At 64.4% G+C, this 115,343-nt stretch carries 96 protein-coding genes, 1 tRNA gene and 4 pseudogenes (1 of these 101 running past the window's edge); 69 read left to right on the top strand and 32 right to left on the bottom strand.

Going from position 1 to position 115,343, the window contains the following annotated elements; all coding sequences use genetic code 11:
• The 3 genes in view from AC630_RS29400 to AC630_RS29390 are tightly spaced (each overlapping or abutting the next) and all read left to right on the top strand, a layout consistent with a single transcriptional unit that may run on beyond the window.
• On the top strand, positions 1-1,378 hold the 3' portion of the coding sequence (locus tag AC630_RS29400) for an MATE family efflux transporter (RefSeq protein WP_074121937.1). The gene continues 17 nt to the left of window position 1, outside the view; only the last 1,378 of its 1,395 coding nucleotides appear in the window; the start codon falls outside the window, past its left edge; the stop codon is at positions 1,376-1,378.
• Positions 1,375-1,863, top strand: coding sequence for a DUF2867 domain-containing protein (locus tag AC630_RS29395; RefSeq protein WP_074121936.1), 489 nt, complete (start codon positions 1,375-1,377; stop codon positions 1,861-1,863). The genes AC630_RS29400 and AC630_RS29395 overlap by 4 nt, the downstream gene beginning before the upstream one ends.
• Complete coding sequence (locus AC630_RS29390; RefSeq protein WP_074121935.1) at positions 1,860-2,513, top strand: 2-hydroxychromene-2-carboxylate isomerase; 654 nt, start codon at positions 1,860-1,862, stop codon at positions 2,511-2,513. The genes AC630_RS29395 and AC630_RS29390 overlap by 4 nt, the downstream gene beginning before the upstream one ends.
• 78 nt (positions 2,514-2,591) lie before the next feature.
• Here the strand turns inward: AC630_RS29390 and AC630_RS48455 are convergent.
• Positions 2,592-3,041 (bottom strand): annotated as a pseudogene (locus AC630_RS48455) (Lcl C-terminal domain-containing protein); the annotation flags it as partial.
• Complete coding sequence (locus AC630_RS29380) at positions 3,038-4,153, bottom strand: FUSC family protein (protein WP_074121934.1); 1,116 nt, start codon at positions 4,151-4,153, stop codon at positions 3,038-3,040. The pseudogene AC630_RS48455 and the gene AC630_RS29380, both read right to left, overlap by 4 nt.
• Positions 4,154-4,277: 124 nt before the next feature.
• Between AC630_RS29380 and AC630_RS29375 the strand changes: the two genes are divergently transcribed.
• Together AC630_RS29375 and AC630_RS47290 are read left to right on the top strand one after the other, a co-directional pair.
• On the top strand, positions 4,278-5,645 hold the full coding sequence (locus AC630_RS29375) for an MmgE/PrpD family protein (protein WP_074121933.1): 1,368 nt from the start codon (positions 4,278-4,280) through the stop codon (positions 5,643-5,645).
• A gap of 746 nt (positions 5,646-6,391) precedes the next feature.
• Positions 6,392-9,802 (top strand): autotransporter family protein, encoded by a 3,411-nt coding sequence (locus tag AC630_RS47290; protein ID WP_245330552.1) that lies wholly within the window; start codon positions 6,392-6,394, stop codon positions 9,800-9,802.
• Here the strand turns inward: AC630_RS47290 and AC630_RS29365 are convergent.
• The 3 genes from AC630_RS29365 to AC630_RS29355 form a co-directional block, all read right to left on the bottom strand.
• Positions 9,721-10,116 carry a hypothetical protein gene (locus AC630_RS29365; protein WP_074121932.1) on the bottom strand — a complete coding sequence of 132 codons (396 nt, stop codon included), beginning with the start codon at positions 10,114-10,116 and terminating at the stop codon, positions 9,721-9,723. The two genes, AC630_RS47290 and AC630_RS29365, sit on opposite strands and share 82 nt — an antisense overlap.
• A gap of 116 nt (positions 10,117-10,232) precedes the next feature.
• Positions 10,233-11,654, bottom strand: coding sequence for a serine hydrolase domain-containing protein (locus AC630_RS29360; protein WP_074121931.1), 1,422 nt, complete (start codon positions 11,652-11,654; stop codon positions 10,233-10,235).
• Between the two features lie 311 nt (positions 11,655-11,965).
• Positions 11,966-13,030 (bottom strand): helix-turn-helix domain-containing protein, encoded by a 1,065-nt coding sequence (locus AC630_RS29355; protein ID WP_074121930.1) that lies wholly within the window; start codon positions 13,028-13,030, stop codon positions 11,966-11,968.
• Positions 13,031-13,289: 259 nt separating this feature from the next.
• On the opposite strand from AC630_RS29355, the gene AC630_RS29350 reads away from it, so the two are divergent.
• The 3 genes from AC630_RS29350 (at position 13,290) to AC630_RS29340 (ending at position 17,687) form a co-directional block, all read left to right on the top strand.
• Positions 13,290-14,207 carry a pirin family protein gene (locus AC630_RS29350; RefSeq protein WP_074121929.1) on the top strand — a complete coding sequence of 306 codons (918 nt, stop codon included), beginning with the start codon at positions 13,290-13,292 and terminating at the stop codon, positions 14,205-14,207.
• A gap of 78 nt (positions 14,208-14,285) precedes the next feature.
• Positions 14,286-15,200 (top strand): phosphoribosylaminoimidazolesuccinocarboxamide synthase, encoded by a 915-nt coding sequence (locus tag AC630_RS29345; protein ID WP_074121928.1) that lies wholly within the window; start codon positions 14,286-14,288, stop codon positions 15,198-15,200.
• A 270-nt stretch (positions 15,201-15,470) separates the two neighbouring features.
• On the top strand, positions 15,471-17,687 hold the full coding sequence (locus AC630_RS29340) for an SLC26A/SulP transporter family protein (RefSeq protein WP_074121927.1): 2,217 nt from the start codon (positions 15,471-15,473) through the stop codon (positions 17,685-17,687).
• 102 nt (positions 17,688-17,789) lie between these two features.
• Here the strand turns inward: AC630_RS29340 and AC630_RS29335 are convergent, their stop codons facing one another.
• A complete protein-coding gene (locus AC630_RS29335; protein ID WP_074121926.1) occupies positions 17,790-19,280 on the bottom strand; it encodes an NAD-dependent succinate-semialdehyde dehydrogenase in 1,491 nt (496 codons plus the stop codon).
• 183 nt (positions 19,281-19,463) lie between these two features.
• A complete protein-coding gene (locus AC630_RS29330) occupies positions 19,464-19,784 on the bottom strand; it encodes a hypothetical protein (protein ID WP_074121925.1) in 321 nt (106 codons plus the stop codon).
• Between the two features lie 336 nt (positions 19,785-20,120).
• On the opposite strand from AC630_RS29330, the gene AC630_RS29325 reads away from it, so the two are divergent.
• A complete protein-coding gene (locus AC630_RS29325; protein ID WP_074121924.1) occupies positions 20,121-21,317 on the top strand; it encodes a serine hydrolase domain-containing protein in 1,197 nt (398 codons plus the stop codon).
• A 135-nt stretch (positions 21,318-21,452) separates the two neighbouring features.
• A complete protein-coding gene (locus tag AC630_RS29320) occupies positions 21,453-23,147 on the top strand; it encodes an AMP-binding protein (RefSeq protein ID WP_074121950.1) in 1,695 nt (564 codons plus the stop codon).
• A 155-nt stretch (positions 23,148-23,302) separates the two neighbouring features.
• On the opposite strand, the gene AC630_RS29315 is transcribed toward AC630_RS29320, so the two are convergent.
• A complete protein-coding gene (locus AC630_RS29315) occupies positions 23,303-24,304 on the bottom strand; it encodes an adenosine kinase (RefSeq protein ID WP_074121923.1) in 1,002 nt (333 codons plus the stop codon).
• Positions 24,305-24,488: 184 nt separating this feature from the next.
• Here AC630_RS29315 and murJ point away from each other — a divergent pair.
• The 4 genes and pseudogenes from murJ (at position 24,489) to AC630_RS29295 (ending at position 28,576) form a co-directional block, all read left to right on the top strand.
• Positions 24,489-26,040, top strand: a pseudogene (gene murJ / locus AC630_RS29310) (murein biosynthesis integral membrane protein MurJ).
• A gap of 87 nt (positions 26,041-26,127) precedes the next feature.
• Positions 26,128-27,180, top strand: coding sequence for a tryptophan--tRNA ligase (gene trpS, locus AC630_RS29305; protein ID WP_074121922.1), 1,053 nt, complete (start codon positions 26,128-26,130; stop codon positions 27,178-27,180).
• Between the two features lie 118 nt (positions 27,181-27,298).
• On the top strand, positions 27,299-27,793 hold the full coding sequence (locus AC630_RS29300; RefSeq protein WP_074121921.1) for a universal stress protein UspA: 495 nt from the start codon (positions 27,299-27,301) through the stop codon (positions 27,791-27,793).
• A 213-nt stretch (positions 27,794-28,006) separates the two neighbouring features.
• The gene (locus AC630_RS29295) at positions 28,007-28,576 is read left to right on the top strand and encodes a NifU family protein (protein ID WP_074121920.1); all 570 of its coding nucleotides are present in this window, start codon (positions 28,007-28,009) and stop codon (positions 28,574-28,576) included.
• Positions 28,577-28,695: 119 nt separating this feature from the next.
• Here the strand turns inward: AC630_RS29295 and AC630_RS47885 are convergent, their stop codons facing one another.
• Positions 28,696-28,818: a hypothetical protein gene (locus tag AC630_RS47885; RefSeq protein WP_283808460.1), complete on the bottom strand. Its 123-nt coding sequence runs from the start codon at positions 28,816-28,818 to the stop codon at positions 28,696-28,698.
• Between the two features lie 366 nt (positions 28,819-29,184).
• On the opposite strand from AC630_RS47885, the gene tsaB reads away from it, so the two are divergent.
• The 12 genes from tsaB to trmB all read left to right on the top strand — a co-directional run bounded on the left by tsaB (position 29,185) and on the right by trmB (position 40,160).
• On the top strand, positions 29,185-29,880 hold the full coding sequence (gene tsaB, locus AC630_RS29290) for a tRNA (adenosine(37)-N6)-threonylcarbamoyltransferase complex dimerization subunit type 1 TsaB (RefSeq protein ID WP_074121919.1): 696 nt from the start codon (positions 29,185-29,187) through the stop codon (positions 29,878-29,880).
• Complete coding sequence (rimI, locus tag AC630_RS29285) at positions 29,877-30,362, top strand: ribosomal protein S18-alanine N-acetyltransferase (RefSeq protein WP_074121918.1); 486 nt, start codon at positions 29,877-29,879, stop codon at positions 30,360-30,362. The genes tsaB and rimI overlap by 4 nt, the downstream gene beginning before the upstream one ends.
• Before the next feature lie 37 nt (positions 30,363-30,399).
• Positions 30,400-30,855, top strand: coding sequence for a Fur family transcriptional regulator (locus tag AC630_RS29280; RefSeq protein ID WP_074121917.1), 456 nt, complete (start codon positions 30,400-30,402; stop codon positions 30,853-30,855).
• 80 nt (positions 30,856-30,935) lie between these two features.
• Complete coding sequence (locus tag AC630_RS29275; RefSeq protein WP_074121916.1) at positions 30,936-31,616, top strand: HAD family hydrolase; 681 nt, start codon at positions 30,936-30,938, stop codon at positions 31,614-31,616.
• Positions 31,617-31,818: 202 nt separating this feature from the next.
• Entirely contained in the window at positions 31,819-33,216 is a 1,398-nt protein-coding gene (miaB, locus tag AC630_RS29270; RefSeq protein ID WP_074121915.1) for a tRNA (N6-isopentenyl adenosine(37)-C2)-methylthiotransferase MiaB, read from the top strand.
• A 64-nt stretch (positions 33,217-33,280) separates the two neighbouring features.
• Entirely contained in the window at positions 33,281-34,276 is a 996-nt protein-coding gene (locus AC630_RS29265) for a PhoH family protein (protein WP_074121914.1), read from the top strand.
• An 80-nt stretch (positions 34,277-34,356) separates the two neighbouring features.
• Positions 34,357-34,845 carry an rRNA maturation RNase YbeY gene (gene ybeY / locus AC630_RS29260; protein ID WP_245330551.1) on the top strand — a complete coding sequence of 163 codons (489 nt, stop codon included), beginning with the start codon at positions 34,357-34,359 and terminating at the stop codon, positions 34,843-34,845.
• Between the two features lies 1 nt (position 34,846).
• On the top strand, positions 34,847-35,965 hold the full coding sequence (locus AC630_RS29255; RefSeq protein WP_074121949.1) for a hemolysin family protein: 1,119 nt from the start codon (positions 34,847-34,849) through the stop codon (positions 35,963-35,965).
• Positions 35,962-37,575, top strand: coding sequence for an apolipoprotein N-acyltransferase (gene lnt / locus AC630_RS29250; RefSeq protein ID WP_074121912.1), 1,614 nt, complete (start codon positions 35,962-35,964; stop codon positions 37,573-37,575). The genes AC630_RS29255 and lnt overlap by 4 nt, the downstream gene beginning before the upstream one ends.
• A 221-nt stretch (positions 37,576-37,796) precedes the next feature.
• The gene (locus AC630_RS29245; protein WP_074121911.1) at positions 37,797-38,210 is read left to right on the top strand and encodes a helix-turn-helix domain-containing protein; all 414 of its coding nucleotides are present in this window, start codon (positions 37,797-37,799) and stop codon (positions 38,208-38,210) included.
• Positions 38,211-38,295: 85 nt separating this feature from the next.
• The gene (locus AC630_RS29240) at positions 38,296-39,453 is read left to right on the top strand and encodes a M20 family metallopeptidase (protein ID WP_074121910.1); all 1,158 of its coding nucleotides are present in this window, start codon (positions 38,296-38,298) and stop codon (positions 39,451-39,453) included.
• Positions 39,450-40,160, top strand: coding sequence for a tRNA (guanosine(46)-N7)-methyltransferase TrmB (gene trmB / locus AC630_RS29235; protein ID WP_074121909.1), 711 nt, complete (start codon positions 39,450-39,452; stop codon positions 40,158-40,160). The genes AC630_RS29240 and trmB overlap by 4 nt, the downstream gene beginning before the upstream one ends.
• Before the next feature lie 106 nt (positions 40,161-40,266).
• On the opposite strand, the gene AC630_RS29230 is transcribed toward trmB, so the two are convergent.
• Positions 40,267-41,349, bottom strand: a complete 1,083-nt coding sequence (locus AC630_RS29230; protein WP_074121908.1) for a DUF2336 domain-containing protein — start codon at positions 41,347-41,349, stop codon at positions 40,267-40,269.
• Positions 41,350-41,710: 361 nt separating this feature from the next.
• On the opposite strand from AC630_RS29230, the gene rimP reads away from it, so the two are divergent.
• The 8 genes from rimP (at position 41,711) to pnp (ending at position 52,073) form a co-directional block, all read left to right on the top strand.
• The gene (gene rimP / locus AC630_RS29225) at positions 41,711-42,466 is read left to right on the top strand and encodes a ribosome maturation factor RimP (protein WP_074121907.1); all 756 of its coding nucleotides are present in this window, start codon (positions 41,711-41,713) and stop codon (positions 42,464-42,466) included.
• Positions 42,467-42,468: 2 nt separating this feature from the next.
• Positions 42,469-44,079, top strand: coding sequence for a transcription termination factor NusA (gene nusA / locus AC630_RS29220; RefSeq protein ID WP_074121906.1), 1,611 nt, complete (start codon positions 42,469-42,471; stop codon positions 44,077-44,079).
• Between the two features lie 23 nt (positions 44,080-44,102).
• Complete coding sequence (locus tag AC630_RS29215) at positions 44,103-44,786, top strand: RNA-binding protein (RefSeq protein ID WP_074121905.1); 684 nt, start codon at positions 44,103-44,105, stop codon at positions 44,784-44,786.
• A gap of 70 nt (positions 44,787-44,856) precedes the next feature.
• Positions 44,857-47,559: a translation initiation factor IF-2 gene (infB, locus tag AC630_RS29210; RefSeq protein WP_074121904.1), complete on the top strand. Its 2,703-nt coding sequence runs from the start codon at positions 44,857-44,859 to the stop codon at positions 47,557-47,559.
• 156 nt (positions 47,560-47,715) lie between these two features.
• Positions 47,716-48,147 (top strand): 30S ribosome-binding factor RbfA, encoded by a 432-nt coding sequence (gene rbfA / locus AC630_RS29205; RefSeq protein WP_074121903.1) that lies wholly within the window; start codon positions 47,716-47,718, stop codon positions 48,145-48,147.
• On the top strand, positions 48,144-49,262 hold the full coding sequence (truB, locus tag AC630_RS29200) for a tRNA pseudouridine(55) synthase TruB (protein WP_074121902.1): 1,119 nt from the start codon (positions 48,144-48,146) through the stop codon (positions 49,260-49,262). Before rbfA ends, truB begins: the two co-directional genes overlap by 4 nt.
• A gap of 2 nt (positions 49,263-49,264) precedes the next feature.
• Positions 49,265-49,534, top strand: coding sequence for a 30S ribosomal protein S15 (rpsO, locus tag AC630_RS29195; protein WP_008540131.1), 270 nt, complete (start codon positions 49,265-49,267; stop codon positions 49,532-49,534).
• 376 nt (positions 49,535-49,910) lie between these two features.
• Positions 49,911-52,073: a polyribonucleotide nucleotidyltransferase gene (pnp, locus tag AC630_RS29190; protein ID WP_074121901.1), complete on the top strand. Its 2,163-nt coding sequence runs from the start codon at positions 49,911-49,913 to the stop codon at positions 52,071-52,073.
• 78 nt (positions 52,074-52,151) lie between these two features.
• Here pnp and katG read toward each other — a convergent pair whose 3' ends face one another.
• Positions 52,152-54,317 carry a catalase/peroxidase HPI gene (katG, locus tag AC630_RS29185; protein ID WP_074121900.1) on the bottom strand — a complete coding sequence of 722 codons (2,166 nt, stop codon included), beginning with the start codon at positions 54,315-54,317 and terminating at the stop codon, positions 52,152-52,154.
• A gap of 114 nt (positions 54,318-54,431) precedes the next feature.
• Between katG and AC630_RS29180 the strand changes: the two genes are divergently transcribed.
• The 5 genes from AC630_RS29180 to AC630_RS29160 all read left to right on the top strand — a co-directional run bounded on the left by AC630_RS29180 (position 54,432) and on the right by AC630_RS29160 (position 58,289).
• On the top strand, positions 54,432-55,358 hold the full coding sequence (locus tag AC630_RS29180) for a hydrogen peroxide-inducible genes activator (protein WP_074121899.1): 927 nt from the start codon (positions 54,432-54,434) through the stop codon (positions 55,356-55,358).
• Between the two features lie 7 nt (positions 55,359-55,365).
• Positions 55,366-55,830, top strand: a complete 465-nt coding sequence (locus AC630_RS29175; protein WP_074121898.1) for a GNAT family N-acetyltransferase — start codon at positions 55,366-55,368, stop codon at positions 55,828-55,830.
• A 91-nt stretch (positions 55,831-55,921) separates the two neighbouring features.
• Positions 55,922-56,758 (top strand): hypothetical protein, encoded by an 837-nt coding sequence (locus tag AC630_RS29170; RefSeq protein ID WP_074121897.1) that lies wholly within the window; start codon positions 55,922-55,924, stop codon positions 56,756-56,758.
• A gap of 12 nt (positions 56,759-56,770) precedes the next feature.
• Positions 56,771-57,583 carry a hypothetical protein gene (locus AC630_RS29165; protein WP_074121896.1) on the top strand — a complete coding sequence of 271 codons (813 nt, stop codon included), beginning with the start codon at positions 56,771-56,773 and terminating at the stop codon, positions 57,581-57,583.
• A gap of 109 nt (positions 57,584-57,692) precedes the next feature.
• Positions 57,693-58,289, top strand: coding sequence for a glutathione S-transferase family protein (locus AC630_RS29160; RefSeq protein ID WP_074121895.1), 597 nt, complete (start codon positions 57,693-57,695; stop codon positions 58,287-58,289).
• Positions 58,290-58,387: 98 nt separating this feature from the next.
• Here the strand turns inward: AC630_RS29160 and fabI are convergent, their stop codons facing one another.
• The 3 genes from fabI to fabA all read right to left on the bottom strand — a co-directional run bounded on the left by fabI (position 58,388) and on the right by fabA (position 61,142).
• Complete coding sequence (gene fabI, locus AC630_RS29155; RefSeq protein WP_074121894.1) at positions 58,388-59,188, bottom strand: enoyl-ACP reductase FabI; 801 nt, start codon at positions 59,186-59,188, stop codon at positions 58,388-58,390.
• A gap of 153 nt (positions 59,189-59,341) precedes the next feature.
• Positions 59,342-60,565, bottom strand: a complete 1,224-nt coding sequence (gene fabB / locus AC630_RS29150) for a beta-ketoacyl-ACP synthase I (RefSeq protein WP_074121893.1) — start codon at positions 60,563-60,565, stop codon at positions 59,342-59,344.
• Between the two features lie 55 nt (positions 60,566-60,620).
• Positions 60,621-61,142: a bifunctional 3-hydroxydecanoyl-ACP dehydratase/trans-2-decenoyl-ACP isomerase gene (fabA, locus tag AC630_RS29145; protein ID WP_074121892.1), complete on the bottom strand. Its 522-nt coding sequence runs from the start codon at positions 61,140-61,142 to the stop codon at positions 60,621-60,623.
• A 350-nt stretch (positions 61,143-61,492) separates the two neighbouring features.
• Here fabA and irrA point away from each other — a divergent pair, with 350 nt between their 5' ends.
• Positions 61,493-61,984: an iron response transcriptional regulator IrrA gene (irrA, locus tag AC630_RS29140; RefSeq protein WP_074121891.1), complete on the top strand. Its 492-nt coding sequence runs from the start codon at positions 61,493-61,495 to the stop codon at positions 61,982-61,984.
• Between the two features lie 206 nt (positions 61,985-62,190).
• Here irrA and AC630_RS29135 read toward each other — a convergent pair.
• Positions 62,191-62,722, bottom strand: a pseudogene (locus AC630_RS29135) (SH3 domain-containing protein).
• Positions 62,723-63,058: 336 nt separating this feature from the next.
• Here AC630_RS29135 and AC630_RS29130 point away from each other — a divergent pair.
• The gene (locus tag AC630_RS29130; protein ID WP_074121890.1) at positions 63,059-64,060 is read left to right on the top strand and encodes a 2-hydroxyacid dehydrogenase; all 1,002 of its coding nucleotides are present in this window, start codon (positions 63,059-63,061) and stop codon (positions 64,058-64,060) included.
• A gap of 299 nt (positions 64,061-64,359) precedes the next feature.
• On the opposite strand, the gene AC630_RS29125 is transcribed toward AC630_RS29130, so the two are convergent.
• Entirely contained in the window at positions 64,360-65,163 is an 804-nt protein-coding gene (locus AC630_RS29125) for a HesA/MoeB/ThiF family protein (protein ID WP_074121889.1), read from the bottom strand.
• A gap of 252 nt (positions 65,164-65,415) precedes the next feature.
• Here AC630_RS29125 and AC630_RS29120 point away from each other — a divergent pair, with 252 nt between their 5' ends.
• Positions 65,416-66,777, top strand: a complete 1,362-nt coding sequence (locus AC630_RS29120; RefSeq protein WP_074121948.1) for a serine protease — start codon at positions 65,416-65,418, stop codon at positions 66,775-66,777.
• 197 nt (positions 66,778-66,974) lie between these two features.
• Here the strand turns inward: AC630_RS29120 and ggt are convergent, their stop codons facing one another.
• The 3 genes from ggt to mutM all read right to left on the bottom strand — a co-directional run bounded on the left by ggt (position 66,975) and on the right by mutM (position 70,249).
• Positions 66,975-68,654 carry a gamma-glutamyltransferase gene (ggt, locus tag AC630_RS29115; protein WP_074121888.1) on the bottom strand — a complete coding sequence of 560 codons (1,680 nt, stop codon included), beginning with the start codon at positions 68,652-68,654 and terminating at the stop codon, positions 66,975-66,977.
• A 134-nt stretch (positions 68,655-68,788) separates the two neighbouring features.
• Entirely contained in the window at positions 68,789-69,343 is a 555-nt protein-coding gene (locus AC630_RS29110; RefSeq protein WP_074121887.1) for a GNAT family N-acetyltransferase, read from the bottom strand.
• A 6-nt stretch (positions 69,344-69,349) separates the two neighbouring features.
• Entirely contained in the window at positions 69,350-70,249 is a 900-nt protein-coding gene (mutM, locus tag AC630_RS29105; protein WP_074121886.1) for a bifunctional DNA-formamidopyrimidine glycosylase/DNA-(apurinic or apyrimidinic site) lyase, read from the bottom strand.
• Between the two features lie 81 nt (positions 70,250-70,330).
• On the opposite strand from mutM, the gene ubiE reads away from it, so the two are divergent.
• The 11 genes from ubiE (at position 70,331) to trxA (ending at position 87,443) form a co-directional block, all read left to right on the top strand.
• Positions 70,331-71,092 carry a bifunctional demethylmenaquinone methyltransferase/2-methoxy-6-polyprenyl-1,4-benzoquinol methylase UbiE gene (gene ubiE / locus AC630_RS29100; protein ID WP_074121885.1) on the top strand — a complete coding sequence of 254 codons (762 nt, stop codon included), beginning with the start codon at positions 70,331-70,333 and terminating at the stop codon, positions 71,090-71,092.
• Complete coding sequence (ubiB, locus tag AC630_RS29095) at positions 71,089-72,663, top strand: 2-polyprenylphenol 6-hydroxylase (RefSeq protein WP_074121884.1); 1,575 nt, start codon at positions 71,089-71,091, stop codon at positions 72,661-72,663. The genes ubiE and ubiB overlap by 4 nt, the downstream gene beginning before the upstream one ends.
• A gap of 56 nt (positions 72,664-72,719) precedes the next feature.
• Entirely contained in the window at positions 72,720-74,174 is a 1,455-nt protein-coding gene (gene coaBC, locus AC630_RS29090) for a bifunctional phosphopantothenoylcysteine decarboxylase/phosphopantothenate--cysteine ligase CoaBC (protein WP_074121947.1), read from the top strand.
• The gene (gene dut / locus AC630_RS29085) at positions 74,171-74,629 is read left to right on the top strand and encodes a dUTP diphosphatase (protein ID WP_074121883.1); all 459 of its coding nucleotides are present in this window, start codon (positions 74,171-74,173) and stop codon (positions 74,627-74,629) included. The genes coaBC and dut overlap by 4 nt, the downstream gene beginning before the upstream one ends.
• A gap of 190 nt (positions 74,630-74,819) precedes the next feature.
• Positions 74,820-77,324: a sensor histidine kinase gene (locus tag AC630_RS29080; RefSeq protein WP_074121882.1), complete on the top strand. Its 2,505-nt coding sequence runs from the start codon at positions 74,820-74,822 to the stop codon at positions 77,322-77,324.
• Positions 77,321-78,865 (top strand): tRNA (adenosine(37)-N6)-threonylcarbamoyltransferase complex ATPase subunit type 1 TsaE, encoded by a 1,545-nt coding sequence (tsaE, locus tag AC630_RS29075; RefSeq protein ID WP_074121881.1) that lies wholly within the window; start codon positions 77,321-77,323, stop codon positions 78,863-78,865. Before AC630_RS29080 ends, tsaE begins: the two co-directional genes overlap by 4 nt.
• Positions 78,866-78,954: 89 nt before the next feature.
• A complete protein-coding gene (locus AC630_RS29070; protein ID WP_074121880.1) occupies positions 78,955-79,272 on the top strand; it encodes a PilZ domain-containing protein in 318 nt (105 codons plus the stop codon).
• 137 nt (positions 79,273-79,409) lie between these two features.
• Complete coding sequence (locus AC630_RS29065) at positions 79,410-80,132, top strand: nucleotidyltransferase family protein (protein WP_074121879.1); 723 nt, start codon at positions 79,410-79,412, stop codon at positions 80,130-80,132.
• 273 nt (positions 80,133-80,405) lie between these two features.
• Positions 80,406-83,552: a double-strand break repair protein AddB gene (addB, locus tag AC630_RS29060; RefSeq protein ID WP_074121878.1), complete on the top strand. Its 3,147-nt coding sequence runs from the start codon at positions 80,406-80,408 to the stop codon at positions 83,550-83,552.
• A complete protein-coding gene (addA, locus tag AC630_RS29055; protein ID WP_074121877.1) occupies positions 83,546-87,055 on the top strand; it encodes a double-strand break repair helicase AddA in 3,510 nt (1,169 codons plus the stop codon). Before addB ends, addA begins: the two co-directional genes overlap by 7 nt.
• Before the next feature lie 67 nt (positions 87,056-87,122).
• A complete protein-coding gene (gene trxA / locus AC630_RS29050) occupies positions 87,123-87,443 on the top strand; it encodes a thioredoxin (protein ID WP_074121876.1) in 321 nt (106 codons plus the stop codon).
• Positions 87,444-87,548: 105 nt separating this feature from the next.
• Here the strand turns inward: trxA and AC630_RS29045 are convergent, their stop codons facing one another.
• From AC630_RS29045 to aroA, 12 genes and pseudogenes are all read right to left on the bottom strand, one after another.
• Positions 87,549-88,289 carry a metallophosphoesterase family protein gene (locus AC630_RS29045; protein WP_074121875.1) on the bottom strand — a complete coding sequence of 247 codons (741 nt, stop codon included), beginning with the start codon at positions 88,287-88,289 and terminating at the stop codon, positions 87,549-87,551.
• A 130-nt stretch (positions 88,290-88,419) separates the two neighbouring features.
• Positions 88,420-89,763, bottom strand: a complete 1,344-nt coding sequence (locus AC630_RS29040) for a bifunctional folylpolyglutamate synthase/dihydrofolate synthase (RefSeq protein ID WP_074121874.1) — start codon at positions 89,761-89,763, stop codon at positions 88,420-88,422.
• The gene (gene accD, locus AC630_RS29035) at positions 89,760-90,701 is read right to left on the bottom strand and encodes an acetyl-CoA carboxylase, carboxyltransferase subunit beta (protein ID WP_074121873.1); all 942 of its coding nucleotides are present in this window, start codon (positions 90,699-90,701) and stop codon (positions 89,760-89,762) included. The genes AC630_RS29040 and accD overlap by 4 nt, the downstream gene beginning before the upstream one ends.
• 110 nt (positions 90,702-90,811) lie before the next feature.
• Positions 90,812-91,648 (bottom strand): tryptophan synthase subunit alpha, encoded by an 837-nt coding sequence (gene trpA / locus AC630_RS29030; RefSeq protein WP_074121872.1) that lies wholly within the window; start codon positions 91,646-91,648, stop codon positions 90,812-90,814.
• Positions 91,645-92,862: a tryptophan synthase subunit beta gene (gene trpB, locus AC630_RS29025; protein WP_074121871.1), complete on the bottom strand. Its 1,218-nt coding sequence runs from the start codon at positions 92,860-92,862 to the stop codon at positions 91,645-91,647. Before trpB ends, trpA begins: the two co-directional genes overlap by 4 nt.
• Positions 92,859-93,519: pseudogene (locus tag AC630_RS29020) on the bottom strand (phosphoribosylanthranilate isomerase). Before AC630_RS29020 ends, trpB begins: the two are co-directional and overlap by 4 nt.
• Positions 93,520-93,584: 65 nt before the next feature.
• Positions 93,585-93,977 carry a LapA family protein gene (locus AC630_RS29015; protein WP_074121870.1) on the bottom strand — a complete coding sequence of 131 codons (393 nt, stop codon included), beginning with the start codon at positions 93,975-93,977 and terminating at the stop codon, positions 93,585-93,587.
• A gap of 71 nt (positions 93,978-94,048) precedes the next feature.
• Positions 94,049-94,354 (bottom strand): integration host factor subunit beta, encoded by a 306-nt coding sequence (locus AC630_RS29010; protein WP_008539997.1) that lies wholly within the window; start codon positions 94,352-94,354, stop codon positions 94,049-94,051.
• Between the two features lie 173 nt (positions 94,355-94,527).
• A complete protein-coding gene (gene sppA, locus AC630_RS29005; RefSeq protein ID WP_074121869.1) occupies positions 94,528-95,508 on the bottom strand; it encodes a signal peptide peptidase SppA in 981 nt (326 codons plus the stop codon).
• Between the two features lie 287 nt (positions 95,509-95,795).
• On the bottom strand, positions 95,796-97,505 hold the full coding sequence (gene rpsA, locus AC630_RS29000; protein ID WP_074121868.1) for a 30S ribosomal protein S1: 1,710 nt from the start codon (positions 97,503-97,505) through the stop codon (positions 95,796-95,798).
• A gap of 266 nt (positions 97,506-97,771) precedes the next feature.
• Entirely contained in the window at positions 97,772-98,410 is a 639-nt protein-coding gene (cmk, locus tag AC630_RS28995) for a (d)CMP kinase (protein WP_074121867.1), read from the bottom strand.
• The gene (gene aroA / locus AC630_RS28990; protein ID WP_074121866.1) at positions 98,407-99,744 is read right to left on the bottom strand and encodes a 3-phosphoshikimate 1-carboxyvinyltransferase; all 1,338 of its coding nucleotides are present in this window, start codon (positions 99,742-99,744) and stop codon (positions 98,407-98,409) included. The genes cmk and aroA overlap by 4 nt, the downstream gene beginning before the upstream one ends.
• Positions 99,745-99,914: 170 nt before the next feature.
• Here aroA and AC630_RS28985 point away from each other — a divergent pair, with 170 nt between their 5' ends.
• The 3 genes from AC630_RS28985 (at position 99,915) to AC630_RS28975 (ending at position 101,006) form a co-directional block, all read left to right on the top strand.
• Positions 99,915-100,325: a TIGR02300 family protein gene (locus AC630_RS28985; protein WP_074121865.1), complete on the top strand. Its 411-nt coding sequence runs from the start codon at positions 99,915-99,917 to the stop codon at positions 100,323-100,325.
• Between the two features lie 98 nt (positions 100,326-100,423).
• Positions 100,424-100,499 (top strand) — tRNA-Ala (locus AC630_RS28980).
• Between the two features lie 252 nt (positions 100,500-100,751).
• Positions 100,752-101,006 carry a GIY-YIG nuclease family protein gene (locus tag AC630_RS28975; protein WP_074121946.1) on the top strand — a complete coding sequence of 85 codons (255 nt, stop codon included), beginning with the start codon at positions 100,752-100,754 and terminating at the stop codon, positions 101,004-101,006.
• Between the two features lie 21 nt (positions 101,007-101,027).
• On the opposite strand, the gene AC630_RS28970 is transcribed toward AC630_RS28975, so the two are convergent.
• Complete coding sequence (locus AC630_RS28970) at positions 101,028-101,486, bottom strand: MarR family winged helix-turn-helix transcriptional regulator (RefSeq protein WP_074121864.1); 459 nt, start codon at positions 101,484-101,486, stop codon at positions 101,028-101,030.
• 155 nt (positions 101,487-101,641) lie between these two features.
• Between AC630_RS28970 and AC630_RS28965 the strand changes: the two genes are divergently transcribed.
• The 13 genes from AC630_RS28965 (at position 101,642) to AC630_RS28905 (ending at position 114,770) form a co-directional block, all read left to right on the top strand.
• On the top strand, positions 101,642-102,067 hold the full coding sequence (locus AC630_RS28965) for an organic hydroperoxide resistance protein (protein ID WP_074121863.1): 426 nt from the start codon (positions 101,642-101,644) through the stop codon (positions 102,065-102,067).
• A gap of 215 nt (positions 102,068-102,282) precedes the next feature.
• On the top strand, positions 102,283-103,488 hold the full coding sequence (locus AC630_RS28960) for a CaiB/BaiF CoA transferase family protein (RefSeq protein WP_074121862.1): 1,206 nt from the start codon (positions 102,283-102,285) through the stop codon (positions 103,486-103,488).
• A gap of 223 nt (positions 103,489-103,711) precedes the next feature.
• The gene (ugpB, locus tag AC630_RS28955; protein WP_074121861.1) at positions 103,712-105,028 is read left to right on the top strand and encodes a sn-glycerol-3-phosphate ABC transporter substrate-binding protein UgpB; all 1,317 of its coding nucleotides are present in this window, start codon (positions 103,712-103,714) and stop codon (positions 105,026-105,028) included.
• A gap of 47 nt (positions 105,029-105,075) precedes the next feature.
• Positions 105,076-105,957, top strand: a complete 882-nt coding sequence (ugpA, locus tag AC630_RS28950; RefSeq protein ID WP_074121860.1) for a sn-glycerol-3-phosphate ABC transporter permease UgpA — start codon at positions 105,076-105,078, stop codon at positions 105,955-105,957.
• Positions 105,957-106,805: a sn-glycerol-3-phosphate ABC transporter permease UgpE gene (gene ugpE / locus AC630_RS28945; RefSeq protein ID WP_074121859.1), complete on the top strand. Its 849-nt coding sequence runs from the start codon at positions 105,957-105,959 to the stop codon at positions 106,803-106,805. Before ugpA ends, ugpE begins: the two co-directional genes overlap by 1 nt.
• 20 nt (positions 106,806-106,825) lie before the next feature.
• On the top strand, positions 106,826-107,914 hold the full coding sequence (locus tag AC630_RS28940; protein ID WP_074121858.1) for a sn-glycerol-3-phosphate import ATP-binding protein UgpC: 1,089 nt from the start codon (positions 106,826-106,828) through the stop codon (positions 107,912-107,914).
• 264 nt (positions 107,915-108,178) lie between these two features.
• Complete coding sequence (locus AC630_RS28935) at positions 108,179-109,516, top strand: DUF4365 domain-containing protein (protein WP_245330550.1); 1,338 nt, start codon at positions 108,179-108,181, stop codon at positions 109,514-109,516.
• Positions 109,513-110,967: an argonaute/piwi family protein gene (locus tag AC630_RS28930; protein WP_074121856.1), complete on the top strand. Its 1,455-nt coding sequence runs from the start codon at positions 109,513-109,515 to the stop codon at positions 110,965-110,967. The genes AC630_RS28935 and AC630_RS28930 overlap by 4 nt, the downstream gene beginning before the upstream one ends.
• Before the next feature lie 52 nt (positions 110,968-111,019).
• Positions 111,020-112,195, top strand: coding sequence for a hypothetical protein (locus tag AC630_RS28925; RefSeq protein ID WP_074121855.1), 1,176 nt, complete (start codon positions 111,020-111,022; stop codon positions 112,193-112,195).
• A 163-nt stretch (positions 112,196-112,358) separates the two neighbouring features.
• Complete coding sequence (locus AC630_RS28920) at positions 112,359-112,784, top strand: Hsp20 family protein (protein ID WP_074121854.1); 426 nt, start codon at positions 112,359-112,361, stop codon at positions 112,782-112,784.
• 51 nt (positions 112,785-112,835) lie between these two features.
• Positions 112,836-113,108 (top strand): BQ00720 family protein, encoded by a 273-nt coding sequence (locus AC630_RS28915; RefSeq protein WP_074121853.1) that lies wholly within the window; start codon positions 112,836-112,838, stop codon positions 113,106-113,108.
• 525 nt (positions 113,109-113,633) lie between these two features.
• On the top strand, positions 113,634-113,816 hold the full coding sequence (locus tag AC630_RS28910) for a hypothetical protein (protein ID WP_074121852.1): 183 nt from the start codon (positions 113,634-113,636) through the stop codon (positions 113,814-113,816).
• Positions 113,817-114,572: 756 nt separating this feature from the next.
• Entirely contained in the window at positions 114,573-114,770 is a 198-nt protein-coding gene (locus AC630_RS28905) for a hypothetical protein (protein WP_074121851.1), read from the top strand.
• Positions 114,771-115,343 lie beyond the last annotated feature (573 nt).

Below are 115,343 nucleotides of genomic sequence, written 5' to 3'. Positions count from 1 at the left end.
ACCTCGTCCGCAGCCGCAAGCCGGCGTGCCACCTAATCATCTCGCCGAAGAGTTCGTCGAGACACTGCGGCTGGCCGTGCCGATGATGCTGACGCAGCTCGGGCAGATCGCGATGATCACGAGTGATCTCGTGCTGATCGGGCGGCTCGGCGAGGATGCGGTCGCCGCGGCCGCGCTGGCGCATACGGTCTATTTCGTCAGCTTCACCTTCGGGCTCGGATTGATGGCTGCGGTCTCGCCGCTGGCCGCGCAGGCGTTTGGCGCCGGTGATTTCAGGCGCATCCGCCGCTCCTTACGCGTCGGCCTGTGGGTCGCGCTCCTGATCTCGCTGCCGATGATGGCCTCGCCGCTCTATGGCGAGCACATCCTGATTGCGCTCGGACAGGCGCCGCATTCAGCCAGCCTCGCCCAGCGCTATCTGAACGGACTGGCCTGGGGCATCGCGCCGGCGCTCGGCTTCATCGCGCTGCGCAGCATGATGAGCGCGGTGAACCGGCCGCAGGCGCCGCTGTGGATCACCATCGCGGCGATCCCCGCCAATGTCGCGCTGGTCTATTGCCTGATCCACGGCCTGTTCGGCCTGCCGGAGCTCGGCCTGCTCGGCGCGGGGCTCGCCACCAGCCTTGTCAATCTCGGCACCTTCATCGCCGCGCTTGCCATCGCGGCATGGCGCAAGCCGTTCGCCGACTATCATCTGCTCGCCCATCTCTGGCGGATCGACTGGCCCTTGATGCGTCAGCTGATCGCGATCGGCGCTCCGATCTCCTTCTCCCTGCTGCTGGAATTTGGCCTGTTCTCCTCGGCGGCGCTGCTGATGGGGCTGATCTCGACCACGGCGCTCGCCGCGCACCAGATCGCGCTCCAGGTCACGGCCGTATTGTTCATGGTCCCGCTCGGCATCGGCATGGCCGCGACCGTGCGCGTCGGCCACGCCTTCGGACGCAACGAGCCGGAGGGCGTCAGGCGCGCCGGCCTCGTGGCGACGCTGCTCGGGATCGCGCTCGTCGCGGCGCTGACCGTCGCGATCATCCTCGGCCGCTATGAGCTGGGGCGGCTGTTCTTCGGCAGCAGCGAGGCGAGTGCGCCAACCGTCGAGCTGACTGCGACGCTGCTCCTGGTCGGCGCGACCTTCTTCATCGCCGATGCGCTCCAGACCATCATGGGCGGCGCGCTGCGCGGCATCAACGACACCAAAATGACGCTGGTGTTCGCGGCGATCGGCTATTGGTGCGTCGGCTTCCCCATCGCCTGGATGCTGGCCTTCCACGCCGACCTCGGCGCGGTCGGCGTCTGGATCGGGCTGTCGATCGGATCGTTCGTCTATGCCGGCCTGCTGATCTTGCGCTTCAGGATGCTGACGCGCAGACTGGCGGGATGACCGGAACTGTTCGCGAAGTCACCCCCGAGATCGACGCCGGCACGCTGCTGGCCGGTGCACAGTTCATCGACGCTTTCCGCGTGGCGATCGGCTCGACACCGGTGAATGCCCGCGAGGCCTGCACAAGGATGGTGCTGCACGGGCCGCGCTGGATCGATGCGCTGCTGCGCCTGCGCAACATCGCGGTCGCGCCGCTCGGACTGAAGACATCGGGCGAAGGCGCGCCGGCGCCCGGCGGCCTGATCGGCCTGTTTCCGGTGCTGAGCGAGACGCCGGAGCGGCTGGTCGCCGGCTTCGATGACCATCACCTCGATTTTCGCGTCGTGATCGACGTGACCGGCCACGCGGCGGACCGTCAGGTCACATCGACCACGCTGGTGCGGACGCATAATCTCCTCGGCCGGACCTACCTCACCCTCATCATGCCCTTCCACAAGCTCGTGGTCCGCGGCATGATGGGATGCATCGTGGAGCCGGCCCGATGACGCTGTCAGTCGACCTCTTCTTCTCTTTCCGCAGTCCCTACAGCTATCTGGCGCTGCCGAAGACGCTCAAGCTCGTCGAACAGTATGACCTCGCGGTGAATTTGCGACCGGTCTATCCGCTCGCGGTCCGCGTGCCCGGCTTCTTCAAGAAGGCCAGTCCGCAGTTCGCCCGCTACATCGTGCTGGACTCCCGCCGCGTCGCCGAGCACGAGGGGATTCCGTTCCGCTTCCCGCGGCCCGATCCGGTCGTGCAGGACATGACGACACTCGATGTCGCGGCCGAGCAGCCCTACATCCACCGCCTGACCCGGTTAGGTGCCATGGCGCAGCTCGAAGGCCGCTCGCTCGAATTCACCTACGCGATCGCACGCATGCTCTGGGACGGCTCGGTTGCGGGTTGGAACGATGGCGATCATCTCGCGCGCGCCGCCGAACAGGCGGGCTTCGATCTCGCCGCGATGGATGCCGCGATCACCGCTGACGCGGATCGCTACGAGCAGGTGATCACGAAGAACGAGAAGGATCACGCCGCCTCCGGCCATTGGGGCGTGCCGACCTTCGTGTTCGAGAACGAGCCGTTCTTCGGCCAGGACCGCATCGATCTCCTGGTCTGGCGCATGCAGGGCATGGGGCTCGCGCGGCGGTGTTGAGAGATGCTGAGCGGGTCGGTTACCGGCCAGTTCGCACCATGCGCACGGCAAACGGCGCGTCTTCAGAAAATTCCACGTCGGCATGCCCGTCCGAAAGAACACGACCCACGCATAGGACGGTCCGCTTGCCGTGCTTGTCCAGTACTGGATCGACGGTGTCCCGGGAAACACCGTTTCGTTGATCGCGGGCCTCTTGCAGTGGCTTGCCACGATGGTTTGCAGTTCGTCTCGCTGCGGAAGTCGCCAGGCTGCGTCGCCCTGCAAGTGAAGTTCCATTGCGCTGTCCCAATCCAGCAACCTGACCGAGCCAGAGCAACCTTCACCTTCTGTCCACTGCTGCCCATAGCTGCATCGTGTCCAGGTGAGATCGGTACTCCTGTCATAGGCCGTGTCGCCGCGGACCTCGAAGCGCGATGCGACCGGCTCAACTGGCTTGGCGGGGTCGCATTCGGCCCGAGCTATGCTGGATGCGGCAACGAGACTCGCACTCAGCGCGGCAGCAACAACAGTATATCTGCGGGCCCTCATCTGCCCACGCGCGCGGGCTTGTCGGCGGCCGCTTCCGACCATTCGCCGACGACGCGGTCGAGATCGCAGAGATTCTGGTGCATCTGCTCCAGCGAGAAGCCGAGCGCGAAGAAGCGCTCCGCAGTGTCGCCGGGATGGCCGCGAATAAGGCCGTCCTGCCGGACGCCGGCGACTGCCTCGGCGTAGTGCTGAAGCGCGACGTGCACGGGATGGATCGGTGGCGCGCCGACGCCCTCGCGCAAAGCCGCGGCGGCGGAGCGAAGAAAGCTCGCGATCACGGTCGAGACTTCCGTCAGCGGGGCCGCAAGCCGGCTCTGCACCTCGATCGGCAGCGGCACCACAGTGGCGCGGCCGATCATCACGACGTCATGGCGCAGCCGCAGGATCGTTCGCAGCAGCGGGCCGGTGTCCGGACCGCCGGACAGGCGCGCGGAACGCTCGCGCTCGGCCTCACTGCCGATGGCGTTGAGGCCGACAATCGCGGTGCCGATGCCGTCCTGGATCCGGTGCAGCGCGTCGTTGTCACGGCCGCGCGTCAGGCCCGCAAGCAATTCGGTGAAGGCGTCTGCGATCAGTTCGAGCAGGATCGCCGCGCTGGCGCGGATCTGCCGCACCGCGCGCGACGGCAGCACCAGGAAGGAGACCAGCAGCCCGGTGATAGCACCCACCGAGACCTCGCTGACGCGGTCGATCGCCGACGCGAGCGGATCGGCATGATGCATGGTCGGGACCAGCAGCACGATCACTGCTGTCACGGTGGCGGTGCTCAGGGTCGGATAGATCGCGGCGATGAAGGCGAGCGGCGCGACCGCCAGCACCAGCAGGCCCAACAGCCCCGCTTCGCTGTGGTAGGGAAGCAGGATCGCGATGGCGCCGCCATAGATGGCGCCGCCGATCGTGCCGAGCATATAGTCGCGCGTCGCCTTCAGCGAGCGGCCGACGCTCATCTGGGTCACGATCAGCGAGGTCAGGACCGCCCAGAGCGGCAGCAACAGATGCAGCGCCGTCGCGATCGCATACGCCGCCGTCGCGGCCACCGTGACCCGGATCGCCAGCCCCAGCTGCGTCCTTCGCGACCGGATCCGGTCGAACAGCTCCTTTGCGAGTGCCATCGTCGAATGTCCCGGTCCGATCCTCATAAAGCCAGGCAAAAGCATAGCTGATGCCCACGGCCCCGAGGCCGCTTGAAAGGCCAAATCAGCCCGCCTAATTTGCGCGCCAAAACGAGGAAACACGATGGCCCACGAAACCGCAACGCTCGCCGCTTACGTCTTCAATCTGAAATACCAGGATATTCCGGCGGAGGTGCTGGATCGCGCGAAAGTGCTGACACTGGATTTCCTCGGCAGCGCCATCCGGGCCAGGTCCGAGGCGGAATCCACCCCGTCGATCCTGAAGATGCTGGAAGCGCTCGCGCTCGACACCAAGGGCGAGTCCACCGTGTTCGGCGACACCAAGACCTGGACACCGGCGGTTGCGGCCCTCCTCAACGGCGCGCTCGGCCACTCCCTCGATTTCGACGATACCCATGCGGATTCCTCGCTGCATCCGAGCGCGCCGGTCGTCCCGGCCGCCTTCGCCGTCGGCGAGATGGTCGGCGCCTCCGGGCGCGACGTGCTGACCGCGATCGTGGCGGGCTATGAGGTCTGCTGCCGGCTCGGCAACGCGCTCGATCCGACCTCGCATTATGCGCGCGGCTTCCATCCGACCGCGACCGCAGGCACCTATGGCGCGGCGGCGGCAGCCGGCAAGCTGTTCGGCCTCTCCGAGAAGCAGATCATCGCCGCCTTCGGCATCTCCGGCAGCCAGGCCGCGGGCTCGCTGCAATTTCTCGTCAACGGCGCCTGGAACAAGCGCTACCAGGTCGGCGCCGCCGCGATGAACGGCGTGATCGCCGCGACGCTGGCGCGCAACGATTTCGTCGGCTCGACCGAATCGGTCGAGGGCAAGCACGGCCTGCTCGCCGGCTACACCGACGATGCGCATCCGGACAAGGCAGTCGCCGAGCTCGGCAAGACTTACGAGACCATGAAGATCGGCGTAAAGCCGTATCCGAGCTGCCGCTACACCCACGCCGCGATCGACGCGCTGATCGCAATGCGGCGCGAGCACAATCTGACGCCCGACCAGGTCAAGCGCGTCGAGATCGGGCTGCACCGCAACGGGATCACGCTGACCGGCGATGCCGCGACCAAGCGTCATCCGCGCTCGATCGTCGGCGGCCAGTTCTCGATGTTCTTCACCGGCGCGCTCGCGCTCGACCAGGGCAGCTTCGGCTGGGACGACTACAACCGTCTCGGCGATGCGGCCATCGACGCGCTCGCCGACAAGTTCGACGTGGTGCAGGACGACCGCCTCGAGGTCGGCCGCACCCATCCGTTCGGCGCCCGTGTCAGCATCACCACCGACGATGGTGTGCATGAGCGCCTCTATGCCGATCCCTCGGGCGAGCCGACCTCCTTCCCCGACGCGCAGGCGATGCAGCAGAAGTTCCTGACGCTGGCGCGCCCGGTGCTGAACGCGCGCGCGGAGAAATTCGCGGATGCGATCATGACGCTGGAGCGGTTCGACCGCGTGGCTAAGGCGACGGAGCTGGGGAGGTAGTGACTTCGAGCTAGCGCTCGGCGCGTTCTTCCCCTCTCCCCTTCTTGTGGGAGAGGGTGGCATAGGCGGCCTTCGGCCACCGTCCTTAGAACGCCGATGCTTCGCATCGGCTATAGCGATAGCGGCGAGACGGGTGAGGGGTATCTCTCTCCGCGAGCACCTTCACGCAGTTGAATTCGCGGATAGAGACCCCTGATCCGGCGGTTCTTTCGTTATTCGTCCTTACATCAGGCGGATGTGCCGCTGACGACCGATCGAAATCAGACTGCGATGTGAGCTAGGGACGAGCTTTGCCCACATTTGCGGTTTGAATAGTATGAAAATAATTGGTCAGCATCACTGTCCCCAATGTCGCTAAGCCGCAACAATCATTGAGAAAAATTCAAATAGCTTCCGTTCGCCACAGTTGCGGCGTTTCATTCAACAACTCTGCATAGATATTTGAATTCTGCGCGTCTCGCCTTTGATCGGCCTAATGAAATTAGATTTTGCGCGCCCGAACGACCGGCGCTTCCGCCCTTTCGTTGTCCCGATTTTGCAATGGCAATTGACCGCTATGGGGAACAGCGATGGAATGCATGTCCGTTACCGATCGTCGGGCGTCCAGTGCTTACTCCTGCAAGCCTGCAGTACATCCCGATCGACTCAGGATCGCGCGTACTAAGCAAGCACGTGCTTCCGGTTCATTTCGTTTGCTCCGTTATCGGCTGCTATCGAGGGCTTCGTTAATCGTTCTTGTAACCACGGTGGCCGCTTTCGACGTGGGGCTATCACCTGCACGGGCGAGCAACGAGTGCGGGTTACTCGATGCCTCCGGCAGCGCTACCTGTCCTACCGCAGGCAACCCTTATTCCAACGGCATCAACTACGACCCCACCGACTCCCCCATTCACCTCACGCTTCAGCCCGGTGTCATTGTCACCATCCCGCAAGGCCCAGGCAGCGTTAACGCTGTCAACGGTGCTAACACGGGAGGCGTGTCCAGCCCCGCTGACGTCTCCATCACTGCAGATAGCGTGACCATCAACAATACAGCCAATCCCACAACCGCTAACAACACCGGCCTTCGGATTCAGTCCAGCGGGGACGCCATCATTAGTGCAACAAACACCACAATTAACGTGAGCGGCACCGACAGCACCTGGGCGATATTGAATTTCTCGCACCGAAACTCGGCGCTGCGACCTGATTTGGCGAGCGTAAACTTTCAAGGCACAATCATAGCCACTGTCGGAAGTGAAGGAGGCGCCATACAGGTGGACAACCGCGGCACTGGCAACGCAACCCTCGTGGCTTCGGGGGATATCAGTGTCCTGCGAAACGCTGGCCCCGGTACCACCCAGTACGGTTTGCTCGCTCATGCCGGCGATGCACTCTTTGGCTCCTCTGGGCCCGGCGATGCGTCGGTGACATTCAATAGCGGCACGCTCAACGTGAGCGCAATCCGGCCCCGTGGCATCCTCGTGTGGGTTGATGGCAACGGGTCGGCTACGGCCAGCACCGCGGCCGGCACCGTCATCAACGTGAGCGGCACGGAACGTGGAGGCCCCGGTGTTTATGTCTTTTCGGGTTTTGAGACGGCCACCGCGGCGAACAAGTTAACTGCGAACGTGGCATCGGAAATCACGAGTTCCGGGCCGGAGACCACCAGCTCCGGCAATCTACCGGCTGGTATTCGAGCCGTGGCGGCTGCAGGTGCTCAAATCGATGTGAGCTATACCGGCCCGGGCATTACAACCTCTGGCGGGAACGGCACCGGCATCACAGCCCTTTCTTCCGGCACCGGCAGCATAGCGGTGAACTCTACAGGGCCGATCAACACGACGACCGGGTCAAACGCAGTCGGCATACTCGCCGACAGCAGCGGCACGATACTCCGTCGAATTCCTGGATTACTGACGGACATCAAGTCGATAAATCCGGTGTCGACGGCGATAACTGGCTCGGTGCAAGTCAGTACGAGCAAGGATGTTCTCGCCCAGGGGGAGTTCGGCGCCGGGATCAGCGCGACGAGCCGCAGTGGCGGCGTGACGGTCAACGTTCAGGCCGGATCGGTGATGGGCGGTTGGCAGGCTGAACTTACCAGCCTCGGCCCGACCTACGGTCTACAGGCCTCCGGCGTTGTCCTCGGTTCATCCGCTGGCGCTGCCACTCTGACCAATGACGGCACCATCGGCGCGTTGTCCGATCGTGCGGTCGCAAATACTTCGCTCTTCCCGAGCAACAACACCAGCATCATCAACAACGGCACCATCACGGGCTTCGTGCAGCTCGTCGGCGACAATAACAGCATCGAGAACAATGGCCTGTTCAACCTGCGGCACTTCGCTGACACCAATGGGGATGGCGTGCGCGACACGCTCCGCGTTGCGGTTACGGACCTTGGCCCCGGCACCTTCACCAACAACGGGACCTTGGCATTGCTGGGCGGTCCCGGCGCAACCAGGCTTGATAGCGCCGGCCAATATCTGCCGCTGGGTCTGACCTTCAACAGCATGGCGTTGAGTGGCCCCGTGCAGGGCCAGATTTTCGGTGCGACCACGTTCACCAATTCCGGCACCATCGATCTGCAGGCCAACTCGGTGCCAGGTGACGTGCTCGTGATCACCGGACGCCAGGTCGGCTCGACGCCCATGCCGCTGATCGCGGGTCCAGGCCCCGGGACTTTCATCTCCAACGGCGGCACGCTGAAGCTCGACACGGTGCTGAACGAAGGTGGCCCCGCATCACAGTCTGACGTGCTGGTGGTCGATAGCACATCCCTCGGCCCCGGCGGCGCAACACGGTTGGCAATCCGCAATGCCGGCGGCACGGGTGTGCTAACTGTCGGCGACGGCATCCTGGTGGTTCAGGTGCTCGACCCCAGCCGTTCGGCACCCGACGTTTTCGCGCTCGCTGCTGGCATGGAGGTGCGCGGCGGCTCCTTCGATTATCGTCTCTTCCTTGGTGGCGTCAGCGGCAGCAATCCCAGTGACTGGTTCCTGCGCAACACTATGGACGTGCCGCCGACGGAGCCGATTGCTCCCCTACCGCCGACGGGGCCGAACCTGCCGACCGATCCGCCGCCGCAAACGCTGCCGCCCGGCGCCTGGCCGATCATCGGGCCGGAGCTTGCGACCTATGGCGTAGTGCAGCCGATTGCGCGGCAGATAGGTCTCACCACCCTTGGCACCCTGCATGAGCGCGTCGGCGATGCGGCAGCAGACGCCGCGTGCTTGAACGCCACGCCAGACTACAGCGCCATCATCACCAAGGCCCCACCAATCACCAAGGCCCCACCCTTGCCGTACGCCAATTGCCAGCAGGCCGTGTGGGGCCGCCTGTTCGGGCAGCAGATCGACAACCACTACCAGGCCTTCGCCGACCCGCGCGCCACCGGCAGAGTTGCCGGCATCCAGACCGGCATCGATGTCTGGCGCGGCAGCCTGATCCCGGGCCACAGCGACACCGCCGGCCTCTACTTCGCCTATGGCAATGGCAACGTCGGCGTGAACGGGCTCGTCACCAACGCGGCGGCGACCGCCTATGTCCTGCAGCACACCGGCTCGCTCAATCTCAATGCCTATTCGGTCGGCGGCTACTGGACCCACTATGGCCCCGGAGGCTGGTACATCGACGCGGTGCTGCAGGGCTCGTTCTACAACGGCGACGCCTCGACCCAGTTTGCCAGATTGCCGACCAACGGTACGGGCTTCACCTCATCGCTGGAGGCGGGCTATCCCATCCCGCTGCCATGGCTTGGACCGCGCTTCGTGCTGGAGCCGGAAGGGCAAATCATCTGGCAGCGCGTTTCCTTCGACGCCAACAATGACGGCCTGGGCCCGGTCGCGCTCGGCACCACCTCCGGCGCCACGGGACGGCTCGGCCTGCGCGGCAAGTGGACCATCAACGATCCCGCCGGGCGGGTGTGGCAACCTTACGTGCTCGGCAATATCTGGCGTGACTGGGGCGCCAACGCGAACACGATGTTCGGCATTGACGCGGTGCCCTTGCTCGAGCGGACGACGCGGCTGGAGTTCGCCGGCGGGTTCAGCGCGAAAATTCTTCCTGGCCTTAGCCTCTATGCGCAGGCAGGCTACCAGTTCGCAGTGAGCGGCACCGACGGCGGCAGGCGCGATGGCGTCAAGGGCGACTTCGGCGTGCGGTACTCGTGGTAAGGGAGACCGTACTGTCCATGCGCTCGCAGGATACCCGCGCGCCTGAGAAACAGCGCCTGCAGCCTCAGTCCTGCTTTTCGCAGCGGCGGCTCGCTCCATTCGTTCGCTTTGGCAAGACAGGCTGACGCGATCTCGCGCCGGACTTGATCCACCACCGCGTCAATGTTGCGCCTGACTGCGAGGTCGCGCGAGCAGCGCGCGGCCATTCCGGACAAGTGCGTCAGCGTGGTGCCAGCGATCTGGTCGATTAGTTCATCGGCCGCGTCGCGCCGCACCAAGGTGCGCTTCTTCTCCTCGATCTTGATCTGCAGCAATTCGGTTTTGGCCTTGACGTGCGCGACGTCGGCTGCCGTACGCGGCGACCGGCGATGCTCGCGCCGCAGGTATCGCAGGTAGGCGACGTGCCTCTGGTCGAGCAGGAAGCCGTCATCTACCCCGCCAGTTTCCCCTTCTCGCGCGTCGCTGCCACCACATCGCGCACGAGATCGAACACGCCATCCGCCTCCGGCGGTGCGTTCGGTGAGCGGCCGAGACGCACGATCACCAGGCCCTCCGACGGGATCATGATCGTGTACTGCCCGATCGAGCCCTTGGCGAAGAAGGCATCGCGCGGCCAGCCGTGCGCGACGCGGAAGTTTGCGCCAAAACTGTCGCCCTGGTTGGTCCAGAAGCCGGCGCCGATGCCGACCCACGCATTTGGCGTCGCCGTGGCGGAGTAGCTCACCCAGCCTTCCGGCAGGATGCGCCTGCCGCCGGCGACGCCGTCATTGAGATAGAGCTGGCCGAAACGCGCCCAGTCGCGCGCTGATGCGAGCATCTCGCTCGAGCCCTCCACCGTGCCGGCGCCATCGAGCTGAAGCGTGACATGGCGCATGCCGAGCGGGGCGAACAATTCGCGGCGCGCGAAGCGAAGTGCGTCTGAGGGATTGCCGCCGGCGGCGTTGCGGATCAGGTACGCGAGCATGATGGTGTTGCCGTCGTGATAATTCCACGCCGTGCCCGGCGCGGTCGCGAGCGGCATGCTCGCAGCATAGGCGGCCATGTCGTCTTCGGTGAATTTCATGCGATTGACCGGCTCGAACGCGGAGCCGAGCGAAGCCTGCAGCGAGCTGCCGAGCGCAAGCCCCGCGGTGTGGCGTAGCAGTTGATCGACGGTGATGGCGTGGCGCGGATCGTCCGCATTCGTCCACGCGGCAACCGGCGCGGGTCCGTCGAGATTCAACTTGCCCTTGCGCACGAGAATGCCGGTTAGCGCTGATATCACCGACTTCGTCATGGAGAAGCCGAGCAGCGGCGTCTCCGGTCCAACGCCGTCCGCATAGCGCTCGGCGATGATGAGGCCGGCCTTCATGACGACGACGGCGCGGGTGCGGCGGTAGGGCGGCCGTGTCGGCTCGGTGAAGGCGCGGTCGAGCGCGGCGGCCAGCTCCGGGGTTTGCGGCAGCACGATCGCGGGGCCGGCGATCTCGGGCAGCAATGCGGGCTGCCTGTCTTCCGCCGGCACCGTCACATCGGCAAGCGCCGCGCCGTGGTCGAGCGTGCAGCCCAGCCCCTCGCGATAGACGGCACGGCTGCGGCTGAAGCCGAACAGCATCACGGTGACGTCCTTGCGGGTGCGATCGACCTGATAGTCCATGGCCCAGGTGATCAGCCCGGTGCCGGGCATCGCGTCGGTGGTCTGGGCGAAGGTCCGCTGCGGATCGAGGCCGGAGACGAACGTCTCAGCGCAGAGAATATCGGCGAGGAAGCCGGTAGCGACCCGGGGCGCGTTGCGGGCGCGGGCTGCGCCGAGCGCGAGACCGATACAGGCGATGGTGGAGGCGAGGAGGACGATCTTGCGGCGGCGGGTCACGGGCTTCTCCGGCTTCGGGACGTGTGCTGCAGATGAGGCCAGAGCGGCTGGATGGCCGCTCGCCGGATTTGGAAAATGACCTTGTCGAAATCGGCGGGAGCTAGCCGATTCTGGAATTACTATTTTGTTTCAGATACTTAATGGTAAGGCGCGCCTCGGACGCTGGTCTACTCCCTCTCCGCGCCTGCGGGGAGAGGGGGGAGTCTCCACAAGGGCGGTGAGAACTGGACTCGCGGGGAGCCCCCTCACCCGGAATTTGCTCTCGCAAATTCCGGCCTCTCCCCGCACGCGGGGAGAGGCGAAGAAAGAGGTCACGCCGCCTTCACCTTCAGCCGCCGATATTCCGTCGGCGTCACGCCCGTGACCGCCTTGAAGGCGCGGTTGAAGGGGCCGAGCGACTGGAAGCCGGCGTCCATGGCGATGGTGATGACGGGGACTTCGGCCTGGGCGGGATCGGCGAGCGCGGCCTTGGCTTCCTCGATCCGGTGGTTGTTCAGGAACACATTGAAGTTGCGATGGCCGAGCCGCTGGTTGATCAACCGGCGCAGCCGGTATTCGGGAATCTTCAGGCGGCCCGCCAGCATGCCGATGCTGATGTTCTCCTGGCGATAGATCCGCTCGTCGGCCATCAGGCGCATCAAGGCATCGATGAGCTTTTGATCGGCGGCTTCCTCGGCGGCCGCCGGCGGATTCGGAACGATCGCTGGCGCGATCTCGACCGAGACCGGAAACAGGTCCGCGCCATCGACGCGCATCATCGCCCAGGAGATCGCGGCGACGACACACGCGAGCGCACCGGCGTTGATCAGATTGACAACATCGCCCGCGTCCCGGCCGACGACGAGCATCTGCAGCAGCGCGTTCAGGCCGCCATAGAGCGCAGCCGCCGCAACGATGAAGACGCGGACACGGCGGCGACGCTCGACCAGATCGGCCGACCACGACGCGATCGTCTGCGTGACCGCGAGCGCGATGAAACCGAGCGAGATCAGATTGGTCGCTATAACTGAGATCCGCACATTGCCGCCTGGGGCGATCCGCAGGCAGCTCGCGAAGCTGAACGCGACCACGAGCGCCCAGACCAGGCCATGCCACCGGCGCAGGCGAAACTCATCGTCGAACAGCGCGCGCGTGAACAGCCAGAACACCACGACATTGCCGGTCGACAGTGCGATCAACGGCGCGTGCCAGGCCGAGACCAAAGTCGGCGCGCCGATCGAAGCGCTTGCGGCATGTGCCGCGGAGCCCAGCGCGAGCGCAATGGCGAGCCGGCCGGCCAGCACGTTCCGGAAGTCGCTGGCGAGCGATGCCGCCAGCACCAGCAGCAATGCGACGCTTGCGGCACGGAAGGCAAGTTCGAGGGTGGCAGGAGTCATCAGTCAGCGCGACCGGTCGAAGGCTGCAATCCGCCGAACATCGTCGCTCGTGTCGGCTTTTTCAAGAACCTTGTCACCGCCAGCGATTGCGCGTGGGCACCCGGCATGATCGGAGAAACCATCACCCATCCCGGTTTCCAACATTGCTCTCGCCGCCATCCCGTGGCGGCGGCAAATAGACTATCGCGCCGATGCAGCGACCGGCGCGACGTCCCGATCAAACCCTGTTACGATCGCCGCCGCAAAGAAGGAGTCCACCATGAGCTGGCAACCCTGCAACGATCCCGTGCTCGGCGATCCCCTGTCCTGCGATGCGCTCGACCTCGTCATCGTGCCGCGCACCCGCGACCTCGGCGACGGATTTGCGGTGCGCCGCGCGCTGCCGCATGGCAAGCGGCAGATGGTTGGCCCCTTCATCTTCTTCGACCATTTCGGACCAGTGCAGTTCGTCTCCGGCAAGGGCATGGACGTGCGCCCGCATCCGCATATCGGGCTTGCCACCGTCACCTATCTGTTCGACGGCGCGATCATGCACCGCGACAGCGAGGGCAACATCCAGGAGATCCAGCCCGGCGCGATGAATTTGATGACGGCCGGGCGCGGCATCGCCCATTCCGAACGGACGCCGGATGCGCAGCGCGCCTCGGGCCAGAAGATGCTGGGCCTGCAAAGCTGGATCGCGCTGCCGGCCGGATCCGAAGAGATCGCGCCGTCGTTCCAGCATTACGGTGCCGGCGACCTGCCGATGATCTCCGAGCGCGATTTCACCGCGCGGGTGATCGCCGGCTCATCGTTCGGCATCACCTCGCCGGTCTCGATGGTCTCGCCCTGGTTCTACACCGAGGTCACGGCCGCCGCCGGCGCGAGCCTGCCGCTCGATCCTGATCACGAGGAGCGCGCGATCTACCTCGTTGACGGCGTGGTCGAGATCGCGAACGAGCGCTATGAGGGGCCGCGGCTGCTGATCTTCCGCCCCGGCGACCGCATCACCGTGAAGGCCGTGACGCCGACGCGGATGATGTTCCTCGGCGGCGATGCGCTGGAGGGCCCGCGCCACATCTGGTGGAATTTCGTCTCCTCCAGCAAGGAGCGGATCGAGCAGGCCAAGCAGGACTGGAAAACCGGCCGCTTCGCGGCGGTTCCGCAGGAACATGAGTTCATTCCGCTGCCGGAATAGGCTAATCCGGTTTCCGGTCGCGCCATCAGGCGCGGCCGGATTTCCTGTCCGAAGGCCTTGTCTCCGAAAGCCCTGCCGATGACCACCATGCTCTCCAGCGACCTGCCCCTGCCCAAGATCGGCCGCGGCAAGGTGCGCGATATCTACGCCATCGACGACGACCGCCTGCTGCTCGTCACCACCGACCGCATCAGCGCCTTCGACGTCGTGATGGGCGAGACCATCCCGATGAAGGGCGCGGTGCTGACGCAGATCAGCGCGTTCTGGTTCAGGGAGCTCGAAGGGGTGGTGCCGCATCACATGATCAGCGCCGACACCGACGAGATCATTGCCGCCGTGCCGGCATTGAAGCCGCACCGCGCCGAGATCCTCGGCCGCGCCATGCTGTCGCGCCGCACCACCGTGTTCCCCATCGAATGCGTGATCCGCGGCTATCTCTCGGGCTCGGCCTGGAAGGAATATGCGGCCAGCGGCACGCTCGCCGGCGAGCAACTGAAGGCCGGCCTCGTCGAGAGCGAGAAGCTCGAGCCTTCGATCTTCAGCCCTGCGACCAAGGCCGAGACCGGCCATGACGAGAACATCACCATTGCGCGGATGCGTGAGGTGGTCGGGGACGAGGTCGCCTACACGCTCGAGAGCATGACGCGCTCGATCTACACGCTCGGCGAGGAGCTGGCGCGCGAGCAGGGCATCATCATTGCCGACACCAAGTTCGAGTTCGGCCGCGACAAGGACGGCCGCATCATCCTGATCGACGAGGTGATGACGCCGGATTCGTCGCGCTTCTGGGCGGTCGATGCCTACAAGCCCGGCCAGCCGCAGGCGAGTTTCGACAAGCAGCCGTTGCGCGACTATCTCGACGCCGAGCGCCGCGCCGGCCGCTGGAACGGCGACGCCCCGCCGCCCCCGCTACCCGCCAGCGTCGTGGATGCAACCAGCAAGCGGTATCTCGAAGCGTATCGGCGCGTGACGGGGAAAGAGCTGAAGATCTAGCCCGGCCGTCGCCACCTCTCGCTCCGTCATTGCGAGCCACCGGGGCCGCGCTTCGCGCGGACCCGGTGGTTCGCAATGACGCGGAGGGGCCCGCACGTCTCTCGACCATCCCGCCTGCCGCAGGTGATCCGCCGTTCACATACCGTGAAGCGTATCCTCGCCGGATCGCGGCGGAACTGTCAGATATTTCATAGTTACAAGAATCCTGTTGCGCTAAGCCTGTAGTCGTCTACGTCTCGGACGGGACTTTTCAGGGGCGAGCGTTAGGGCGTGACCGATCCAGCAGTTACCTTCACTCCGGCGTCGCGATTCGATCCGGCCGTCAAGCGTGCGCTGAACGATATGCTGGGCGGAACGGCTGCGAGCGTTCTGACTGTCACCTTCGGCCTGTCCTATGCGCTGCTGATCTTCGCCGGCCCGCTCTCGCCCTACCTGTCCTACGGGATCGCGGCGACCTTCATCAGCTCGGCGGTGCTTGCCGCCATCGTCGCGCTCGGCAGCTCCCTGCCCTTTGCGATTGCCGCACCTGACAGCTCGACCGCAGCGATAACAGGCATTCTGGCGGCCTCGCTGGTCGAGCGGATACAGGCCGCCAATCCGTCGGCGCCGCTGCTCTCGCCGGTTTTGATCACGCTCGGCCTATCGACGGCGCTGACCGGCGTGATGCTGTGCGCATTGGGCCTGACGCGGATGGGCCGCGCCATCCGCTACGTGCCTTATCCCGTGGTCGGCGGCTTCCTCGGCGCCACCGGCCTCCTGATCGTCATGGGCGCGATCCGGGTGATCACCGATCATCCCGTGCAGTTCGCGACGCTGACGCGCCTCGCCAACGGCATCGCGCTGTTGGAGCTGGGTGCGGCCTGCGCCATGGCGCTGGTGCTGTATCTGACCTGGCATCGTTCGCGCAGCGCGTTCGGGCTGCCGATCATCCTGATCGGTGGCGTGCTCACGGCGCATATGGCGTTCTGGATCACAGGTGTCTCGCTCGATGAGGCTCATGCCCTGGGCTGGACCTTTGCGCCGCCGCCGCAGGCGGCCTTCATGGTGCCCTGGCACATCGACGATCTCGCGAACTATCCCTGGTTCGCCGTACCGGACCTGCTTGGCAACCTCGTTGCGGTCATCTTCGTCACTGCATCCAGCACGCTGTTCAACACCACCGGCATCGAGGTGGCCTTGCACCGCGAAGCCAATCTGGAGCGCGAGCTGAATGTAACCGGCGCCGCCAACATCGTGGCCGGCGTGCTCGGCGGCTACCCCGGCTGCAGCTCGATCAGCCGCTCGGTCCTCAATTTCAGCAGCGGCGGCCGCGGACGCCTGTCGGGCCTCACCGTCTCGGCGCTGTCGCTCCTGATGCTCGCGGTCGCACCCGAACTGCTCAGCTTCATTCCGAAATTCGTGCTCGGCGGCCTCCTGCTCTATCTCGGCGCCGACCAGCTGCACAAATGGATCATCGAATCGCGCAAGCGGCTTTCGAAGCTCGAATACCTGTCGCTCATCGCCATCATCGCGATCATCGTCGTCTGGGGCTTCGTGCCGGGCATCCTGATCGGCGTGATCATCGGCTGCGCCACCTTTGCATTCAGCGCGGCGCGGGTCGAATCGATCAAATACAGTTTCGACGGCTCGGAATATCGCTCCTCGCTCGATCGCTCGCGCGACGACCAGGACGTGCTGCTTGCCCATGGCGGCAAGATCCAGGGCCTGAACCTGCAGAGCTATCTGTTCTTCGGATCGGCCAACCGGCTCTATCAGCACGTCAAGCAGCTGCTCCAGGAGCGTCCGGAGTGCCGCTACCTGTTGTTCGACTTCAAGCTCGTCACCGGCGTTGACTCGTCGGCCGCCTACAGCTTCGCCCAGATCAAGCGCAGCGCGGCCGACCTCGGCGTCGAGCTGATCCTGGTGCATCTGTCGGCGGCGGCCGAGAAGGTGCTGCGCTCCAGCGACTTCGTCGGCGAACGCGTCACCATCATTCCCGAGCTCGATCACGCGCTGGAATGGTGCGAGAACGAGATCATCGCGCAGCATCAGGGACTGGCACAGGAAGAAGCCAGCCTCCACGACTGGTTCGCGGGGCTTCTCAATAGTGAGGACGATGCCGACAAGCTGATCCGCCGCTGCCAGCGCATCGAGGTCGACGCGGGCGAGGTCATCGTGCAGGCGGGTGATCCTGCCGATTCCATGCATTTCATCCTCGACGGCCGCGTCGGCATCATGGTCCCCGCCGAAGACGACCGCACCACGCGCGTGCGCAGCCTCGGGCGGTACACCACGATCGGCGAGATGGGCCTGGTGTCGAACACGCCTCGCAGCGCGACGATCCAGGCCGAGGCCGACAGCGTGCTCTACGTGCTCAACACGCACCAGTTCGACGCCATCAGGGACGAGGACCCCGCGCTGAGCCACAAGCTCCTGACCTATTTCGTGTCGGTCATGGCCGAGCGGCTGACGTTTGCGAACCGGACGATCGCGGTGCTGAGGAGGTAACGCGCGCGAAGCCCGGATGGAGCGCGGCGCAATCCGGGTTTCTCATGCGAGGCGGGAGTCCCGGATTTCGCTGCGCTCCATCCGGGCTACAACAGGTGTGCCCTACACCCCCGCCATCATCACGTATTTGATCTCGACATATTCTTCCATGCCGTGATGGGAGCCTTCGCGGCCAAGGCCGCTTTCCTTGACGCCGCCGAAGGGCGCGACTTCCGTCGTGATCAGGCCTGTGTTGACGCCGACCATGCCGGATTCCAGCGCCTCGGCGACGCGCCAGACACGGCCGAGATCGCGGGAGTAGAAGTACGACGCCAGGCCGAACGGCGAGGCGTTGCACATCGCAATCACGTCGGCTTCGTCCTTGAAGCGGATCACCGGCGCGAGCGGCCCGAAGGTCTCCTCCTGGGCCACCAGCGAGTCTGGCTTGACGTCGGACAGCACGGTCGGCTCGAAGAAGGAGCGACCGAGCTCGCTGCGCTTGCCGCCGGTGACGATTTTGGCGCCGCGCTTGACGGCATCCGCGATGTGGCGCTCGACCTTGTCGACTGCCTTCATGTTGATCAGCGGGCCCTGCGTAACGCCGCTCTCGGTGCCGTCGCCGATCTTCATCGCCGCGACCTTCTTCGACAGCTTCTGCACGAACTCGTCGTAGATCTTGTCCTGGGCGTAGAGGCGGTTGGCGCAGACACAGGTCTGGCCCATGTTGCGGTATTTAGAGACGATCGCGCCTTCGACCGCGGCGTCGATGTCGGCGTCGTCGAACACCACGAACGGCGCATTGCCGCCGAGCTCGAGGCCGAGCCGCTTCACACCGACGGAGGCCTGCTGGTAGAGAATCTTGCCGACCGCGGTCGAGCCGGTGAAGCCGACGAAGCGCACGGCCGGATGCTCGCACAGCACCTTGCCGATCGGCGACGCATCACCGGTGATGATGTTGAAGACACCCTTGGGGACGCCGGCCTTTTCGGCGAGCGCGGCGAGCGCCAGGGCCGAGAGCGGGGTTTCGTTGGCGGGCTTGAGCACCACGGTGCAGCCAGCCGCCAGCGCCGGCGAAACCTTGCGGGTGATCATCGAGTTCGGGAAATTCCACGGCGTGATTGCGCCGCAGACGCCGATCGGCTGCTTGATCGCGAGCAGCCGTGCATCGGGACGCTGCGTCGGGATGGTCTCGCCATAGACGCGCCTCGCTTCCTCCGCGAAGAACTCGACATAGGCGCCGCCGATGTCGACCTCGCCGAGCGCCTCGGAGAGCGGCTTGCCCTGCTCGGAGGTGAGGATCAACGCCAGGTCCTCGCGGTTGGCGACGATCAGCTCGAACCATTTGCGCAGGATGTTGGAGCGCTGCTTGGCGGTGTGCTTGGCCCAGGCCGGAAACGCACGTTCGGCGGCCTCGACCGCCTTGGTCGCATCATCCGCCGATAGCTGCGGGACTTTCGCAAGCTCGATGCCGGTGGCGGGGTTGTTCACCGCGAATACCGGCGAGCCGACCCAGGCGCCGTCGATATAGCAGGCCTCCTTCAGCAGCGAGGGGTCCTTCAACCGGTCGCGCAGGGTGGCGGTGGCTTGCGGGGCGCGGGCGGCGGTCGAGGTCATGGCGTTGCTCCTGGGGCAATCGGATCGGCCCAGAATATAGGGACAGACGGCGCGCAATGCATCGTCCAGCAACGCAAATCTGCTGGGAGTTAAGCTGAGGGCCGCGGGTCCCCCACCTCTCCCCAGCGGGGAGAGATGGGGCACCGTGAACGCGGAGGCAGGTGAAGTTGATGCTGTCGGTGACTACGCCGCGCCGCTCATATAGGTCTCGCGCCGGCCGATCATGCGCTCGGCCGCGGCCTTGGCGTCGGCCTTCGAGGACGTTGCGCAGGTGCGGTATTCGAGATCGGGAACGTCGGATGTGTCGCGACGGCCGAACCAGGACTTCGAGCCGACCGGCAGCAGCGCCAGTGCCTGCGCCAGATTGTCGACCGCGCCGAAGGAATAGAGCGCGCCGGTGCCGGCGATGCGAACCTCGTAAATGCCGGGCGAAATCGGCGCCTCGAGATTGTCGCCCCGTCCGGGACGGGGATAGCGCTTCCATTCGTTCCAGGTCGAAATCATCTGAGGCCCCCTCGCGGCCGGTGCCGGCCACAAAATTTGTATCAACTTCTAACGTCGGCGGCCGATTGGGCCATGAGCCAAACGCCGCAACGCACAAAATGTTTCAAGTGTTTCAAACGCTCAAACATATCGTCCCGCCCCGCCCACGGCGACGTGCGGCCATCCATCCAGTTTGTGATGGAGTGTTGCAGTTCGGTGTTCTTGTCGTCCTGCGTGTGGCGCGGGCCGTCAAGTCACGACATCGCGACCTCAGTGGAGGCTGAGGCGCTTGCCGCACACGACCTGCGGGAGGACAATCGAGTGCTTCCAACAATAATCAAACCGGAGGAAACGCGTATGCAAAGCAAAGCCCAGATCGACGAGATTCTGCGCCAGAAGAGCGACGCCAAGGAGATTCCCGGCGTCGTCGCCATCGCCGCCAACGGTAGCGACGTGCTCTATCAGGGCGCGTTCGGCAAGCGCGACCTGTCCAAGCCCGATGCGATGACAGCCGACAGCGTGTTCTGGATCGCTTCGATGACGAAGGCGGTGACCGCCGCCGGCGCAATGCAGCTCGTCGAGCAGGGCAAGCTCTCGCTGGATACGCCGATCGGTTCGGTGCTGCCCGACCTCGCCAAGCCGCAGGTGCTCGAAGGCTTTGACGCCAAGGGCGAGCCGAAGCTGCGGCCGGCGAAGGCGCCGATCACGCTGCGCCAGCTCATGACCCACACCGCCGGCTTCTGCTACAACATGTGGAATGGCGATTTCGCGGTCTATGCGGAGAAGACAGGAATCCCCGCGATCACCACCTGCCAGAACGCGGCGCTGAAGACGCCGATCATGACCGATCCCGGCACGCGCTGGGAGTACGGCATCAACATCGATTTCGTCGGCAAGGCCGTGGAGGCGGTCAGCGGCAAGCGGCTGGATGCTTACCTGCGCGACAATCTGTTCGCGCCGCTCGGCATGAGCGACACCGGCTTCAAGATCACCGATCATATGCGCAAGCGGCTGGTCGGCATGCATGCGCGCGGCGAGGACGGCCAGCTCGCCTCGATCCCGTTCGAGCTCGAGCAGGAGCCGGAGTTCCATATGGGTGGCGGCGGCCTCTATTCGACCGCGGGCGACTACATCAAGTTCACCCAGATGATCCTGAACAAGGGCCGCGGCAACGGCAACCAGGTGCTGAAAGCAGAGACGATCGCGACGATGGGGCAGAACCACATCGGCGATCTCAGCATGGGCAAGATGACGACGGCGGCGCCGATGTACACCAACGACGTCGATGTGCTCCCCGATCAAGTGAAGAAGTGGGGCCTCAGCTTCATGATCAACACCGCGAAGACCGCGGAAGGCCGCAGCCCCGGCAGCCTGTTCTGGGCGGGGCTCGCCAACACCTATTACTGGATCGACCCGTCACGCGACGTCACCGGGGTGATCCTGATGCAGGTGTTGCCATTCGCCGACGCGAAATGCCTGGAGGCGTTCGCGGGATTCGAGCGCGGAGTGTATGCCGGGCTCGACGCCGCGGGGAGCGGGAAGAAGGCGGCCTAACCACTTAGTATGAGGCGCACCTCATCGCGCGCTTTCAATGCAACGGATATCCTCGTGCCCGAAAGCCACCGGCTTCAGGCACGAGGCAACGGCTTCAAGGAGACGAACTTGAAGGAGACGAACTTGGCGGACGATCTGGCAGGCAAGGCCAATAGCTACGTTTGCGGCATCTCCGACACGCCGCTGCTCGGCGACACCGTCGGTCGCAGCCTCGACCACGCCGTGCGGCGCTGGGGCAAGCGCGAGGCGCTGGTCTCGCCCAGCCACAGCGTGAGATGGACCTGGAAGGAATTCGCCGAACAGGTCGACGCGCTCGCCACCGGCTTTCTCGCGCTGGGCCTCGCGCGTGGAGCGCGGATCGGCATCTGGTCGCTGAACCGGCCGGAATGGACGTTGACCCAGTTCGCCGCCGCCAAGGCCGGCCTGATCCTGGTGACGATCAATCCCGCCTATCGTCTCAGCGAGCTGGAGTTCGCGTTGCGCAAGGTCGGCTGTGCGGCAATCGTCACCGCGACGGCGTTCAAGACCAGCAACTACATCGAGATGCTCAACACGCTGCTGCCCGAACTGGCAAGCGCCACGCCCGGACAATTGCAGGCGGCGCGGTTGCCGGACTTGCGGATGGTGATCCAGATCGGCGGCCCCGCGGCTCCGGGCGCGATTCCCTTCGCGGAGGTCGCGCGCTTGGGCGGAGCCCAGCATCGCGAGCAACTCGCCGCGCTTGGTATCGCCTTGCAGTTCGACGATCCCGTCAACATCCAGTTCACCAGCGGCACCACCGGATCGCCCAAAGGCGTTACGCTGACCCACCACAACATCCTCAACAACGGCTATTTCGTCGGCCGCGCCATGCAACTGACCGAAGCGGACCGCATCTGCATCCCGGTGCCACTCTATCACTGCTTCGGCATGGTGATGGGCAATCTCGCCTCCGTCACGCTCGGCGCGACCATGGTTTATCCCGGCGAGGGATTTGACCCGCTCGCGACGCTGCGGGCGGTCGAGCAGGAAAAATGCACTGCGCTCTACGGCGTGCCGACCATGTTCATCGCGGAGCTCGACCACCCCGAATTCCAAAAATTCGACCTGACCTCGCTGCGCACCGGCATCATGGCGGGAGCGCCCTGCCCGATCGAGGTGATGAAGCGCGTCAACACCGAGATGAACATGCGCGAGGTCACCATCGCCTACGGCATGACCGAGACCAGTCCGGTCAGTTTCCAGAGCGCGGTCGACGACCCGCTCGAGCGGCGTGTCTCCACCGTCGGACGAATTCATCCGCATGTCGAGGTCAAGGTGGTCGATCTCGAGGGCAAGATCGTCGCGCGCGGCGAACGCGGCGAGCTCTGCACCCGCGGCTACAGCGTCATGCTGGGCTATTGGGAGGAGAAGGAAAAGACGGCGGACGTGCTCGATGCCAACGGCTGGATGCACACCGGCGATCTCGCCACCATTGACGACGAGGGCTATTGCAACATCGTCGGCCGCATCAAGGACCTGGTGATCCGCGGCGGCGAGAATCTCTATCCGCGCGAGATCGAGGAGTTCCTGTACCGTCACCCCAAGATCCAGGACGTCCAGATCTTCGGCGTTGCGGACACCCGCTATGGCGAAGAGCTCTGCGCCTGGATCCGCGTCAGGCCGGGCGAGAAGCTGACCGCCGAGGAGGTGCGGGCCTTCTGCGAGGGCCAGATCGCCCACAACAAGATCCCGCGCTATGTGGAGTTCGTCGACGAATTTCCGATGACCGTAACCGGAAAGATCCAGAAATTCGTGATGCGCGAGGCGGTGGAGGAGAAGCTGGGATTGAAGGCCGCGAAGACCGCGTGAGTGGCTGAGTGATCTCGCCACACCAACACTGTCATTCCCCGCGAAAGCGGGGAATCCAGTACGCAGCGGCTTCTCCGTATCCCACTAACGCCTCTGGAATACTGGGTCGCCCGGTCAAGCCGGGCGACGACAGCGGAGATTGAGGCGCGACTTCCCTAAACCGTCAGCCCGCGCTGCTGGGCAAGTTCCTTCAGCGACACCTGCGGACGCGCGCCGATGTGCTGGATCACTTCGGCAGCGGCAAGCGCACCGAGCTCACCGCACTGCTTGTACGCCAGGTTGCGCGCCAGGCCGAACAGGAAGCCGGCGGCGAAGAGGTCGCCGGCGCCGGTGGTGTCGACCACCTGCCTGACAGGGAACGCGGGCGCGGCGACGGCGTCTCCCGGCGAGACCACCACGCAGCCCTTCTCGCTGCGGGTGACGACGCCGAGATTGACGTCGTTGCGCAGCTGCTTCAGCGCGGTATCGAAGTCCGACGTCATGTAGAGCGAGTGCAGCTCGGATTCGTTGGCGAACACGATGTCGACGGTGCCGTCGCGCATCAGCGAGAGAAACTCGTCGCGGTAGCGATCGACGCAGAAGGAATCCGACAGCGTCAGCGCCACCTTCCGCTTGGCATCATGGGCGATCTTGGCGGCCTTGACGAAGGCGTCCTTGGCATTCTTCGGATCCCAGAGATAACCCTCGAGGTAGACGATGCCGGCAGAAGCGATCTCGGCCGGGTCGATGTCGGCCGGCGACAGGTCCTGCGCTGCGCCGAGATAGGTGTTCATGGTGCGCTCGCCGTCGCCCGTCACCAGGATGTAGGAGCAGCCGGTGGCGGGGCCGTGCTTGGCCGCGGGCGTGTTGAAGGCGACGCCGGCGGCGCGGATGTCGTGGACGTAGAGCTTGCCGATCTGGTCATCCTTGACCTTCCCGACATAGGCGGCGTGCGCGCCCAGGCTGCCGATGCCGACAATGGTGTTGGCGGCCGAGCCGCCCGAGACCTCCGTCGCCGGGCCCATGTCCTTGTAAATGGCGGCCGCCCGCGCCTCGTCGATCAGGGACATGCCGCCCTTGGTCATGCCGTGCCTGGCCAAAAAAGCTTCATCGGTCCTGACCAGCACGTCGAACAGCGCGTTACCAATCCCGAGAACGTCATATTTCACGTCAGCCATTCACCTTGATCCTGTTGCCGGATTGCGATTACCGGGGAAATCCGCTTCCTGTCGGCCTGAAATCTGGCTCGCGGCCTATCACGACCGGGCCTGCACGAGCAAGCAACGAGAGTTGTCTTTGGACGCGTTTTCTTCACGCGAACCGGGACCACTTCGCTCGAAAACGCTATGGTATGACAGCCCGATGATCCGCTCCTTCCTGACCGTCTCGACGGGAACATTGGCTTCACGGCTGCTGGGCTTTGCCCGCGACTCCCTGATCGCGGCGTTGCTCGGCACCGGGGCCGTGGCGGATGCGTTTCTGGCCGCATTCCAGCTCGTCAACGTGGTGCGGCGATTGCTCAGCGAGGGGGCGCTGAATGCGGCGCTGATCCCGGCCTGGCTGCGCGTCAGCCAACGCGACGGCGAGGACGCCGCGGCAGCATTTGCCGGGCGCGTGCTCGGCACAGTCAGCGCGGCCCTGATCGTGATCTCGATCGTGATTGCACTGTTGATGCCGCTGATCATCACGGTGATCGCGCCGGGATTCCTCGGCAGCGGCACGCGCGATCTCGCCGTCCAGAACGCGCGGCTGATGCTGCCTTATCTCGCCTTTGCCGGTCCGGTCACGGTGCTGATGGGATTGCTCAACGCGCAGGGGCGCTTTGCGCTCACCGCGTTCTCGCCGCTGCTGTTCAACATCGCCTTGATCGCTGCCATCGCAACGCTGCTCGTCTGGCATGCCGATGCGACCTTCGCCGCGTGGATGCTGGCGGCTACCGTCGGCATCGCCGGGCTGCTGCAGCTCTTGATGCTGCTGTCGCAGCGAAGCGCGCGTCTGGCGACGCCGCTGCGCGTGAGCTTCGACAAGGAAATGCGAGGCTTCTTCGCCAAGGCTGTCCCCGGCATGATCGCAAGCTCGGGGCCGCAATGGCTGATAGTGGCCGGCGCGATCATCGCCTCCGCGACGCCCTCCGCCGTCTCCTGGCTCTATTTCGCCAACCGCCTGATCGAGCTGCCACTCGGCATCGTCGGCGTTGCAATGGGCACGGTGCTGGTACCGGAGCTGACGCGCGCCGTCGGCAGCGGCGACCGCGATGCGGTGGCGCATGCGGAATCGCGTGCGCTCGAGCTCGCGGCCGGCCTTGCGCTGCCGGCCACGCTCGGCCTGGTCGTGCTGGCCGAGCCGATCGTGCGGCTGCTGTTCGAGCACGGCGCCTTCGGCGCCGAGGACAGCGTCGCCACTGCGCGCGCGCTGATGTGGCTGGCGCTGGGCCTGCCGGCGCACGTGCTGATCAAGGCGCTGTCCCCCCGCCTTCTACGCCCGCAGCGACACCATGACGCCGCTGCTGGCAACGGCCAAAGGCTTCGTGGTCGCCGTCGCGCTCGCGGTTCTGCTCGGGCACTTCTTCGGCGCGAGCGGGATCGCTGCGAGCATCGCGGCCGGCGCCTGGAGCAGCGCGCTCTCGCTGCTCCGCAAAGGCACCAGCGAATTTGGCTTCTCGGTCGACGCCACCGCCCGCAAGCGGCTGCCGCGGATCGTGCTCGCCGCGGCCGCCATGGGCGCCCTTCTGTGGCTGACGACGGGTCTCTCACCCGCCGGGGCGCATGGCCTCATCCGCTTCATCGTGCTGGGCCTGCAGATCGGGGCCGGAATCGCTGTCTACGGCCTGCTCCTGCAAATCCTCGGCGCCGCCTCCTGGCGCGAGGCGGTTAACACGCTGAAACGGCCCGCCCCGCAGGATCAGCGCGCCTGACGCCTTCGAAATACCCTTGACGGGGCAGCGCCGCTGTTGGAAACGACGGCCGATTACCTATGGTAAGGCTTGCCAGGAAAACTAACCATGCCATTCGTTGAACGGGTCTTTTCGGGCGTACAGCCGACGGGCAATCTGCACCTCGGCAACTATCTCGGCGCGATCGTCAACTTCGTGAAGATGCAGGAAACCCACAACTGCATCTATTGCGTGGTCGACATGCATGCGATCACGATGGGGATGGATGTCTGGGGCGGGCCGGCCGAGCTCGCGCGCACCACCCGCGAGGTGACCGCCGCCTTCATCGCGAGCGGCATCGACCCGAAGAAGCACATCGTCTTCAATCAGAGCCAGGTCTCCGGCCACGCCGAGCTGGCCTGGATCTTCAACTGCGTCGCGCGCATGGGCTGGCTGAACCGCATGACGCAGTTCAAGGAGAAGGCGGGCAAGGATCGCGAGAACGCCTCCGTTGGGCTCTACGACTATCCCGTGCTGATGGCGGCCGACATCCTGCTCTATCGCGCCACGCACGTGCCGGTCGGCGAGGACCAGAAGCAGCATCTCGAGCTGTCGCGCGACATCGCGCAGAAGTTCAACAACGACTTCGGCGATTCCATCCGTAGTCATGGCGCCAATGATGGCATGCTCTTCCCGCTGCCGGAGCCGCTGATCATGGGAGCGGCGACACGCGTAATGTCCTTGCGCGACGGTACCAAGAAGATGTCGAAGTCGGATGCCTCCGATTATTCGCGCATCAACCTGACCGACGACGCCGACACCATCGCGCAGAAGATCCGCAAGGCGAAGACCGATCCGGAGCCGTTGCCGTCGGAGGAGAAGGGGCTGGAGCCGCGGCCCGAGGCCGACAATCTCGTCGGCATCTTCGCCGCGCTCTCCGGCCGCTCGAAGGCCGACGTGCTGCGCGATTTCGGCGGCGGCCAGTTCTCCAGCTTCAAGAACGCGCTCGTGGAACTCTGTGTCACGAAGCTCTCGCCGATCGCCGGCGAGATGAAGCGCCTCGTCGCCGATCCCGGCCATATCGATGCGATCCTGATCGATGGCTCCGACCGGGCCCGTGCGATCGCCGACGAGACCATGAAGCTGTCGAAGGACGTCGTCGGTTTCATCCGTCGGCGCTGACGACCGCATTTCCGAAATCCGGCCGACGCGGCAGCGCCGGCCGCTTCCCCACTCCAAACCTCTCCCAAAGCCTGAGGGAGTGTGGCAGCATGTCGACCGTGCACACGCCGGGACATGCATGACCAGCAAGCGACTTTGCTTCGAGCCGGGTCACAAGCCCAAATGCCTCGTCATCGTCGACGATACCGCCGAATGGGATCGCGCGGTCTATTACGCGAGCCGCTGGGCGATCCGCGCCGGCGGCGGCGTGGTGATGCTGCGCATCATCGAGACCGACGGACAGGACCAGGAATGGCTTGGTGTCGCCGACATCATGCGCGCCGAGGCGCAGGAGGCGGCGGAAGCCGCGCTCGACCGCGCCGCCGGCCGCGCCAACGGCATTGCCGCGATCACGCCGGAGCGCGTCATCCGAGAGGGCGCTGCGATGGAACAGCTCCTCGCGGTGATCGATGAAGACCCTGATATCGGCATGCTGGTGCTCGCCGCGAACCCCGGCAGCGAAGGACCGGGGCCATTGGTCGCGCTGCTTGCGCACGCGGTCGGAACCTTCCCGATTCCCGTGACGATCATTTCCGGCGCGCTGAGCGACCAGAGTGTGGATTCGTTGTCGTAAGTCTCCTCGTCTGGAAGTAGCCAGATATTCGTCTTGCCCGGGCTTGTCCCGGGCACAAGCCCGGCCATGACGACGGAGAAACTTTTGGGCACCCTAACCCGCTGATATAACAACGGAACGGCTCTTACGCCCCTTGACCGTGCGTTCCGCGTCGCCATCTGCTAGTGGATAGCTCACGCGCCGGCCTTGAACCGGTGACGTCTGGAGAAAACCATGTTCATTCAAACCGAAGCCACCCCCAATCCTGCCACGCTGAAGTTCATTCCCGGCCGCGTCGTGATCGATGGCGGCCCGATGGAGTTTTCGAGCCGCGAATCCGCGGCGCGCTCGCCGCTCGCCGAAAAGCTGTTCGACGTGCCTGGCGTCACCGGCGTGTTCTACGGATCGGATTTCATCACCGTGACCAAGGCGAACGGTGAATGGCAGCAGCTCAAGCCCGCGATCCTCGGCGCTATCATGGAGCACTACATGTCCGGCGCGCCGCTGCTCGCCGACGGCGCGGCTCAAAACGACGTCGATCTCGACGACGGAGACGAGTTCTTCGACGAGGCGGATGCCGAGACGGTCGACATGATCAAGGATCTGATCGAGACGCGCGTGCGGCCCGCAGTCGCCAATGACGGTGGCGACATCACCTTCCGCGGCTTCAAGGACGGCATCGTCTATCTCAATATGAAGGGCGCCTGCTCCGGCTGCCCATCATCGACCGCGACGCTTCAGCACGGCATCCAGAACCTGCTCAGGCACTTCGTGCCCGATGTGGTCGAAGTCCGGCCGATGTAACGATGAAATAGTCATTCCGGGTCGGTCCGACAGGACCGAACCCGGAATCTCGAGATTCTCAGGTGCGCAATTGCGCACCATAGTTCGATGCTGCGCATCGCCCCGGAATGACATTTCTCTCACGCCGCCTGGCCGATGCTGGCGGCCTCTTCCGCAGCCTTGCGCATGCTCGCCGACATCTCGTTGGTGACCGTGCTCTCGATGACCGCCTGGGATTTCGAGAGTGCGTTGAGCTGGGCCACGGCCTCGCGTGCCGAAGATCCGCTTCGTCGAAAAAAAACATTAATGAATTCCTTCCCAAAGGCCCGGAATGCACGTGGCCAGACCTGCCAAAAATGCATTGCCCGCGTCACCGTTGACTCGGCTTTCCGCGCCGGGAAGGTCTCATTTGATTGCAGTCAACGAATAACAACACATGATTTCAATAACTTAGACTTCCAGGGAGGCGGCAATTGTCATGTCCACACCGAGACAAGGGAACCCAAATTGCATGCTTTCCCCGAACACGTAGAACTACGGGAAAGGTCGATTTGTCGCGTTCCGCGCGAGTTGTGCAGTGAGCGAACTTGCTCTGGTTCAGGCTGCCCGGAACCGACTAGATTGCCGCCATGCTGATCCTTGCCATTGATACCGCGCTGGAGGCGTGCGCGGCCGCCGTTCTCGACACCGACGCCGGTGAGCTGCTTGCGCAGGAATCGCAGCTGATGAAGCGCGGCCATGCCGAGGCGCTGATGCCGATGATCGCTCGCGTCATGCAGTCGGCCGATCTCGCCTTCACCTCGCTCGACCGCATCGCGGTCACCGTCGGCCCCGGAAGTTTCACTGGCCTGCGCGTGGGCATCTCGGCGGCGCGCGGCCTTGCGCTCGCAGCGAAGCGGCCCGCTGTCGGCCTGACCACCTTGTCGGCCTATGCCGCCAGCATCGTCGGCAGGACCGGAACGGCGCCGGTGATCTCGGCGATCGATGCGCGGCATGACCATGTCTATTTCCAGATCGTGGCGGGTGACGGCAGCGAACTGGTGCGGCCGAGGGTCGCTCCCATCGACGAGGCGATCGCGGCCTCGCAATTCGGAGCGCCGCATCTGGTCGGCAATGCCGCGAATATCCTTGCCGAGCGCTGGCCGAAAGACGCGCCACAGCCAGTCGCCGTCGACGCGCAACCTGCGCCCGACATCGGCTGGGTCGCGTGGCTTGGCGCTGCGGCCGATCCCGACGCCACGCCGGCGCGACCGTTCTATCTGCGCGCGCCCGATGCAAAGCCGGCCGCACAGCCGCCGCTCGCAGCACGAGCCGCAACCTCATGATGAAATGGTTTTCGGAATGGTGGCGCGGCGGCACGGCCGCCGTCGAGCCCGCTTCCGCACGCGACGCCGCGCGGCTCGCGCAGCTTCACGGCGAATCCTTCGCGCGCGGCTGGGGTGAAGGCGAGTTCGAGGGCATGATCGGCGAGCGCAATACGCTCGTGCATCGGCTGCGCCTCGGCCGCAGGACGATCGGCTTCGCCGTGTCGCGGATCGGCGCTGACGAAGCGGAAATCCTTTCGATCGCGGTCGACCGAGCCCATCGCGGCCGCGGCCTCTCCCGCACGCTGCTGATGACCCATCTCGGCCACCTCGCAGGACGTGGCGTCCGCACAATATTTCTTGAAGTCGAGGAAAATAACCAGCCGGCGCGACAGCTTTACGACCGGAGCGGATTCATGGTGGTCGGGCGCCGCGAACGCTACTATAAGCAGCCGAACGGGGAACAATTGAACGCCCTTCTGATGCGACGTGACTTGTCGTAACATTGATGGCAGAAAGCGCCCCGCAGGCAGACAACCCATGACCGCACTGAAACCTTCTTCTGTATCCAAGGCGTCCGGCATCGAGGCGCGCTGTGCCGCAACCGGCATGCGCATGACCGAGCAGCGGCGCGTCATCGCCCGCGTGCTTGCGGAAGCGGTCGATCATCCCGATGTCGAGGAGCTGTACCGGCGCTGCGTTGCCGTCGACGACAAGATCTCGATCTCGACCGTGTATCGTACCGTCAAGCTGTTCGAGGATGCCGGCATCATCGAGCGCCATGATTTCCGCGAGGGCCGCGCGCGCTACGAGCAAATGCGCGACAGCCACCACGACCACCTCATCAATCTGCGCGACGGCAAGGTGATCGAGTTCACCTCCGAGGAGATCGAGAAGCTCCAGGCGGAGATCGCCCGCAAGCTCGGCTACAAGCTGGTCGACCATCGGCTCGAGCTCTATTGCGTCCCGCTCGACGACGACAAGCCGACGTCTTAATTGGGCATGATCTCCGCGCAAACGCGTTCCGCGTTGGTCGCGCGGGAAAACCGCTCGACACTTGTCCGGATCATGCCTTAGTGCCCATCGATCTCATCATCTTCGATTGCGACGGCGTGCTCGTTGACAGCGAGGTCATCTCCTGTCGCGCGCATGCCGAAGTGCTGACGCGGCACGGCTATCCGATCACCTCGGAGCAGGTGTTCGAGCGCTTCCTCGGGCGCTCGACGCGGCAGGCCAATTTGGAGATCGAGACCGAGCTCGGCCGCAAGCTGCCCGAGGCCTATCACGGCGATTTGCAGGACGAGCTGTTCCGCTCGTTCGAAGCCGACCTCGAAGCGATCCGCGGCATCCGTGATGTGCTTGATGCCGTCACGCAAGCGGTCTGCGTCGCCTCGAGCGGTTCGCATCCGCGCATGCGCGTGAGCCTCGGAAGCACCGGTCTTTATGACCGCCTCGCGCCGAATATCTTCTCGGCCTCGCAGGTGAAGCACGGCAAGCCGGCGCCGGACCTGTTCCTGTTCGCCGCCAAGGAAATGGACGTGCCGCCGGAACGCTGCGTCGTGATCGAGGACAGCCTCGCCGGCATCGCCGGCGCGCGGGCGGCCGGGATGACCGTGTTCGGCTTTTACGGGGGCAGCCATTGCGGGGATGGCCATGCCGAGACCCTGCGCCAGGCCGGGGCCGACCTGACCTTTACCGACATGCATCAATTGCCGGAGCTGGTCCGCCGGGTCGGCGCGGACGCCCTGGCGGGCTAGCCATTGCCGTCATTTCGGGGCGATGAGTAGCATCGAACTATGGTGCGCACTCGCGCACCTGAGAATCTCGCGCTAAAACCTCTGGATTCCGGGTTCGCTCGCGCTGCGAGCGCCCCGGAATGACCGTCTGGGTCCCATTCGCTGGATTTTCGCCCCTCCAGCCTATATCTGGGGGCCGTCTTTCACCTCAATTCCGGGTTCCATGAAGCCGCCGCGCAAGCTGCACATCAAATCATATGGCTGCCAGATGAACGTCTACGATGCCCAGCGCATGGTGGACACGCTGGCTCCGGAAGGATTCGTGGAGACGGCCAGCGCCGAGGACGCCGACCTCGTCATCCTCAACACCTGCCATATCCGCGAGAAGGCATCGGAAAAGGTTTATTCCGAGCTCGGCCGGCTCCGAGTTGCCAAGGACGAGGCCGCGCGCGAGGGCCGCGCCATGCAGATCGCGGTCGCAGGGTGCGTGGCGCAGGCCGAAGGCGAGGAGATCGTGCGCCGTGCGCCCGTTGTCGACGTCGTCGTCGGCCCGCAGAGCTATCATCATTTGCCGGAGCTGCTGAAGCGCGCCGGCGACGAAGGCCGCGCGATCGAGACCGAATTTCCCGCGGCAGACAAGTTCGGCTTCCTCGCCCAGCCCAGGCCCGACGCGATCCGCGCGCGCGGCATTTCCGCTTTCGTCACGGTGCAGGAAGGCTGCGACAAGTTCTGCACCTTCTGCGTCGTCCCCTACACGCGCGGCGCCGAAGTCTCGCGCCCGGTGGCGAAGATCGTCGACGACGTGAAACGGCTTGCCGACAACGGCGTGCGCGAGCTCACGCTGATCGGACAGAACGTCAACGCCTATCACGGCGACGGACCGGACGGGACAACCTGGCCGCTCGGCAAGCTGCTCGAACATCTGGCGAAGATCCCCGGTATCGCGCGGCTGCGCTATTCGACCAGCCATCCTCGTGACGTCGATGACAGTTTGATTGCAGCCCATCGCGATCTCGGTGCCCTGATGCCGTTCGTGCACCTGCCGGTGCAGTCGGGCTCGGACCGGATTCTCGCCGCCATGAACCGCAAACATACCGCCGATGATTATCGGCGTGTCATCGACCGTTTCCGGGCCGCGCGCCAAGACATTGCTTTTTCATCGGATTTTATCGTCGGCTTCCCCGGCGAGTGCGAGCAAGATTTTCTCGCCACCCTCGCGCTTGTCACGCAAATCGGCTACGCTGCGGCCTATTCGTTCAAATACTCCGCCCGGCCGGGAACGCCGGCAGCGGACATGCAGGAGACGGTGTCCCCCGCCGAGATGGACCAGCGATTGGAGCGGCTCCAGGAACTGATCGACAGCCAGCAATCGGCCTTCAACAAGGCCGCGATTGGCTCAACGGTCGACGTGCTGTTCGAGCGTCCGGCCCGCAAGGAGGGTCAGATCGTCGGCCGCACCGCATTCCTCCAGCCCGCGCATGTGATGGCCTCGCCCGACATCATCGGACAGATCCTGCCGGTGCGGATCGACAGCCTCGAGCGCTACAGCTTTCTCGGTGAGCTCGTGACACCGCGCACCGCGCGCGAGCCCGCTTTATCGTCAATCGCCACTGGAGCCTGAACCCTTGCCAAAAAGCGCATCGGATTCGTCTTCTTTCGCTCCCAGCCGCAAATTTGACCGCGACATGCAAGTTCCGCCCGAGACCCAGGTCGTCATCGACTTCGACGACAACCGCGCCGTTTCCGCGCTGGTCGGCCCTTACGGCCAGAATCTCGCGCAGATCGAGCGGCGGCTCGGCGTGATCGTCGACTCCAAGGGCAACCACATCACGATCGGCGGCACGCGCGACGGCTGCGATGCCGCGCGCCGCGTGCTGGAGACGCTCTACGCCCAGGCGGTGAAGGGCCAGGACCTCGACCAGGGCGAGGTCGAAGGCGCGATCCGCGCCGTGATCGCGCAGGGCTCGCTGTTCGAGTTCGACGCGAAGTCGGCGAAATCCACCTTCGACAGCATCAATTTGCGCAAGCGTCCGGTGCGCGCACGCACGGCCGCGCAGGACTCCTACATCCGCGCACTGAAGCGCCACGAGCTGGTGTTCGGCATCGGCCCGGCCGGCACCGGCAAGACCTGGCTCGCGGTCGCGCATGCCGCGCAACTGTTCGAGCGCAAGGAAGTCGACAAGATCATCCTGTCGCGCCCGGCGGTGGAAGCCGGCGAGCGGCTCGGCTTTTTGCCCGGCGATCTCCGCGAGAAGGTGGATCCGTACCTGCGCCCGATCTACGACGCGCTCTACGACCTCATGGACGCGCGCATCGTCGAGCGCGCGCTGCAGACCGGCGAGATCGAGATCGCGCCGCTCGCCTTCATGCGCGGCCGCACGCTCACCAATGCCGCCATCATCCTGGACGAGGCGCAGAACACGACATCGATGCAGATGAAGATGTTCCTGACCCGTCTCGGCGAGAACAGCCGCATGATCGTGACCGGCGATCCCTCGCAGATCGACCTGCCGAACGGCCAGACCTCGGGCCTGGCAGAGGCGACCCGCCTCCTGAGCGGTGTCGAAGGCATTGCGCAAGTTCATTTCAAAGCCGAGGACGTGATCCGCCACGAGCTCGTGGCGCGGATCGTCGCCGCCTACGAAGGTTCGCCGCAGCGGCCCGCCACCGGTAAATCCTGACGAGACAACAGCCGGACCTATGGGCGCCGACTCGGCGCCCTTCCGTCCCAGACAACACAATGTCACACCCCAATCTTCCCATGACCGAGATCCTCGTCGTCGCCGATTGCTGGCAGCGCGAGCCTGAAGCCGAAGCCGTGATCCAGCGCGCCGTTGCGGCCGCTGCCGAGACTGTCGACGAAGACGTCGCAGAGGCGGAAGTCGCCGTCATGCTGACCGACGATGCCGGCATCCGTACCCTCAACAGCAACTGGCGCGGCATCGACAAGCCGACCAACGTGTTGTCGTTTCCCGCGCTCCAGCCGGAGGGTGAATGGAAGCCGGGCGACGCGCCGCGCATGCTCGGCGATATCGCGATCGCCTATGAGACCATGCGGCGCGAGGCGGACGAGGAACAGAAGCCGTTCGATCATCATTTGAGTCATCTCGCCGTGCATGGGTTCCTGCACCTGATCGGTTACGATCACGAGAACGACGACGACGCGGAGGAGATGGAAGCGCTGGAGACGCAGATCCTGGCCGATCTCGGCATTCCCGACCCCTATGCAGACCGCCCGGGGACGCACTGAGATGCCGGATTCCGAACCTACCCACGACAATCCGCGCAACACGGCGAATTTGCCGGCCGTGGTGACGCCCGGCGAGGTCATGCGCCCGACCGCGGAAGGCTGGCTGCTGCGCGCCATCCGCACGCTGTTCGGCTGGAAGGCAGGCTCGGTACGCGACGACCTCCAGGTCGTGCTCGACGCCACGACGCCGGATGACACCGGCTTCTCCGCCGTCGAGCGCACCATGCTGCGCAACATCCTCGGCCTGCACGAGCGCCGCATCGCCGACGTCATGGTGCATCGCGCCGACATCATCGCGGTCAAGCGCGACATCCCGCTCGGCGAATTGATGGACCGCTTCGAGAGCGCGGGCCATTCGCGCCTCGTCGTCTACAACGAGACGCTCGACGATCCCGTCGGCATCGTCCACATCCGCGACCTGCTTGCCTTCATGACCGCGCGTGCGCGCGTGTCGGAAGCCGCCAAGACCAAGCGCAGGAAGCCGCTGCCGGCCGGGCTCGACCTGCGGGCGGTCGACCTCGCGCTGCCGCTGGAGGATGCGCGCATCATCCGCAAGCTGCTTTACGTGCCGCCATCGATGCGCGCGATCGACCTGCTCGCGCAGATGCAGGCCACGCGCATTCACCTGGCGCTGGTGGTCGACGAATATGGCGGCAGCGACGGACTGGTCTCGCTCGAGGACATCGTCGAGCAGATCGTCGGCGAGATCGACGACGAGCATGACAGCGACGAGCCGCCCTCGATCGTACGCCTGCCCGACAACGCCTTCATTGCCGATGCCCGCGCCAGCCTGGACGATGTCCGTACGGTGATCGGCGAGGACTTCGTCACCGGCGAGGCCGGCGAGGAGGTGGAGACGTTGGGTGGCTATCTCGTCAGCTTCGTCGGCCGCCTGCCGGTGCGCGGCGAGGTGATCTCGGGCCCCGGCAATTACGAGGTCGAGGTGCTCGACGCCGATCCGCGCCGCGTCAAGCGGCTGCGCATCTCGACGCGGAAGGAGCGTCCCGCGCCACGCACCCAGCGCGAGAGCCGGCGCCGCGACGCCACGCCGGAGAGCGGTCAACCGCCTTCCAGCGACACGCCCAGCCCGCCGCCAAGCGACGGGGCCGGCCCGCAGTGAGCCCGTTCCAGCGATTTCGGCAGATCGCCCTCGCCATCATCCTCGCCTGGGGATGGAAGCGCGCGCTGATCGCCATGGCGGCCGGGGCGCTCTCGGTGCTGGCGCTGGCTCCGTTCAACGCCTTCCCGGTGCTGTTCATCACGTTCCCGGTGCTGGTCTGGCTGATCGACGGCGCCGGCGGGGGACGTTTTGGCGGCATCCCCGCCGCGGCTCTGACCGGCTACTGGTTCGGGCTCGGCTATTTCGTCCCCGGCCTCTACTGGATCGGCTATGCCTTCTTCGTCGACGCCGATGTGTTCGCCTGGCTGACACCCTTCGCCGTGCTGGGCCTGCCGGCCTATCTTTCCATCTTCACGGCGATCGGCTTCGCGCTCGCCCGCCTGCTCTGGACCAAGAACGCCACGCGCGTGCTCGCGCTCGCAGCAAGCCTCACCATCAGCGAATGGCTGCGCGGTCACGCGCTGACCGGCTTTCCCTGGAACGCATTGGGCTATGCGTTGTCCGAGCCGCTGGCGCTGGCGCAGACAGCGTCGCTGGTCGGCCTGTGGGGCATGACATTCCTGACGGTTACGATCTTCGCGAGCCCTGCGACGCTGATCGACCGCACGCCCGATCGCGGCCCGGCGTGGCGCGTGCCGGCCGCAGCAGTCGCGCTCCTGATTGTCATGAGCATCTTCGGCGCGATCCGCCTGTCGCTGCATCCGACCACGATGGTCGCAGGCGCCAAGCTGCGCCTGATGCAGCCGAACCTCGAGCAGGACGCGAAATTCAACTACGCCGCCAAGGCACAGGTGATGAAGAAATACCTGGCCTTGTCGGACCGCGCCTCCGGACCGCAATCGACCGGCGTGCGCGATGCCACCATCCTGATCTGGCCGGAATCCGCCTTTCCGTTTTTCCTGACCCGCGAAGCCGACGCGATGGCGCAGATCGCAGAGCTCCTGCCGAAGGGCACGGTGCTGATCACGGGTTCGGTCCGCGCGCCCGACCTACCGCCCGGCACGCCGGTCACGCGCGCCTATAATTCGATCTATGCGATCGATCACGACGGCAGCGTGCTCGCGGTCTACGACAAGCTGCACCTCGTGCCGTTCGGCGAATTTCTGCCCTACCAGAACCTGATGGAGAAGCTCGGTTTCGAGCAGCTGACGCGCATGCGCGGCGGCTTTATTCCCGGTACCGTGCGGCATGCGCTGCCGGTGCCGGGCGCGCCGCCCGCGCTGCCGCTGATCTGCTACGAGGCAATCTTTCCCGGCGAGGTGGCTGGACGCAACGAACGTCCGGGCTGGATCGTGAATCTCACCAATGACGGCTGGTTCGGCATCTCGACCGGCCCTTTTCAGCATCTGGAGCAGGCGCGGATGCGCGCGATCGAGCTCGGATTGCCGCTGGTCCGCTCCGCCAATACCGGCGTCTCCGCGGTGATAGATCCGGTGGGGCGAACCGTTGCCAGCCTCGGTCTCGGAATCGAAGGCATTTTGGATTCAAACCTGCCCGCCGCAATCTCGCCCACCATCTATGCGCGAGTTGGTGACATCCCCGCAGCCATGCTGGTCGCACTGGCTGTGATTCTGGCGGTACGGCGGCGTGTTGCCAAACGGTACCCCTGATCGCTCGGTCCTTGCCGAAATGGCCGGAAACCTTTGACAATCGCAGCCCCCCGGTTGACAGATTGCAGGCGGCCTCCCCATTCTGCACCGGCTGCAAAAGACAGTGGGCGTTGCTGAATTTCTCCGCAATGTTTCCCCAATCAGAGTGAAGTTTGACGTCGCTGACACCTCAGGCAGTTGATTCGATTGCGCCGAAGGGTGGTGTTTGGAGGGCTGAGGAAATGTCGAAAGCGCCCAACCCTGTTGACAAGTATGTCGGCAGTCGCGTGCGCATGCGCCGCATCATGTTGGGCATGAGTCAGGAAAAGCTCGGTGAAGCCTTGGGCCTGACGTTCCAGCAGATCCAGAAGTACGAGAAGGGCACCAACCGGGTTGGCGCGAGCCGCATCCAGCAGATTGCCGAGATTCTCCAGGTGCCGGTGTCGTTCCTGTTCGAGGGCGGACCAAGCGGCACGCCTGGCCCCGACGGCTTCAGCGAAGGCGCCTCGCCGTCCTACGTCTCGGACTTCCTCGCCACGTCTGAAGGTCTCGCCTTGACCAAGGCGTTCACGCGAATCACTGATTCAAAGATGCGCCGCTCGATCGTCGATCTCGTCGAGCAGATTGCGGCCCGCGAAGGCCCCGACAAGCGCTGACGCGGCCTCTCAATCCGATTTGAGACTGCGTCAAATCTGGCCTATGTCGTCATTTGTGGCCGCGCCTTGATGCGCGCTCTCTGAGATGATGCGGTTCAAAGGCACAGATGCGTCCATGACCAAATCCAATTGGTTCGATTCTCAAACTATTCTCGATGGCATCCGCCGCTGGGTGGAGATCGAGACGCCGACGGACACTCCGGAACAGGTCAACAAGCTGGTCTCGATGGTTGCGGATCACTATCGCGATCTGCCTGTCACGCTCGAACGCGTCGCCGGCGTCGACGGCTGCGGCGATCATCTCATCGCGCGTTCCACCTGGGGCCAGGATCGGCCGGGTATCCTGGTGCTAAGTCATCTCGATACCGTTCATCCCATGGGATTCATCGAGCGCCTGCCGTTCAAGGTCGAGGGCGACAGCGCGTTCGGCCCCGGCATCTACGACATGAAGGGCGGGGCCTACATCGCCCACCACGCTTTTCGCGCGCTTTGCGCCACGGCCGATCGTTCGCCGCTCGGCATCACCCACATGTTCACCTCCGACGAGGAGATCGGCAGTCCCACCTCGCGCACCTTGATCGAGAAGGAGGGGCGCGAGGCCAAATACGTGCTGGTGACGGAGCCGGCGCGCGAGGGCGGCAAGATCGTCACCGGACGCAAGGGCGTCGGACGCTTCCAGGTATTCATCAAGGGTGTGCCCGCGCATGCCGGCACAAGGCCCGAAGACGGCCGCAGCGCAGTCCGCGAGCTCGCCAACGTCATCCAGGCCCTGGAAGGGATGAACGACCTGAAGCGCGGCGTCACCGTCAATGTCGGTGTTGTGCGCGGCGGCACCCGTGCCAACGTGACGCCGGAAGAGGCCTATGCCGAGATCGATCTGCGCGTGCCGGGCCTCAAAGACGCGGACGAATTCGTCGGCAAGATTCTCGGGCTGAAATCGAAGACGGACGGCGTCACCGTTAAGGTCACGGGCGAGCTCAATCGTCCGCCTTACGAGAAGAACAATTCCGGCGCCTCGCTGTACGAGCATGCCAGGACGCTCGCCGCGGAGATCGGCTTCGAGCTGATCGATACTCACACCGGCGGCGGCTCGGACGGCAATTTCACGGCGGCCCATACCGGCACGCTCGACGGGCTCGGCGTCGACGGCAAGGGGGCGCACACCCATTATGAGCAGCTCTATGTCTCGTCGCTCGAACCGCGCGCGCGGCTGCTCTATCGCCTGTATCAGACGCTGCAATGAACGAGCGCAAATCAGACCCCGATCGCGATGACAGCGAGCGCGCCTTCTTCGGGCGTCGCAAGGGCCACAAGCTCAGGCAGCATCAGGCCGAGCTGATCGATCATCTGCTGCCGCATCTTGCGCTCGACATCGCGAGCGAGGCGCCCGCGAAGGCGAGCGAGATCTTCGATCCCGCGGCGAACGACCTGCGGCTCGAGATCGGCTTCGGCGGCGGCGAGCATCTTGCGGCGGAGGCTCAAACCTTCTCCACGACCGGCTTCATCGGCTGCGAGCCCTATGTCAACGGCATGGCGAAGATCCTCGCGCAGATCGAGACCGCCAACATCGGCAACATCCGCCTGTTTGCTGGCGATGCGGCCGAGCTGCTGGCCTGGCTGCCGAAGGCCTCGCTGTCGCGGATCGACCTGATCCATCCCGATCCCTGGCCGAAACGCCGGCACTGGAAGCGGCGCTTCGTCCAGGACAGGACGATCGCAGCGATGGCGCGCGTGCTGAGGCCGGGCGGTGAATTCCGTTTCGTCTGCGACATCGACGATTACTGCGCCTGGACGCTGTCGCATCTTGCGCGCTCGCCGGATTTCGCCTGGCTCGCGGAACGCGCTGACGATTTCCGGCAGCCGTGGGCGGGCTACACCATGACGCGCTACGGCCGGAAGGCCGCGCGCGAGGGCCGCAAGGCGGCGTATCTGCGGTTCAGGCGGAAATGACCGTCGTTCCGGGGCGCGCAAAGCGCGACCGCATTTGCGCACCTGAGAACCTCGAGATTCCGGGTTCGATGCTTCGCATCGCCCCGGAATGACCGGCAAGAGAATCTCAGATCGTCTGCCGGTTGCGCCAGAAATTCACGACGCGCTCGGCGGTCGTCGGCATGAGGCGCGTGAAGTTCATGCGCGCGGCCTCGATGTCGGCATCGGCCGGCGTGCGATGCGGACCGTACCACAGCAGGATGAGCTCGCGCACCGTGGGCCAGCCGAGATTCAGCGCGCGCCCCAGGATCAGTATCGGATCGTAGCGGTCGCCCGCGATCAGACGGTCGAGGATCGAGACGCGGACGCCGGTCATCGTCGCAAGCGAAGCGATCGATTCCTCGTATTTGTGCGCCTTGGCGAAGCCGAGCAGTGCACTCTCGCCGAGATGCCCCCCGTGAAGCAAGGAAAGCACCGTGCGCTGTGCCGCCGAGAAATCGCGTCGCGGCCCCGGCGGCAGAGCAGCCTCCTCGATCGACGCCATGGCGCGCTTGATTTCGACCTGGCGCACGGGATTGACCACGCTGGAGAGGCGGCGCCGAATGACGTCGAGCGTGCCGTCGAGAAGCTGTTTCAGGTGCTCGCCGGAGAGATCGTTGCGCTGGCCGATCTTGAGCGTCAGCACGCCGTCCTGCGCCGCGCGCTTGATCAGCTCGGAATAGCTGGCCGGTGAGAACACCGCACCGGCATTGCCCGCGGCGCGACGCACCACGTCGCGATCGCCGCGCTCGACGAGCACGTCGGTGATGACGGCCGACAAGGCGGGGCGTTCCGTCATCGCCAGCAGATGACCCTGACCCTTCAGCCGCGCGATCTCGACCAGGGCAGCCTCGTCGAGCACGGGCGAGCGGCGCAGCACGGGGCCCGCCACCATGATCTCGTTTTCGCGGGCGAGCTGACTGACCAGATGCCGCGGCGCATTGTTCAGCTCCGAGAAGCGCTCTGCGAGATCGACGCGCGAGGCGAGCTCGGCATGCGGGACGAGATCGATCAGGAGATCGTCGAAGAGATCGATGAGCTCGGGACGGAGCCTGGCGGAATCCCGGAAGAACAATTCGGCGATAGCGCGCGCGATCTCGCCGCGACGCCGGGGGTCACCGCGTTTGACGATATCGTCCAATCCGGGAATGAGCGACGTGGCAACGGTCATGAAACGCAACTCGAACAGGGCACGCCGCGGGTGCGCCCTTGGTCCAAGCCGCCCCACAATCACGCAATTTAGGCCTGGTTGATGAAGGAAGCGTTGCGCGGAAGGCAGCAGACCGGACGCAAAAAGCCTCGTCTCCCCTGCGATGGGTCTTGTCCGGAAGAGTGGAAAGGGCTATATCAGCGCCAATTCATCTTCTCATACGATCCGCGTAGTGAGAGTGGGCCCGAAAGGACCCGCTCTTTTTTTATTACCTGAACGCGGCTTGGCGGAAGATGCCGGCCCGACCATCTGTCGGGAGAGTTCTGAAGCGGGCTTTGCAGTCGTAACCAAGCCTTAACCATCGAGCGCCTTGACCCTGGATATGACCGAACCGAACACTGGTTCCACGGATGCCGAACTGCTGGCCGAGCCGAGGCTCGTGGTCGAGCCGGGCGTCGCGGCACGGGTCTCCGCGGTTGCGGGTCCTGTGCTGCAGGGCATGGGCTACCGTCTGGTGCGTATCCGCATTTCCGGGGAAGCCGGCTGCACCGTGCAGATCATGGCTGAGCGGCCGGACGGATCCATGCAGATCGAGGATTGCGAAGCGATTTCCCGGGCGCTGTCGCCCGTGCTCGATGTCGCCGATCCCATTGATCGCGCTTATCGGCTGGAAATCTCCTCGCCGGGGATCGACCGCCCCCTGGTGCGACGCTCCGATTTCGAGCGCTATTCCGGGCATCTGGTGAAGGTCGAGATGGCCGTCGCCCATGAGGGCCGGAAGCGGTTCCGCGGCACCATCGGTGCTGTCGAAGGCGACCGCGTGCATCTGCATCGCGACGACGTCAAGGCGGGCGACGATCCCGACGTTCTCCTGACCATGGAGGATATCGGCGAGGCACGGCTGGTGCTGACCGACGAGCTGATCGCGGAGTCGATGCGCCGCGGCAAGGCCGAGGCGCGCGAGATGCGCCGCAATCTCGGCCTGGAGCCGCCACAGGCGCCGCACGCGAAAATCAGCGAACAGACGACCAATAACACCAAGCCGAAAAAGAAGCCTGCACCGAAGAACACCAAGCAACATCGCCTGGCCGCCGAACGCGCGCGGCGTGGCGAGATCGAGCCTGACGAAGGAGACTAGCCATGGCAGTCAGCGCCAATCGACTTGAATTGCTGCAGATCGCCGATGCCGTTGCGCGCGAGAAATCGATCGACCGTGGCATCGTCATCGCCGCGATGGAGGACGCCATCGCCAAGGCGGCGCGCGCACGCTACGGCAGCGAGACTGACGTCCATGCCGAGATCGACCCGAAGAAGGGCGAGCTGCGGTTGTCGCGCCACATGCTGGTCGTCGACAAGGTCGAGAACCATTCCAACCAGATCTCGCTGGTGGACGCGCAGCGCGCCAATCCCGGCGCGCAGGTCGGCGACACCATCGCCGACACGCTGCCGCCGCTGGAATATGGCCGCATTGCCGCGCAATCGGCCAAGCAGGTGATCGTGCAGAAGGTGCGCGAGGCCGAGCGTGACCGGCAATACCAGGAATTCAAGGACCGCATCGGCGACATCGTCAACGGCGTCGTCAAGCGCGTCGAATATGGCAGCGTGATTGTCGATCTCGGCCGTGGCGAGGCCATCATCCGCCGTGACGAGATGCTGCCGCGCGAAGTGTTCCGCAACGGCGACCGCGTCCGCGCCTACATCTTCGACGTCCGCCGCGAGACCCGCGGCCCGCAGATCTTCCTCTCCCGCACCCATCCGCAGTTCATGGCGAAGCTGTTCGCGCAGGAAGTGCCGGAAATCTATGACGGCATCGTCGAGATCAAGGCGGTGGCCCGCGATCCCGGCTCGCGCGCGAAAATCGGCGTGATTTCCCGCGATTCCTCGGTCGATCCGGTCGGCGCCTGCGTCGGTATGCGAGGCTCGCGCGTGCAGGCGGTGGTGAACGAATTGCAGGGCGAGAAGATCGACATCATTCCCTGGTCGCCCGACATCGCGACCTTCGTGGTCAACGCGCTGGCGCCGGCCGAAGTCTCGAAGGTTGTCATCGACGAAGACCGCGAGCGCATCGAGGTCGTCGTGCCCGACACCAACAACCAGCTCTCGCTGGCGATCGGCCGCCGCGGCCAGAACGTACGTCTGGCCTCGCAGCTCACCGGCTGGGACATCGACATCCTGACCGAGCAGGAGGAATCGGAGCGCCGCCAGGCCGACTTCGAGAACTCCACCCGCGTCTTCATGGAATCGCTCAACGTCGACGAAGTGGTCGGCCAGTTGCTGGCGTCCGAAGGCTTCACCTCGGTCGAGGAACTCGCCATGGTGGACGTCAAGGAACTCGCCGGCATCGAGGGCTTCGACGAGGAGACCGCGCAGGAACTCCAGAACCGCGCCCGCGAATATCTCGAGCAGCAGGAAGCCGAGCTCGAGGCCAAGCGCAAGGAACTCGGCGTCGAGGACGCCCTCAAGGACGTGCCCGGCGTCACCTCCAAGATGCTGGTGAAGTTCGGCGAGAACGACATCAAGACGGTCGACGACCTCGCCGGCTGCGCCACCGACGACCTGGTCGGCTGGACCGAACGCAAGGAAGGCGGCGAGCAGACCAAATATCCGGGTGCTCTCGACGGGATCGACATCTCCCGTGACGATGCTGAAGCGATGATCATGCAGGCCCGCGTCAAGGCCGGCTGGATCACCGAGGCCGATCTCGCCAAGCCCGCTGAAGAGGCAGAGGCGACCGAAGATCAGCCGGTTTAAGGGCTAAGGAGGATGTCGCCCGGATGCTCGCCAGCATTGACCCCGAACTCGACCATGGGCCGCGGACCGAAAGGTCCGCGACCATGCGGATGTGCGCGGTCAGTCGTGAGGTCCGGCCGATCGACGAACTGATCCGCTTCGTCATTTCGCCCCAGAACGACGTAGTTCCCGATCTCAAGCGCAAGCTGCCCGGACGCGGCATGTGGATCACCGCCTCGCGAAAGGCGGTTGCGGAAGCCGTTCGGCGTCACCAATTTAACAAAGCCTTCAAGCGCGAGCTGCGCATTCCCCAGACGCTTCCCGCCGACGTCGAGGCGCTCCTGGTCCGGAGCGTGACCGAAGCTCTTGGGATTGCCGCGAAAGCTGGCCAGGTCGTGGCCGGCTTCGGCAAGGTCGAGAGCGCCCTGAGGGAAGGCACGGTCGAGGTCCTGATCCATGCCAGCGACGGGGCCGCGGACGGAATCCGCAAATTGGACGTGTTGGCGCATCAAAATGACGGAAATCGTGGCGCCAAGCCGCAGATTCCCGTCGTCACCGCACTGAAATCGATAGAATTGGATTTGGCACTGACCCGGTCAAATGTGATACATGCTGCCCTGCTCGCCGGCCCGGCGAGCAAGTCATTCCTGTCACGTAGCCAGATGCTGGTCCGATACCGGATGGCGGACGATGACAAGACTGCCGAAAAGCACGGCCAGGATTTCTGAAGACAACGACGAACCGATGTGACGGTGCGGCAACGCACAACGACAACAAGATCAGGATTAGGACTGCTGAATGGTTGATACCAAGACCCCTGGCGACAAGAAGCTGAGCGTTCCGAGCAAGACGCTATCGCTCAAGCCGCGCGTCGAAACGGGCACTGTGCGCCAGAGCTTCAGCCATGGCCGGAGCAAGCAGGTCGTGGTCGAGAAGCGCGGCAAGCGCCGCATCGACGGCAGCCCCGAGCCGCAGGCCGAGATTGCGAAGCCGGCACCGGCTGCGCCCGCTCCGTCGCGTCGGGCTCCGCCGCCGGCCCAGCCGCGCAACTCCGGATCCGGCGTGGTGCTCCGCACGCTGACCGAGGACGAACGTTCTGCCCGCGCCAGCGCGCTGGCCGATGCCAAAGTGCGCGAGGTCGAAGAGCGCCGCCAGGCCGAGGAAGAGGCCCAGCGCCGCGCTGTCCGCGAGGCCGCCGAACGCGCCGAGCGCGAAGCCGCCGAAGCCCGCCGCAAGGCCGAGGAAGAGCGCCATCGCCACGAGGAAGAAGCCAAGCGGAAGGCCGAGACCGAAGCCAAGAAGCGTTTTGGCGAAGGCGAGCAGCCGGCATCGGCCCCGCGCCCTGCTACCGTTGCCCCGGCCGCTCCTGCGCCGCGGCCCGGAGCGCCCGCGGCGCGGCCCGGAACCACCACGACCGCACGCCCGGGAACAACGACAGCACGGCCCGGAACGACCACGCAGCGGCCGGCTGGCCCGGCGGGTCGCGCGCCCGCAGTCGCAGCCGGACCGGACGAGGACGAGGGTCCGCGCCAGATCCGTCGAGGCCCCGGCGGCGCCGCGCGTCCCGCACCGCCCCCCAAGACCACTCACAAGCCCGGCCCGCAGAAGGAGCGCGGCCGCCTGACCGTCGTCACCGCGTTCAATGCCGACGACGTGCGCGAGCGTTCGATCGCCTCGTTCCGCCGCCGCACCCAGCGCCTGAAGGGTCACGCCTCGAACGAGCCGAAGGAAAAGCTCATCCGCGAGGTGATCATTCCGGAAGCGATCACCATCCAGGAACTCGCCAACCGCATGTCCGAGCGCGCGGTCGACGTCATCCGCATGCTGATGAAGCAGGGCGCGATGCACAAGATCACCGACGTGATCGACGCCGACACCGCGCAGCTCATTGCCGAAGAACTGGGCCACACCGTCAAGCGCGTCGCCGCGTCGGACGTCGAAGAAGGCCTGTTCGACCAGGTCGACGATTCCAGCGACACCGAGACGCGCTCGCCTGTCGTAACCGTGATGGGCCATGTCGACCACGGCAAGACCTCGCTGCTCGACGCGCTTCGTCATGCCAATGTGGTCTCCGGCGAAGCCGGCGGCATCACCCAGCATATCGGCGCCTATCAGGTGCTGTCGCCCGAGAGCGGCAAGAAGATCACCTTCATCGACACGCCCGGCCACGCTGCGTTCACCGCGATGCGCGCCCGCGGCGCCAAGGTCACCGACATCGTCGTACTGGTGGTTGCGGCCGATGACGGCGTGATGCCGCAGACGGTCGAAGCCATCAACCACGCCAAGGCGGCGCGCGTTCCGATCATCGTTGCCATCAACAAGATCGACAAGCCCGACGCCAAGCCCGAGCGCGTGCGCACCGAGCTGCTCCAGCATGAGGTGCAGGTGGAATCCTTCGGCGGCGAAGTCGTCGACGTCGAGGTGTCCGCCAAGAACAAGACCAATCTCGACAAGCTGCTCGAGATGATCGCGCTCCAGGCCGAACTGCTCGACCTGAAGACCAATTCGGAGCGTCCGGCTGAAGGCACCGTGATCGAGGCCAAGCTCGACCGCGGCCGCGGTCCGGTCGCGACCGTGCTGGTCCAGCGCGGCACGCTCCGTGTCGGTGACATCATCGTCGCCGGCGCCGAGATGGGCCGCGTCCGCGCGCTGATCTCGGATCAGGGCGAGACGGTGCAGGAGGCAGGTCCATCGGTGCCGGTCGAGGTGCTCGGCTTCAACGGTCCGCCGGAAGCCGGCGATCGTCTCGCCGTGGTCGAGAACGAAGCCCGCGCCCGTCAGGTCACCAGCTACCGCGCGCACCAGAAGCGCGAGAACGCGGCAGCCTCGATCTCCGGCATGCGCGGCTCGCTCGAGCAGATGATGTCGCAGTTGAAGACGGCGGGCCGCAAGGAATTCCCGCTGATCATCAAGGCCGACGTGCAGGGCTCGCTGGAGGCGATCCTCGGCTCGCTGGAGAAGCTCGGTACCGACGAAGTCGCTGCCCGCATCCTGCATGCCGGCGTCGGCGGCATCTCGGAATCGGACGTGACGCTCGCGGAAGGCTTCAATGCCGCGATCATCGGCTTCTCGGTTCGAGCCAACAAGGAAGCGGCCGCAGCCGCCAAGCGCAACGGCATCGAAATCCGCTACTACAACATCATCTACGACCTCGTGGACGACGTGAAGAAGGCGATGAGCGGCCTGCTCGCGCCGACCTTGCGCGAAACCATGCTGGGCAATGCCGCGATCCTGGAGATCTTCAACATCTCCAAGGTCGGCAAGGTCGCCGGCTGCCGCGTCACCGACGGCACCGTGGAACGCGGCGCCAATGTGCGCCTGATCCGCGACAACGTTGTCGTGCACGAAGGCAAGCTGTCGACGCTGAAGCGCTTCAAGGACGAAGTGAAGGAAGTCCAGGCCGGCCAGGAATGCGGCATGGCCTTCGAGAACTATCACGACATGCGTGCCGGTGACGTGATCGAGTGTTATCGCGTGGAGACGATCCAGCGCTCCCTGTAAGTCCAAATCTTACCGAAGCGCCCGGGTCTTTTTGAACTGAAATTGCGGGAGTGCGATGGCCGGATTTTTCCCGGCCATCCGCGCCTCATTCGTTTCAACAGGACAAATGACAATGCTCGTGTCCCAAACGCGGGCACGACGAGGTGATTTTCGACCATGCCACGCCACCATCAGAAGAAGAGTTCCGCACCCGGAGGCTCGCAACGTCAGTTGCGCGTCGGTGAGCAGGTTCGCCACGCGATGGCCGAGATTCTGGCGCAAGGCAATGTGCATGATGCGAACCTCGAAGGTCACATCATCACCGTGCCGGAGGTACGGATGTCGCCCGACCTGAAACTCGCAACAGTTTACGTGATGCCGCTCGGTGGCCGCGACACCGAGACCGTCATCGCTGCGCTCGATCGCAACAAGAAATTCCTGCGCGGCGAAGTCGCGCGGCGCGTTAACCTGAAATTTGCACCTGACCTTCGCTTCCGCGTCGACGAACGATTCGACGAAGCGGAACGGATCGAGAAGCTTTTGCGAACACCTGCGGTGCAGAAGGACCTGGAACAGGATCCGGATTCGGATCGGGAAGAAGAACAATGACGATGGACCCGGCTCACGGCACGATCGGCGGCGAACAGGCCGATCAGCGCGACGTGCAGAAAAATAATTTTGCGGATTTGGGAGGCAATTCTCAACCGCACCAGGAGCCGCGCCGCGTCAACAACGACCCGCGCGCCAGGCAGCAGAAAGGCAACCAGCCGCGCCGCGACCGGCGTGACGTCCATGGCTGGGTCGTGCTCGACAAGCCGATCGGCATGACCTCGACACAGGCCGTCGCGGTGCTCAAGCGCCTGTTCAACGCCAAGCGCGCTGGTCATGCCGGCACGCTCGACCCGCTCGCTTCCGGCGGCCTGCCGATCGCGCTCGGCGAAGCCACCAAGACGGTTCCTTTCGTCATGGACGGCCGCAAGCGCTACCAGTTCACCGTGTGCTGGGGCGAGGAGCGCGACACCGACGATATCGAGGGCCGGGTGACCGCGACCTCCGACCAGCGCCCGACCCGGGAGGCCATCCTGGCCCTCCTGCCCCGTTTTACGGGGGTGATTGAGCAGATCCCGCCGCGCTATTCCGCGATCAAGGTCCAGGGCGAACGCGCCTATGACCTCGCCCGCGACGGCGAGGTCGTGGAACTGGCACCCCGCCCGGTCGAAATTCACCAATTATCCCTTGTGGATCAACCAGATAACGACCGGGCCGTGTTCGAGGCCGAGTGCGGCAAGGGGACCTATGTCCGCGCGCTCGCCCGCGATATGGGCCGGATTCTCGGCACTTACGGCCATATCTGCGCGCTGCGGCGGACCCTGGTCGGCCCATTTGGCGAGAACGACATGATTCCGCTGGATCAGTTGGAGGCTTTGTGCGATAGAGCCGCGTCCGGCGAGGGCAGCCTCGCCGACGCGCTTTTGCCCGTTGAGACCGCGCTGGACGACATCCCGGCACTGGCCGTCACTCGGGCTGATGCGGCAAGGCTCCATCGGGGCCAGGCCGTTTTGTTGCGCGGACGGGATGCGCCCACTTGTAGCGGCACAGTCTATGTCACGGTGGCAGGCCGGCTTCTCGCGCTTGCTGAAGTTGGCAATGGCGAAATCATCCCCAAGCGTGTGTTCAACCTGACCGGCCTGACTGCCAGCCCCGGTCGCAACGAGAGAAATTGACGATGTCGATTGCCGCAGAACGCAAAGCGGAAGTCATCAAGACGAATGCCACCAAGGCCGGCGACACCGGCTCGCCCGAGGTTCAGGTCGCGATCCTTTCGGAACGCATCAACAACCTCACCAACCATTTCAAGACCCACGTGAAGGACAACCATTCGCGTCGCGGCCTCTTGAAGCTGGTCTCTACCCGCCGCTCGCTCCTCGACTACCTGAAGAAGAAGGACGAGGCGCGGTACAAGGCGCTGCTCGAGAAGCACAACATTCGTCGTTAAGTGTTCCTGCGCGCGCCACTGGCGCGCGTTTTCGCGCGTGGTTTCGAACGAAAGCGTTTGTTTAAAGGTTTTTGATCGAGGCTGCGTGCACGTCGGGTGCGAGCCAACGATGATTCGCATCCGAGGCGTGATGGGCGAAGACCGCGGTTCGGTGTTCGCGTTCATGCCAACTGACAGTCCAGCAGCAATCCGGCGGCTGGGCACAACGGGCAAGGCGCCCGTATGACCCGAAAGGATGGACGCCATCCGAAATCCGAAAACCATGGCAGGATCGCAGGACGCTGATCATCGCTTCGATCAGCGTCCCGCAATCTTGCGCATGGTTTTTGTTTTTCGAGCCGTCCCTTCTTTCGAGAACCCATGAAAGAAGACCTCTATGTTCAATAAGCATTCAGTCGAGATCGACTGGGGCGGACGCCCTCTCAAGCTCGAAACCGGCAAGATCGCCCGCCAGGCCGACGGCGCCGTCGTGGCCACCTATGGCGAGACCGTGGTGCTCGCCACCGTCGTCGCGGCGAAGGCGCCGCGTGAAGGCGTCGACTTCCTGCCGCTGACCGTCGACTACCAGGAGAAGACCTACGCTGCGGGGCGCATTCCCGGCGGCTATTTCAAGCGCGAGGGTCGTCCGACCGAGAAGGAGACGCTGGTCTCCCGCCTGATCGACCGTCCGATCCGTCCGCTGTTCGTCGACGGCTGGCGCAACGAGACCCAGGTGATCGCCACCGTGCTGTCGCACGATATGGAGAACGATCCCGATATCGTGGCGCTGGTTGCCGCCTCCGCCGCGCTGACCTTGTCCGGCGCGCCCTTCAAGGGCCCGATCGGCGCAGCCCGCGTCGGCTTCGCCAATGACGAGTTCATCCTCAACCCGACGCTCGACGAGATGGTCGACACCCAGCTCGACCTCGTCGTCGCCGGCACCGCCGACGCCGTGCTGATGGTGGAATCGGAAGCCAAGGAGCTCAACGAGGACATCATGCTCGGTGCCGTGATGTTCGGTCACCGCCACTTCCAGCCGGTCATCAACGCGATCATCGAGCTCGCCGAGAAGGCCGCCAAGGAGCCGCGCGAAGTCACCGCGATCGACAATGCCGCGCTCGAGAAGGAAATGCTCGGCCTCGTCGAGCAGGAGCTGCGCGCCGCCTACGCCATTCCGGTCAAGCAGGATCGCTATGCCGCAGTCGGCAAGGTCAAGGAAAAGGTGATCGCCCACTACTTCCCCGAAGGGCAGGAGCCGAAATACGACAAGCTGCGCATCGCCGGCGTGTTCAAGGAGCTCGAGGCCAAGATCGTTCGCTGGAACATCCTCGACACCGGCAAGCGCATCGACGGCCGCGACTCCAAGACCGTGCGCAACATCGTCGCCGAAGTCGGCGTGCTGCCCCGCGCCCACGGCTCGGCGCTGTTCACCCGCGGCGAAACCCAGGCGATGGTCGTGACCACGCTCGGCACCGGCGAGGACGAGCAGTACATCGACGCGCTGTCGGGGACGTACAAGGAAACGTTCCTGCTGCACTACAACTTCCCGCCCTACTCGGTCGGTGAGACCGGCCGTCTCGGTGGCACCAAGCGCCGCGAGATCGGCCACGGCAAGCTGGCCTGGCGCGCGATCCACCCGGTTCTGCCGCCGCACCACGAGTTCCCCTACACCACGCGCGTGGTGTCGGAGATCACCGAGTCCAACGGCTCGTCCTCGATGGCTTCGGTCTGCGGCGCCTCGCTCGCGCTGATGGACGCCGGCGTGCCGTTGAAGCGGCCGACCGCCGGCATCGCGATGGGCCTGATCCTCGAGGACAAGCGCTTCGCGGTTCTCTCGGACATCCTCGGTGACGAGGACCATCTCGGCGACATGGATTTCAAGGTGGCCGGCACGGAAGCGGGCATCACCTCGCTCCAGATGGACATCAAGATCGAGGGCATCACCGAGGAGATCATGCGCGTCGCGCTGGCCCAGGCCAAGGACGGGCGTATCCACATCCTCGGCGAGATGGCCAAGGCCCTGACCGCGGCCCGCGCCGAGCTCGGCGAATACGCGCCGCGCATCGAGACCTTCAAGATCGCCACCGACAAGATCCGTGAAGTGATCGGCACCGGCGGCAAGGTGATCCGCGAGATCGTCGAGAAGACCGGCGCCAAGGTCAACATTGAGGACGACGGCACCGTGAAGGTCGCTTCCAGCGACGGCGAGGCGATGAAGGCCGCGATCAAGTGGATCAAATCGATCGCGTCCGATCCGGAAGTCGGCCAGATCTATGACGGCACCGTCGTCAAGGTGATGGAGTTCGGCGCCTTCGTGAACTTCTTCGGCTCCAAGGACGGTCTCGTCCACATCAGCCAGCTCGCGGCCAACCGCGTGCAGAAGACCTCCGACGTCGTCAAGGAAGGCGACAAGGTCAAGGTCAAGCTGCTCGGCTTCGACGACCGCGGCAAGACCCGCCTGTCGATGAAGGTGGTCGACCAGACCACCGGCGAAGACCTCGAGGGCAAGGAGAAGCCGGCTGATGGCCAGCAGGCTCCGCGCGAAGCGGCCGGCGAGTAAGCCTCGCGACCAGGTCAGAAACACGAAGGGCGGCCTCTCGGCCGCCCTTTTTTGTTTGTCGCTTGCTGAGCTTCTGGATCAGACCGCGATGTCGAACCGATCGAGGTTCATCACCTTGGTCCAGGCCTTGGCAAAGTCCTGCACGAACTGCTGCTTCGCATCCGACGAGGCATAGACCTCGGCGAAGGCGCGGAGCTGCGAGTGCGATCCGAAGATCAGGTCGGCGCGCGTGCCGGTCCACTTCACCGCGTTGGTCTTGCGGTCGCGGGCCTCATAGGTGCCGTCGGCAGCTGGCGCCCACTGCGTGCCCATGTCGAGCAGGTTGACGAAGAAGTCGTTGCTCAGCGTCCCCGGCTTCGAGGTGAGAACGCCGTTCTTCGAACCGTTCGCATTGGCACCAAGCACACGCAGGCCACCGACGAGCACGGTCAGCTCAGGCCCGGAGAGCTTCAACAGCTGCGCGCGATCGACGAGGGCCTCTTCGGGCATCAGGAACTGATGCTTCTTGCCGACGTAGTTGCGGAAGCCATCGGCCCGCGGCTCCAGCGGCGCGAAGGACTCGACGTCGGTCTGCTCCTGCGAGGCATCCATGCGGCCCGGCGTGAAGGCGACCTTCACGTCGACGCCGGCATCCTTGGCGGCCTTCTCGACCGCGGCGGTGCCGCCGAGCACGATCAGGTCGGCAAGCGAGACCTTCTTCGCGCCGGCCGAGGCGTTGAAGTCCTTCTGGATCGCTTCGAGCTTGCCGAGGACCTTCGAGAGCTGAGCCGGCTGGTTCACCTCCCAGTCCTTCTGCGGCGCGAGGCGAATGCGTGCACCGTTGGCGCCGCCGCGCTTGTCCGAGCCGCGGAACGTCGAGGCCGACGCCCAGGCAGTCGAGACCAGCTCGGACACCGAGAGGCCCGACGCGAGGATCTTCGTCTTCAGCGAGGCGATGTCCTGATCACTGACCAGCTCGTGATTCACGGCCGGAATCGGATCCTGCCAGATCAGCGTCTCCTTCGGCACCAACGGGCCGAGATAGCGCTGGATCGGACCCATGTCGCGATGGGTGAGCTTGAACCAGGCGCGGGCGAAGGCGTCCGCGAACTGATCCGGGTTCTCGAGGAAACGCCGCGAGATCTTCTCATAGGCGGGATCAAGGCGGAGCGAGAGGTCGGTCGTCAGCATCGTCGGCAGATGCTTCTTGGACTTGTCGAACGCATCCGGAATGGATGCGTCGGCACCCTTGGCCTTCCACTGCTGCGCGCCTGCCGGGCTCTTCGTCAGCTCCCACTCGTAGTTGAACAGGTTCTCGAAGAAGTGGTTGCTCCACTTCGTCGGGGTCTGCGTCCAGGTGACTTCGGGACCGCCGGTGATCGCGTCAGCGCCAACGCCGGTGCCGTGCTTGCTCTTCCAGCCGAGGCCTTGATCTTCAAGCGCGCCCGCTTCCGGCTCCGGACCGACCAGCGACGGATCGCCCGCACCGTGGGTCTTGCCGAAGGTGTGGCCGCCAGCGATCAGCGCGACGGTTTCCTCATCGTTCATCGCCATGCGGAAGAAGGTCTCGCGGATGTCCTTCGCTGCGGCGACGGGATCCGGCTTGCCGTTCGGCCCTTCCGGATTGACGTAGATGAGGCCCATCTGCACAGCGCCGAGCGGGTCAGCGAGCTGGCGCTCGCCGCTATAGCGCTCATCGCCCAGCCAGGTGCCTTCGGGACCCCAATAGAGCTCTTCCGGCTCCCACACGTCGGCGCGGCCACCGGCGAAGCCGAACGTCTTGAAGCCCATCGACTCCAGCGCGACGTTGCCGGCGAGCACCATCAGGTCGGCCCAGGAAATCTTGCGACCGTACTTCTGCTTGATCGGCCAAAGCAGGCGGCGCGCCTTGTCGAGGTTGGCGTTATCGGGCCAGCTGTTGAGCGGAGCAAACCGCTGCTGACCGGCGCCGGCGCCACCACGACCGTCGGTGATGCGGTAAGTGCCCGCGCTGTGCCAGGCCATGCGGATCATCAGGCCACCGTAGTGACCGAAGTCGGCCGGCCACCATTCCTGCGAATCCGTCATCAGGGCGGTCAGGTCCTTGATGACCGCGTTAAGGTCGAGCGTCTTGAATTCCTTGGCGTAGTCGAAGTCCTTGCCCATCGGATCGGACAAGCCGGAATTCTTGTGCAGCACCTCGATGCTGAGCTGGGTTGGCCACCAGTCGCGGTTCACCCGCGTGGGTTTTCCGCCCGAAAACGGGCACTTCGAAGTGTCATCCATGATTACCTCCTCTGGCGGCGTCGAACTTGCACCTTTGACCAGGTAGAACGACTCTAAGCTGCTTGTCCCATCAGGGGAAGTTGACTTTAATGATCGCTGCGATAGGATTTTCTGATGATCAACGTGACGCTGCGTCAGCTCCGGTATTTCGATGCCTTGGCGCGTCACGCTCATTTTGGCCGCGCGGCGGAGGCCTGTTCCATCTCGCAGCCGGCATTGTCGATGCAGATCAAGCAGTTGGAGGAGGCGCTCGGCGGCCTGCTGCTGGAGCGTAGCGCACGCCAGGTCGCGCTGACCCGGTTCGGCGAGGAACTTGCGCAGCGCGTCCGCGACATTTTGCGCTCGGTCGATGAGCTCGGCGATTTCGCCCGCGCCTCGCAGGACCGGTTTGCAGGCCGTCTGCGCATCGGCATGATCCCGACGATCGCGCCCTACCTCCTGCCCAAGATCACCAAAAATCTCACGCGCATGCATCCGGAACTCGACATCCGCGTGCGCGAGACGATGACGCCGCGGCTGATCCAGGAGCTCGTCGAAGGCCGGCTCGACACCGCCATCGTTGCGCTGCCGGTGTCCGAGCCCTCGCTCACCGAGGTCGCTCTGTTCGACGAGAAATTCCTGCTGGTGCGGCCGGGCTCGGATGAAGGCACGCCGGTGCCATCGCGCGAGATGATGCGGGAGATGCGGCTGTTGCTGCTCGAGGAGGGGCATTGCTTCCGCGATCAGGCGCTCTCCTTCTGCAACATGCAGTCGGCGCCCCCGCGCGAGATGCTGGATGCGAATTCGCTGTCAACGCTGGTCCAGATGGTCAGCGCCGGCATCGGCGTCACGTTGATCCCGGAAATGGCGGTGCCGGTGGAGACGCGATCGGCCTCGGTCTCGCTCGCGCGCTTCCGCGACCCGCAGCCCTCGCGCACCATCGGCATGGTCTGGCGCAAGACCAGCCCGCTGGCGCGCCAGCTCCTGCAGATTTCCGAAGTCGTGTGCCTGTCGGCCGGCAAGGTGCGCGCGAAACAATCGCTGCGCAGCCAGCGGGCCTGAGGTCCCGATGTCGCATCCGATCATCCGCCCCGCCCGCGCCGACGAATATGACGAGGTCGGCCGTGTCTGGATGGAGAGCTGGGTCTCGACCGGGCTCGCGGAGGAGAGCGGCTTCCTGCTCGCGAACCTGCGCGCGCGTATCAGGCGTGAGATCGAGAACGGCTGGAGCCTGTTCGTCGCCGACGACAACGGCACGATCGCCGCGATGCTGGCGCTGCATCTGCCAAAGCTCTATCTCGACATGCTTTTCGTCGCGCCCGCCTATCAGGGGCAATCGCTCGGCCGCCAGTTGCTCGCCTTCACGCGAACGCAAATGCCCGATGAGATGTACCTGCGCTGCGTCCGCGAGAACGAGAAGGCCTGGCGCTGGTACGAACGCGAAGGTTTTGTGTTCGAGAAGGAAGAGATCGAGCCGTCGAACGGGTTCGTGATGAAGTATTACCGGTGGAAGCGGGAGCGACCCGCCGGGTAGGCAATGATCATCGGACGCAGCTTGCGGTTGTCACGATCCCACCCTAGTGTGGAGTGTCCGATGAGCTCCTACCTCCGATCCCCTGGAATCCATGTTTCGATTTGCTGCCTCGGTGCTCGTCCTGCTGTCCATTCTGGCTCCAGCAGCAGCGCAAACCCCTCCCGCAACCACCGCGCCCCCCGCTCAGACCGCATCACCGGCAAAGCCGACTGCCAAGAAGGCGGTGACGAAGCCGAAGGCAGCAGCCAAGCCCGCGGAGCCCGCAAGCACTGGCCCCTGCGGCATCGGCGTGATTGCAGCGACGCAGGACCTCTTCGTCGTCCAGAAGATCGGCCTGACGGTGTTCGGCAACGATTACGCGGAAGTGCCGGTGTCATGGGGTCTCGACGACCTCACCTTTGCGCGGGTGCGCGCGGCCGCCGGAACAACCCCGGTGCGGCGGATCCCTTACGCCAAGGGCGCCTTCGATTCCTATTATCATCCCAAGGGCGGCCTGTTTCGCAACCGGCGTGAAGAGCTCTCAAACCTGGTCCGTGAGATCGCAGGCAATGCCGGCTGCGAGCGCTATGTCATCGTCATGCGCAATGAGGGGCAGCTTGATGGGACCAATCAGACGCTCAGCGGCGTCGGTGTCTTCAGCCGAGGTGTCGGTATCATCTCTTACGCATATGTCTTCGTCTACGTCGGCGTGATCGTGGTCGATGGCCAGACCTTCGAGATCAGGAAGGGACCCGCTGTGACATTCGAAGGTGTCATGAAGCATCTGGCCGACAACTTCGTCGACAACGAGTTTTTGCGGAAAGTGGACATGTCCATGTTCCCCGCGGCAGCAGCGGACTCTGCCAACAACGCCGCCTTGCGCGACACCACCCGCGATTTTCTGACAAAACGACTGGACAAGATCCTGCCGCCGTATTTCGCGCAGTGACGCGAGCTGAATGTGACGATCAACGTTTTCGCCGTTGTCGCAATGGTCTCATATGCGCTGTTGTCTCCGACAGGGGGACAGGTGCAGCCTGCGTCGAAGCCAGAGTTGGTCAAGCCTGCGGTAAAGAGGCCGACAGCCGTCGCGCCACGCGGGCCGGCGGAGAGCGGCCCGTGCCAGATTGGCGTGATTCCGATCGCCGGCGACCTCTTCATGGTCGAGAAATTCGGGCCGCTGACCTTCCTTGATAAATATACGCGAACTTCGGTTACTGCATGGGCGCTCGACGATCTCGTCGTCTCCCGAGTCCGCGCCGCCGCACCTGGCAGCTCCATACGGAGAATTCCCTACACAAGGGAGGAACTCAAGTCCGGAGGCCGCCAAAAGCAGAATCCATTTTTCTACCGTGCCGCGGCTGACGTGAGAGGCTTTGTTCAATTTCTCGCGCCAAAGGTCCGTTGTGACCGTTACGTTGTCGTGCACCGGCATGGCGGAACGCAGCGAGAATACGGTATTGGCATCTCGCAATACCCGTACAACGGGCCCGTGCATCTCTTCGCCATGATGTACATCCGGGTCTATGACGGCCAGACCTTCGAGTTGATCAAAGAGGCGCCCGCCATGATGACGGAGGATACGTATATCGAGCGCGTGATGCACAATCCGCTCGGTGGCCCGTCGACCAAGTTGGATCGCGCGATGTTTCCGGAGAAGCCGACGGACGCAGTCAATAATCCCGTGCTACGCGACGGTGTACGCACGATGCTGACGAAGAGCCTCGACAAGACGCTGCCGGCTCTGCTCCAACGTCCGCCTCCGTCGCGCTGATCAAGATGTCGCTCGCAGAGCGGCTTATCCATCTAGGCGTAGTGCGTTGCGCATCCTGCGCAAAAACGCAATGAATGGCGCCTCTCACACGAATGGAAGGCTCCACGCTATGATCAAGCTCTACTGGTCGCCCCGCTCGCGCTCGTTCACGACGCTGTGGCTGATGGAGGAAAGCGGCCTTCCCTATGAGCGCGTGCTGACCGACATTTCGACCGGCGCGCAGAAAGCGCCGGATTTCCTCAAGGTCAATCCGATGGGCAAGGTGCCGGCGCTCAGCGACGGCGATGCTGCGCTGGGTGAAGCCGCCGCGATCTGCGCCTACATTGCCGACTGCTATCCCGAGACGAAGCTTGCACCGCCCGCGACCGATCCGCGGCGCGCCCGCTATCTGCAATGGCTGTTCTTCTCGCCGAGCTGCATCGAGCCTGCCATCATCCAGATCTTCACCAAGATCGAGGTGCCGACGTCGACCGCGGCCTGGGGCAGCGCCACACAGGTCTTCGACGTGCTGGAGGCGGCGCTCGCCAAGGGGCCATGGATTCTCGGCGAGGAATTTTCCGCCGCCGACATCACGATCGGCTCGGGCCTGAATTACGCGGTGCGCCTGTTCAAGATGGTGCCGTCGCGACCGGCCTTCGATGCCTATATCGCGCGCTGCATGGCGCGGCCGGCGTTCCAGCGCGCGGAGAAGATCGCGGCCGGTTAGAGCGTTTTCGAGCGAAGTGGATACCGGTTCGCGTAAAGAAAACGCGTCAAAACAAGAATCTAGAACCCCGTTCCGATTCCATTGGAATGGAAATGGCTCTAGTCCGAAGTCTTCAGGTCGTCCGGCCTCGGCATCAGAACGATATTGTAGCCGGAATCGACATAGTGGATCTCGCCGGTCACGCCGCCGGAGAGGTCCGACAGCAGATACAGTGCCGAGCCGCCAAGCTGGTCGAGCGTGACGCCGCGGCGGAGCGGCGAATGCTTTTGCATGAAGCCGAACATCGCGCGCGCCTCGCCGATGCCCGAGCCGGCGAGCGTGCGGATGGGACCTGCTGAGATCGCGTTGACGCGGATGCCGCGCGGCCCGAAATCGGAGGCGAGATAGCGCACGGAGGCTTCCAGCGCCGCCTTGGCCACGCCCATGACGTTGTAATTCGGCATCGCGCGCTCCGAGGCGCCGAAGGTCAGCGTGATCATGCTGCCGCCCTCCGTCATCAGCTCGGCGGCGCGTTTTGCGACCTCCGTAAACGAGAAGCAGGAGATCACCATGGTCCGCGAAAAGTTCTCGCGGCTGGTGTCGGCGTAGCGACCCTTCAGCTCGTTCTTGTCGGCGAAGCCGATCGCGTGGATCACGAAATCGAGGCGGCCCCATTTCTCGCGGAGCGCAGCGAAAGTCGCGTCGACGCTGGCGATGTCCTCGACGTCGCAAGGCAGCACCAGATCAACGCCGAGCGATTCAGCCAGCGGCTTGACCCGCTTGCCAAGCGCCTCGCCCTGGAAGGTGAAGGCAAGCTCGGCGCCGTGGGCATGCAGCGTCTTCGCCATGCCCCAGGCGATCGAATGATCATTGGCGATGCCCATGACCAGACCGCGCTTGCCTTTCATCAATTCCTGCATTGCAGCCGTCGCTCCTATTCTCGACGTCATCGCCTGCCTTGTGCGCGCTGCGCACCGGGGCGAGCGATCCAGTATTCCGAGACAGTCATGGTAATCGCGAGGCCGCGGCGTACTGGATGCCCCGCCTTCGCGGGGCATGACAGCGTGCTGGGCTCACACATCCAGCCGGCTGAACACCAGCGTCGCGTTGGTGCCGCCGAAGCCGAAGGAGTTCGACAGCACGGTGCCGATCTTGGCGTTGTCGATGCGCTTGCGCACGATCGGCATGTCGGCGAACACGGGATCGAGTTCCTGGATGTGCGCGCTCTCGCAGATGAAGCCGTTGTTCATCATCAGCAGCGAGTAGATCGCTTCCTGCACGCCGGTCGCGCCGAGCGAGTGGCCGGTCAGCGCCTTGGTCGCCGAGATCGGCGGGCACTTCTCGCCGGCGCCGAACACGCGCCGCAGCGCCTCGATCTCCGGCGGATCGCCGGCGGGGGTCGAGGTCGCGTGCGGATTGATGTAGTCGACCTTGGTCTTCACCGTCGACATCGCCATGCGCATGCAGCGCTCGGCGCCTTCACCTGATGGCGCGACCATGTCGTAGCCGTCCGACGTCGCGCCGTAGCCGACGATCTCGCCGTAGATGCGCGCGCCGCGCGCCTTGGCATGCTCGAGCTCTTCCAGCACCAGCACGCCGGCACCACCGGCAATGACGAAGCCGTCGCGGTTGACGTCGTACGGGCGCGAGGCCGTGGCGGGCGTATCGTTGTATTTCGAGGACATCGCGCCCATCGCGTCGAACAGCACCGACAGCGACCAGTCCAGCTCCTCGCAGCCGCCGGCGAAGATGACGTCCTGCTTGCCGATCTGGATCGTCTCATAGGCGTTGCCGACGCAGTGGTTCGACGTCGCGCAGGCCGAGGAGATCGAATAGTTCACGCCCTTGATCTTGAACCAGGTCGCAAGCGTCGCGGAGGCCGTGGACGACATCGCCTTCGGCACTGCAAACGGTCCGACGCGCTTCGGGCCCTTGGTGCGGGTGATGTCGGCGGATTCGACGATGGTACGGGCGGACGGGCCGCCGGATCCCATGATGATACCGGTGCGGATATTGGAGACTTCTTCAGACGACAGGCCGGAGTCCTGGATCGCCTGCTCCATCGCGATGTGATTCCACGCAGCGCCCTGACCGAGGAAACGCATTGCGCGACGGTCGACGACGGTTGCTGGATCAAGCGTCGGCGCACCTTGCACCTGCGAACGGAAGCCGAGCTCGACAAATTTCTCAGCCCGCGAAATGCCCGACTTCGCCTCGTAAAGGCTCGCAAGCACTTCCTGGGTGTTGTTTCCGATGGACGAGACGATGCCCATCCCGGTGACCACAACCCGCCTCATGACAGCCTCGCCTAAATCGTTGTCTTCCTGGTGATGCGCCTGGTTGGTAATGCGCTTAGCTCAGGCTTGTGCCCTGCTTGAACAAGCCGACCTTCAAGTCCTTGGCGCGATAGATAATCTGGTCATCGACCGAAAGCCACCCGTCGGCGATACCGAGCACGAGCTTTGAACGCATCACGCGCTTGATATCGATGTTGTACACAACCTTGCGGGCCTCGGGCAGCACCTGGCCGCTGAACTTCAGCTCGTTCAGACCAAGCGCGCGACCGCGACCTTCGCCCCCGATCCAGCCAAGATAAAAGCCGACCATTTGCCACAGCGCATCGAGGCCGAGGCAGCCCGGCATCACCGGATCGTTCTTGAAGTGGCAGCCGAAAAACCAGAGATCGGACTTCACATCGAGCTCGGCCCGCACCAGCCCCTTGCCGAACTCGCCGCCGGTGTCGCTGATTTCCGTGATGCGGTCGAACATGAGCATCGGCGGCAGCGGCAGTTGGGCGTTGCCCGGACCGAACATCTCGCCGCGGGCACATGTCAGCAGATCTTCGTATTCGTAACCGTTGCGCCTGTTCAGCATGCGGAAGCCTCTATTTTAACCCCGATTGAGCGGCGTTTCTGGCAAAAATGGGCCCCGCTCGGCTCGGAAAGCAACGTCAATTGCCGTCGTCAGGCGCGAATGCCGAGAGCCCGGATGGACCGCGAACCAGGCCTCAATGCCCGGCCGCGCCAACATCGGCTAAGCGGAACCGCGCGCTCTCTAACACAGGCCATTTCGGTGGCAAAGCGCTCTCATGAAGGTAAAATGACGGGGTCTTCGCCCGGTTCCAGACCTGATTAGAACCTCTCTAGTTGCGAGAAACTTGCATCTGCATCTATCTGTTCTTATATTGCATATCGGTAGTGTCCACGCGTGCCCGAAATCTGGAAATGAGCGAGAATACCGCGCCCCATCACAACGACGACGTCCATTCCACGGCCCTCCTGACCGGCCGCCAGCCGGCCTTGACCGGGTGTCCTTGGCACGACGTCAACGAAATGCTCCAGTCCGCGGGGCTCCGACCGACCCGCCAGCGCATGGCGCTCGGCTGGCTCTTGTTTGGCAAGGGCGCACGCCACCTCACGGCTGAAATGCTGTACGAGGAAGCGACGCTGGCCAAAGTTCCGGTCTCGCTGGCGACCGTCTACAACACGCTGAACCAGCTCACCGATGCCGGTCTGCTCCGCCAGGTCAGCGTCGACGGCACCAAGACCTATTTCGACACCAACGTCACCACCCACCACCATTACTACCTCGAGAACAGCCACGAGCTGGTCGACATCGAGGATCCGCATCTGGCGCTGTCCAAGATGCCGGAGGTGCCCGAGGGTTACGAGATCGCCCGCATCGACATGGTCGTGCGCCTGCGCAAGAAGCGCTGAGATTTCTCTAGGCTAAGAGACCGTCATGGCCGGGCATAGCCGTCCGAAGGACGGCGTCGCTTGCGCTCGCCTATGTCCCGGCCATTGTCGTTTACGACCGTCATTCCGGGATGGTGCGGCAGCACCAGACCCGGAATCTCGAGCTCAGGTGCGCAACTGCGCACCATAGTTCGATGCTTCGCATCGCCCCGGGATGACGCTTCGCGTCAGTTGACCTGCTCGTCCGAGTACACGCCCCAGAGGCGTTCCTGCTGGATCCAGCCGTCAAAACCGTTGCCGGTGACGTGGCACCAGTTTGCGGTGCACTTCTTGACCTGCGTGACGACGCCGGCCTGGAGCTTGGCCGCAATCGCGCTGTCAGGATCGGCCCGGTCGTAGATCGGCGCGAGGTCGTCCTTGTGCTTCATGGTGACGACCGCGGTGCGACGACCGGACAGCAGGGAGTGATAGACCCAGCCCTCGGCGCCTTCGGAATCGCGCACCCGGCGCCAGTTCTCGAACTCGGCGGTGATTTCGACCGGCAGGCCTGAGCGGGTGTAGACCCAAGCCACGTCATTGTCCTTGGTCGGACCGGCGCGGACGTTCACGTGATCCGACTTGAGGCTGACATAGCGCGGCACCGGCAGGCCGCTGGCGGTCTGGGGGGGTGTTATCCTTCGCCGAATGCCCGGGGCTGACCGAGGCGCTCAACCAGGTGCAAACGAGCGCCATCACCGAACAAAAACGCCCCAACGCCATCAACCCGTCTCCTGTCGAGGATCCGGCCAAGCCCGGTCCTCACCCCAAATTCCAAAACCTGCCGCGCAAGCCCCTCCCCGCCCCACGCGGGTGTTCCCGAAGCCGGATCCGCAAGCCGGACCCGTGGTTCTTGTCTTGGCCCGGCCTTCTGCTAGAGAGGACGGACACTTGAACAACCAGTTTGTCCCGATTTTCCGGCCGGAAATGTCGGGAGAGCTTGAAGGAAACGCCGGGGACAGACACGGCAAGGGCAGTGTCGAACAACCGGGTTAATGAGGCCTGAACGGCCGGCCTTTGGCGACAGAGGCGGCTCGCGACGCCTCATGAGAGCAGGACATGTCGGTGAAGAAAAAGCCCCTCGTCGTCGTGACGCGCAAGCTGCCGGATTCGATCGAGACGCGGATGCGTGAACTGTTCGACGCGCGGATCAATCTCGAGGACACCCCGATGTCGGCCGAGCAGCTCGCGGAGGCCGCGCGCACTGCCGACGTGCTAGTTCCAACCGTCACCGACAACATCACCGCCGACATCGTCAACCAGCCCGACTGCAAGCTTCGCCTGATCGCGAATTTCGGCAACGGCGTCGACAATATCGATGTCGAGGCGGCGCATGCCCGCGGCATCACCGTCACCAACACGCCGAAGGTTCTGACCGAGGACACCGCCGACATGACCATGGCACTGATCCTGGCCGTGCCGCGCCGGATGATCGAAGGCGCCTCGATCCTGACGGAAGGAAAGCACTGGGCGGGCTGGTCGCCGACCTGGATGCTCGGCCACCGCATCGGCGGCAAGCGCCTCGGCATCATCGGCATGGGCCGCATCGGCCAGGCGGTCGCGCGCCGCGCCCGCGCCTTCGGCCTGCAGATCCACTATCACAACCGCCGTCCCGTCGCGCCGAAGATCGCCGAAGAGCTTGGCGCGACCTATTGGGAAAGCCTCGACCAGATGCTGGCGCGGATGGACATCATCTCGGTAAACTGTCCGCACACGCCAGCGACTTATCACCTGCTGTCGGCGCGGCGGCTGAAGCTGATCCGGAAAGACGCCTACATCGTCAACACGGCGCGCGGCTCGGTCACCGACGAGGACACACTGATCAAGCTGATCGAGGGCGGCGAGATCGGCGGCGCCGGCCTCGACGTCTATGAGCACGAGCCCGCGGTCAATCCGAAGTTGGTGCGGCTCGCCAAGGCCGGCAAGGTGACGCTGCTGCCGCATATGGGCTCGGCCACGATCGAAGGCCGCGTCGAGATGGGCGAGAAGGTGATCATCAACATCCGCACCTTCCTCGACGCCCACAAGCCGCCGGATCGCGTGCTGCCGAGCATGCTCTAGGTTTCCAATTTGCTGCGTGACAAGCTCTCCTTCCTCATCCTGAGGAGCGCGCTCTTGCGCGCATCTCGAAGGATGGCCGCGGGCGAGAGTCGGGCCTTCATGGTTCGAGACGCGCGTTCCACGCTCCTCACCATGAGGGTCTAAGGTCGCGGCGCGTCTCGCGCTTGCGCCAGACTGTGACGAGATCGATGAAGGTGCGCAGCGCGGGCGGCGTCTGGCGCCCCCGGCACGCGCTATGCGGCCGAGCAGATGGCGCATCTCGACAGCGAGAAGCCGACCACGACGTAACGGACCGCGAATCAGGTGCGATGGGCGCTGAGGTCAGTGATGACGGGCCCATCGCCATTGAGCGGATTGGCCGGATCGCGCGTGTAGCGCAGCGTTTCGAAGCGCATCGCGCGCGCATCGATCATCAGGAGGCGGCCGACGAGGCCATCGCCAAAGCCGACGATCTCGCGGATCGCCTCCAGCGCCATCATCGAGCCGAGCACGCCCGCAAGCGCACCCATGACGCCGGCCTCGGCGCAGGCCGGCACCGTGCCGGGTGGCGGCGCCTCAGGAAACAGGCAGCGATAGGTTGGATTGAAGTCGCCCTGCTCGTTCTTCTCATGCGCCCGAATGGTGGTGAGCGAGCCGTCGAAAGTGCCGAGTGCCGCCGTGATCAGCGGCCTCTGCGCGAAGAAGCAGGCATCCGAGACAAGATAACGCGTCGAGAAATTGTCGGAGCCGTCGAGCACGAGATCGTAGTCGCCGATCAGCGACAGAGCGTTGTCCGCATTGAGCCAGGTGGCATGGCCGACGAAGTGGACGTGCGGATTGAGCGCCGAGATCCGTTCCGCCGCGCTCTCGACCTTGTGCCGGCCGATATCGGGCGTCGTGTGGATCACCTGGCGCTGCAGGTTGGACAGCGACACCACGTCGTCATCGACCACGCCGAGCGTGCCGATGCCGGCGGCGGCAAGATACATCAGCGCCGGCGCACCGAGCCCGCCGGCGCCGATCACCAGCACGGAGGCCTGCTTCAGCGCGGCCTGCCCCGGTCCGCCGACATCGCGCAGCACGATATGGCGGGCATAGCGTTCGAGTTCGTCCGGGCTCAGCATCGTCGTACGTCCTCCTATCAAGCCCTTCGCCTTTCAACCCTCATGGTGAGGAGCGCGAAACACGCGCGTCTCGAACCGTGAAGGCCCCGATATCGCCTGGGGCCATCCTTCGAGACGCGGCCTTCAGGCCGCTCCTCAGGATGAGGGCCTGAGTTCGTGGCCCCTACTGCCACCTGAACCACCCCGAGATTGTTCGCGACCAACGAGATGTGCTTCAATGGCAGCACGTTCAATGGGCTGGCTGGATTTGTCATGAGATCGATGCTTGCGGCAACACTGATGTTCGCGACTGCCGCAGGCGCGAACGCCCAGATCACGACGCCACAAATTCCCGGCACCAGGCCGAAGACCGTCCAGACCGTTCCGATCCGCTCGCCCGCCTCGCAGACGGCGTCGGAAACAGCGGATGGGATGGCGCAAGCCGAACGGATGTCGCTCCAGTCCGACCTCGCCTGGGTCGGCGAATATAACGGTGCGATCACCGGCGACGTCAGCGAGCGCATGGTCAATGCCATCAAGGAGCACCAGAAGAAAAAGGGCGGCAAGCCGACCGGCGTGCTCAATCCGCAGGAACGCGCCGCACTGGCCGAGACCGCGCGGCGGAAGCAGGAGAGCGTCGGCTGGAAGATGGTGATGGAGCCGACCAGCGGCGCGCGGCTCGGCATCCCCGGCAAGCTGGTGCCGCAGCAGGTCACCGACGCCAACGGCTCGAAATGGAGCTCGCCGACCGGCACGGTGCAGGTGCTGCTCAGCCGCCGCAAGGAGGCGAACCCAACCACCGCGAAGCTCGCCGAGCGGGAGAAGAAAGAGCCGGCCGGGCGCCAGGTCGACTACACCGTGGTGAAGCCCGATTTCTTCGTGCTTTCGGGGCTTCAGGGCCTGAAGAAATTCTACGTGCGCGGCACATTCAAAGGCGACGAAGTCCGCATCATGACGATCCTCTACGACCAGGCGACCGAGAACACGGTCGAGCCGGTCGTCATCGCGATGTCGAGTGCGTTCAACGCATTTCCGTCCGGACCGCAAGCCGGGCCGCCACCGCGCAAGACCGTCGAATACGGCACCGGCGTCGTCGTCAGCGACGACGGCGCGATTGTCACCGACGGCCTCGTCACCGATAGCTGCCTCGCGATCACGATCGCCGGCTATGGCAGTGCCGACCGCCTCGCCGAGGACAAGGAGCACGATCTCGCGCTGCTGCATATCTACGGCGCGCGCAGCCTGAAGCCACTCAGTCTCGCCAACGGCGCGGCGAAGGCGAGTGTCGATGTCATCGGCATCGCAGATCCCCAGAGCCAGGGCGGCGCGGCCGGCGTGTCTAGTCTCAAGGGCGCGCTGGCGCCGGTCACGGCGAGCGATTCCGCGCTCTCTCCTCCGCCGGCGGTCGGCTTCTCCGGCAGCCCGGCCATCGATGGCGACGGCAAATTCGCCGGCATCGCGCTATTGAAGCCGGCGATGGTGGCGGGGCCTGCAACATCCGTGCCGGCCTCTCAGGCGGTATTGGTTTCCGCGGAGACAGTGCGCGATTTCCTGAAAGCGAACTCTGTCACCGCGAACGGCATGTCGACGGATGCGAAAGCTGCCGTCGTGCGGGTGATCTGCGTGCGGAAGTAAGTCGGGCGATTTGGAAGACTCTCTCGTGTCCCGGACGCAGTGCGGCGTGAAATGCCGCACTGCTGAGCCGGGACCCATATCTTCGACAATCGAGCTTGCCGCGTTCTGGGCCCCGGCTATGCCGCGCATCGCCATAGCGCGTCGAAGACGCGCGTAAACGCGCTTTTGGCGCTGCGCTGCGTCCGGGGCACGAAAACCTAATCCAGCCTGAACCTGATCCCGCTCTTTGCGAGACCACCCGAAATACCAACCGGTGTGCCATCCGCACGCCAGCAGGCGGCGCCGGTCATGGTGCCGTCGTCATGGAAGGCGATGCCGTTCATGCCGCCGGCAACAGTCGCAACGGACTGGACCTTGTGGCCGAGTTCCGCCAGCTTCGCGCGCACACTCTCCGGCACCGTCTGCTCGACCTCGAGCGCGTTGCCCTCGGTCCAAACGCGCGGCGCCTCGACCGCCTCCTGCAGGCTCATGTCGTGGTCGATGAGATTGACCAGCGCCTGCATCGCGCTCGGGAAGATGCGCTTCCCGCCGGGCAGGCCGAGCGCATAGCGCAGCTTGCCGCCGCTCAGCGCCATCATCGGCGACATCGAGGTCGTCACGCGCTTGCCCGGCGCGAGCGACAGCGCGTGGCCGGGACGCGGATCGAACAGGCTCATGTAATTGTTGGCGATGGCGCCGAGACCCGGGATCATGATCTTCGCACCGAACAGATCGTTGATGGTCTGCGTGGTCGCGACCACGTTGCCGAAGGCATCCGCCGCCGTCATATGCGTGGTGTGCGCGCCTTCGAGCTGCGACACGCCGGCGCCCCAGGCCTGCGCCCGCGCCGGATCGATGGCGCGGCGGCGCTCCTCGGCGTAAGCCTTCGAGGTCAACTTCTCCACGGGCACGCCGACATAGTCAGGATCGCCGCTGGCCGCGGCGCGATCGGCGAACGCGATCTTCAGGACCTCGGCGAGATAATGGATGGTCTCGGGCGTGCCGAAACCGAGGCCGCCGATGTCGTAGCCCTCCAGGATGTTCAGCATCTGCGCGATATGCACGCCGGAAGCAGCCGGCGGCGGCGGGCCAAGAATGGTCCAGCCGCGATAGTCGGCGCGGATCGGCTGCCGCTCGACGGTCTTGTAGCTTGTGAGATCGTTGCGGCGGATGAAGCCGCCGGTCTTTTCCATGTACTCGACCAGGATGTCGCCGAGCGGCCCCTCATAGAGCGCAGCCTCACCGTGATCGGCGATGTAGCGCAAGGTTTCGGCATATTCGGACTGCACTACACGCTCGCCGACCTTCAGTGGTTCGCCGTTCGGCAGGTAGATCGCCGCGATCGGCTTGTCCTTCCGCATCTCGGCCGCGCTCCCGCTGATGCACTCGTGCGGATAGGACGTCGCCGCAAAGCCGCGCGCGGCGTGCTTGATCGCGGGCTGCATGACATCGGCGAGGCTCATGGTGCCGAACCGGCGCAGCGTTTCGCACCAGGCTTTCAGCGAGCCCGGCACCGCGACCGCCTTCGGGCCGTTGAGGTTCTCGTTGCCGACGGTGTCGAACACGTCATGCGCCGAGCCGGGCTTGGAGGTGTAGGTGGTGTCGCGCACCGCCGCGGGCACGGTGCTCTGGCCGTCGATGAAGCGATGGCTGCCGTCGGCGAGGCGGATGTGGGCCATACCGCCGCCGATGATGCCGACCATCATCGGCTCGACCACGGTCAGCGTGAACAGGCTCGCGATCGCAGCGTCGATGGCATTGCCACCGGCCGCCAGCATCTCGGCGCCCGCGCTGGAGGCCAGCGGATGGTTGCTGACGACCATGCCGCGGCTCGAGACCGCAGGCATTTTCTGGCATTCAAAGGTCGTTGCCGTCCGGTCGCGCCAGTTTCCGCCCATGCCATTCGTCCTTCTCATTCGCGGCGGCGAGCACATCATACGCTGGACTACGGGTCCAGTATTGGTACGGATTAGCTGGCATTCCCGATTCTGCCACTAGCCCGGCCATGACGCTGAAGAGACATCGGTCGCGATCACACCCTCCCGCGTAGCCAGGTTTCACGCCGCACGATCCATTTCTCGGACTTCGACTGTCCGCCATGATGGGCGAGCTCGATGAATCCGACGAATTCCGCGCCCGTCTTTTGCTTGACCCGGCGCGAAGCTTCGTTGGTCGCTGCGTTGCAGACATGGAAATGGTCGAGGCCGAGCGTGAGGAACGCAAAATCGTTCACCGCGGCGATCGCCTCCGTCATCAATCCGCGCCGCCAGTAAGGCTCCGCCAGCCAGAAACCGCGATTGCCTTTCAGGCCTTCGGCTCGGGGACGGAGATGAATGTTTCCGATCGCCTCGCCATCGCCGCCCTTCAGCACCAGCACCCAGAGATGGATTTCCTCACCGGCTGAGATATTGTCAAGCTGCAGCCGGACGAAGGTTTCCGCACCATCTGCCGGGTACGGCCAGGGCACGACGGTGGAGAGATGCCGGATGATGTTCCAGTTGTCGAAATGGCGCTGGATCGCCGGCGCGTCAGACAATGCGAGCGGACGCAGGATCAGCCGTTCGGTTTCAAGCTGCGGCGTCTGCATGACCTTCTATTTCTGACATTTCGGACACCAGAAGGTCGATCGGCCGTTCTGGGTGAAGCGCTTGATCGTGCCGCCGCAGCCGGGCGTCGTGCATTTCTCGCCCTCGCGGTCATAGACCTTGAACGAGTGCTGGAAATAACCGAGCTCGCCCGAGGTCTGGCGATGATCGCGCAAGCTCGAGCCGCCGGCCTTGATGGCGTCGTTCAGCACGGTGTGGATCGCGCCGACCAGTCTCTTCGCATGATCCGCCGGCTCGCCAGCGCCAACGCCCTTCCGTCCCTTGGTCGCGAGGGTCGCGGCGATCCGGCGCGGCGACAGATGCGAGCGATGCAGGGCTTCGCAGACATAGATGTTGCCGAGCCCGGCCACCACGCGCTGATTGAGCAGCGCAGCCTTCAGGCTCGTGGCCTTGCCCGCGCAGGCGTGCGCCAGCATCGCGGCATCGAACTCGTTGCCGAGTGGCTCGGGACCGAGCCCGCGGAGCAGCGGCTCCTCGTCAAGCGCATTGCGCGCGATCACCTTCATGTAGCCGAAACGGCGCGGATCGTTGAACACGATGTCAGCACCTGAGGACATCCGAAACAGCACATGGTCGTGCGTGGAGTCCTTAGCCCGCGGATAGTGAAACTCGCCCGGCGCGGTGTCGTTGTCCGGCTTGACGACGCGAAACGAGCCCGACATGCCCAGATGCATCAAGAGCACGTCGCCGGAGGCAAGATCGGCCATGAGATATTTTGCGCGGCGTCCCAGCCCCGTGACGACCTGCCCCTGAAGCCGGGCCACGAAATCCGGCTGGAACGGAAAGCGCAGGTCCGCCCGGCGGGCCTCCGCGGTGAGGATTTTCGCCCCCTCCATGACAGGCTGAAGGCCACGGCGGACGGTCTCGACTTCGGGCAATTCAGGCATCGTCAGGCATTCACCTTATGAGGGCGGTGTGATAGCGCCATTGCGGCGGCCGCGCTATGGTCCGCCTCGTGGAGTAGAGTAATGGATCGGTCGGGCGAAACCACGCATTTTGGCTTCAGGGACGTTCCCCTGGGGGACAAGCAGACGCTGGTAAACGATGTGTTTCACAGCGTGGCGTCGCGCTACGACCTGATGAACGACCTGATGTCCGGTGGCCTGCACCGGGTCTGGAAGGACATCATGATCACTGCGCTCGACCCGCCCAGGAGTGACCGGCCGTTCGCGTTGCTCGACGTTGCCGGCGGCACCGGCGACATCTCGTTCCGCGCCGCCAAGGCGGCAGGCGCCGGCTTCCATGCCACCGTCTGCGACATCAACACCGACATGCTGGCCGTGGGCCGCGAGCGCGCCGCGAAGCGGCATCTCGACACCCAGGTCGATTTTGTCGAAGGCAATGCCGAAGCGCTCGCCTTCGCCGACCGCAGCTTTGACGCATATACGATCGCTTTCGGCATTCGCAACGTGCCGCGGATCGACCTCGCGCTGCGCGAGGCCTATCGCGTGCTGAAGCCGGGCAGCCGCTTCCTGTGCCTGGAATTCTCCACCGTCGAGATGCCCGGGCTCGACCGGCTCTACGATCTGTTCTCGTTCAAGGTGATCCCGCCGCTCGGCCGCATGGTCACCGGTGACGCCGAGTCCTACCTGTATCTCGTCGAATCGATCCGCAAGTTTCCCAAGCCTCACGCCTTCGCCGACATGATCCGCGACGCCGGCTTTGCCCGCGTGACCTGGCAGACCTTGTCCGGCGGCATTGTCGCACTGCATTCGGGCTGGCGTTTGTGATCTCTTCCTTTACTCACATTGTGCGCCTGATCCGCGCCGCGTTCGTGTTCGCCCGCGAGGGCGTGTTCGGTTCGGTCGATCCGAGCCTGGTGCCGCCGCCCGGACAGGTCGCGCTGAAATTGGCGCGGCTCGTCGAGCGGCGCGGCGTCAAGCAGGGCCCACGGATATCCCGCGCGCTGACCCGGATGGGTCCGGCCTATCTCAAGCTCGGCCAGTTCCTGGCGACGCGTCCCGATGTCGTCGGCGTCGGCATGGCGCGCGACCTCGAAAGCCTCCAGGACCGCCTGCCGCCATTTTCGCAAGCCGAAGCGGAAGCGGCGATCACGACCTCGCTGGAGCGGCCGCTGACGAACGCGTTCGTGAGCTTCGGCCCGCCGGTCGCGGCCGCCTCGATCGCGCAGGTGCATCGCGGCGAAATCTTGCGCGACGGCATCCGCAAGCCGGTCGCAATCAAGGTGCTGCGGCCCAACGTCGCCGCGCGCTTCCGCCGCGACCTCTCCGACTTCTTCTTCGTTGCGCACAAGGCCGAGACCTACTCGGCCGAGGCGCGGCGGCTACGGCTCGTCGAAGTCATTAACACCATGTCGCGCTCGGTCGCGATGGAGATGGATCTGCGGCTGGAGGCCGCCGCGCTGTCGGAGATGGCAGAAAACACGCGCGGCGATCCCGATTTTCGCATACCGACCGTCGACTGGGACCGCACCACGCACAACGTGCTGACGATGGAGTGGATCGACGGCATCGCGCTGAACGATCACAAGCGCCTTGCGGAGGCGCATGTCGACCTGCCCGACCTCGGCCGCAAGGTGATCCAGAGTTTCCTGCGGCACGCGCTGCGCGACGGCTTCTTCCACGCCGACATGCATCCGGGCAATCTGTTCCTCGATGAGGCCGGCCGCCTCGTCGCGGTCGATTTCGGCATCATGGGCCGCCTCGGAATGAAGGAGCGGCGCTTCCTCGCCGAAATCCTGCTCGGCTTCATCACGCGCGATTATCGCCGCGTCGCCGAGGTGCATTTCGAAGCGGGCTATGTGCCCGCGCATCATTCGGTCGAGAATTTTGCGCAAGCGATCCGCGCCATCGGCGAGCCGATCCACAACCGCACCGCCGAGGAGATCTCGATGGCGCGGCTGCTGACGCTGCTGCTCGAAGTCACCGGCCTGTTCGACATGACGACGCGACCAGAGTTGATCCTGCTGCAGAAGACCATGGTCGTGGTCGAGGGCGTGGCGCGCGGCTTCGATCCCAAGCTCGACATCTGGAAGATCGCCGACCCCGTGGTGCGTGAATGGATTGAGCGCAATCTCGGACCGATCGGCCGCGTCCAGGGCGCGTTGGCCGGCGGCGGCGATCTCGCCCGCGTGCTGATGAACCTGCCCGACATCGCCGCGCGCTCGGTCAAGGTGCTCGAGCAGCTCGAGACCGTGACCCGCGAGGGCCTTCGGCTGTCGCCGGAAAGCATCGCGGCAATGGGCCGCAGCGAGGGCCGCAAGAACCGCTGGCGCACCGTGGCGCTCTGGATCATCGCCGCGACCTTCATCGGAATCCTGATCGCCGTCCGGAATCTGTGATTGCATTGCAATCATATAGATGATAGCATCGCTATCATTTCGTGCTGGAGGGCGTCATGGCAAGCCTGACCATCCGCAAGCTCGACGACGCCGTCAAAACTTACTTGCGGCTGCGCTCCGCCAAGAACCGCAGGTCGGTCGAGGAAGAGGTCCGGGTCATCCTGCGGGAGCTGATCGAGGGCCGCGAGGAGCCGCTGACGCCGTTCGCGGTGCCGACCGCGGCGCTTTCCACCACCCCGACGCGTCAGCGCACCGGCGCCGTCGCCGAGGCCAGCGTCACCCTGATCATCGGCGGCGGGATCGCGGCCTATAAGTCACTCGACCTGATTCGAAGGCTGAAGGAGCGCCGCATCGAGGTCCGCTGCGTCCTGACCAAGGCGGCGCAGCAATTCGTCACGCCGCTCGCCGTGAGCGCGCTCTCGCATGAGCGAGTCTATAGCGACCTGTTCGACCCCCAGAGCGAGTTCGACGCCGGCCACATTCGCCTGGCGCGCGAGTGCGACATGATCGTGGTGGCGCCTGCGACCGCCGACCTGATGGCCAAGATGGCCAACGGCCATGCCGACGATCTCGCCAGCGCCATCCTGCTCGCCACCAACCGCAAGATCCTGCTCGCACCGGCGATGAACCCGCTGATGTGGAACAATGCGGCCACGCGGCGCAATGTTGCCCAGCTCCAGCGCGACGGCGTGGTGCTGATCGGACCGAATTCCGGCGAGATGGCCGAAGCGGGTGAAGCCGGCATCGGCCGCATGTCCGAGGCCATCGAGATCGCCACCGCCGCCGAGCGCCTGCTGCGACCGCCGGTTCCGCGACCGCTCGCCGGCAAGCGCGTGCTGATCACCGCAGGTCCGACGCATGAGCCGATCGATCCGGTGCGCTACATCGCCAACCGCTCCTCCGGCAAGCAGGGCTTTGCCATTGCTGCCGCCGCGCAGGCCGCGGGCGCCGAGGTGATTTTGGTCAGCGGCCCGGTCGATCTTAGCGATCCCCAGGGCGTGACGGTCAAGCATGTGGAATCAGCCCGCCAGATGCTTGAGCAGGTGCAGGCAGCGCTTCCGGCCGACATCGCCATCTTCGCCGCAGCCGTGGCCGACTGGCGCGTCGCCAATGAGGGCGAGCAGAAGCTGAAGAAGACCTCGGCGGGCATGCCGCCGCTGCAACTGGTCGAGAACCCCGACATCCTCGCCACGATCTCGAAGCTGACCGACAAGCGCCCGCCGCTGGTAATCGGCTTTGCCGCGGAGACCGAGCACCTCATCGACAACGCCAAGTCCAAGCTTGCGCGCAAGGGCTGCGACTGGATCGTCGCCAACGACGTCTCGCCCGCTACCGGCGTGATGGGCGGCGACCGCAACACCGTGCACCTCATCAGCCGCAGGAACGGTGGGAAGGATGGCGAGATCGCAGTTGATTCCTGGCCGGTGATGACCAAGGAACAGGTCGCCATCGAACTGGTCGCGCATATCGCAAAGAGCGTGACCGACAAATCCCGGGAGCCGGCATCTTGAGCACGAAAGTCACGGTCGAACTGCAACGCCTGCCGCATGCCGACGGCCTGCCACTGCCGGCCTATCAGACCGCCGAGGCCGCTGGCCTCGACCTTATGGCCGCGGTTCCGGACAGCGAGCCGACGACGCTCGCGCCTGGCCAATACGCGCTGGTGCCGACGGGCCTTGCGATCGCATTGCCACCCGGGCACGAGGCGCAGGTGCGGCCGCGCTCGGGGCTTGCCGCCAAGCACGGCGTCACCGTGCTGAACTCGCCAGGAACGATCGATGCGGACTATCGCGGCGAGATCAAGGTGATCCTGATCAACCACGGCCAAGCCTCCTTCATGATCAAGCGCGGCGAGCGCATCGCGCAAATGGTGATCGCGCCTGTGGTGCAGGCCGCGCTGGTTCCCGTCGCGACATTGTCCGCGACGGATCGGGGGGCCGGCGGCTTCGGCTCCACCGGCTGCTGACGTACGGCAGCGCCGGCCGAATCACCCGAACGACTGCGCGAGCCGGAACGCGGGGCCCCGCATTTTTGCGGGGCCGCCTTTGCGTTCACGATCTGGACTCTTACCGGTCGAGTCACGGTGAGGGTATTGTGTTCTGATTCGCGCGCGACGGGGGTCGCCGCGGGTAGATTTGTGCGGTCTTGGGGCAACTATGTCAGGCGTGATCGTGTCGATGCGTCGGACGCTGTTGTCGTGCACAACGTTGGCGCGCAACAGCTTGTTGGGAGGCGCTCTCGCGGCGCTGCTGCCGGCTGCGCCGGCTGAGGCCGCCGACCTCATCGACACACTCTCGATATTGCTGGACTTCAACCGGCAGGAACTCGCGGTGCTGGCCACTGCGCTGGCCTTGCTCGGCTTCACGGTCGTGGCCGCGATCCTGCTGATGCGCACGCGCGTGCGCACGGCGCAGAACGAGGCGCAACTGCGCACGCGGATCGGGGAACTGCAACTCCAGGCCGACCGCTTCGGCTCGCTGCTGTTCGCCGAGCCGCAGATCCTGATCTCCTGGCCGGCCGGCGACAATCGCGCGCAGATTTCCGGCGACATCTCCATGGTGCTGCCGCGCGACTCCTCGCCGCAGCGCGTGCTGGCGTTCGGAACCTGGCTGCCGCCGGAACCTGCGCTCCAGATGGATCATGCGGTCGATGCGCTGCGTGACCGCGGCGACGGGTTCCAGCTGACGCTGACCACCGCGCACGGCCACACCCTCGAGGCCATCGGCCGCGCCATCGGCGGCCAAGCCATTGTCAGGATTCGCGAACTCTCGGGGCTGCGGCGCGATCTGGCCGAGACCAATCTGCGCTACAAGGCGCTCTCCGACGAGACCGAGATGCTCCGCGGCTTCGCCGCCGCCGCGCCGTGGCCGATCTGGGCCAAGGCCGACAACGGCGCGCTGACCTATGCCAATCCGGCCTATGTGCGCGCGACCGAGGCGAACAGCGTCACCGACGCCCAGGAGCGCAGGCTCGAGCTGCTCGACAGCGCCGACCGCACCGCGATGGAGCGGGGACTGAAGGATGCCGCCAGCTTCACCTCGCGGCTGCCGATCGTGATCGGCGGCGAGCGGCGCATCTACGACGTGCGCGCCGTCAATGTCGGCAGCGGCAGTGTCGGCGCCGCCATCGACGCCAGCGAGGCCGATGCGCTGAGCTCGGCGTTGGTGCGGATGGCGGAGGCGCATCGCCGCACGCTCGACCAGCTCTCATCGGGCGTTGCGGTGTTCGACGGCCAGCGTCGGCTCGCCTTCTACAACGATTCCTACCGGCGGCTGTGGGACCTCGACCGCACCTTCCTCGACGCCAATCCCGACGATTCCAGCGTGCTCGACCAGCTTCGCGCCGCGCGCAAGCTGCCCGAGCAGCCGGACTTCCGCGCCTGGAAGGCCAAGCTGCACGAGGCCTATCGCGCGGTCGAGGCCGCCCAGGACACCTGGTACCTGCCCGACGGGCGCGCGCTCTCCGTCGTCACCACGCCGAATCCGGAAGGCGGCGTCACCTATCTGTTCGACGACGTCACCGAGAGCCTCGACCTCGCCCGCCGCTTCGACGGCATGATCCGGGTCCAGCGCGAGACGCTCGACAGCCTCGCTGAGGGCGTCGCGGTGTTCGGCAGCAATGGCAAGGCGCAGCTGTTCAATCCGGCCTTTGTCCGGATGTGGAAGCTGTCCAGCGGCGCCATGCGCGACGAGCCGCATATCCAGACCGTCGAAGGCTGGTGCCATCAGCTGTTCGACGACCCCGTGGTCTGGCGGCAGATCCGCGAGGCCATCACCTCGATCGAGAACCGCGCCGACGTACCGCTCAAGCTGGAGCGCAAGGACGGCAGCGTACTCGACGGCATGATCCGGCCGCTGCATGACGGCGCCACCATGCTGACGTTCCAGGACATCACCGACACCGAGAACGTCGAGCGTGCGCTGCGCGAACGCAACGAGGCGCTTGAGGCCGCCGACCAGATGAAGGTGGATTTCGTCCACCACGTCTCCTACGAGCTGCGCTCGCCGCTCACCACCATCATCGGCTTTGCGCATTTCCTCAGCGACCCCTCGACCGGGCCGCTGACGCCGAAACAGGCCGAATATCTCGACTACGTCACCAAATCGACCAACGCGCTGCTGGCGCTGACCAACAACATCCTCGATCTCGCCACTATCGACGCCGGCGCGATGAAGCTGGAACTCGGGCCGGTCGACGTCAGCAAGACCATCGAGCTGGCCGCCGAGGGCATCCAGGACCGCCTCGCCACCGACCGCATCCGCCTCAAGGTCGAGATCGCGCCCGATATCGGCAGCTTCATCGGCGATGAGAAGCGCGTGGTGCAGGTGCTCTATAACCTCCTCGCAAACGCCGTCGGGTTTTCTCCACAGGATTCCACCGTCGGCATCAGCGCGCGCCGCACCGAGCGCAGTGTGGTCTTCACTGTGACAGATTCCGGTCCTGGAATACCTGCCGATATGAAGGACAAGGTGTTCAACTGGTTCGAAAGCCGCTCGCAGGGCTCGCGTCACCGCGGCGCCGGGCTCGGCCTGTCGCTGGTGCGCTCCTTCGTCGAGCTGCATGGCGGCAAGGTGCGGGTGGATTCGATCGTGGGCAGGGGCACGGTCGTGATCTGCGACTTCCCGACCGACCAGGCGGCGCATCGCGACGCCGCCGAATGATTGCATCAACCACATTCTCCGTCGCGCTCCACAACGAGACGGCCACCGCGCAACTGATGGCCGATCTCGCGCTGCTGGTTGGCCCCGGCGACGTCATCACACTCACCGGCGATCTCGGTGCGGGCAAGACCGCGGCGGCGCGCGCGATGATCCGCTACCTCGCCGGCGACGAGGAACTGGAAGTGCCGAGCCCGACCTTCACCCTGGTGCAGGGCTACGAGCTGCCTCCATTTCCGGTGATGCATGCCGACCTCTACCGCATCGAGGATGAGAGCGAACTCGAGGAGATCGGGCTATCGCCACTCCCCGATGCCACGCTCGTCCTGATCGAATGGCCGGAGCGCGCGCCGTCGGCGATGCCCGCAGATCGCATCGACATCGCGCTGACGCACCGGCCGGCTCTGGGCTCGAATGCGCGCGCGGCCGACATCACCGGCTACGGCAAGGGCGCCGCGCAAGTCGCGCGACTCAAGGCGCTGCGCGAATTCCTCGACGCATCCGGCTATATCGACGCGACGCGGCGGCGCATGCCCGGCGACGCCTCGACCCGCTCCTATGCACGGCTGCTGCGCGACGACGAGATCGTCATCCTGATGAACTTTCCGCAGCGACCTGACGGCGCTGCGACGTACAACGGAAAATCCTACAGCGCCGCGGTGCATCTCGCCGAAAATGTAAAGCCCTTCGTCGCCATCGACGAAGGACTGCGCGCGCAGGGAATCTCGGCGCCTGCGATCCACCATTACGATCTCGACCACGGTTTCCTGATCAGCGAAGACTTCGGCAGCGAAGGCGTGATCGAGGGCAACCCGCCGCGCCCGATCCCCGAGCGTTATGAAGCCGCGACCGACGCGCTGGCCGTGCTGCACGGCAAGACGCTGCCGGAGACGCTGCCGCTGGCAGATCAGACTTACGCCATTCCGGTCTTCGACTCCGAGGCATTGCTGATCGAAATCGGGTTGATGCCGGAATGGTATCTGCCCGACCGCAATGCGCCGCTGAGCGATGAGAAGCGCGCGGAGTTTTTCGCGATGTGGCGGGAGCTGCTCAAGAAGCCGCTGGCCGCGCCGAAGACGTGGATCATCCGCGACTATCACTCGCCCAATCTGATCTGGCTCGCTGACCGCTCCGGCATCGAGCGCGTCGGCGTGATCGACTTCCAGGACGCCGTGCTCGGGCCGCAATCCTACGACGTCGTCTCGCTGCTCCAGGACGCCCGCATCGACGTGCCGGAAAATCTCGAGCTGACGCTGCTGTCACGCTACATCAAGGCGCGCCGCGCTGCCGATGCGAGCTTCGACCCGGCCGGCTTCGCAGAGCTCTACGCCATCATGTCGGCGCAGCGGAACACGCGCCTGCTCGGCACCTTCGCCCGGCTCAATCGCCGCGACGGTAAGCCGCACTACCTTCGCCACCAACCGCGGATCTGGACCTACCTCCAGCGCTCGCTGGCGCATCCTGCGCTGGCTCACTTGCGAGACTGGTATCTCGGCAATGTCCCGCCGCCTCAAAGGCCGCCCCAAGAACCTCTCCAAGCCTGATTCGCGGCCGATTTACCGGGTGTTAGCCATCGCATCCCTATCATCGCCCCTCAGGCAGCCGAATGATTACGAGGCTGGAGCAAGGGCAGATGGCGGTAAGGACGGACCACCGCGGCAGCAGCCGGGTTGTTTTCGAACGCGGGATTCCGGCCCAGATGATGGGGATCGACGGCACCTGGCGGCGCGACTGCACCATGGAGGACGTCTCCGAGGTCGGCGCCAAGCTGACCATCGACGGTTCGGTGGAAGGGCTCCATCTGAAAGAGTTTTTTCTCCTGCTCTCGTCCACCGGACTTGCGTACCGGCGCTGCGAGCTCGCTTGGGTCAATGGCGACCAGATCGGCGTCAATTTCCTCAAGCCCGGCGACAAGAAGAAAAAGGCGCGTTCCACATCCATTGGAGCGTAACGGCAACACTCGTCGTACAACCGTCACAGCGGCTGGTTAAGGCGGTTGAGGTGCGGTGCGGCCGAATGAGGTCCGTGCTAGGCTTGCTGCGAACGCGGAACTCCAAGAGTCCGAGGACGAGTCTGAGAAAGCAAAGGATGTCCGTCAAACCGACCAAAGCCATGGTGCTCGCCGCAGGATTTGGCCTGCGCATGCGTCCATTGACGGACAAGATGCCGAAACCGATGGTGCCGGTGGCGGGCCAGCCGCTGCTCGACCACGTGCTCGACAAGCTCGGTCAGGCCGGCGTGACCGAGGCAGTGGTCAACGTGCACTACCTGCCGGACCAGATCATCAATCACGTCGCATCGCGCCAGCTTCCGCGCGTGACCATTTCGGACGAGCGCGATCAGGTGCTCGGCACTGGCGGCGGCGTGGTCAAGGCGCTGCCGCTGCTCGGCAACGCACCGTTCTTCCACGTCAACTCTGATACGCTGTGGATCGACGGCGTCCGCTCCAACCTGGCGCGCCTTGCCGAAAACTTCGATCCCGAGCGCATGGACATCCTGCTGCTGATGGCGCCGACCGCGACCAGCATCGGCTATGGCGGCCGCGGCGATTACGGCATGATGCCCGACGGCGCCCTGCGCAAGCGCAAGGAAAAAGAGGTCGTTCCGTTCGTCTATGCGGGCGCGGCCATCATGTCGCCGTCGATCTTCGCCGACGCGCCGAAGGGCGAGTTCTCGCTGACCAAGATGTTCGACCGCGCCAACGAGCAGGAGCGGCTGTTCGGCCTGCGCCTCGACGGGGTCTGGATGCATGTCGGCACGCCCGACGCCGTGCACGCGGCGGAAGAGGCGTTCCTGGAGAGCGTGGCGTAAACTGCCCCGCTCGTGTCCCGGACGCAGTGCAGCGCAATAGCGCGTTGAAGACGCGCGTAAACGCGCTTACGACGATGCACTGCTGAGCCGGGACCACACACCCACAATGACGCAAAATGGGCCCCGGCTCAGCGGCGCGTCATTTCATGCCGCCCCGCGTCCGGGGCGCGAGAGCAGCGAAGTCCCGGCGAACAGCGGGGAAGACCTCGACGGCACCGATGACCATTCGGGTCCGTCTGCCTATATTGGCCTGATCCCCGAATCAGGCAGCCGATGCGCGTTTTCAGCGTTCCAGTCTCAGTTCCATTCCTGCGCACGGTCGTCTCGGCCCTGCTCGACGGCCGGCTGGTCGAAGGGTTCGCGGCGCGGAAGGAGCCGGCTCGGCTTGCCGATGCCACGCTCTATCTGCCGACCCGGCGCGCCATGCGCGTCGTGCGCGAGATCTTCCTCGACGAGATGAAGGCGGATGCGGTGGTGCTGCCGCGCATCGTCGCGCTCGGCGACATCGACGAGGATGAGCTCGCTTTCGCCGACGAGGCCGAGCAGTTTTCGACCGCCGCCCCGCTCGACATTCCGCCGCGGCTCGGCGAGCTCGAACGGCGGCTGACACTGGCGCAGCTCGTCGCCGCCTGGGCCAAAGGCCCGGTGCTGGCGCCGCTGGTGGTCGGCGGTCCCGCCTCGACGCTTGCATTGGCTTCCGATCTCGCCCGTCTGATCGACGACATGGTCACGCGCGGTGTCGACTGGAGCGCGCTCGATGGTCTCGTGCCGGACCAGCTCGATCGATACTGGCAGCACTCGCTCGAATTCCTGCGCATCGCGCGCATCGCATGGCCCAATCATCTCGCCGAGATCAACCGGATCGAGCCGGCGGCGCGGCGCGATCTCCTGATCGCGGCGGAAGCCAGGCGGCTGACCGCACATCCCCATGGCCCCGTGATCGCAGCCGGCTCGACCGGCTCGATGCCGGCCACCGCAAAATTCCTGCATGCGGTCGCCTCGCTGCCGCATGGCGCCGTGGTGCTGCCGGGCCTCGACACCGATCTCGACGACGACGCCTGGCGGACCATCGGCGGCGTGCGCGATGCGCTGGGCAAATTCGCGGAGCATCCGGCATCGAACCATCCGCAATATGCCCTGCACGCACTGCTGCAGCGCTTCGGCATCAAGCGCAGCGATGTCGACATCCTCCAGCCGCCGGCGCAAGGCGGCCGCGACCTCCTCGCATCGGAATCGATGCGGCCGTCCGCCAAGACCGAGATTTGGTACGACCGGCTGAAGCAGCCGGATGTCGCCGCGAAGATCGCCGGCGGCATGACGAATCTCGCGGTCGTCGAAGCTCCCAATCCCGAGATGGAAGCGCTGGCAATCGCGATCGCAATGCGCGAGGCGCGGCATCTCGACAAATCGGCGGCGCTGGTGACGCCGGACCGCGCGCTGGCGCGGCGGGTGATGGCTGCGCTCACCCGATGGGATCTCGCCTTCGACGATTCCGGTGGCGACGTCCTGATGGAAACATCGGCCGGCGTTTTCGCGCGGCTCACGGTGGAGGCGGCGACCAAGGGATTGGAGCCGCCGACGCTGCTGGCGATGCTGAAACATCCGCTGTGCCGGCTCGGCCGTGCGCCGGGGGCCTGGAAAGCGGCGATCGAGGGGTTGGAGCTCGCAGTCTTGCGCGGCACCCGTCCGCCTGCGGGTACGGGCGGTCTCTTGCGCGAATTCAACCGCTTTCGCGAGGAGCTGGCAAAACTGTGGCGCAGCGAGGTCTCCGCGCTGCATCGCGCCGAGCCGCGCGCCCGTCTGAAGGCCGAGGATATCGATCGCATCCAGGCACTGATCGATGCCTTGCGAAAGGCATTGGCGCCGATCGAGAGCCTTGCGTCATCGAAACCGTATGACTTCGCCGAGCTGGCGCACCGGCACCGCGAGATCCTGATCGAGCTGTCGCGCGACGAGCAGGGTATCCCGCTCGCCTTCGAGGAACGCGAGGGCCTCGCGCTCGCTAGCGCCTTCGACGATCTCCTGCGCGGCGGCACGACCAGCGGATTGATGGTGCCGCTGCCGGACTACTCCGACGTCTTCCAGACCGCGTTCGGCGACCGCGCGGTGCGCCGGCGCGACAGACCGGGCGCGCGCCTGCAGATCTACGGCCCGCTGGAATCGCGCCTGATGCAGGCCGACCGAATCATCGTCGGCGGGCTGATCGAAGGCGTCTGGCCACCGGCACCCCGCATCGATCCCTGGCTCAGCCGGCCGATGCGGCACGAGCTCGGCCTCGATCTGCCGGAGCGGCGCATCGGCCTCTCCGCGCACGACTTCGCGCAGCTGCTCGGCGCCAATGAGGTGATCCTCACCCACGCCGCCAAGGCCGGCGGCGCGCCGGCTGTGGCCTCGCGCTTCCTGCACCGGTTAGAGGCGGTTGCGGGCGACGATCTCTGGAAGGCCGCAAAGAGTGCCGGGGAAAAGTACGTGCAATTCGCAGGCGCGCTGGACCAGCCCGACGAGGTCAGGCCGATCAAGCAGCCCGAGCCGCGGCCGCCGCGCGCGACGCGGCCGCTGAAAATGTCGGTCACGGCAATCGAGGACTGGCTGCGCGATCCCTACACGATCTACGCGAAGCATATCCTGCGGCTCGATGCGCTCGATCCCGTCGACATGCCGCTGTCGGCCGCCGACCGCGGCTCGGCGATCCACGATGCGCTCGGCGAGTTCACCGAAACCTATGCCGCGCATCTGCCCGACAACCCCGCCCGCGTGCTGCGCGCGATCGGCGAAAAGTACTTTGCACCGCTGATGGAGCGTCCCGAAGCGCGGGCGCTGTGGTGGCCGCGCTTCCAGCGCATCGCGCGCTGGTTTGGCGAATGGGAGACGGTACGGCGCGGCGCGATCGAGGCGATCACGGCCGAGACGCATGGCGAAATCTCGATCACGCTCGACAATGAGCGCAGCTTCCGCCTCTCCGCGCGCGCCGACCGCATCGAGCGGCGCGTGGGCGGCGGCTATGCAATCCTCGACTACAAGACCGGACAGCCGCCGAGCGACAAGCAGGTCCGCATGGGCCTGTCGCCGCAGCTCACGCTGGAGGCGGCGATCCTGCGCGAGGGCGGTTTTCCCGGCATCGACGCCGGCGCGTCCGTGAGTCAGCTCGTCTATGTGCGGCTGAGCGGCAACAATCCGCCGGGCGAGGAACGCATCCTCGATCTCAAGATCAAGCAAAGCGACCAGGCGCAACCGCCTGACACGGCTGCCGCCGAGGCGCGGGCCAAGCTGGAGGCGCTGATCCGCGCGTTCGAGGACGAGAATCAGCCCTACACATCGCTGAACCTGCCGATGTGGACGAACCGCTACGGCGCCTATGACGACCTCGCCCGGATCAAGGAATGGTCGGCAGCCGGCGGATTGGGGATCGAGGAATGGTGAAGGCGCCGCGTCCCATCCCTGACGAGGTACGCGCGAGGCAAGCGCGCGCGTCCGATCCGACCGCGTCGGCCTTCGTGTCGGCCAATGCTGGCTCCGGCAAGACACATGTGCTGGTGCAGCGCGTGATCCGCCTGCTGCTGTCGGGCGTACCGCCGGAAAAGATCCTCTGCATCACCTTCACCAAGGCGGCCGCCGCCAACATGGCCGAGCGCGTGTTCACCACGCTCGGCCATTGGGTGACGCTGGATGATGACGCGCTCAAAAAGGCTATTGTTGCCGTCGGCATTCCGCATCCGAATGCTCGGTTGTGCCGCGAGGCGCGAAAGCTGTTCGCCTGCGCGCTGGAGACGCCGGGCGGACTGAAGGTGCAGACCATCCACGCGCTGTGCACGCGCCTGCTTCAGCAATTTCCGTTCGAGGCCAACGTGCCGGCGCGCTTCGCCGTCATCGACGAGCGCGACCAGACCGACATGATGGAGCGCGCCAATCTGAAGGTGCTGCTGGACGCCGCGCGCGATCCGGAGACCGTCACCGGCCGCGCGCTTCTGACCGCGATGGCGAACGCCGCCGATGTCACCTTCAAGGAAGTGGTGCGCGAAGCCTGCCTCAGCCGCGACCATTTCATGGCCTGGACCGACGAGGCCGGCAACGCGGAAGCGGCTGCTGCGCAGATGGCTGCGGTGCTGGGCGTGGATGCGAGCGACCGCATCGAGGACGTCGAGAACGAGATCCTCGATGGTCCGTTCCTGCCGCGATCACGCTGGGACGACATCGCCTTTGCGCTGGAAGACGGCAGCAAGTCGGACAACGACCAGGCGGAGCGCCTGCGCGTGGCAAAGGTGTTTTCCGGCAGCGACCAGGTCGATGCCTATCTCAGCGTCTTCCTCACCGACGAGAAGTTGCCGCGCAAGGCGGTGCTGACCAAGAAGTTCGGCGAGCAGAATCCCTCCGTCGCGCGCCTGTTCGAGAACGAGGCGCAGCGCCTCGCCGGATTGATCGAGAAGCGCCGCGCAGTGACCGTGCGCGACCGTACTGCGGCGCTCCTGCATATCGCGACCGCTGCTGCCGCGAATTACCGTCGCGAGAAGCAGGAGCGCGGGCTGCTCGACTACGACGATTTGATCGACAAGACGCTGGCGATGCTGAACCGCGTCTCTTCGGGCTGGGTGCATTACAAGCTCGACCGCGGCGTCGATCACGTCCTGATCGACGAGGCGCAGGACACCAGCCCGCGGCAATGGGACATTGTCGCGCACATCATCTCGGAGTTCACGGCGGGCGAAGGCGCGCGCGAAGGGCTCAACCGCACGGTCTTCGCGGTCGGCGACGAGAAGCAGTCGATCTTTTCATTCCAGGGCGCGCAGCCCCGGGAATTCGACGCGCGCCGGCGCGAGCTGCACCGCAAGTTCACCGCCGCCGGACTGAAATTCGATCCCGTCGCCTTCACCTATTCGTTCCGCTCGGGCGCCACGATCCTGCACTCGGTCGACCACGTCTTTCGCGAGCCGACGATCTACAAGAGCATCCATTCGGTCGAGATCGGCCACCCCCTGCACAATGCGCTCGGCGATGCCGGCCCGAGCGTGATCGAGCTGTGGGACCTCGCCGAGGCCGACGACAGGCAGGACATCGAGGGCTGGCGCGCGCCGTTCGACGGCGTTGCCGTCACCAGCCCCGAGGTCAAGCTCGCGCGCCGCATCCAGGCCGAGATCAAGCGGCTGGTCGAGAGCGGCACGCTGACGGGGCACGATGGCGAACGGCGTCCCCTACGCTATGGCGACATGTTGATCCTGGTGCGCCGGCGCGGCAATGCGTTCGATGCCGTGATCCAGGCCTTGAAGCACGCCAACGTTCCGGTGGCCGGCGCCGACCGGCTGAAACTCACCGAGCACATCGCGATCATCGATCTGATGAACCTCGCCGATGCGTTGCTGCTGCCGCAGGACGATCTCGCGCTTGCCGTCGCGCTGAAGAGCCCGCTGTTCGGACTCGATGACGACGATCTGTTCCAGCTTGCCTGGGATCGCAAGGGACCGCTGCGCCGTGCGCTCGGCGAGCATGCGGCTCGAAGCGAGAAATTCACCACGGCGCTACGGCGCCTGGAAGCCTGCGAGACGCGTGCGCGCGAGGAGACGCCGTTCGCTTTCTACGCCTGGCTGCTTGGAGGTGACGGCGCGCGCGCGCGTATCCTGCGCCGCCTTGGCCACGAGGCCAATGACGCGCTCGACGAATTTTTGGAGCTCGCGCTGAATTATGAGCGCAAGGCGCCGGCCTCGCTGCAAGGCTTCATGGCCTGGCTGCGCTCGGCCGACACTGAGGTGAAGCGCGACATGGAAATCTCGCGCGACGAGGTGCGGGTGATGACCGTGCACGGCGCCAAGGGGCTGGAGGCCTCGGTCGTGTTCATGGTCGACACGACGTCCTCTCCTTCGGATTCGCAGCGGCTGCGGCTGATCCACGTGCCGCGCGGCAATGGCGGCGAGGTCGTGGTCTGGGCCGGCCGCAAGGCCGACGATCCAAAGCCGGTCGTCGACGCGCGCAAGGCGATGCTCGAAGAGACCGAGGACGAGTATCGCCGCCTTCTTTATGTCGCGATGACGCGCGCGGCCGACCGGCTGATCGTCGGCGGCTGCATGCCCGGCAACATGAAGACGGTCCGCAAGCTGAGCTGGTACGATTTGATCGACACCGGGCTCACCGGCTCGGGCCTCGAGAAGCAGACGATCGAGACGCCGCTCGGCAAGGTGACGCGGTTCGCGCGGCCGGAGGATGTCGCGGCGCTGGGCACGCCCGCGATTGCCGTGGACCAGACGATCGCGTTGCCGGACTGGCTGCGGGTGCCGGCGCCGCGCGAAACCATCGACGACGATCCTGTCCGCCCGTCCGGCCAGTCTGCCGAGGAAGGCCGTGCGGTACGGACCGGCGAATCGGTGCAGTCGCGCGCGCTGGCACTGCAACGCGGCACGCTGGTGCACCGGCTGCTGCAATCCCTGCCCGACATCGCTGCCGAGCGCCGGCGTGATGCCGCGATCGGCTTCATGGCGCGCAATGCCTCGGACTGGACGGAGGCCGACCGCGCCGCGCTGGCCGACAAGGTGCTCGCCTTGATCGCCGAGCCGCGTTTCGCGCCGGTCTTCGCCGCCGGCAGCCGGGCGGAGGTCGCCATCGTCGGCAAGCTGGAGCGGCCGGGCCGCACCCCGGCGCTGGTATCCGGGCAGATCGACCGGCTGGTCGTTCGTCCGGATGAAGTCCTGATCGTCGATTTCAAGACCAACCAGACGGCGCCCAGGAGCGCCGCCGAGGCGCCCGCCGCCTACGTCCGGCAGCTCGCGCTGTACCGGGCGGTGCTATCGAGGCTTTATCCCCAAAAGCCGATCCGCGCCGTCCTGCTCTGGACCGAGGCCCTTGAATACATGGAGATTTCAGCCCACGCGCTGGACGCGGCGCTGGCATCCCTTCATGTCGGCGTGAGCGTCCTTGACCCGGCAAGGAGCCGTTCATAGGTTGAGGCCATGATTCCGGGCGCGATTCCAGGTCGCGCCGATTCTTTCAACCGAGTGAGGTACTCCAATGGCCGTTAGCAAGGTTTCTGACGCCGATTTCGAAACCGAAGTGCTCAAGGCGAACGGCCCCGTGGTCGTCGATTTCTGGGCCGAGTGGTGCGGCCCCTGCCGCATGATCGCACCCGCGCTCGACGAGATCGCGGGCGCGATGGGCGACAAGGTCAAGATCGTGAAGCTCAACGTCGACGAGAGCCCGAAGACCGCGTCCAAGTATGGCGTGATGTCGATCCCGACCCTGATGATCTTCAAGGGCGGCGAGATGGCCTCCCGTCAGGTCGGCGCGGCGCCGAAGGCGAAGCTCCAGCAGTGGATCACCTCCGCGGTTTGATTCGCGTCGCGAGTGGAGAGTTGTGTAACGGCCGGCGTCATGCCGGCCGTTTTGTTTTTCCCGTAGCCCGGATTTCGCGAAGCGCAATCCGGGCTACGAAAACGTCTACTTTATCCACCCGGTCGCGAGCGCGTTTGCCAGCTCCGGCTGATTGTTGCGGCGTGCCAACGCGGCCATCGCCTCGTGATTATAAGGGACGTGGCGGAATGTCGCCTGCCACGCACCATCCGTCAGTTCGAGGATCGCGTAGCGCGCGTGCGGCGTGCCGGCCTCCACGACATGCGGGAACGGATGCACGTCGCGATAACCGGGGCAGCCGACGCTGCCGGGATTGACGATCAACCGGCCGTCGCGCAAGCGCACCGCGCGGGCGAGATGCGTGTGGGCGCAGAGGATCAGCGACTGCGCGACGCTCTTCGCTAACTGCTCGATCCGGTCGAGCGGCGACATCGCGACCGTGCCGTCCGGGTGCACCGTGTCGAGCCAATAGACCTCATCATTGTTGGGCGTCGCGTGGCAGAGAAAGACCTGATCGCGGAACACCAGCGTCATCGGCTGCGACCGCAGCCAGTCGAGCTGCGAGCTATCCAGCTGCGCATGCGCGGGACGGTCCCATGAGCCCATCTTCTCCGGGGGACGGTCGAGCAGATAGCGGTCGTGATTGCCGAGCACATGCACGGCATCGAGCTTCATCAGGATCTCGATGGTGCGGCGCGCATCGAGTGGACCGCTCAGCATGTCGCCGAGATTGACGATGTCGCCGATGCCGTGGGCACGGATGTCGGCGAGCACCGCCTCCAGCGCGAGGTAGTTTCCATGAACGTCGGCAATCGCGGCAAAGCGCATTATCATCCTCGCTCTCGTGCCCCGGACGCAGCGCAACACGTCAGTGGTGCGCTGCTGAGCCGGGGCCCATGTGGCCTCTGGGTCCCGGCTCTGCGCTCCGCTTCGCTGCGCTTGTCCGGGACACGAAACCTCATGCAGGAGGCGTGCCGTTGAGCCCCAGCACGTGGCCGGCGAGATAGAGCGAACCGGTGATCAGGATGCGCGGCGGCACTTCGTAGGCGAGCCGCGACAAGGCGCGCAGCGCGGCCTCGATGCCGGGCGCCGGCTCGACGCGCATGCCGAGGCTGCGCGCGGCGTCCGCAAGCCGGTCAAGCGGCATCGCGTTCTCGGTGTCGGGAATTGGCACCGCGATGATGTGACGGGTGAGGCCCGCGAAGTTCGCAAGAAAGCCTTCCGCGTCCTTGTTGGCCATCATGCCCGCGATCACCACCAGCGGCCGCGATACCCGCTCCTCGAGATCGCCGAGCGCGGCCGCCGCAACGCGCCCGCCTTCGGCATTGTGCCCGCCATCGAGCCAGATTTCCGACCCCTGCGGTCCCCAGGAGAGCAGCTCGCCCGTGGTGATGCGCTGCATCCGCGCCGGCCATTCCGCGCCAACGATACCGGCCTCGAATGCCGCCTGATTGATCTTGAAACCCGGGATTGCGCGAAGGGTCGCGATCGCGAGACCGGCATTGTCGAATTGGTGACGGCCGAACAGGCGCGGTGCCGTGAGATCCATCAGGCCGCGCTCGTCGGAATAGACGAGCCGCCCGTGCTCGACATTGACGTGCCAGCTTTCGCCCGCGGCAAACAGCGGCGCGCGCATGCGCCTGGCCTGCGCCTCGATGACGGCCATCGCCTCCGGTGCCTGCTCGGCGCAAGCGACGGGCACGCCACGCTTGATGATCGCCGCCTTCTCGCCGGCGATCGACGTCAGCGTGGACCCAAGGAAGTCCATGTGGTCCATGCTGATCGGCGTGATCACGCAGGCTGCGGGCGCGTCGACCACGTTAGTCGAATCGAGCCGGCCGCCGAGGCCGACTTCGAGCAGCACCACATCGGCCGGGTTCTGTGCGAACAGATGAAACGCCGCGGCGGTCTTCAGCTCGAACACGGTCGCGGCCTCGCCAGCATTGACCCGCTCGACCTCTTCCAGCGCCGCGCGCAACTCATCGTCGCCGACGAGCACGCCGCCGCCGACGCGGCCAAGCCGGAAACATTCGTTGATGCGGACGAGATAGGGCGAGGTGTAGGCGTGGACGCGCAAGCCCGCGGCTTCCAGCGTCGCGCGCAGATAAGCGAGCGTCGAACCCTTGCCGTTGGTGCCGGCGATGTGGATCACCGGCGGCAGCTTGCGCTCGGGATGACCGAGCCGCGCAAGCAGACGGTGCATCCGCTCCAGCCCGAGATCGATGCGCTTCTGATGCAGGGCCGACAGCCGCCCGATCAATTCGCCGAGCGGCGGCTTTGCGCTGTCAGAGGAAGCGTTCACGCGTGCGGCGCGGCCGGCGCCGTCTCGGGAGCCGATACGATCTGCGCCGGGCTCGTAACGGCCTGCGCCGGCTTCGATGTGCTCTCCAGCGCAGGCGCCTTGGTCAGGAGACGGCAGAGCCGCGCCAGGGTCGGCCGCAATTCGTGGCGATGCACGACCATGTCGACCATGCCGTGCTCTTTCAGATACTCGGCACGCTGGAAACCTTCGGGGAGTTTTTCGCGGATGGTCTGCTCGATCACGCGCGCGCCGGCAAAGCCGATCAGCGCGCCGGGCTCGGCGATCTGCACGTCGCCCAGCATCGCATAGGACGCTGTGACGCCGCCGGTGGTCGGGTTGGTCAGCACGACGATGTAGGGCTGCTTGGCCTCGCGCAGCATCTGCACCGCGACGGTGGTGCGCGGCATCTGCATCAGCGACAAAATGCCTTCCTGCATGCGCGCGCCGCCGCTGGCGGCGAACACGATGAACGGCGACTTCTTCTCGACCGCGAGTTCCAACCCGCGCACGATGGCCTCACCCGCGGCCATGCCGAGCGAGCCGCCCATGAAATCGAAATCCTGCACGGCGACGACGACGGCGGCGCCTTCGAGCTTGCCATAGCCGACCTTGACCGCATCGTTCAGATTGGTCCGCGCGCGCGCATCCTTGATGCGGTCGACGTACTTCTTCTCGTCACGGAACTTGAGCGGGTCGGGTGTGACATCGGGCAGCGCAACGTCGAACCAGGTCTCGTTGTCGAAGATCGACTTCAGACGCGCCACTGCGCCCATGCGCATGTGGTAGTTCGAGCCGGGGATGACGAACTGGTTGGCCTCGACGTCCTTGTAGAACACGAGCTGTCCGGAATCCGGGCATTTGATCCAAAGATTCTCCGGCGTCTCCCGCCGCAGCATGTTGCGGATCTTCGGCCGGACCACATTGGTAAGCCAGTTCATGGTTTGCTCCGATGTGCGAACCCACCTGGGGATCGCCTGAAGGGATATATGGCGGCCGGGCTTCTGCCCGGCAAGCCGCACTGTCGTCCGCCTCGAAGCGGAATTATGGCCTATTCCGCCGCCTGTTGCGCGCCCCGGACGCCCTGCGCCAGGGACGCCGTCAACTCCGCGACGGCGTTAACGGTCTTGCTGGTGGCGCGCCCTTCCGCATCGAGGCTGTTCTTGAGCGCATCGACCAGCGCGGTGCCGACCACGGCACCGTTGGCATGGGAAGCGATGGCGCGGGCGTTCTCAGGCGTGCGGATGCCGAAGCCGACGCAGACCGGCAGCTTGGTGTGCCGCTTGATGCGGGTAACCGCCTCACTCACCGCCGTAGCGTCAGCAGCCGCCGCACCGGTGATGCCGGTGATGGCGACGTAGTAGACGAAGCCCGAGGTGTTGGCGAGCACGGCCGGCAGGCGCTTGTCGTCGGTCGTTGGCGTTGCCAGGCGAATGAAGTTGAGGCCGGCCTTCATAGCGGGCAGGCAGAGCTCGTCGTCCTCTTCCGGCGGCAGATCGACGATGATGAGGCCATCGACGCCGGCGGCCTTCGCATCGGCCAGGAACTTGTCGACGCCGTAGATATAGATCGGGTTGTAGTAGCCCATCAGCACGATCGGCGTCGCGTCGTCGTCCTTGCGGAAGCCGCGCACGAGCTCCAGCGTCTTCTTCAGCGTCATGCCGGCCTTGAGCGCGCGCAGGCCCGCCGCCTGGATCGACGGACCGTCGGCCATCGGATCCGTGAACGGCATGCCGAGCTCGATCACGTCAGCGCCCGCCTTCGGCAGCGCCTTGATGATCTCGAGCGACGTCGCCGGATCGGGATCGCCGGCCATCACGAAGGTGACGAAGGCCGAGCGGCCCGCTTTCTTCAGCTCGGCAAAACGGGTGTCGATACGCGTGGTCACTTGCTCTTGCCCTTCAGGATGTCGCCGACCTGCGGGACGTCCTTGTCGCCGCGGCCGGAGAGATTGACGACCATCAGGTGATCCCTCGGCCGCTTCGGCGCGAGCTCCATCACCTTGGCGATGGCATGCGCGGGCTCGAGCGCCGGAATGATGCCTTCGAGCTTTGAGAGCAGCTGGAACGCGGCCAGCGCCTCGTCATCGGTCGCGGAGAGATAGTTGACGCGGCCGACCTCGTGCAGCCAGGAATGCTCGGGGCCGATGCCGGGATAATCGAGGCCGGCCGAGATCGAATGCGCGTCCTGGATCTGGCCGTCCGCGTCCATCAAAAGATAGGTGCGATTGCCGTGCAACACGCCGGGACGGCCACCCACGATCGACGCCGCATGCAACTGCGTCAGCCCGTGGCCCGCGGCTTCGACACCAAAAATCTCGACCGAGGGGTCGTCGAGGAAGGGATGGAACAGGCCCATCGCGTTCGAGCCGCCACCGATGCAGGCGACCAGCGAATCCGGCAGGCGGCCTTCGACCTCCTGCATCTGCGCCTTGGTCTCGTTGCCGATGATCGACTGGAAGTCGCGTACCAGCGTCGGATAGGGATGCGGCCCCGCCACCGTGCCGATGCAATAGAATGTGTTGTGCACGTTGGTGACCCAGTCGCGCAGCGCCTCGTTCATGGCGTCCTTCAGCGTGCGCGTGCCCGACTGCACCGGAAAGACCTTTGCGCCCAGCATCTCCATGCGGATGACGTTGGGCTGCTGCCGCTCGACGTCGACGGCGCCCATATAGACCACGCATTCGAGACCGAAGCGCGCGCATAGCGTCGCGGTGGCAACACCGTGCTGGCCGGCGCCGGTCTCGGCGATGATGCGCTTCTTGCCCATGCGCCGCGCCAGCATGATCTGGCCGAGCACGTTGTTCACCTTGTGCGAACCGGTGTGGTTGAGCTCTTCGCGCTTGAGGTAGATCTTGGCGCCGCCGAGATGCTCGGTGAGACGCTCGGCGAAATAGAGCGGCGAGGGCCGGCCGACATAGTTCTTGAGATAGCCGTTCATCTCGGCCTGGAACGCCGGATCGGCCTTGGCCGCGGTGTAGGCCTTCTCCAGATCGAGAATCAGCGGCATCAGGGTTTCGGCGACGAACCGCCCGCCGAAGATGCCGAAATGGCCGCGCTCGTCGGGACCGCTGCGGTAGGAATTGGGTTTGGCGATGTTCATCGTACGCTCAACTCTTGGCTAGCGCGCGCGGCGCGAATAAAGGCCTTGATCATCTCGGGATCCTTGACGCCGGAGGCGCTCTCGACACCGGAGGACACGTCGACGCCGCCGGCGCGGGTGACGCGGAGGGCCTCGGCAACGTTGTCGGCGTGAAGCCCGCCCGAGACCATGTAGGGCAGCTTCAGATCGAGATTTTCGAGCAGGTGCCAGTCGAAGGGCGCTCCCAAGCCGCCGGGCCGCGTTGCGTCCTTCGGCGCGCGCGCATCGAACAGGATGCGGTCAGCAACCGCGGCATAGCCGGGCAGCACGGCGAGATCGGCGGCGGTTGCGACCGGCACCGCCTTCATCACCGGACGGCCGAACCGCTGCTTGATGTCGCGTAGCCGCGCGATGCTCTCCTTGCCATGAAGCTGAAGAACATCCGGCGACAGCGCGTCCATGATGTTGTCGAGCGTGGCATCGTCGGCATCGACGGTGAGCGCGACCTTGAGCGCGCGCCGCTTCACCTGGCGGCCGAGGTCGCGCCCCCGCCTCCAGCGACAGATGCCGCGGCGACGGCGGAAAGAACACGAACCCAACCATGTCGGCGCCCGCGTCGAGCGCTACTTCGAGCGTCTCGCGCGTGGACAGGCCGCAGATTTTGACGAGCAGGGTCATGGTCTCAAAGCAGTAGAAGCCGCGGGACCGCGGCCGGAAAACAGGGTTTTCGATTGCGGCCGCTTCTACAACGTCGCGCGCTGCTTGTCTCGCCCGATGGGCCCGTAAAGGCCCACCCCGGAGGGGGCGGGGAGACGCTGGGTCTCAGGCTTCGCTGTGGCCATCTGGGCCCGCAGATCGGCCACTTCGCCCCGGGCAGCGCGTGCATCCGCATCATTCCGGCGCGCCGCGCGCCGCCAGTGCCGCTGGCCGAACCAGACGGCGCAACCGCCGGCCAGGACACCGAGCGCGGCCACCAGGATCAGGACCAGGAACAGCGGCAGCGTGATCGACAATGCCGGGTCGTTCGCCATGAAGGGATCGAAGGAGACCGTGACGAAATGGCGGTTGGCGACGGCGAAGGTCGCCAGGATCAGGCCCAGCGGAATCACGATCAGCGCGGTCAGAAACTTTCGCATCTCGCTTCGCTCGCCTTGAATCAAGCTTCCGGCCGCATCTCGTGCGACCACAGAAAACCGTGACGATGGCCTCAGTCAGCCGCGCCGGGATCCGGATGGTCGCGGTTCAGCCGCTCGCGCATTTCCTTGCCGGTCTTGAAGAACGGAACGCTCTTCTGGTCGACCGGTACATGAGCGCCGGTGCGCGGATTGCGGCCAGCGCGCGCAGGGCGATGCTTCACCGAGAAGGCACCGAAGCCGCGCAACTCGACGCGATCACCTCGCGCGAGAGCCGCTACGATCTCTTCGAGAATCGCATTCACAATGTTCTCGACATCCCGCTGGTACAGATGCGGGTTGTGCTCGGCGATACGCTGAACAAGTTCGGATTTGATCATCGAGAGATAGGACCCGGGAGCGTGCGGATGACCATTTCCGTGAAAATACCGTGATCTGTCAAGACGCTAAATCAAGGTTGAGCGTCGTGAAAATACGTGACAAATGCCGAAAAAGCGGGCTGCACCCATACCCGTCAGACGGGAAAAGCCTCGGAGGGCTCGCCCGGTCCCGCTCAATTTGACGTCGCCGGCTGCCACAACGCCAGCATTCCATCCATTCCGAACCGGTCGACCGCCTGCGCCACGCCGGTTTGCCCGATCTGATGCGCAATCGAGCCTAAACCAAGCGCTTCCAGCGTCACGGCGGCGGCCGTCTTGAGGAACGGCAGATCGCCAAACCGGGGCTGGAGCCTGTAATCGCGGACGGTGAGGCCCTTCTTGACGCCCTTTTGCTCCTCGAGCCAGGTCACGGCCGTCTTCTCGTCGCCGAGCTGATCGATCAGCTTGAGATCGATCGCCTGGCGCCCGGTGAAGACGCGGCCATCCGCGACTTTTTCCAGCTGCGTGTCATCCATGCCACGCCGTTCCTTCACCAGTCCCCTGAACCAGGCGTAGGAGTCCTTCACCAGCGCATCGAGCGCGGCCCGTGCCTCGGGGCTGGTCGGCTCAAACCCGTTGGGCGCAGCCTTCAGGGGCGTGGACTTGACCTCTTCGACCTTGACACCGATGGTCTTCAGGAGCTCAGCCACGTTCGGAAACTGGAACAGCACGCCGATCGAACCGACCAGCGAGCTCTGCTGGGCGATGATGTGGTCGCTCGCGATCGCGGTGATGTAGCCGCCGGAGGCGGCGAGGCCTTCGACCACGACGACGAGCGGCTTCTTGGCCTTCAGCCGCGTCAGCGAATCGTAGAGTTGCTCGGAGCCGGCGGTGGTGCCGCCCGGCGAGTTGATGTGAACGATGACGGCGGCGGCCCGCGAATTCTCCAGCCGCTCCAGCGCCTGTGTGCGCTCAGAGTCGCTGCGGATCAGGCCATCGATCTGGACCCGCGCGATCGAGCCGGCGGATGCGAACGTGCCGCGCGCACCAGGTGTCGCGATCAGCGCGAAGCTCGCAATCGCCGCGATCGCGATCAGCGCAGCCATGACGCGCCAGAACGTCAGCTTGCGGCGGATCCTGCGGCGATCGACGATGATGTCCGAGTCGAGCGACATCGAAATATCTCCAAATGAAAGGCCAGGCGCGTTGTGCCGTCACAGCGTGACCATTGGCTTATCTGGATACATCAATTGCGGCGCAATTTGAAGAAAACAAGGCTGGCCCTAGTGCGGGGCCCGTAGCCCGGATGGAGCGGAGCGCAATCCGGGAAACGTCCCGCCCGCCGCACGAATCCCGGATTTCGCTGCGCTCCATCCGGGCTACGAGCGCAGCTACTATGCAGCAACAAAAAAAGCCCCGGCTCGCGCCGGGGCTTTGATGCTTAGCGAAACAGGCGCTTCGCTTACTTGTTCTCGCCGCGGTTCTTGAGCGCGGTGCCGAGGATGTCGCCGAGCGTCGCACCCGAATCGGAGGAGCCGTACTGCGCGATGGCTTCCTTCTCTTCGGCGACTTCAAGCGCCTTGATCGACACCTGGACCTTGCGGGCCTTCTTGTCGAACTGGATCACGCGGGCATCGACCTTCTCGCCGACGGCAAAGCGTTCGGCGCGCTGGTCGTTGCGGTCACGCGCGAGCTCCGAGCGCTTGATGAAGGTCGAGAAGTCGGTACCGGAGATCTTCACCTCGATGCCGCTTTCCTTCACTTCGAGCACTTCGCAGGTCACGACCGCGCCCTTCTTGACATCGCCCGGCTCGGCGAAGGGGTCGCCTTCGAGCTGCTTGATGCCGAGCGAGATACGCTCCTTCTCGACGTCCACATCGAGCACCACGGCCTTGACCATGTCGCCCTTCTTGTAGTTGTCGATCACCTGCTCGCCCGGAAGCTTCCAGTCGAGATCGGAGAGATGGACCATGCCGTCGACGTCGCCCTCGAGACCCAGGAACAGACCGAACTCGGTCTTGTTCTTGACCTCGCCCTCGACCACCGAACCGGTCGGGTGACCTTCGACGAAGACCTCCCAGGGGTTGCGCATGGTCTGCTTGAGGCCGAGCGAGATGCGGCGCTTGACGGAATCGACTTCCAGCACCTGCACTTCGACTTCCTGCGAGGTCGAGACGATCTTGCCGGGGTGCATGTTCTTCTTGGTCCACGACATCTCGGAGACGTGGATCAGGCCTTCGATGCCCGGCTCGAGCTCGACGAACGCACCGTAGTCGGTGATGTTGGTGACGCGGCCGGTGAAGCGGGCACCCAGCGGGTACTTGGCTTCGATGCCCTGCCACGGATCGTCCAGCAGCTGCTTCATGCCCAGCGAGATGCGGTGCGTCTCGTGGTTGATCTTGATGATCTTGACCTTCACGGTCTGACCGATCGAGAGCACCTCGGTCGGGTGGTTGACGCGGCGCCACGCGATATCGGTGACGTGGAGCAGGCCGTCGATGCCGCCGAGATCAACGAACGCACCGTAATCGGTGATGTTCTTGACCACGCCGTCGATGACCTGACCCTCTTCGAGGTTCTGCACCAGCTCCTGACGCTGCTCGGCGCGGGTCTCTTCCAGCACGGTGCGGCGGGAGACGACGATGTTGCCGCGGCGGCGATCCATCTTGAGGATCTGGAACGGCTGCGAGTTGTTCATCAGCGGCGCGACGTCGCGGATCGGACGGATGTCGACCTGCGAGCGCGGCAGGAAGGCCACGGCACCGTCGAGGTCGACGGTGAAGCCGCCCTTGACCTGGTTGAAGATGACGCCGTTGACCTTCTCGTTGTTCTGGAACGCCTTCTCGAGCTTGCCCCAGCTCTCTTCGCGGCGCGCCTTGTCGCGCGACAGCACGGCTTCGCCGAGGGCGTTTTCGATGCGATCGAGGAACACTTCCACCTCGTCGCCGACCTTGAGATCGCTTTCACGGCCGGGGCCCGAAAATTCGCGCAGCGCGACGCGGCCCTCGGTCTTCAGGCCGACGTCGATGACGGCCATGTCCTTTTCAATTGCAACCACCTTGCCCTTGACGACGGAGCTTTCCTGCAGGTTGCCACCTGCGAAGGACTCGTCGAGCATCGCGGCGAAATCGTCACGCGACGGGCTATAGGTATTAGCAGAAGTCGAAGCCATATGTTCTCCAGTTGCGGATGTCTTGCCGGCCGTTGGGTTCAAGGGCGCATCGCACGCGCAGTGTCGGAAGGTCCGCAAAACCTTCGAGCGACCGCTCGTTGCCCCGGCCAGCGACCGGAACAGCGGGAGCGGGCCGGCTGAGGCCCGCGCGTTCGATACGTGGAAATCTTTGTCCGGAGCCTGGATCGCGCCGGCCCCGAAACAGGGACCGAGAGTATCGACCTCAAAGAGCGGGAGCGGGCGCTTCCTCCAATGACGGCTGCGGCTTAACCCCGCGACCGGCCCGCTCGGACAGCCTCGATAATGTCGATGGCGGCCCGGACTCCGCCTTCTATATCCAGTTGAGAGTTATCTAGCAAGTAAGCATCCGGGGCCGGTTTTAAAGGCGCAATCGGCCGGTTCTTGTCGCGCTCGTCGCGCTGGAGGATGTCGGCGAGCACAGCTGCCTCGTCCGCCTCCTCGCCCCTCGCCTTGGCCTCCATGGTGCGGCGGCGCGCGCGGACCTTCGGGTCTGCGACGACGAAGATCTTCACGTCGGCATCCGGGCAGATCACGGTTCCAATGTCCCGGCCGTCCAGCACCGCCCCCGGCGGATCGGCGGCGAATTGCCGCTGGAAATTGACCAGGACCTCACGAACCCTGGGGATCGCCGAGACGATGGAGGCGCCCTCGCCGACCTTCTGGGTCTTCAGAGCGGGATTGCCGAACTTTTCGGGATCGAGCTCCAGCGCCGCCGCGACCGCCGCCGCCTCGTCGCGGAGATCATGACCGGACTGCGTCAGGGCGTAAGCCACGGCACGATAGATCACACCGGTATCGAGATGGCGGTAGCCGTAATGATGCGCGAGCCGCTTGCCGAGCGTGCCCTTGCCGGAAGCCGCCGGTCCATCGATGGCGATGATCATGAAAACTCGGCCCCTAGCGAACGCATCATCGGAATGAAGTCCGGGAAGCTGGTGGCGATGAAGGCGGTATCGTCGATGGTGACGGGCCGGTCGGACGCACAGCCCATCGCCAGCGCCGACATCGCGATACGATGGTCCATGTGCGTGGCCACAACGCCGCCGCCGGGAACATGGCCCCGGCCTTCGACGATCAGGTCGTCGCCGGAGACCTCGACCTTGACGCCATTGACGCGCAGCATGTCGGCGGTGGCTTCGAGCCGGTCGGATTCCTTCACGCGCAGCTCCTGCAGGCCACGCATGATCGTCGTGCCTTCGGCGAAAGAGGCGGCCACCGCCAGCACCAGATATTCGTCGATCATCGAGGGCGCGCGCTCCGGCGGCACTTCGACGCCGCGCAATTTCGAGGCGCGCACGCGCAGCTGCGCCATCGGCTCGCCGGCGTCGCCGCGCACGTCGCTCTCCTCGATGGAGGCGCCCATTTCGCGCAGCGTGGTGAACAGGCCGGTGCGCAGCGGATTGGTCATGACGTCCGGCAGGACGATATCGGAGCCCTCAACGATCAGCGCCGCGACGATAGGGAACGCCGCCGAGGACGGATCGGCGGGCACCACAACGGTGGCCCCACGCAGCTCGGGCTGGCCCACGAGCGTGATGCGACGGCCGTGCTGCCCCTCCTGCGTGGAGGTGATGTCGGCGCCAAAATGCTTCAGCATCAGCTCGGTGTGGTCGCGGCTGGCCTCGGTCTCGATGACGGTCGTGGCACCCGGCGCAGCCAGGCCCGCCAGCAGCACGGCCGATTTGATCTGGGCCGAGGCGACCGGGGTCTTGTACGTGATCGGCAGCGGATCGCGCGCGCCCTGGACGGTCATCGGCAGACGGCCGCCCTCGCCGCCGGACACGACCCTGGCGCCCATCTTTTCGAGGGGATCGAGGATCCGGCGCATGGGACGGCTGCGCAGCGAGGCGTCGCCATCGAACACCGCCGAGATCGGACAGCCCGCGACTGCGCCCATGACGAGCCGGCAGCCAGTGCCGGAGTTGCCGAAATCCAGCGCCGCCTTGGGCTGGGCGAAGCCCGCGACGCCCACACCCCGCACCTTCCAGGCAAAATCCCCGGTGCGCTCGACCGTAGCACCCAGCGCCTGCATGGATTTGGCGGTGTTGATGACGTCTTCACCCTCCAGCAGGCCCGTAATCCTGGTCTCGCCGACCGCGAGCGCGCCCAGGATGAGGGCGCGGTGGGAGATGGACTTGTCCCCGGGCACCCGTGCTTTCCCGGTCAGGGGACCGCTGGCGCGAGACTGAAGCGGCCTCGGTTGGTCGGAATGGGTCAAGATTGTGTCCTAGGATGTGCCCCTGGATGCTTCCTTGGGGGCTGGGGGCAGGTACCACATGGTCCGCGCCCCGTCACGAGCATGTCTTTCTCTTGTAATGCGCTATTGACAGCGGGCCGCCAACTAGCCAAGTGAAGCACCGCTTTTCAGACATTCCTAGGATTCCTGCCGTGGCCAAGTCCGAACTCGGAACCAAACGTATTTGCCCGACCACGGGCAAGAAGTTCTATGACCTCAACAAGAATCCGGTGATTTCGCCCTATACCGGCGAAGTGGTGCCGATTGCCCCGGTGGCGCCTGCACGCGCGCCCCGTGGCGGCGCCGAAGCCCGCAGCATGGCCCAGGACACCGCGCCGGAGCCGGCCGAGTCCGAGGAGTTGGTCTCGCTCGAAGAGGCCGATGCCGAAGAGAACACCGGCAAGGTCAAGGCCGTCGTGCCTGAGTCGGAGGACGATATCGAGGTCGACGAGACCCTGGACGACGACGATGACGATGATTCGACCTTCATCGCCGACGAAGAAGAGGGCGATGAGGACGTGACCGACATCATTGGTGATGTCGGAGGTGATGAAGAGACTTGAGATCAGTCCTGATCTGTGAAAAAGGGTGCACCGCGCGAGTCGCCTAGGACTCGCCGGTCGGGACGGATCCTCGGGGATCGTCCCACTAGAAGACTTAAGGGGCCATAGCTCAGCTGGGAGAGCGCTTGCATGGCATGCAAGAGGTCGGCGGTTCGATCCCGCCTGGCTCCACCAGCCTTCGCTCGCTTCGCGAGCTACGGCTGGGCAAGCCAGCCAAGCTCCCTCGTAGCGAGGCGAGCGAAGGCTGTCCCGCCATAGCCCGAAGGGCGAAGGCGGACTCCATCCAAGATCACTGACATCCGCGAGCTTCGGCTGGGGAAGCCCGGGAAGTCCCTCGTGGCGAAACGAGCGAGTGCTGCCACGCCACAGCCCGCAAGGCGACGGCGGCCGCCACATGCTCCTGCGGATTGTCTTCAAGCTGCTATCCTGCCCTCTGGGAGGAAGCAGAATGACGTCTATATCCTCGAAAGCCTCGACTCCGAGCATTTTTACGTCGGCATCACCGACGACTTGCGGGCCCGTTTGGCAAAGCATAACGCCGGCGAGGTACCGCACACGTCTAAATATGGACCTTGGCGAATTCGGACCTATTTCGCATTCGATGACGCGGCACGCGCTGTCGCGTTCGAGCGATATCTGAAATCTGGCTCGGGGCGCGCGTTCGCGAAGAAGCACTTTTAACCACTCAGGCGAGCCTTTCCCCTACTCCCCGATCACCGCATTGAGCCTGTCGCGCAGCGCGACGATTTCGTCCTTCATCGCGACCAGCTCAGGAACCGAGCAGTCCGACGCCGCCAGGATCGACTGCGGGACGCTGCGCGCTTTCTCCTTTAGCGCATGGCCCTGCGGCGTCAGCGCGATCAGCACCTGGCGCTCGTCCTCGCTCGAGCGCGTGCGCTTGACGAGGTGAGCTGCCTCGAGCCGCTTGAGCAGCGGGGTCAGCGTGCCCGAATCCAGAAACAGCTTCTCGCCGATGTCCTTGACCGGCACGTCGTCGCGCTCCCACAGCACCAGCATCACCAGATATTGCGGATAGGTCAGGCCGAGCCGGTCGAGCAACGGCTTGTAGACGCGGTTGAAGGCATGCGCGGCGGAATAGACCGCGAAGCAGATCTGGTTGTCGAGACGAAGCGGGTCCACCGCCGATAATTTCCGAGGCATAGAGAATCTCACGCGATGTCCCCCATTCTGGGGCCGGCCGGCGGCACATTCAATTGCGAACAATTAAATGTGAGGCCCCGCAATTTCAATTGCGCACAATCTAATTGTTTGCGATACAGATCGCACCCGACCCTGAAGACCTGAGGAGACCGACAATGTCCGTAAACGTCCTCTACAAGACCAGCGCCAAGGCAACCGGCGGCCGCGACGGCCATGCTGCGACCCTCGACGGCGCGCTCGACGTCAAGCTCACCACGCCGAAGGAGCTCGGCGGCGGAGGCGGCGCCGGCAACAATCCCGAACAGCTGTTTGCGGCCGGCTATGCCGCCTGCTTCATCGGCGCGATGAAGTTCGTGGCTTCGCAGGGCGGCCCGAAGGTTCCGGCTGACGCCTCCGTCACCTCGACCGTCGGCATCGGCCCGCGCGCGGCCGGCGGCTTCGGTCTCGACATCGATCTCGCCATCTCGCTGCCGGGCCTCGCCCGCGCGGAGGCCGAGACGCTGGTCGAGAAGGCGCACCAGGTGTGCCCCTATTCCAATGCCACCCGCGGCAACGTTGACGTTCGCCTGAAGGTGGTCTGATCCCCAGGTGGATTGGCTGGCCCGAGATCCCCCTCGGGCCGGCCGCTTCTTGGTTTGCCAAGTCTTCATCTGCCAGGTCTTGATCTTCCAAGGCTTGATTTGCCATGCAACGGGATTGCAGCCCGCTGCATGACACCCCACGCAACAAGCCATTGCTGGCGTTTGCAAACCTCGCTAGGCCAGTGATCAACGATCGACACAGGGGAAGCGAAGGCATGAGTTCTGAAGCCGTTTTGGGCGCAATGAGCGGACTGCGCGTCATCGATCTCACGCGCGTGCTCGGCGGCCCCTACTGCACCCAGATCCTCGCCGACCACGGCGCCGACGTGATCAAGGTCGAGCCGCCCGCCGGCGACGAGGTGCGCGACTGGGGCCCCCCCTTCCACGAGGAAGACGCGGCCTATTTCATCGGCATCAACCGCAACAAGCGCTCGATCGGCCTCGACCTCGCCTCCGAGGGCGGCCGCGCCGTGCTGCTCAAGATGCTGGAGACGGCCGACGTCCTGATCGAGAATTTCAAGCCGGGCACGCTGGAGAAATGGGGCATCGGCAACGAGGTACTGCGCGAAAAATTTCCGCGCCTCGTGCATTGCCGGATTTGCGGCTTTGGCGCCGACGGTCCGCGCGGCGGCAATCCCGGCTATGACGCCATCATCCAGGCGATGACCGGCATGATCGCCGCGACCGGCTCGCCCGAGAGCGGGCCGATGCGGATCGGCGTGCCGCTGGTCGACATCACCACCGGCCTCTACGCGGCGATCGGCATCCTGATGGCGCTGTCGGAGCGGCAACGCTCGGGCAAGGGGCAATTCCTCGAGACGACGCTGTACGAGACCGGCCTTGCCATCATGCATCCGCACACGGCGAACTATTTCATGCATGGCAAGCCCCCTAGCCTGACCGGCAACGAGCATCCTAACCTCGTGCCTTACGCGATCTTCCCGACCAAGACCGACAACATCTTCATCGGCGTCGGCAATGACGGCACCTTCCGCAAGCTCGCCAAGGAGATCGGCAAGCCGGAACTCGGCACCGATCCGCGCTTTGCCCGCAACAAGGACCGCATCGCCAATCGCGAAGCGCTGCGCGCCGAGCTCGCCGCCGTGTTCAGCCAGCACGAGGCCGAGCCGCTCTGCAATCGCCTGCTCGCGGCGGGCCTGCCCGCGGGCCCCGTGCAGAAGATCGACCAGGCGTTGACGAACCCGCACACGATCTACCGTGGCGATATTGTCGAGAAGGACTGGTACAAGGGCGTGGCCTCGCCGATCCGGCTCGATCGCAGCAAGCCGAGCCTGCGTCGCCTGCCGCCGAAATTCAGCCAGCACTCCCAGGAGGTGCTGGGCGAGTTCGGTTACTCCAAGGCCGAGATCGACGCGATGGTCGAGAAGGGTACGGTCTGCGGGCCCGAGCGCAAGCGCTAGGGCCCCCTCGCCTTCCACATGCGATGGTAATGCCGCACTGCGGCGCGGGCCCGCATGTGCACCGCGAACGGAGGAGGCTGCCCGCGGCGCCTTCGCCTATTTGACGACTTCCCATTTAGCAGCGCTTGCTGCTTTCGTTTCTCCCGCTTACACAGTCATGTGAACGTCATATGGCGCTGCTAGCGCAAGCGCTTCTTTTTGACGGCCAAGGGAGGTTTACTTGATGGCTCTTCGACACTTTGGGGTGGCTGCCGCTGTTGCAGTAACGGTTGGCATGACGGCTTCGCCGGCGCTGGCCGTGAGCGAGATCCAGTGGTGGCACGCGATGACCGGCGCCAACAACGACGTCATCGTCAAGCTCGCGAACGACTTCAACGCGTCGCAGACCGACTACAAGGTCATCCCGACCTACAAGGGCAACTACGCCGACACGATGAACGCCGGTATCGCGGCCTTCCGCGCCGGCAACGCCCCGCACATCATGCAGGTGTTCGAAGTCGGCACCGCGACCATGATGGCGGCGACCGGCGCCGTGAAGCCCGTCTACAAGCTGATGGCCGAGACCGGCGAGAAGTTCGATCCGAAGGCCTATCTGCCCGCGATCACCGGCTACTACTCGACCTCGAAGGGCGAGATGCTGTCCTTCCCGTTCAACTCGTCGTCGACCGTCATGTGGGTCAACCTCGACGAGCTCAAGAAGGCGAACGTCGAGATCCCGAAGACGTGGCCCGAGACGTTCGCGGCCGCCAAGAAGCTGCACGACAACGGCCATCCGACCTGCGGCTTCTCCGGCTCCTGGGTCACCTGGGTCAATCTCGAGCAGCTCTCCGCCTGGCACAACGTGCCGCTCTCGACCAAGGCCAACGGCCTCGACGGCTTCGACACCAAGCTCGAGTTCAACGGTCCGCTCCAAGTCAAGCATCTCGAGAAGCTGGTCGAGTTGCAGAAGGACAAAACCTACGATTACGCCGGCCGCACCAACACCGGCGAAGGCCGCTTCACCTCGGGTGAGTGCCCGATCTACCTGACCTCGTCGGCCTTCTTCGGCAACGTCAAGGCGCAGGCCAAGTTCGCCTTCAACGCCGTACCGATGCCCTATTATCCGGACGTCAAGGGCGCACCGCAGAACTCGATCATCGGCGGCGCTTCGCTCTGGGTCATGGGCGGCAAGTCGGCCGACGAATACAAGGGCGTCGCGAAGTTCCTGACCTTCCTCTCGGACACCGATCGCCAAGTGTACATCCACAAGGCCTCGGGCTACCTGCCGATCACCAAGGCGGCCTACGCCAAGGCGAAGGAAGAAGGCTTCTACAAGGATCAGCCCTATCTCGAGACCCCGCTGCTCGAACTGACCAACAAGGAGCCGACCGAGAATTCGCGCGGCCTGCGCCTCGGCAACATGGTTCAGCTGCGTGACGTCTGGTCGGAAGAGATTGAGCAGGCGCTCGCCGGCAAGAAGACCGCCAAGCAGGCGCTCGACGCCGCCGTCGAACGCGGCAACACGATGCTGCGGCAGTTCGAAAAGACCGCCGTCAAGTGAGACGATGAGCGGCAGGCCACGAGCCGGCCTGCCGCTCACCTGACATCATGCAAAAGCAGGCCATTTTCCAATCAAGACTGTTGCCCTATGCGCTGGTTGCCCCGCAACTCGCGATCGTCCTGATTTTCTTCTACTGGCCTGCCTTGCAGGCAGTCATCCAGTCCTTCCTGCTCCAGGACGCCTTCGGTCTCTCGACCACCTTTGTCTGGTTCGATAATTACATCGAGCTGCTCAAGGACCCTGCTTATTTCGAGGCGGTCGTCCGGACCTTCTTCTTCTCGTTCGCGATCGCCGTCTCGTCGCTGTCCTTTGCGCTGCTGCTCGCCGTGATGGCGGACAAGCCCCTGCGCGGCTCGATGCTCTACCGTACGCTGCTGATCTGGCCCTATGCGGTCGCGCCGCCGGTCGTCGGCGTGCTCTGGATCTTCATGCTGCATCCTTCACTCGGTGTGCTCTCACGCTATTTGCGAGCGATGGGCATCGACTGGAATCCGCTGCTCGACGGCAATCAGGCCGCAGCGCTGATCATCCTCGCCGCCGCCTGGAAGCAGATCTCCTATAATTTCCTGTTCTTCCTCGCCGGCCTGCAAGCCATCCCCAGAAGCGTGTTCGAGGCCGCCGCAATCGACGGCGCGCGCCCGATGCGGCGGTTCTGGACGGTGACCTTCCCGCTGCTGTCGCCGACCATCTTCTTCCTGCTGGTCGTCAACATCGTCTACGCCTTCTTCGACACGTTCGGCATCATCGACACCATGACCCGCGGCGGCCCGGGAACGTCGACGGTCACGCTGGTCTACAAGGTCTATACCGACGGTCTGCTCGGCGGCAATCTCGGCAGCTCCGCGGCGCAATCGGTGATCCTGATGATCATGGTCATCGTGCTGACGGGAATCCAGTTCCGCTTCGTCGAACGCAAGGTGACCTACTGATGGTCGAGCAAGAGGGCTTCAGGCGCTACGTCGCCCACGTCATCCTCTGGATCGGGATCGCGATCGTCGCGTTCCCCGTCTACATCGCGATCGTCGCCTCGACCCAGGACAACGCGCTGATCGCGAACGGGCAGATGTCGCTGCTGCCGGGCGGCCATTTCTTCGAGGTCTACTACCAGACCATCTTCGTCGGCACGAGCGGCTCGACCCGCGAGCCGGTCGGCAACATGATGCTGAACTCGCTGGTGATGGCTCTGGCGATCGCCGTCGGCAAGATCGCGATCTCGATCATCTCGGCCTATGCGATCGTGTATTTCCGCTTTCCGTTCCGGATGCCGATCTTCTGGATCATCTTCATCACGTTGATGCTGCCGGTCGAGGTGCGCATCTATCCGACCTACAAGATCGTCGCCGACCTGCATATGCTCGACAGCTATGCGGGCCTCGCCCTGCCGCTGATCGCCTCAGCCACCGCAACGCTTCTGTTCCGGCAGTTCTTCATGACCGTGCCGGACGAGCTGTTGGAAGCCTCGCGCATCGATGGCGCCGGCCCCCTGCGCTTCTTCTGGGATACGCTGTTGCCGCTGTCGCGCACCAACATGGCGGCGCTGTTCGTGATTCTCTTCATCCTCGGCTGGAATCAGTATCTCTGGCCGCTGCTGATCACCACGCGCGACGACATGCAGACCATCCAGATCGGCATCCGCAAGATGATCACCACCACCGACGCGCTGACCGAATGGCCGATCGTGATGGCAACCGCCGTGCTCGCGATGCTGCCGCCGGTGTTCGTGGTCGTCGCCATGCAGAAATTGTTCGTGCGCGGCCTGGTCGAGACGGAAAAGTAGGTTCCTGGAAGTGAGTTTTCATGGCTAACGTCACCCTGCGCAACGTCCGCAAGACCTATACCGGCGGCTTCGAGGCCATCAAGGGCGTCGATGTCGACGTCGCCGACGGCCAGTTCTGCGTGCTGGTCGGACCGAGCGGCTGCGGCAAATCGACATTGCTGCGCATGGTCGCGGGGCTCGAGACCGTCACCGGCGGCGAGATCGACATCGGCGGCCGCGTCGTCAACCAGGTCGAGCCCGCCGATCGCGACATCGCGATGGTGTTCCAGAACTACGCGCTCTATCCGCATATGAGCGTCTACAACAACATGGCTTACGGTCTGCGCAACCGCGGCATGGCGGAAGCCGAGATCAAGACCCGCGTCGAGGAAGCCGCGCGCGTGCTCGAGCTCTCGTCGATGCTCGAACGCAAGCCGCGCCAGCTCTCAGGCGGCCAGCGCCAGCGCGTCGCCATGGGCCGCGCCATCGTGCGCCAGCCGAAAGTGTTCTTGTTCGACGAGCCGCTCTCCAATCTCGACGCCAAGCTGCGCATCGCGATGCGGGTCGAGATCCGCAAATTGCAGCGCCGGCTCAACACGACGTCGATCTACGTCACGCACGACCAGCTCGAGGCGATGACGCTCGCCGATATCCTGGTGGTGATGAATGGCGGCCAGGTCGAGCAGGTCGGCAATCCCCTTGCGATCTACGAGAAGCCGGCGACGACCTTCGTCGCGTCCTTCATCGGCGCGCCGCCGATGAATCTGATGTCGACGCGCCCCGAGGAGATCAGATCGCAGCTCGCCGGTAGCGGCGCGGCCGACGCCGGCATCCTCGGCATCCGCCCCGAGGACTTCGTCATCACCGACCAGACCCCGGCCGGCGGCGTCGCATTGCCGCTCACCGTCGAAGCGATCGAGCGCGTCGGCGCCGAGACTTTCGTCTACGGCTCGCGCCAGGAGGACGAGCAGCGTGTCGCCGCCACCCCGGGCGAGCTGCCGCCCGGCGAGGTCATCGTCCGCATTCCCGGAACCGAAGCCCCCGCCATCGGCCAGAAGATCCGCGTCGCCGCGGTGCGCCAAAAGCTGCACCTTTTCAGCGGCGACGGGCGGACGCGGATCGAGGCCTGACCGGTTCCGCGGGACCGCCAGACAAAAAACGCGAAAACAACCCCATGCACAGTCGCCGGCGCAAAGCCTGATTCGCGCAGGAATCATAACAAGATCATTGCCTTAACTGGCGTCAGCTGCGCCAAGGCATTTTTCCGCGGATTAGTGGGACAACCTTATAGCGATTGAGGACAAGCAGGAGCGAATCGCTGAAGTTAGAGTCGGGTTAAGGGCCTTCGCTAACACCGAATTTGTTCAAAAGGTGCGCTTAACGCCGTTCCTCAATTGTTCTATTTTTCGCCAATGACGAAGACTATTACTTCCAGCCAGCTCTTGGGAGAGATCGGCGAAACCGCGGTACGGCTGCGCTTTCTCAACATGGGCTTTCAGTTCGACGGCCGTTCACGTCTTGAGGCCGGCGTTGATGGCATTGCTGAGGTCATGGACAAAGGTAAGCCTTTGGCCCGAATGATTGCCGTGCAGGTCAAAGCAACAGAGTCATCGCACTACGCCTCGGAAGACGAAGCTGGTTTTAGTTATCTATTGCGCCCTGCTGATTTGGCTTACTGGCAAGGTTCCAACCTCCCGATCATCATCGTGCTCTACCGCAAATCGGATGAGTCTTACTTCTGGAAGGAAGTAGGCAGCGATATCAAAGAGGAAGAGCGCAGACTTCAGTTCGACAAGATGCGCGACGTTCTGGATCCGAATGCAGTGGATCGCCTCGCTGCCCTTACCGTACCAAAGGCCGGGTTCGGCTACTACGTTCCACCGATCGGCGGCGGCGAAGAAGCGCTGGTGAATATTCTGCCAGTGAAATTGCCGCCTGAAGTATTTGTCTCCTCTACGCCGCACACACCGAAGAGGGCAGCCGCGATCCTCCTAGACGGTGACGGAGCGCGCTTTGATTGGGTAATTAAGGGCGGAACATTCTGGTCGTTTAGCGATCCCCGAGAGACGGTTTGCAAAGACATTGTCGACCTTGATCAGGTGGAAGCCATCGAAACGTCCTTGCTTGCTTTTCACGAAGATCACGACGAACAGAACAACTTTGCGTTCTTGCTACGCAAGACTTTCGACCATCAAGTCCGCAACGAATTGCGCTGGAGTAAGGATCGCAAGCTGTTTTACGTCCGCGCCCCGGCTGAGAATACGTCGCGCTCATTTTCATACGAAGCATCGAAGAAAAGAGCGTCTACTGAAGTAGTCAATGTCGCAGAGAGCAAAACGGACAAAGCCAAAATTGAGTTTGTCCGGCACCATGCGTTCATTCCGCGATTCGAGCGGCTCTATGATCAATGGTACTTGGTGATCAATCCGACATACTTCTTCACCACAAATGGCTTCATTCCTCACTCGTATCCCGCTGCGTTGCTGGCAGGTAAGAAGCGCTTAGACAACAGCGCTTCCCTGCGAGGTCAAGTCGTAATGTGGCACCGTTTCCTGAGCCAATCTGAGCAGGATGAAAGCAATCTTTTTGCGAAAGCCACGACAGAGCCAAGTCTGAAGTTTGGCCAGCCTCCGACAGTTGCCCTGGCTACACGTGTACCCGAGGATGTTTGGGGTTCGCAAAAGAAACCCCCGAATGCGATAGACGATGCGCAGGAGCTGTTGTTCGAATGAAGTTTGAAACAAAGATCTTCGATGAACCGCAGCTCGAATTCGGCGATAAGCATCATCATCCTGATCCGCGGCTAGGCTTGTTCGAAGCAGGCCCACTGCAAACTCCTCTAGGAGATGTGATCAAGATAGCGGTAATTGGCAGCTCAAAAACCGTGGAAGACGCGAAGGAGTTTCTTACTGACGCTGCGGCCGGATTTGCGGGCAAGGGTGAGAAACATCCGAACATGCATCCAGACTTCCCCGGCTTGGGAAATCGGAATCCGTTCCGTTGCAAATTCGAGATCGCCGATGGAGCAACTGTAGCGATCGCTCAATCCAAGATCGACAAGATCAGGAAGGAACCACATCACGGCAAGGCCGTCGAAATGGCGGTAGATGAAATCGTGAAGCAGCTAGAGACGCTCGACGAAAGCAGCCATCGACCACACGTTGCGATCGTCGCCCTGCCGGTCGAATTGATCGAGCGTGTATGGAATGCAAAGGTTGATTCCAAGTCGACGACTGAGAAAGATGATAGTGGGGGCTCGGACGCGCCTGATTTTCGCGGCATGCTCAAAGCGAAGGCTATGGGGCTGAGCTTCCCGATTCAGATTGCTTGGGAAGACGTGTTCGACGAGACAGCGAAAATCCCCCTTAAAGTCAAAGAGAGCCGCGCCAGAAAGATCCAGGATCAAGCGGCACGAACTTGGAACCTACTCACAACACTGTACTACAAGGGGACAGGCCGCATTCCATGGCGGAAGATGCCGCAGGATGGTGAATTCACGGCTTGCTATATCGGCATCAGTTTCTATCGCGAGGTGGGCGGACAGCAGCTCTTCACAAGCGCTGCCCAGATGTTCGACGAAAGAGGCCGCGGGTTTATTCTCAAGGGAAAGCGAGCGGAAACCGAGAGCAGAGGTCGCCACCCTTATATGACGCGGGAAGACGCCCACGAACTGATTAGAGATGCGCTCTCCGCATATAGGAATCACCACAAACACTACCCGGCGCGCGTCATCGTTCTCAAAACGTCACAGTTCCGCGATGAAGAGGCAGAAGGAATTTTTGAAGCTCTCGACGAAGCGGGAGCGGAGCTTCGCGATCTAGTTTGGGTTCAGGAATCCTATTCCGTCAAAGTGCTGCGCGATGGAAACTATCCTGTAATGAGGGGCACGTTCGTGGAGTTGGACGGTAAGGGTCTGCTCTACACAAATGGAAGTATCCCTTACTACGGCACGTACCCCGGACTTTACGATCCGCGCCCCTTGCTGCTTTGCCCGTATGAAGGCAGCGACAGTACGATCGTGCAAATCGCGAGCGAGGTTCTGTCTTTGACAAAGGTGAATTGGAACTCCACGCAGATGAATCAGAAGTTGCCGATTCCGATCAGAGCGGCGCGGGCGGTGGGTGAGGTACTTAAATATGTGACCGATCAAAGGGTAAGTTCTGACTATGCGCGATATATCTAGACACCCGCATCACACAGCGGTCTTCGCTTAATTTGCACGGAGATTGCCGTCGATGTCTCTGTTCGAAGCAAAGCACAGAACGCGTCAGGAGCCCAAGAAACAGGGAGAGAGCGACTTCGCTTTTTATGATTCCTGCGCGTGGCCGGAGATCGAGACGTATCGGCAGCTATTGAACAAGTGGATCAACGAATTTCCTGAACCTGAGCGGGCTGAAATGATTGCCCGCATGAGAGACAGCGATAGCTCGTACTATCAGGCTGCGCTCGCCGAGCTGATGATGCATGCGACACTTGTGAAACTCGGCTACAAGGTCGAGATTCATCCCGACTCGCCGCACCCGACCCGCAAGCCCGATTTCCTCATCAAGACCGAAGGCGGCGCTGCTGTCGCATATCTCGAAGTGACGACCTTCGGGCCTACAAACGAAACGGTCGGAATGAATAACCGGGAAGCAACGATTTACAATGCGATCGACAAGACCAAGCTCCCGGCCGGCTTCAGGCTTAGCTACGACATGACAGCCCGTGGCACCACAAGTCCGAACGTCGGCAAGCTATGCGCCGAGATCGAGAAATGGGCGGCCGAATCGGGGCAGAATGATCCGGAGGTCATGCCTGCCAAGACCTTCGCTGCGGACGATTGGCAGATCGAGTTAACACTGGTCGGCGGCTTCAAAGAGGACGTTGTACCGGAGCGGTCCATCGGTAGCGCAATGGGCGAAGTGCGCGAAGTAAAAGCCGACGCCGAAATCCGTGCAGCCTTAAAGAAGAAGGGCAGCCGATACGGAGACTTCGCTCATCCCTACATCGTGGCCGTCGTCGACTGTGAAGGCGAACTCGCGGGTGGCGACTCAAACGCTGATAACTTCATCGAAGCCGTCCATGGCACGGTCTACACCGAAGTACGGACGTTCGCTGACGGAGCTATTGAGACCGAGGACAAGAGACGAAACAATGGATATTGGGGCCGCCCGGGAAGCCCTCAACATCCGAACGTCAGCGCTGCAATCCTTTTGCCGCGCCCGCATCTCTGGGATCTACGGCAAGATCGGTGGCAACCCCTCATCATGCGTCATCCATGGGCGACGCATCCGCTGTCCGATGATGTGTTGCCGCTTCCCGGCTGGAAGCTCGACGAGGAAGGGAACTTTTCGCCGGTTGAAGGCACCCGTTTGGCTGACATGCTCGGACTTCCCGATCCTTGGCCGCCTGAAACCGAGGCTGAGTAGGGCTGCAGGGGTCCCGCGGAGGCCCTGCCCCGGCATGCCGCCATCCACAGCCCCCCGGCTAGGTGCTTGAACCCACACGGGGATATGACCATATTGTTGACCAAGGGGTGCCGATCAGGGCCCTGAAATGCCAAAGTCGCTTTCCGCGAGGACTTTGTAAACTATGTCTCGTGTTCCCACGCTTTCCAGTCCGTTCCTTCTGGGCTTCGATGAGATTGAGCGCGTGCTCGATCGCGTCGTCAAAGGTGCCGACGGCTACCCTCCCTACAATATCGAGAGGTGCGACCGTTCGGACGGCCAGCCCGAACGCTTGCGCATCACGCTGGCGGTCGCCGGATTCACCCGCGACCAACTCGATGTAACCATTGAGGAAAACCAGCTCGTGATTCGCGGGCGGCAGCACGACGACAAAACCCGGCAATATATCCATCGCGGCATCGCCGCGCGCCACTTCCAGCGCACCTTCGTGCTGGCGGAGGGGATGCTGGTGCTGGGTGCGGATCTGAAGAACGGGTTGTTGTCGATCGATCTCGCCCGGCCGGAACCGGAAAGGATCGTTAAGACAATTGCTATCAATGAGCACGAATAATGGAACGAGTAGCGGACTCGACCGCTTAGTTTCGAGACAGGAGTCGAGACCATGAGTGAAGGTCATGTTGCGTTCGAATACGAAGCCAAGAACGTCTCGCCCGAGACGCTGGCAACCCTTGGCGAAGGCCACATCGCCTATGTGAAGCAGATCCGCTCCGAGGACGTGCCGGGCCTGTTTCCCGAAGCGCCGACAATCGCGCCGGGCTTGAAACTCTTCGCGCTCCACGCCGCCGACGGCACGCCGATCATGCTGACCGACAGCCGCGAAGCCGCGATCGCAAACGCCTGGAGCAACGAGCTGCAAGCCGTCAGCGTGCACTGACGCAACACGCGCTGATCAAGCGCAGCAATCGAATTTCAAGCGGGCATGCTCTCGTGCGAGAGCATGCCCGTTTTGCGTTTGTCTGTATAATCAGCCCGGCTGATCGAACCGAAGGTGATCAAGGACGTCCGAACGCGACGACGAGCACGTTCGTCGTGGACAAGATGCCCAGCCCAGCGGTCGAGACATAGTGGCCGCGCAAGCAAACTCGCCATTGGCAGGGGTTCTAGGGCGTGTACTCGGAAATTCGCCACGTCCGCATTAGCTCCAATAGCGGCCGAAGAGCGAATATCGATTCATGTCGGGGATGGGCCAGCAGCGGTCATTCCGCAACCGCGTAGATGAGTACTGCCCTCACCGGGAGGCGAGGCTGCGCATCGGGTGAAGCGGGTACGGACGCCGCAAGCCATTTGAAGCGTCTCGCCTTTACGTTTTCGGTACACAGGCTTGACCTTGACGCCCCCCGCGTCGCAAGTTTCGGGGCGCCGCGCGCGGCTCGCGCCCAACAGGCCGGATCGATCTTTCATGGCATTCGTGCAGTTCACGCAACCGGACGATCAACCCATCGTCATCAACACGGATAGGATCGTGACCGCCACACCACTGCCCGACGGGCAAGGCACGCGCATCACCTTCAACGACGGTGGCCATCAGGACGTGAAGCAACTCATTACTGAAGTGCTGCGGCAGTTGAACATAAGCGCGTAGGCTCAGGACATCGCCGCCTGGGGCAACCCTTCCGCCGATCAAGTGAAATCGTGCACTTTCTTGAGTGCTGCCCAAGGTCGCAGATGGGTCATTGAACAAGCAAAACGGCCTCAGTGCGCGCATATCTGAGGCCGTTTGAGACCTCCCGCCGGGCATTGAGCAAAATGTCGACCGGTCAGTGGCTTGGCTTTCGGAGATAGGATCGCCGATTGCTGAGGACCAAGACCAGCCCAGGTGAATCGTTCCGTCCCAATCTGAAATATTTCGCGTCCTGATCGCACCGCGGATGGCGCGCAGGCCCTGTTTTGACACTTGAATCGCTCTGGAACCACTAATTCAGCAACCGAACACGAATTAACTGGCTATTTGGTTTGATCGGGATCCATATGGCTCCATCACCGCTGCATCACGGGCATCCACCGGTGACAGAGAGTGTTGCGCTCCCGCCTATTCGATGGGGAGGCATCATATGCCCCAATCTCAGCGCATGTCATCCGCCATTCCGCCGGTTGCACTTGGGCGCCCCGCCTGTCCGAAGTGCAAGGCCGAGATGATGCTTACCAGCATCGAGCCAGCACGCCCAGGCGTCGACTTGCATACGTTTCAATGTGCTGTCTGCAATCACGTAGTTGCGGCGCGTAGTTAAGTGTAAACACAAAATGGCAGATTGGGCCTCGAGCTCCCGGGAAACTCCGATGCGACTTTCGAGCCACCGACAAAAAACTGCGCAGTAAGCAAACGCAAAAGGAGGAGGAAATGAGGGATTACACATACGGACGGAAGGTGCCCACCGCGGCCGAGCGTGAGGCACGAAAAGCCTTCAAGGAGGCGGACGTCAAGGTGGCGATGGGCGCGTATGAACGCACTCAAAAGGCGTTCCATGCAAACCACGAGCGGTTAAAGGCGGAGCGATTGGCTCGCGACGCCGAAGCAGCGCGGAAGCTCAAAACCTAATCGGAGGCTTTCGGTCGAATCTGAGTAGATCCTCGAACCTGTTAGGCTGATATATCTTGCCGTACTCGTCGGTGATCTGCACCTGCCTCCTGCCCCAACTAGGATGCGAGCTTTCGCAACCGCCAGCATTGGACTGACGTGGCGCGCAACGACGGTTTCCCGTCCTCCTTCCTCGCATGAATGCTGAACGTCATCGCATCCTCAAAAGAGAAAGGCCGGCGCGCGTTACGCCGCCCTGCAGGACTATTAGCTGCAACCACTGATGGCTCGGCACGGCCTAGTCATACGTTGGTCGGTATCAATCCCTCAGCGAAAGCATAGATGCGTGCTCTCGACACCTCGTCCCTCTCACCATTGGTGTGTGACAGTCACACTGTCCTTCACAACGGCTACGTCACTGCAAGCGTCGATTCGGTGTCACGACTGGAATGACCAATGTCTCAATTGGGTCTTGGCTGTGTGAAAACGCCGAGGCGCTTGATGGCGATAGAAGAAGCTATTCGTCCACGACCTTCTTAGCCCCCAAACTCGCAAGCGCGACCAACTTAAAGCACGAAATGAAGAATGTAATTC

The sequence above is a fragment of the Bradyrhizobium sp. AS23.2 genome (assembly GCF_001908185.1).
Classification (GTDB): Bacteria; Pseudomonadota; Alphaproteobacteria; order Rhizobiales; family Xanthobacteraceae; genus Bradyrhizobium.
The sequence above is the reverse complement of the archived record's forward strand: the minus strand, read 5'-3'. Positions and strand labels throughout refer to the sequence as shown.

Excerpts from the sequence above, each read along its gene's own strand:
- AC630_RS29395 (WP_074121936.1), top strand. The coding sequence starts at position 1,375 with ATGACCGGAACTGTTCGCGAAGTCACCCCCGAGATCGACGCCGGCACG.
- AC630_RS29390 (WP_074121935.1), top strand. The coding sequence starts at position 1,860 with ATGACGCTGTCAGTCGACCTCTTCTTCTCTTTCCGCAGTCCCTACAGC.
- AC630_RS29380 (WP_074121934.1), bottom strand. The coding sequence starts at position 4,153 with ATGGCACTCGCAAAGGAGCTGTTCGACCGGATCCGGTCGCGAAGGACG.
- AC630_RS29375 (WP_074121933.1), top strand. The coding sequence starts at position 4,278 with ATGGCCCACGAAACCGCAACGCTCGCCGCTTACGTCTTCAATCTGAAA.
- AC630_RS29355 (WP_074121930.1), bottom strand. The coding sequence starts at position 13,030 with ATGACTCCTGCCACCCTCGAACTTGCCTTCCGTGCCGCAAGCGTCGCA.
- AC630_RS29350 (WP_074121929.1), top strand. The coding sequence starts at position 13,290 with ATGAGCTGGCAACCCTGCAACGATCCCGTGCTCGGCGATCCCCTGTCC.
- AC630_RS29345 (WP_074121928.1), top strand. The coding sequence starts at position 14,286 with ATGACCACCATGCTCTCCAGCGACCTGCCCCTGCCCAAGATCGGCCGC.
- AC630_RS29335 (WP_074121926.1), bottom strand. The coding sequence starts at position 19,280 with ATGACCTCGACCGCCGCCCGCGCCCCGCAAGCCACCGCCACCCTGCGC.
- AC630_RS29330 (WP_074121925.1), bottom strand. The coding sequence starts at position 19,784 with ATGATTTCGACCTGGAACGAATGGAAGCGCTATCCCCGTCCCGGACGG.
- AC630_RS29325 (WP_074121924.1), top strand. The coding sequence starts at position 20,121 with ATGCAAAGCAAAGCCCAGATCGACGAGATTCTGCGCCAGAAGAGCGAC.
- AC630_RS29315 (WP_074121923.1), bottom strand. The coding sequence starts at position 24,304 with ATGGCTGACGTGAAATATGACGTTCTCGGGATTGGTAACGCGCTGTTC.
- trpS (WP_074121922.1), top strand. The coding sequence starts at position 26,128 with ATGCCATTCGTTGAACGGGTCTTTTCGGGCGTACAGCCGACGGGCAAT.
- AC630_RS29300 (WP_074121921.1), top strand. The coding sequence starts at position 27,299 with ATGACCAGCAAGCGACTTTGCTTCGAGCCGGGTCACAAGCCCAAATGC.
- AC630_RS29295 (WP_074121920.1), top strand. The coding sequence starts at position 28,007 with ATGTTCATTCAAACCGAAGCCACCCCCAATCCTGCCACGCTGAAGTTC.
- tsaB (WP_074121919.1), top strand. The coding sequence starts at position 29,185 with ATGCTGATCCTTGCCATTGATACCGCGCTGGAGGCGTGCGCGGCCGCC.
- rimI (WP_074121918.1), top strand. The coding sequence starts at position 29,877 with ATGATGAAATGGTTTTCGGAATGGTGGCGCGGCGGCACGGCCGCCGTC.
- AC630_RS29280 (WP_074121917.1), top strand. The coding sequence starts at position 30,400 with ATGACCGCACTGAAACCTTCTTCTGTATCCAAGGCGTCCGGCATCGAG.
- miaB (WP_074121915.1), top strand. The coding sequence starts at position 31,819 with ATGAAGCCGCCGCGCAAGCTGCACATCAAATCATATGGCTGCCAGATG.
- AC630_RS29265 (WP_074121914.1), top strand. The coding sequence starts at position 33,281 with ATGCAAGTTCCGCCCGAGACCCAGGTCGTCATCGACTTCGACGACAAC.
- ybeY (WP_245330551.1), top strand. The coding sequence starts at position 34,357 with ATGACCGAGATCCTCGTCGTCGCCGATTGCTGGCAGCGCGAGCCTGAA.
- AC630_RS29255 (WP_074121949.1), top strand. The coding sequence starts at position 34,847 with ATGCCGGATTCCGAACCTACCCACGACAATCCGCGCAACACGGCGAAT.
- AC630_RS29245 (WP_074121911.1), top strand. The coding sequence starts at position 37,797 with ATGTCGAAAGCGCCCAACCCTGTTGACAAGTATGTCGGCAGTCGCGTG.
- AC630_RS29240 (WP_074121910.1), top strand. The coding sequence starts at position 38,296 with ATGATGCGGTTCAAAGGCACAGATGCGTCCATGACCAAATCCAATTGG.
- trmB (WP_074121909.1), top strand. The coding sequence starts at position 39,450 with ATGAACGAGCGCAAATCAGACCCCGATCGCGATGACAGCGAGCGCGCC.
- AC630_RS29230 (WP_074121908.1), bottom strand. The coding sequence starts at position 41,349 with ATGACCGTTGCCACGTCGCTCATTCCCGGATTGGACGATATCGTCAAA.
- rimP (WP_074121907.1), top strand. The coding sequence starts at position 41,711 with ATGACCGAACCGAACACTGGTTCCACGGATGCCGAACTGCTGGCCGAG.
- nusA (WP_074121906.1), top strand. The coding sequence starts at position 42,469 with ATGGCAGTCAGCGCCAATCGACTTGAATTGCTGCAGATCGCCGATGCC.
- AC630_RS29215 (WP_074121905.1), top strand. The coding sequence starts at position 44,103 with ATGCTCGCCAGCATTGACCCCGAACTCGACCATGGGCCGCGGACCGAA.
- infB (WP_074121904.1), top strand. The coding sequence starts at position 44,857 with ATGGTTGATACCAAGACCCCTGGCGACAAGAAGCTGAGCGTTCCGAGC.
- rbfA (WP_074121903.1), top strand. The coding sequence starts at position 47,716 with ATGCCACGCCACCATCAGAAGAAGAGTTCCGCACCCGGAGGCTCGCAA.
- truB (WP_074121902.1), top strand. The coding sequence starts at position 48,144 with ATGACGATGGACCCGGCTCACGGCACGATCGGCGGCGAACAGGCCGAT.
- rpsO (WP_008540131.1), top strand. The coding sequence starts at position 49,265 with ATGTCGATTGCCGCAGAACGCAAAGCGGAAGTCATCAAGACGAATGCC.
- pnp (WP_074121901.1), top strand. The coding sequence starts at position 49,911 with ATGTTCAATAAGCATTCAGTCGAGATCGACTGGGGCGGACGCCCTCTC.
- katG (WP_074121900.1), bottom strand. The coding sequence starts at position 54,317 with ATGGATGACACTTCGAAGTGCCCGTTTTCGGGCGGAAAACCCACGCGG.
- AC630_RS29180 (WP_074121899.1), top strand. The coding sequence starts at position 54,432 with ATGATCAACGTGACGCTGCGTCAGCTCCGGTATTTCGATGCCTTGGCG.
- AC630_RS29175 (WP_074121898.1), top strand. The coding sequence starts at position 55,366 with ATGTCGCATCCGATCATCCGCCCCGCCCGCGCCGACGAATATGACGAG.
- AC630_RS29170 (WP_074121897.1), top strand. The coding sequence starts at position 55,922 with ATGTTTCGATTTGCTGCCTCGGTGCTCGTCCTGCTGTCCATTCTGGCT.
- AC630_RS29160 (WP_074121895.1), top strand. The coding sequence starts at position 57,693 with ATGATCAAGCTCTACTGGTCGCCCCGCTCGCGCTCGTTCACGACGCTG.
- fabI (WP_074121894.1), bottom strand. The coding sequence starts at position 59,188 with ATGCAGGAATTGATGAAAGGCAAGCGCGGTCTGGTCATGGGCATCGCC.
- fabB (WP_074121893.1), bottom strand. The coding sequence starts at position 60,565 with ATGAGGCGGGTTGTGGTCACCGGGATGGGCATCGTCTCGTCCATCGGA.
- fabA (WP_074121892.1), bottom strand. The coding sequence starts at position 61,142 with ATGCTGAACAGGCGCAACGGTTACGAATACGAAGATCTGCTGACATGT.
- irrA (WP_074121891.1), top strand. The coding sequence starts at position 61,493 with ATGAGCGAGAATACCGCGCCCCATCACAACGACGACGTCCATTCCACG.
- AC630_RS29130 (WP_074121890.1), top strand. The coding sequence starts at position 63,059 with ATGTCGGTGAAGAAAAAGCCCCTCGTCGTCGTGACGCGCAAGCTGCCG.
- AC630_RS29125 (WP_074121889.1), bottom strand. The coding sequence starts at position 65,163 with ATGCTGAGCCCGGACGAACTCGAACGCTATGCCCGCCATATCGTGCTG.
- AC630_RS29120 (WP_074121948.1), top strand. The coding sequence starts at position 65,416 with ATGAGATCGATGCTTGCGGCAACACTGATGTTCGCGACTGCCGCAGGC.
- ggt (WP_074121888.1), bottom strand. The coding sequence starts at position 68,654 with ATGGGCGGAAACTGGCGCGACCGGACGGCAACGACCTTTGAATGCCAG.
- AC630_RS29110 (WP_074121887.1), bottom strand. The coding sequence starts at position 69,343 with ATGCAGACGCCGCAGCTTGAAACCGAACGGCTGATCCTGCGTCCGCTC.
- mutM (WP_074121886.1), bottom strand. The coding sequence starts at position 70,249 with ATGCCTGAATTGCCCGAAGTCGAGACCGTCCGCCGTGGCCTTCAGCCT.
- ubiE (WP_074121885.1), top strand. The coding sequence starts at position 70,331 with ATGGATCGGTCGGGCGAAACCACGCATTTTGGCTTCAGGGACGTTCCC.
- coaBC (WP_074121947.1), top strand. The coding sequence starts at position 72,720 with ATGGCAAGCCTGACCATCCGCAAGCTCGACGACGCCGTCAAAACTTAC.
- AC630_RS29080 (WP_074121882.1), top strand. The coding sequence starts at position 74,820 with ATGTCAGGCGTGATCGTGTCGATGCGTCGGACGCTGTTGTCGTGCACA.
- tsaE (WP_074121881.1), top strand. The coding sequence starts at position 77,321 with ATGATTGCATCAACCACATTCTCCGTCGCGCTCCACAACGAGACGGCC.
- AC630_RS29070 (WP_074121880.1), top strand. The coding sequence starts at position 78,955 with ATGGCGGTAAGGACGGACCACCGCGGCAGCAGCCGGGTTGTTTTCGAA.
- AC630_RS29065 (WP_074121879.1), top strand. The coding sequence starts at position 79,410 with ATGTCCGTCAAACCGACCAAAGCCATGGTGCTCGCCGCAGGATTTGGC.
- addB (WP_074121878.1), top strand. The coding sequence starts at position 80,406 with ATGCGCGTTTTCAGCGTTCCAGTCTCAGTTCCATTCCTGCGCACGGTC.
- addA (WP_074121877.1), top strand. The coding sequence starts at position 83,546 with ATGGTGAAGGCGCCGCGTCCCATCCCTGACGAGGTACGCGCGAGGCAA.
- trxA (WP_074121876.1), top strand. The coding sequence starts at position 87,123 with ATGGCCGTTAGCAAGGTTTCTGACGCCGATTTCGAAACCGAAGTGCTC.
- AC630_RS29045 (WP_074121875.1), bottom strand. The coding sequence starts at position 88,289 with ATGCGCTTTGCCGCGATTGCCGACGTTCATGGAAACTACCTCGCGCTG.
- accD (WP_074121873.1), bottom strand. The coding sequence starts at position 90,701 with ATGAACTGGCTTACCAATGTGGTCCGGCCGAAGATCCGCAACATGCTG.
- trpB (WP_074121871.1), bottom strand. The coding sequence starts at position 92,862 with ATGAACATCGCCAAACCCAATTCCTACCGCAGCGGTCCCGACGAGCGC.
- AC630_RS29015 (WP_074121870.1), bottom strand. The coding sequence starts at position 93,977 with ATGCGAAAGTTTCTGACCGCGCTGATCGTGATTCCGCTGGGCCTGATC.
- AC630_RS29010 (WP_008539997.1), bottom strand. The coding sequence starts at position 94,354 with ATGATCAAATCCGAACTTGTTCAGCGTATCGCCGAGCACAACCCGCAT.
- sppA (WP_074121869.1), bottom strand. The coding sequence starts at position 95,508 with ATGTCGCTCGACTCGGACATCATCGTCGATCGCCGCAGGATCCGCCGC.
- rpsA (WP_074121868.1), bottom strand. The coding sequence starts at position 97,505 with ATGGCTTCGACTTCTGCTAATACCTATAGCCCGTCGCGTGACGATTTC.
- cmk (WP_074121867.1), bottom strand. The coding sequence starts at position 98,410 with ATGATCATCGCCATCGATGGACCGGCGGCTTCCGGCAAGGGCACGCTC.
- AC630_RS28970 (WP_074121864.1), bottom strand. The coding sequence starts at position 101,486 with ATGCCTCGGAAATTATCGGCGGTGGACCCGCTTCGTCTCGACAACCAG.
- AC630_RS28965 (WP_074121863.1), top strand. The coding sequence starts at position 101,642 with ATGTCCGTAAACGTCCTCTACAAGACCAGCGCCAAGGCAACCGGCGGC.
- AC630_RS28960 (WP_074121862.1), top strand. The coding sequence starts at position 102,283 with ATGAGTTCTGAAGCCGTTTTGGGCGCAATGAGCGGACTGCGCGTCATC.
- ugpB (WP_074121861.1), top strand. The coding sequence starts at position 103,712 with ATGGCTCTTCGACACTTTGGGGTGGCTGCCGCTGTTGCAGTAACGGTT.
- ugpA (WP_074121860.1), top strand. The coding sequence starts at position 105,076 with ATGCAAAAGCAGGCCATTTTCCAATCAAGACTGTTGCCCTATGCGCTG.
- ugpE (WP_074121859.1), top strand. The coding sequence starts at position 105,957 with ATGGTCGAGCAAGAGGGCTTCAGGCGCTACGTCGCCCACGTCATCCTC.
- AC630_RS28940 (WP_074121858.1), top strand. The coding sequence starts at position 106,826 with ATGGCTAACGTCACCCTGCGCAACGTCCGCAAGACCTATACCGGCGGC.
- AC630_RS28930 (WP_074121856.1), top strand. The coding sequence starts at position 109,513 with ATGAAGTTTGAAACAAAGATCTTCGATGAACCGCAGCTCGAATTCGGC.
- AC630_RS28925 (WP_074121855.1), top strand. The coding sequence starts at position 111,020 with ATGTCTCTGTTCGAAGCAAAGCACAGAACGCGTCAGGAGCCCAAGAAA.
- AC630_RS28920 (WP_074121854.1), top strand. The coding sequence starts at position 112,359 with ATGTCTCGTGTTCCCACGCTTTCCAGTCCGTTCCTTCTGGGCTTCGAT.
- AC630_RS28915 (WP_074121853.1), top strand. The coding sequence starts at position 112,836 with ATGAGTGAAGGTCATGTTGCGTTCGAATACGAAGCCAAGAACGTCTCG.
- AC630_RS28910 (WP_074121852.1), top strand. The coding sequence starts at position 113,634 with ATGGCATTCGTGCAGTTCACGCAACCGGACGATCAACCCATCGTCATC.
- AC630_RS28905 (WP_074121851.1), top strand. The coding sequence starts at position 114,573 with ATGAGGGATTACACATACGGACGGAAGGTGCCCACCGCGGCCGAGCGT.